This is a genomic window from Streptomyces sp. MspMP-M5, from assembly GCF_000373585.1.
Lineage (GTDB): Bacteria > Actinomycetota > Actinomycetes > Streptomycetales > Streptomycetaceae > Streptomyces.
In genome coordinates this window covers 115,343-215,761 of the sequence record NZ_KB891866.1, presented here as the reverse complement: position 1 = coordinate 215,761, position 100,419 = coordinate 115,343, and the positions used below count along the sequence as shown (strand labels likewise).

Annotated in this window: 83 protein-coding genes and 1 pseudogene (1 of these 84 running past the window's edge); 51 read left to right on the top strand and 33 right to left on the bottom strand. The window is 71.7% G+C overall.

Annotation, left to right across the window (positions count from 1 at the left end):
• Positions 1 to 715, bottom strand: a 715-nt coding sequence (locus B073_RS0107170) for a TetR/AcrR family transcriptional regulator (RefSeq protein WP_018537407.1), incomplete at its 3' end; no start/stop codon positions are given.
• A 176-nt stretch (positions 716 to 891) separates the two neighbouring features.
• On the opposite strand from B073_RS0107170, the gene B073_RS0107165 reads away from it, so the two are divergent.
• Together B073_RS0107165 and B073_RS0107160 are read left to right on the top strand one after the other, a co-directional pair.
• Positions 892 to 1,803 (top strand): alpha/beta fold hydrolase, encoded by a 912-nt coding sequence (locus tag B073_RS0107165; RefSeq protein WP_026247152.1) that lies wholly within the window; start codon positions 892 to 894, stop codon positions 1,801 to 1,803.
• A gap of 226 nt (positions 1,804 to 2,029) precedes the next feature.
• Positions 2,030 to 2,764: a hypothetical protein gene (locus B073_RS0107160; RefSeq protein WP_018537405.1), complete on the top strand. Its 735-nt coding sequence runs from the start codon at positions 2,030 to 2,032 to the stop codon at positions 2,762 to 2,764.
• Between the two features lie 35 nt (positions 2,765 to 2,799).
• Here the strand turns inward: B073_RS0107160 and B073_RS0107155 are convergent, their stop codons facing one another.
• On the bottom strand, positions 2,800 to 3,531 hold the full coding sequence (locus B073_RS0107155) for a dienelactone hydrolase family protein (RefSeq protein WP_018537404.1): 732 nt from the start codon (positions 3,529 to 3,531) through the stop codon (positions 2,800 to 2,802).
• A 144-nt stretch (positions 3,532 to 3,675) separates the two neighbouring features.
• Positions 3,676 to 5,538, bottom strand: a complete 1,863-nt coding sequence (locus B073_RS0107150) for a glycoside hydrolase family 15 protein (protein WP_018537403.1) — start codon at positions 5,536 to 5,538, stop codon at positions 3,676 to 3,678.
• Between the two features lie 372 nt (positions 5,539 to 5,910).
• On the opposite strand from B073_RS0107150, the gene kdpB reads away from it, so the two are divergent.
• On the top strand, positions 5,911 to 8,154 hold the full coding sequence (gene kdpB, locus B073_RS0107145) for a potassium-transporting ATPase subunit KdpB (protein ID WP_237550481.1): 2,244 nt from the start codon (positions 5,911 to 5,913) through the stop codon (positions 8,152 to 8,154).
• 19 nt (positions 8,155 to 8,173) lie between these two features.
• On the opposite strand, the gene B073_RS0107140 is transcribed toward kdpB, so the two are convergent.
• Positions 8,174 to 10,135, bottom strand: a complete 1,962-nt coding sequence (locus B073_RS0107140) for a hypothetical protein (protein WP_018537401.1) — start codon at positions 10,133 to 10,135, stop codon at positions 8,174 to 8,176.
• Positions 10,136 to 10,447: 312 nt separating this feature from the next.
• Here B073_RS0107140 and B073_RS0107135 point away from each other — a divergent pair, with 312 nt between their 5' ends.
• From B073_RS0107135 to B073_RS0107120, 4 genes are all read left to right on the top strand, one after another.
• Positions 10,448 to 11,239: a serine protease gene (locus B073_RS0107135; RefSeq protein ID WP_018537400.1), complete on the top strand. Its 792-nt coding sequence runs from the start codon at positions 10,448 to 10,450 to the stop codon at positions 11,237 to 11,239.
• Positions 11,240 to 11,266: 27 nt separating this feature from the next.
• Complete coding sequence (locus tag B073_RS0107130) at positions 11,267 to 12,010, top strand: class I SAM-dependent methyltransferase (protein WP_018537399.1); 744 nt, start codon at positions 11,267 to 11,269, stop codon at positions 12,008 to 12,010.
• Between the two features lie 226 nt (positions 12,011 to 12,236).
• On the top strand, positions 12,237 to 12,728 hold the full coding sequence (locus B073_RS0107125; protein ID WP_234025012.1) for a hypothetical protein: 492 nt from the start codon (positions 12,237 to 12,239) through the stop codon (positions 12,726 to 12,728).
• Positions 12,729 to 12,884: 156 nt separating this feature from the next.
• Positions 12,885 to 13,394: a mycothiol transferase gene (locus tag B073_RS0107120; protein WP_018537397.1), complete on the top strand. Its 510-nt coding sequence runs from the start codon at positions 12,885 to 12,887 to the stop codon at positions 13,392 to 13,394.
• Positions 13,395 to 13,407: 13 nt separating this feature from the next.
• On the opposite strand, the gene B073_RS0107115 is transcribed toward B073_RS0107120, so the two are convergent.
• Both B073_RS0107115 and B073_RS0107110 read right to left on the bottom strand, forming a co-directional pair.
• Positions 13,408 to 13,911, bottom strand: coding sequence for a metallophosphoesterase family protein (locus tag B073_RS0107115; protein ID WP_026247148.1), 504 nt, complete (start codon positions 13,909 to 13,911; stop codon positions 13,408 to 13,410).
• A 9-nt stretch (positions 13,912 to 13,920) separates the two neighbouring features.
• The gene (locus B073_RS0107110; RefSeq protein ID WP_018537395.1) at positions 13,921 to 14,745 is read right to left on the bottom strand and encodes an SDR family oxidoreductase; all 825 of its coding nucleotides are present in this window, start codon (positions 14,743 to 14,745) and stop codon (positions 13,921 to 13,923) included.
• Between the two features lie 217 nt (positions 14,746 to 14,962).
• Here B073_RS0107110 and B073_RS0107105 point away from each other — a divergent pair, with 217 nt between their 5' ends.
• Positions 14,963 to 15,466, top strand: coding sequence for a hypothetical protein (locus B073_RS0107105; protein ID WP_018537394.1), 504 nt, complete (start codon positions 14,963 to 14,965; stop codon positions 15,464 to 15,466).
• A gap of 67 nt (positions 15,467 to 15,533) precedes the next feature.
• Here B073_RS0107105 and B073_RS0107100 read toward each other — a convergent pair whose 3' ends face one another.
• Entirely contained in the window at positions 15,534 to 16,271 is a 738-nt protein-coding gene (locus B073_RS0107100; protein ID WP_018537393.1) for a L,D-transpeptidase family protein, read from the bottom strand.
• Positions 16,272 to 16,426: 155 nt separating this feature from the next.
• Positions 16,427 to 17,092, bottom strand: coding sequence for a hypothetical protein (locus B073_RS0107095; RefSeq protein WP_018537392.1), 666 nt, complete (start codon positions 17,090 to 17,092; stop codon positions 16,427 to 16,429).
• Positions 17,093 to 17,121: 29 nt separating this feature from the next.
• On the opposite strand from B073_RS0107095, the gene B073_RS0107090 reads away from it, so the two are divergent.
• Together B073_RS0107090 and B073_RS0107085 are read left to right on the top strand one after the other, a co-directional pair.
• The gene (locus B073_RS0107090) at positions 17,122 to 17,433 is read left to right on the top strand and encodes a hypothetical protein (RefSeq protein WP_018537391.1); all 312 of its coding nucleotides are present in this window, start codon (positions 17,122 to 17,124) and stop codon (positions 17,431 to 17,433) included.
• Positions 17,430 to 17,669 (top strand): hypothetical protein, encoded by a 240-nt coding sequence (locus B073_RS0107085; RefSeq protein ID WP_018537390.1) that lies wholly within the window; start codon positions 17,430 to 17,432, stop codon positions 17,667 to 17,669. Before B073_RS0107090 ends, B073_RS0107085 begins: the two co-directional genes overlap by 4 nt.
• 23 nt (positions 17,670 to 17,692) lie before the next feature.
• Here B073_RS0107085 and B073_RS0107080 read toward each other — a convergent pair whose 3' ends face one another.
• Positions 17,693 to 17,947, bottom strand: a complete 255-nt coding sequence (locus B073_RS0107080) for a hypothetical protein (protein ID WP_018537389.1) — start codon at positions 17,945 to 17,947, stop codon at positions 17,693 to 17,695.
• 177 nt (positions 17,948 to 18,124) lie between these two features.
• On the opposite strand from B073_RS0107080, the gene B073_RS0107075 reads away from it, so the two are divergent.
• The 3 genes from B073_RS0107075 (at position 18,125) to B073_RS0107065 (ending at position 20,654) form a co-directional block, all read left to right on the top strand.
• Positions 18,125 to 18,475, top strand: a complete 351-nt coding sequence (locus tag B073_RS0107075) for a hypothetical protein (protein WP_018537388.1) — start codon at positions 18,125 to 18,127, stop codon at positions 18,473 to 18,475.
• 192 nt (positions 18,476 to 18,667) lie between these two features.
• Positions 18,668 to 19,600, top strand: coding sequence for a hypothetical protein (locus B073_RS46260; RefSeq protein ID WP_018537387.1), 933 nt, complete (start codon positions 18,668 to 18,670; stop codon positions 19,598 to 19,600).
• Positions 19,601 to 19,631: 31 nt separating this feature from the next.
• Positions 19,632 to 20,654: a Ku protein gene (locus tag B073_RS0107065; RefSeq protein WP_018537386.1), complete on the top strand. Its 1,023-nt coding sequence runs from the start codon at positions 19,632 to 19,634 to the stop codon at positions 20,652 to 20,654.
• A gap of 67 nt (positions 20,655 to 20,721) precedes the next feature.
• On the opposite strand, the gene B073_RS0107060 is transcribed toward B073_RS0107065, so the two are convergent.
• From B073_RS0107060 to B073_RS0107030, 6 genes are all read right to left on the bottom strand, one after another.
• Positions 20,722 to 21,288, bottom strand: coding sequence for a hemerythrin domain-containing protein (locus B073_RS0107060; RefSeq protein ID WP_018537385.1), 567 nt, complete (start codon positions 21,286 to 21,288; stop codon positions 20,722 to 20,724).
• A 184-nt stretch (positions 21,289 to 21,472) separates the two neighbouring features.
• Positions 21,473 to 22,873 (bottom strand): MFS transporter, encoded by a 1,401-nt coding sequence (locus B073_RS0107055; protein ID WP_234025011.1) that lies wholly within the window; start codon positions 22,871 to 22,873, stop codon positions 21,473 to 21,475.
• 217 nt (positions 22,874 to 23,090) lie between these two features.
• On the bottom strand, positions 23,091 to 24,308 hold the full coding sequence (locus B073_RS0107050) for an acyl-CoA dehydrogenase family protein (protein ID WP_018537383.1): 1,218 nt from the start codon (positions 24,306 to 24,308) through the stop codon (positions 23,091 to 23,093).
• Between the two features lie 412 nt (positions 24,309 to 24,720).
• Complete coding sequence (gene lpdA / locus B073_RS0107040) at positions 24,721 to 26,121, bottom strand: dihydrolipoyl dehydrogenase (RefSeq protein ID WP_018537381.1); 1,401 nt, start codon at positions 26,119 to 26,121, stop codon at positions 24,721 to 24,723.
• Positions 26,122 to 26,350: 229 nt separating this feature from the next.
• On the bottom strand, positions 26,351 to 28,918 hold the full coding sequence (locus tag B073_RS0107035; RefSeq protein WP_018537380.1) for an MFS transporter: 2,568 nt from the start codon (positions 28,916 to 28,918) through the stop codon (positions 26,351 to 26,353).
• The gene (locus tag B073_RS0107030) at positions 28,915 to 29,469 is read right to left on the bottom strand and encodes a MarR family winged helix-turn-helix transcriptional regulator (protein WP_018537379.1); all 555 of its coding nucleotides are present in this window, start codon (positions 29,467 to 29,469) and stop codon (positions 28,915 to 28,917) included. The genes B073_RS0107035 and B073_RS0107030 overlap by 4 nt, the downstream gene beginning before the upstream one ends.
• Before the next feature lie 260 nt (positions 29,470 to 29,729).
• Between B073_RS0107030 and B073_RS49240 the strand changes: the two genes are divergently transcribed.
• The gene (locus B073_RS49240; protein WP_373287922.1) at positions 29,730 to 29,807 is read left to right on the top strand and encodes a 50S ribosomal protein bL37; all 78 of its coding nucleotides are present in this window, start codon (positions 29,730 to 29,732) and stop codon (positions 29,805 to 29,807) included.
• Positions 29,808 to 29,918: 111 nt separating this feature from the next.
• On the opposite strand, the gene hemC is transcribed toward B073_RS49240, so the two are convergent.
• Complete coding sequence (hemC, locus tag B073_RS0107025) at positions 29,919 to 30,854, bottom strand: hydroxymethylbilane synthase (protein ID WP_018537378.1); 936 nt, start codon at positions 30,852 to 30,854, stop codon at positions 29,919 to 29,921.
• A 147-nt stretch (positions 30,855 to 31,001) separates the two neighbouring features.
• On the opposite strand from hemC, the gene B073_RS0107020 reads away from it, so the two are divergent.
• Complete coding sequence (locus B073_RS0107020; protein WP_018537377.1) at positions 31,002 to 31,700, top strand: hypothetical protein; 699 nt, start codon at positions 31,002 to 31,004, stop codon at positions 31,698 to 31,700.
• A 12-nt stretch (positions 31,701 to 31,712) separates the two neighbouring features.
• Here B073_RS0107020 and proP read toward each other — a convergent pair whose 3' ends face one another.
• From proP to B073_RS0107000, 4 genes are all read right to left on the bottom strand, one after another.
• Positions 31,713 to 33,305, bottom strand: coding sequence for a glycine betaine/L-proline transporter ProP (gene proP, locus B073_RS0107015; RefSeq protein ID WP_018537376.1), 1,593 nt, complete (start codon positions 33,303 to 33,305; stop codon positions 31,713 to 31,715).
• A 201-nt stretch (positions 33,306 to 33,506) separates the two neighbouring features.
• Positions 33,507 to 34,232: a class F sortase gene (locus B073_RS0107010; protein ID WP_026247141.1), complete on the bottom strand. Its 726-nt coding sequence runs from the start codon at positions 34,230 to 34,232 to the stop codon at positions 33,507 to 33,509.
• 180 nt (positions 34,233 to 34,412) lie between these two features.
• Complete coding sequence (locus B073_RS0107005) at positions 34,413 to 35,042, bottom strand: hypothetical protein (RefSeq protein WP_234025010.1); 630 nt, start codon at positions 35,040 to 35,042, stop codon at positions 34,413 to 34,415.
• Positions 35,043 to 35,881: 839 nt separating this feature from the next.
• Positions 35,882 to 36,607 (bottom strand): Mut7-C RNAse domain-containing protein, encoded by a 726-nt coding sequence (locus B073_RS0107000; protein ID WP_026247140.1) that lies wholly within the window; start codon positions 36,605 to 36,607, stop codon positions 35,882 to 35,884.
• 939 nt (positions 36,608 to 37,546) lie between these two features.
• Here B073_RS0107000 and B073_RS0106995 point away from each other — a divergent pair.
• From B073_RS0106995 to B073_RS0106985, 3 genes are all read left to right on the top strand, one after another.
• Positions 37,547 to 38,788, top strand: a complete 1,242-nt coding sequence (locus B073_RS0106995) for a cytochrome P450 family protein (RefSeq protein ID WP_106731783.1) — start codon at positions 37,547 to 37,549, stop codon at positions 38,786 to 38,788.
• A 223-nt stretch (positions 38,789 to 39,011) separates the two neighbouring features.
• Positions 39,012 to 39,707 carry an aspartate/glutamate racemase family protein gene (locus tag B073_RS0106990; protein ID WP_018537371.1) on the top strand — a complete coding sequence of 232 codons (696 nt, stop codon included), beginning with the start codon at positions 39,012 to 39,014 and terminating at the stop codon, positions 39,705 to 39,707.
• 206 nt (positions 39,708 to 39,913) lie between these two features.
• Positions 39,914 to 40,099, top strand: a complete 186-nt coding sequence (locus B073_RS0106985) for a hypothetical protein (RefSeq protein ID WP_018537370.1) — start codon at positions 39,914 to 39,916, stop codon at positions 40,097 to 40,099.
• 38 nt (positions 40,100 to 40,137) lie between these two features.
• Here B073_RS0106985 and B073_RS0106980 read toward each other — a convergent pair whose 3' ends face one another.
• Positions 40,138 to 40,368 (bottom strand): DUF6296 family protein, encoded by a 231-nt coding sequence (locus tag B073_RS0106980; RefSeq protein WP_018537369.1) that lies wholly within the window; start codon positions 40,366 to 40,368, stop codon positions 40,138 to 40,140.
• Between the two features lie 572 nt (positions 40,369 to 40,940).
• On the opposite strand from B073_RS0106980, the gene B073_RS39330 reads away from it, so the two are divergent.
• The 6 genes from B073_RS39330 to B073_RS0106950 all read left to right on the top strand — a co-directional run bounded on the left by B073_RS39330 (position 40,941) and on the right by B073_RS0106950 (position 45,470).
• Positions 40,941 to 42,059, top strand: a complete 1,119-nt coding sequence (locus B073_RS39330; protein ID WP_234025009.1) for a serine hydrolase domain-containing protein — start codon at positions 40,941 to 40,943, stop codon at positions 42,057 to 42,059.
• Positions 42,049 to 42,522: a nuclear transport factor 2 family protein gene (locus B073_RS0106970; protein WP_018537367.1), complete on the top strand. Its 474-nt coding sequence runs from the start codon at positions 42,049 to 42,051 to the stop codon at positions 42,520 to 42,522. The genes B073_RS39330 and B073_RS0106970 overlap by 11 nt, the downstream gene beginning before the upstream one ends.
• Positions 42,523 to 43,137: 615 nt before the next feature.
• Entirely contained in the window at positions 43,138 to 43,332 is a 195-nt protein-coding gene (locus tag B073_RS45560; RefSeq protein ID WP_106731782.1) for a hypothetical protein, read from the top strand.
• Between the two features lie 289 nt (positions 43,333 to 43,621).
• Positions 43,622 to 44,185 (top strand): methylated-DNA--[protein]-cysteine S-methyltransferase, encoded by a 564-nt coding sequence (locus B073_RS0106960; protein ID WP_018537365.1) that lies wholly within the window; start codon positions 43,622 to 43,624, stop codon positions 44,183 to 44,185.
• A 210-nt stretch (positions 44,186 to 44,395) separates the two neighbouring features.
• A complete protein-coding gene (locus tag B073_RS39325) occupies positions 44,396 to 45,193 on the top strand; it encodes an alpha-ketoglutarate-dependent dioxygenase AlkB family protein (protein WP_234025008.1) in 798 nt (265 codons plus the stop codon).
• A 40-nt stretch (positions 45,194 to 45,233) separates the two neighbouring features.
• Positions 45,234 to 45,470, top strand: a complete 237-nt coding sequence (locus tag B073_RS0106950; protein WP_018537363.1) for a DUF2277 domain-containing protein — start codon at positions 45,234 to 45,236, stop codon at positions 45,468 to 45,470.
• Positions 45,471 to 46,188: 718 nt separating this feature from the next.
• On the opposite strand, the gene B073_RS0106945 is transcribed toward B073_RS0106950, so the two are convergent.
• The gene (locus tag B073_RS0106945) at positions 46,189 to 46,806 is read right to left on the bottom strand and encodes a flavin reductase family protein (RefSeq protein ID WP_026247137.1); all 618 of its coding nucleotides are present in this window, start codon (positions 46,804 to 46,806) and stop codon (positions 46,189 to 46,191) included.
• A 1,071-nt stretch (positions 46,807 to 47,877) separates the two neighbouring features.
• Between B073_RS0106945 and B073_RS0106940 the strand changes: the two genes are divergently transcribed.
• The 21 genes from B073_RS0106940 to B073_RS0106840 all read left to right on the top strand — a co-directional run bounded on the left by B073_RS0106940 (position 47,878) and on the right by B073_RS0106840 (position 75,558).
• On the top strand, positions 47,878 to 49,356 hold the full coding sequence (locus tag B073_RS0106940; protein WP_018537361.1) for a sugar transferase: 1,479 nt from the start codon (positions 47,878 to 47,880) through the stop codon (positions 49,354 to 49,356).
• Positions 49,357 to 49,447: 91 nt separating this feature from the next.
• Positions 49,448 to 50,764 (top strand): nucleotide sugar dehydrogenase, encoded by a 1,317-nt coding sequence (locus B073_RS0106935; RefSeq protein ID WP_026247136.1) that lies wholly within the window; start codon positions 49,448 to 49,450, stop codon positions 50,762 to 50,764.
• A gap of 85 nt (positions 50,765 to 50,849) precedes the next feature.
• The gene (locus B073_RS0106930; RefSeq protein ID WP_237550494.1) at positions 50,850 to 52,064 is read left to right on the top strand and encodes a glycosyltransferase family 4 protein; all 1,215 of its coding nucleotides are present in this window, start codon (positions 50,850 to 50,852) and stop codon (positions 52,062 to 52,064) included.
• The gene (locus B073_RS0106925) at positions 52,061 to 53,455 is read left to right on the top strand and encodes a Wzz/FepE/Etk N-terminal domain-containing protein (protein ID WP_018537358.1); all 1,395 of its coding nucleotides are present in this window, start codon (positions 52,061 to 52,063) and stop codon (positions 53,453 to 53,455) included. Before B073_RS0106930 ends, B073_RS0106925 begins: the two co-directional genes overlap by 4 nt.
• Positions 53,452 to 55,032: a Wzz/FepE/Etk N-terminal domain-containing protein gene (locus B073_RS0106920; protein ID WP_018537357.1), complete on the top strand. Its 1,581-nt coding sequence runs from the start codon at positions 53,452 to 53,454 to the stop codon at positions 55,030 to 55,032. The genes B073_RS0106925 and B073_RS0106920 overlap by 4 nt, the downstream gene beginning before the upstream one ends.
• Positions 55,033 to 55,035: 3 nt before the next feature.
• Positions 55,036 to 56,949 carry an asparagine synthase (glutamine-hydrolyzing) gene (gene asnB / locus B073_RS0106915; RefSeq protein WP_018537356.1) on the top strand — a complete coding sequence of 638 codons (1,914 nt, stop codon included), beginning with the start codon at positions 55,036 to 55,038 and terminating at the stop codon, positions 56,947 to 56,949.
• Between the two features lie 28 nt (positions 56,950 to 56,977).
• Positions 56,978 to 59,152: a bi-domain-containing oxidoreductase gene (locus B073_RS0106910; protein ID WP_018537355.1), complete on the top strand. Its 2,175-nt coding sequence runs from the start codon at positions 56,978 to 56,980 to the stop codon at positions 59,150 to 59,152.
• On the top strand, positions 59,149 to 61,137 hold the full coding sequence (locus B073_RS0106905; RefSeq protein WP_018537354.1) for an alginate lyase family protein: 1,989 nt from the start codon (positions 59,149 to 59,151) through the stop codon (positions 61,135 to 61,137). The genes B073_RS0106910 and B073_RS0106905 overlap by 4 nt, the downstream gene beginning before the upstream one ends.
• 8 nt (positions 61,138 to 61,145) lie before the next feature.
• The gene (locus B073_RS0106900) at positions 61,146 to 62,684 is read left to right on the top strand and encodes a right-handed parallel beta-helix repeat-containing protein (RefSeq protein WP_018537353.1); all 1,539 of its coding nucleotides are present in this window, start codon (positions 61,146 to 61,148) and stop codon (positions 62,682 to 62,684) included.
• Between the two features lie 55 nt (positions 62,685 to 62,739).
• Positions 62,740 to 63,990, top strand: coding sequence for a membrane protein (locus B073_RS0106895; RefSeq protein WP_018537352.1), 1,251 nt, complete (start codon positions 62,740 to 62,742; stop codon positions 63,988 to 63,990).
• Between the two features lie 2 nt (positions 63,991 to 63,992).
• Entirely contained in the window at positions 63,993 to 65,216 is a 1,224-nt protein-coding gene (locus tag B073_RS0106890) for a glycosyltransferase (protein WP_018537351.1), read from the top strand.
• Complete coding sequence (locus tag B073_RS0106885) at positions 65,213 to 66,448, top strand: class I SAM-dependent methyltransferase (RefSeq protein WP_018537350.1); 1,236 nt, start codon at positions 65,213 to 65,215, stop codon at positions 66,446 to 66,448. Before B073_RS0106890 ends, B073_RS0106885 begins: the two co-directional genes overlap by 4 nt.
• 13 nt (positions 66,449 to 66,461) lie before the next feature.
• On the top strand, positions 66,462 to 67,256 hold the full coding sequence (locus B073_RS0106880) for a sugar phosphate nucleotidyltransferase (protein WP_018537349.1): 795 nt from the start codon (positions 66,462 to 66,464) through the stop codon (positions 67,254 to 67,256).
• Positions 67,253 to 67,900 (top strand): PIG-L deacetylase family protein, encoded by a 648-nt coding sequence (locus B073_RS0106875; RefSeq protein ID WP_018537348.1) that lies wholly within the window; start codon positions 67,253 to 67,255, stop codon positions 67,898 to 67,900. Before B073_RS0106880 ends, B073_RS0106875 begins: the two co-directional genes overlap by 4 nt.
• Positions 67,901 to 67,906: 6 nt before the next feature.
• A complete protein-coding gene (locus tag B073_RS0106870) occupies positions 67,907 to 68,932 on the top strand; it encodes an NAD-dependent epimerase/dehydratase family protein (RefSeq protein ID WP_018537347.1) in 1,026 nt (341 codons plus the stop codon).
• Positions 68,920 to 70,203, top strand: coding sequence for a DUF4910 domain-containing protein (locus B073_RS0106865; protein WP_018537346.1), 1,284 nt, complete (start codon positions 68,920 to 68,922; stop codon positions 70,201 to 70,203). Before B073_RS0106870 ends, B073_RS0106865 begins: the two co-directional genes overlap by 13 nt.
• Before the next feature lie 5 nt (positions 70,204 to 70,208).
• A complete protein-coding gene (locus B073_RS0106860; protein WP_018537345.1) occupies positions 70,209 to 71,522 on the top strand; it encodes a membrane protein in 1,314 nt (437 codons plus the stop codon).
• Positions 71,519 to 72,475, top strand: coding sequence for a glycosyltransferase family 2 protein (locus B073_RS0106855; RefSeq protein WP_018537344.1), 957 nt, complete (start codon positions 71,519 to 71,521; stop codon positions 72,473 to 72,475). Before B073_RS0106860 ends, B073_RS0106855 begins: the two co-directional genes overlap by 4 nt.
• Positions 72,472 to 73,659 (top strand): polysaccharide pyruvyl transferase family protein, encoded by a 1,188-nt coding sequence (locus tag B073_RS0106850; protein WP_018537343.1) that lies wholly within the window; start codon positions 72,472 to 72,474, stop codon positions 73,657 to 73,659. The genes B073_RS0106855 and B073_RS0106850 overlap by 4 nt, the downstream gene beginning before the upstream one ends.
• On the top strand, positions 73,656 to 74,207 hold the full coding sequence (rfbC, locus tag B073_RS0106845; RefSeq protein ID WP_018537342.1) for a dTDP-4-dehydrorhamnose 3,5-epimerase: 552 nt from the start codon (positions 73,656 to 73,658) through the stop codon (positions 74,205 to 74,207). Before B073_RS0106850 ends, rfbC begins: the two co-directional genes overlap by 4 nt.
• Before the next feature lie 7 nt (positions 74,208 to 74,214).
• Positions 74,215 to 75,558: a glutamate-1-semialdehyde 2,1-aminomutase gene (locus B073_RS0106840; protein WP_018537341.1), complete on the top strand. Its 1,344-nt coding sequence runs from the start codon at positions 74,215 to 74,217 to the stop codon at positions 75,556 to 75,558.
• A 7-nt stretch (positions 75,559 to 75,565) separates the two neighbouring features.
• On the opposite strand, the gene B073_RS39320 is transcribed toward B073_RS0106840, so the two are convergent.
• On the bottom strand, positions 75,566 to 76,270 hold the full coding sequence (locus B073_RS39320; protein ID WP_037811119.1) for a phosphatase PAP2 family protein: 705 nt from the start codon (positions 76,268 to 76,270) through the stop codon (positions 75,566 to 75,568).
• A gap of 287 nt (positions 76,271 to 76,557) precedes the next feature.
• Between B073_RS39320 and B073_RS0106830 the strand changes: the two genes are divergently transcribed.
• Together B073_RS0106830 and B073_RS0106825 are read left to right on the top strand one after the other, a co-directional pair.
• Positions 76,558 to 78,102: an FMN-binding glutamate synthase family protein gene (locus B073_RS0106830; protein WP_018537339.1), complete on the top strand. Its 1,545-nt coding sequence runs from the start codon at positions 76,558 to 76,560 to the stop codon at positions 78,100 to 78,102.
• 387 nt (positions 78,103 to 78,489) lie between these two features.
• Entirely contained in the window at positions 78,490 to 81,546 is a 3,057-nt protein-coding gene (locus B073_RS0106825; RefSeq protein WP_018537338.1) for an AfsR/SARP family transcriptional regulator, read from the top strand.
• Positions 81,547 to 81,648: 102 nt separating this feature from the next.
• Here B073_RS0106825 and B073_RS39315 read toward each other — a convergent pair whose 3' ends face one another.
• From B073_RS39315 to B073_RS0106795, 7 genes are all read right to left on the bottom strand, one after another.
• Positions 81,649 to 87,576 carry a non-ribosomal peptide synthetase gene (locus B073_RS39315; protein ID WP_018537337.1) on the bottom strand — a complete coding sequence of 1,976 codons (5,928 nt, stop codon included), beginning with the start codon at positions 87,574 to 87,576 and terminating at the stop codon, positions 81,649 to 81,651.
• 30 nt (positions 87,577 to 87,606) lie between these two features.
• Positions 87,607 to 87,807 (bottom strand): MbtH family protein, encoded by a 201-nt coding sequence (locus B073_RS0106815; RefSeq protein WP_018537336.1) that lies wholly within the window; start codon positions 87,805 to 87,807, stop codon positions 87,607 to 87,609.
• Between the two features lie 96 nt (positions 87,808 to 87,903).
• Entirely contained in the window at positions 87,904 to 88,704 is an 801-nt protein-coding gene (locus B073_RS0106810; RefSeq protein WP_018537335.1) for a thioesterase II family protein, read from the bottom strand.
• Positions 88,705 to 88,814: 110 nt separating this feature from the next.
• Positions 88,815 to 90,656 carry a non-ribosomal peptide synthetase gene (locus B073_RS0106805; protein ID WP_018537334.1) on the bottom strand — a complete coding sequence of 614 codons (1,842 nt, stop codon included), beginning with the start codon at positions 90,654 to 90,656 and terminating at the stop codon, positions 88,815 to 88,817.
• Positions 90,653 to 91,666: a TauD/TfdA family dioxygenase gene (locus B073_RS0106800; protein ID WP_018537333.1), complete on the bottom strand. Its 1,014-nt coding sequence runs from the start codon at positions 91,664 to 91,666 to the stop codon at positions 90,653 to 90,655. Before B073_RS0106800 ends, B073_RS0106805 begins: the two co-directional genes overlap by 4 nt.
• Positions 91,667 to 91,734: 68 nt before the next feature.
• Positions 91,735 to 91,887: a hypothetical protein gene (locus tag B073_RS46255; protein ID WP_158690097.1), complete on the bottom strand. Its 153-nt coding sequence runs from the start codon at positions 91,885 to 91,887 to the stop codon at positions 91,735 to 91,737.
• 113 nt (positions 91,888 to 92,000) lie between these two features.
• On the bottom strand, positions 92,001 to 93,338 hold the full coding sequence (locus B073_RS0106795) for an MFS transporter (protein WP_234025007.1): 1,338 nt from the start codon (positions 93,336 to 93,338) through the stop codon (positions 92,001 to 92,003).
• 132 nt (positions 93,339 to 93,470) lie between these two features.
• Here B073_RS0106795 and B073_RS39310 point away from each other — a divergent pair, with 132 nt between their 5' ends.
• Positions 93,471 to 94,505: a helix-turn-helix transcriptional regulator gene (locus B073_RS39310; protein WP_018537331.1), complete on the top strand. Its 1,035-nt coding sequence runs from the start codon at positions 93,471 to 93,473 to the stop codon at positions 94,503 to 94,505.
• A gap of 31 nt (positions 94,506 to 94,536) precedes the next feature.
• On the opposite strand, the gene B073_RS0106785 is transcribed toward B073_RS39310, so the two are convergent.
• From B073_RS0106785 to B073_RS0106775, 3 genes are all read right to left on the bottom strand, one after another.
• Positions 94,537 to 96,057 (bottom strand): condensation domain-containing protein, encoded by a 1,521-nt coding sequence (locus B073_RS0106785; protein WP_267881370.1) that lies wholly within the window; start codon positions 96,055 to 96,057, stop codon positions 94,537 to 94,539.
• Positions 96,058 to 96,219: 162 nt separating this feature from the next.
• Positions 96,220 to 96,393: a CsbD family protein gene (locus B073_RS43640; protein ID WP_018537329.1), complete on the bottom strand. Its 174-nt coding sequence runs from the start codon at positions 96,391 to 96,393 to the stop codon at positions 96,220 to 96,222.
• A 261-nt stretch (positions 96,394 to 96,654) separates the two neighbouring features.
• Complete coding sequence (locus tag B073_RS0106775; protein ID WP_026247134.1) at positions 96,655 to 97,326, bottom strand: HAD family hydrolase; 672 nt, start codon at positions 97,324 to 97,326, stop codon at positions 96,655 to 96,657.
• Positions 97,327 to 97,568: 242 nt separating this feature from the next.
• Between B073_RS0106775 and B073_RS0106770 the strand changes: the two genes are divergently transcribed.
• The 3 genes and pseudogenes from B073_RS0106770 to B073_RS39305 form a co-directional block, all read left to right on the top strand.
• Positions 97,569 to 98,135, top strand: coding sequence for a hemerythrin domain-containing protein (locus tag B073_RS0106770; protein ID WP_018537327.1), 567 nt, complete (start codon positions 97,569 to 97,571; stop codon positions 98,133 to 98,135).
• Entirely contained in the window at positions 98,132 to 98,848 is a 717-nt protein-coding gene (locus B073_RS0106765) for a UdgX family uracil-DNA binding protein (protein ID WP_018537326.1), read from the top strand. The genes B073_RS0106770 and B073_RS0106765 overlap by 4 nt, the downstream gene beginning before the upstream one ends.
• 307 nt (positions 98,849 to 99,155) lie before the next feature.
• Positions 99,156 to 100,419: pseudogene (locus B073_RS39305) on the top strand (FAD-binding and (Fe-S)-binding domain-containing protein); it runs 1,864 nt beyond the window's last position.

Below are 100,419 nucleotides of genomic sequence, written 5' to 3'. Positions count from 1 at the left end.
GGAGGCCGGCCAGTACCCGACGGACCACCCGCTCGAAGCTGTCGCCCGAGCCCGCGGCGCCGCCGCCGTCGAGCGGGCCTCCGCCCGCCAACGCCCGCGCCAGCAGCGGATGCCCGCCCCGCCGGGCCACCGCGCCCAGGTACGCGGCCTGCGCCGCCTGACGTCCCGTCGACGCCCGGCGGGCCCGCAGTTCGACACCGGACAACATGGTGACCAGCGCGTTCAGTACGGCCACCGCCTCCAGTTTGGCCGGTCCGGTCAGTCCGGCCACGGGTTCCAGCGCCCGCAGGGCGAACTCCAGGTAGTCCAGCCCCCGCGGCCCCACCCGTAGGGCCTCCGGCGGGACCTCCAGCATCCATGGGTGCCGCAGCTGGACCTCGTGCGTCCGGGCCGCCAGCGCGACCAGATCCGCCACCGGGTCCCCCGTCAGCTCCACGTCGAGGTCGATCTCCCCGGTCGCGGCGTCCACCATCAGATCCACGAGATCGTCGCGGCCGGACACATAGCGATAGAGCGACGCGGGGCCCGTGGCCAGCTCGCGCGCCACCTGCCGGACGGACAGCGCGGCCAGCCCGCCCGCATCGGCCAGCCCGATCGCGGCCGCGGTGAGCTGCTCCCGGCTCCGCTCCGGCGCGGGCCCCCGCGCCCCCCGCTCGGGCCGCTCCCACACCGACACGGCTTCCGCCGCATCCTCCCGCGCCGCCTCATCGACCAACGAACCTCACCCGCCCCTTCCGCAACCCAACTCCTTGCTGATAACTATAGCTCCATAACCGCGAACGTCGTTCGCAGTAATTCAACGGCCAGGTGCTGTGCCCCGCAGGAGAGCGAAGGACCGCGATCACAGCCACCGACACCGACATCGACATCGACACTGGAAGGAACCCGGTGATGCAGAACGGAACCCCGCCCCCTACGTGGAGCCCTACGCGCTGGGCATCCAACAGGGAAGTCCGGGTCGCCTACGACGAGTTGGCGACCGGGCACGCCGGCCGGGAGCCACTCCTCCTGGTGACCGGCCTGGGCGTCTCCCGGCAGTGGTGGCCCACGGGCCTGGCCGCGGCGCTCGCCGCCGCCGGCTTCGCGGTCGCCCGCTACGACCAGCGCGACGCGGGCGAGTCGACCCACCTGCCGCCCACCTCCGGCACCGGCCCCATCGCCGCACTCGTCCGCAAACGGGGCGACGCCTACACCGCCGAGGACATGGCCGACGACGCCATGGCCGTGCTGGACGCGCTGGGCTGGGAGTCCGCGCACCTCTTCGGCCAGTCGCTCGGCGGCGCGGTCGCCCAGCGCATCGCGCTGCGCCACCCCCGGCGCGTCCGCACCCTCACCTCCGTGTCGGCCGTCCCCGGAGACACCGCCGGGCTGGCCACGTTGCGCCACATCCGGCTGGGCACCCTCGCCCGGCTCGCCCGTATGAGGCACCCCCGCACCCCCGAAGGGAACATCGAGGCCGGTGTGGCGCTGGCCCGTCTCCTCCACTCCCCCGCCCATCCCTTCGACGAGCGGGCCGTCCGCTCCATGCTGGCCGCAACCCCTGACACCGGCATCCGGGACACCCACAGCCAGAGCCGCCAGATCGGTGCGCAGTGGCACGGCCCCGGCATCGACCGCATCACCGCACCGACCCTGGTCCTGCACGGCCTGGACGATCCCCTCGTCAAGCCGTCCGGCGGCCGCGCGGTGGCCGCCCGTATACCGGGCGCACGCTTCGTGCCCCTGCCCGGGGTGGGCCACGACCTGCCGGAACCGGTGTGGCAGGAGGTGGCGGACCAGGTGCGCCAACTCGCCGGCCACTGACGGGAACCGGCCGCCCGCGGCCTCCCACGATTCGACCGCCCCATGCGCCGAACGCGGCAACGCCGTTTGCTCCGTTGTCTTCCGTTCACCTCCGGTCGCTTCCGTTTTCCGGTCGCGCCCGCCCGTCTGCACCTTGGCGCCACCGTTCGGCGGGCATTCATCAGAGATACGTGCTCTACTGCCGCAGCACCGCCCGCCCCTGCCCCGCGCGAAGGAGACTGCGCACATGCCACGCTCCACGAAGCACGAGGACGTGTCCCCCGCCCTCTCGTCCGCCGTACCGCCGCACGCCGCCGACCGCTCCCTGGTCGGGCGCCGTCGGGTGTTGGCGGGGCTGGCCATTGCGGCCCCGGCGGTGCTCGCGGCCTGCGGCGGCAAACGGGCCGCCGCGTCCGTCAGCCCGCAAGCCGCCGGGAAGGCGACGCCCCGGGACTCCACCGTCATCATGATCATCCGGCACGGCGAAAAGCCGGACAAGCACCACCCCGGCATCGACGAGCACGGCCACAAGGACCACAAGTCGCTCACCCAGCGCGGCTGGGACCGGGCCCATGCGTTGCCCAAGCTCTTCGACCCGCCCGCGGGCCGGCCCCTGCCGGCCGGCATCGAGCGCCCGCGGACGATCTACGCCGCCACCGATCAGGGCCCGAACGCCGGCGCGCACCGGATGCGGCAGACCGTCACCCCGCTCGCCCAGCACATGGGCCTGAAGATCGGCCTCCAGTACGCCGAGTCCGAGGAGAAGGACCTCGCGAAGGCCGCACTGGCCGCCACCGGGCCGGTACTGATCTGCTGGGAGCACAGCCGGATCCCCGACATCGTCTCCGCGCTCGGCGCCTCCGGCACCGGTGTCCCCGACGAGTGGCCCGACCGCTTCGACCTGGTGTGGGTCTTCACCCACGCCCATGGCACCTGGGCCTTCCGGCAGGTCGATCAGCACCTGCTGCCCGGCGACGCGTAAGCGGGCACCAAGTACCAGGGGCCGACATCAGCAGATCACTCCGTGACGGGCAGGCACTCCGCGAGCAGGTCGAGGACGTCGCGCCAGGCTCGCTCCGCGTGCTTGTGGTGGTAGCCGACGCCGGGAAGCAGGGGCTGATCGAGGTCGGCCATCGGGTGGTGGAAGGCGTGCTGGGCTCCGCCGTAGACCGTGAGGCGCCAGTCGACGCCCGCGGCCTGCATCTCGGCGGTGAACGCCTCCCGTTGGGCGGGCGCCATGATCGGGTCCTCCGATCCGACTCCGGCCCACACGGGGCAGCGGATGTGCGCCGCGTCGCCCGGGCGGCCCGTGATCAGTCCGTTGACCGTCCCGATCGCGCGCAAGTCGACGCCGTCGCGCCCGAGTTCCACCGCGATGGCGCCCCCGGTACCGTAGCCGATGGCGGCGATCCGGTCGGGGTCGGTGCGCGGTTCGGCGCGCAGCACGTCGAGTGCCGCGTGGCCGATGTCCCGCATCCGGTCGGGGTCGGCGAGCAGGGGGTTGATGTACGCCAGCATCTCCTGGGGGTCGGCGAACCAGCGACCGCCGTTGATGTCGAAGGCCAGCGCCACGTAGCCCAGTTCGGCCAGGGCGTCGGCCCGGCGGCGCTGGAAGTCGTTCAGGCCCGTCCCCTCGGGCCCGATCAGGACCGCGGGCCGGCGGTCGGCACCCGCAGGGAGGGCAAGGTGCCCGATCATCGTCAGGCCGTCGGCCGGGTACTGGACCGTGCGCGTGGTAACTGTCGTCATGTGACTGGACTTTAATGATCGTTCGAGCCTGGGCGGGTCGGTGTTCACCGCCGGCGGAACAGCGGGGGTCTGCCTGGGCGTGCAGTTGGCGGAGGGTGCTCGGTGTCTGTCGCGGGCAGGCGCGGCAACCCTCAGCCCTCGCGCTCAGCCCAAGGCGCGGTCCAGGTTGAAGGCGGCGCTGATGAGGGCCAGGTGGGTGAACGCCTGGGGGAAGTTGCCGATCTGTTCGCCGGTGCGGCCGATCTCCTCGGCGTAGAGGCCGACGTGGTTGGCGTAGGTGAGCATCTTCTCGAAGGCGAGCCGGGCCTCGTCCAGCCGGCCGGCGCGGGAGAGTGCCTCCACGTACCAGAAGGAGCAGATGGAGAAGGTGCCCTCCTCGCCGCGGAGGCCGTCGGGGCTGTGCCGGGGGTCGTAGCGGTAGACGAGGGAGTCGGAGACCAGTTCTTCGCCGAGGACGTCCAGGGTGGAGAGCCACTTGGGGTCGGTCGGTGAGATGAACTTGGCCAGCGGCATCATCAGGACCGCGGCGTCCAGGACGTCGGCGCCCTCGTGCTGGACGAACGCCCGGCGCTCGGTGGACCAACCGCGCTGCATGATCCGCCGGTAGATCGCGTCGCGCGCCCGCCCCCAGCCGATCAGGTCCGCGGGCAGGCCGCGGTGGCGGGCGATCCGCATGGCGCGTTCGATGGCGACCCAGCACATCAGCTGTGAGTAGAGGAAGTGCTGGATCTTGCCGCGGGTCTCCCAGATGCCCTCGTCCGGCTGGTCCCAGTTGGCGCACACCCAGTCCACCACGTTGCAGACGGTGTCCCAGTGGTCGCTGGAGAGCGGCTGTCCCCATTTGTCGTAGAGGTAGAGGGAGTCGATGAGCGCACCGTAGACGTCGAGCTGGAGCTGGTTGACGGCGTTGTTGCCGATGCGGACCGGCGCGGAGCCCAAGTGCCCTTCGAGGTGCGGGAGTTCCACTTCCGGGAGGTCACTGCGGCCGTCGATGCCGTACATGATCTGGAGCGGGCCGTGGGCGCAGTCCTTCAGGCAGATCTTCGAGGAGAGGAAGTGCACGAAGGACTCCGCTTCGTCGGTGAAGCCGAGGCGGAGCAGGGCGTAGATGCAGAAGGCGGCGTCCCGCACCCAGGCGTAGCGGTAGTCCCAGTTGCGCTCGCCGCCGATCTGCTCGGGCAGGCTGGTGGTGGGGGCGGCGACGATGGCGCCGGTGGGCGCGTAGGTGAGGAGTTTGAGGGTGAGGGCGGAGCGGTGCACCATTTCCCGCCAGCGGCCCCGGTAGCGGGAGTGGGAGAGCCAGCCGCGCCAGTAGCGGACGGTGGCGCCGAAGAGTTGCTCGGCCTCGTGGACGGCGCAGAATCGCGGTGCCACGCCGTCGCCGATCCGGTCGAGGGCGAAGACGGCGGCGTCGCCCTCGGCGAGGGTGAAGGAGGCACGGGCATCCAGGCCGTCGGTCTCGACGGGCACGCTGGAGGTGAGGGCGAGGGAGAGGTCCGGGGAGTCGAAGACGGTCAGGCCGCGGTGGGGGACGCCGACGGTGTGTGCTTGCCGGCCGTAGTCGAAGCGGGGTGCCACCCGGACGGAGAACGGGAGGGAGCCGCGGACGCAGAGCACGCGCCGGATCAGCCGGTGCCGGTCCGCCTCCCGGGAGTCGTCGACGATCGGCATGAAGTCCTGGACCTCGCCGACGCCGTTGTCCGCGAAGAAGCGGGTGATGAGGATGTTGGTGTCCGGGAAGTAGAACTGCTTCGTGCGGGCCGGCACGTCGGGGGCGAGTTCGAAGGCGCCGCCGCGATCGGCGTCCAGGATGGCGGCGAAGATGCTGGGCGCGTCGAAGCGGCCGCAGCAGTACCAGTCGATGGTGCCGTTGGTGCCGACGAGGGCGGCGGTTCGCATATCGCCGATCAGGCCGTGTTCGGCGATGGGGACGTAGCGGGGTGCGTCGGCTCGGCTGGGGCGGAGGCTCGGGGTGGGGGTCGCCAGGAGCCCCGTGCGCGTCGTCATCGGACCTCCCCTGCGCTGGGGGGACGAGCAGGAGCAGTGGATTCAGGCTAACTCCGCGCGACGCCCCGCCGCCCGTCCGCCCGACCGCCCGTCCACCCGCCCATCCGCCCGGCTGTGGGGACCGGTCGTCGGTGTGCCATTGGTGGCAAGCCGTGGCCTCAGCCGTAAGAGAGCCGCAAATTCCGTACCGGGCCGGGCTGCGGCGGTGCGGTGAGGCTCTAGATTCGATCCCGGTCGGGAGACCACCGTGGACGGCAGACGCGCAGGTCGGAGGCCGTCCGGTGCCCCCTGCCTCGGGCCCGGGACCGGGGTTTTTGAGGCAGGCGTCTCCCCGGTGTCCGCCCCGTGCCCTTCCGTCCAGAAAGCATGCGCATGCCTCCTGCTCCGTCCCGTGTTCCCACTCTCTCGCCGGAGGCTCCGGCGCACGGCACGGGCGGCGTTCCCGCCCGGGGCGGGTCCGGGGCCGGAGGCCACCGGGGGCGGCGACGGCGGGCGCCGGCCGGGCTGTTCGATCCGCGGGTGCTGCTGACGGCCCTGCCGGAGGCGTTGCGCAAGCTGCATCCGCGGGTGCTGGCGACCAATCCGGTGCTCTTCGTCGTGGCCTGCGGGTCGCTGCTGACCACGCTGTCCGCGGTGCTGCATCCGTCGGTGTTCAGCTGGGTGATCAGTGGGTGGCTGTGGCTGACAGTGCTGTTCGCGCAGCTCGCGGAGGCTGTCGCGGAGGGCCGTGGCAGGGCGCAGGCGGCGTCGCTGCGCCGGACCAGGACGGATCTCACGGCCCGGCGGCTGCGGGACAACTGGCGGGTCGGCGTCCATCTCGACACCGCGGTGACCGAGATCGTGCCGGCATCCGATCTCCGGCCGTTCGACTTCGTGGTGGTGGCGGCCGGTGAGACCGTCCCGGCGGACGGCGAGGTGGTCGAGGGGGTGGCCAGTGTCGACGAGTCGGCGGTCACCGGGGAGTCGGCGCCGGTGCTCCGGGAGGCCGGCGGTGACCGTTCCGGTGTGACGGGCGGGACGACGGTGCTGTCGGACCGCATCGTGGTGCGGGTGACCTCGCGGGCCGGGCATTCGTTCCTGGACCGGATGATCGCGCTGGTCGAGGGGGCGGCGCGGCAGCGGACGCCGAACGAGATCGCGCTGCACATCCTGTTGGCGGCGCTGACCGTCGTCTTCGTCCTGGTGGTCGTCACGCTGCAGCCGATGGCGACGTATGCGGGGGCGGCCCAGGAGACGGCGGTGCTGGTGGCGCTGCTGGTGACGCTGATCCCGACGACGATCGGGGCGCTGCTGTCGGCGATCGGTATCGCCGGGATGGACCGCCTGGTGCAGCGCAATGTGGTGGCCATGTCGGGTCGTGCGGTGGAGGCCGCGGGGGACATCAACACGCTGCTGCTGGACAAGACCGGGACGATCACGCTCGGTCACCGGGAGGCGGTGGCGTTCGTGCCGCTACCTGGGCGTGACGAGCTGGAGCTGGCGGACGCGGCCGCGCTGTCGTCGTTGGCGGACGAGACGCCGGAGGGGCGTTCGGTGGTGGCGCTGGCCCGGGCGAAGTACGGGTTGCGGCCGCCGGCCGAGGGTGAGCTGGCGTTCATCCGGTATGTGGCGTTCAGTGCGCGGACGCGGATGAGCGGGGTGGATCTGCGGTGGACGGACGGGACCGAGCCCGCGGACGCGCCGGGGGGCGGTGCGGTCCGGCCGTCGGAGTATCCGGGCGAGGTGGTGCTCCGCAAGGGGGCGGCCGCGCAGGTCATCGAGTGGGTGGCGCAGTGCGGCGGTGAAGTGCCGCAGGAGGCACGGCTGTTCAGCGATGCGATCAGTGCGTCCGGGGGGACGCCGCTGCTGGTGGCGGTGGACGACCGGCAGGGCCCTCGGGTGTTGGGGGTGGTGCACCTGAAGGACGTGGTGAAGGAGGGGATCCGGGAGCGGTTCGCCGAACTGCGCCGGATGGGCATCCGGACGGTGATGGTCACCGGTGACAATCCGCTGACGGCTGCGGCGATCGCACGGGAGGCGGGGGTGGACGACTGCCTGGCGGAGGCCACTCCGGAGGACAAGCTGGCGTTGATCGCCCGGGAGCAGGCGGGCGGCCGGCTGGTGGCGATGACCGGTGACGGGACGAACGACGCGCCGGCGCTGGCGCAGGCCGATGTCGGAGTGGCGATGAACACCGGTACCTCCGCCGCGAAGGAGGCCGGGAACATGGTGGACCTGGACTCCAATCCGACCAAGTTGATCGAGATCGTGGAGGTCGGCAAGCAACTCCTCATCACCCGGGGCGCGTTGACCACCTTCTCGATCACCAATGACGTGGCCAAGTACTTCGCGATCATTCCGGCGATGTTCGCGGGGGTGTATCCGGGGCTGGCGGGCCTGAACGTGATGGGGCTGCACAGTCCGACGTCGGCGATCACCTCGGCGATCATCTTCAATGCGCTGGTGATCGTGGCGCTGATCCCGTTGGCGCTGCGCGGGGTCCGCTATCGGCCGGCCTCGGCACACGACCTGTTGCGCCGCAACCTGGCGTTCTTCGGGCTGGGTGGTCTGGTGGCACCGTTCGTCGGTATCAAGCTGATCGATCTGGTGATCTCGGGGATTCCCGGGCTGGGGTGAGGATGGCAAGTCCGGGAGTTCAGCCGACGTGGACACGGGGGCGTCGGCTGCGGTCCGGTTCCGCCTCGCGCAGGACTTCCCGGGTGACGGGGGCGACCTCGCCCTGGCCGAAGAGGAAGAAGCGGAGGAACTGGGCGAAGGGATTTCCCTCGGTCCATTCGAAGTAGATGTGCGGACGCTGCCCGGTGGTGTCGCGGACGTGGAGGAGCAGCGCGGCCAGGGCGTTGGAGACGGTGGAACTCTCCAGGCAGAGCACGCGGTAGCGGTCGTGCATGACGTATCCGTGGACGTGCAGGGCGCTTTCGAATTCCGAGGGGTCGCGGATGGTGACCTCGACGAACACCAGGTCGTCCTCGGGCGGGATGTCGTTGTCGGCGCGGATCTGCTGGGCCTTGTCGCGGTATTCGGCGAGGTCGCGCTGGTCGGGTTCGTTGGCGATGAAGCGGATGCGGCGTTGCGCGACGTCGCGGACGAAGCGGGCGGCGGTGTCGTCGAGGACGACGTCGGTGACGCGGAGTTCGAAGGCGCGGGCGAGCCGTGAGGTGAAGGAGAGCAGGATGATGCCGGCGATGAAGCAGGCGCCGATCTTCACTCCGTCGGGCCGTTCGATGATGTTGGTGATGGTGGTGTAGAGGAACACCACGGCGATCACCGCGAATCCGATGGCCCAGCCACGTTGCCCGGCGCGGCGGGCGGCGATGGTCACGGCGATGGCGGCGGAGCTGATCAGGACGAGGACGCCGGTGGCGTAGGCGCCGCCCTGGGCATCGACGTCGGCGTCGAAGATCCAGGTGACCAGGAAGGCGATGCCGGTGAAGACGAGGACCATCGGGCGGACGGCGCGGGCCCAGGTCGGCGCCATGCCGTAGCGCGGGAGGTACTGCGGCATCAGGTTGAGCAGCCCGGCCATGGCGGAGGCGCCGGCGAACCAGAGGATGGCGATGGTGGAGATGTCGTAGACCGTGCCGAAGGCGGAGCCGAGGTAGATGTGGGCGAGGTAGGCCAGGGCGCGGCCGTTGGCGGCACCGCCGGGTTTGAAGGCGGGGGCGGGGATGAGGAGGGTGGTGACGAAGCTGGTGATGATGAGGAAGACGCTCATGATGACGGCGGCGGTGGTGAGCAGCTTCTTGGCGCCGCGGATCCGGCCGGTGGGGCGTTCTTCGGTGTCGTCGGGGTCGCCTTCGATGTGCGGCATGACCGCGACGCCGGTTTCGAATCCGGAGAGGCCGAGGGCGAGTTTGGGGAAGACCACGAGGGCCACCGCGATCATGGCCGGAATGCTGCCGTGCTGGACGGTCAGTGCCCGGGTCCAGTCGGTGACGACGTGTTCGGCGGTGACCACGTGCCAGACGCCGACGACCGCGACGACGGCGTTGAGCACGAGGTAGAGGCCCACGAGCACCACCGCCACCCCGACCGCTTCCAGGAAGCCCTTGAGGAAGACCGCGCCGAGCAGCGCGACCAGGACCAGCGTGACGACCACCTGGCGGCCCTGGAGCAGACTGTGGACGTGCGGGTTCTCGACGAGGTGGGTGGCGGCGTCGGCGGCCGACAGGGTGATGGTGATGAGGAAGTCGGTGGCCGCGAAGCCGAGCAGGGTGAGGACGAACAGCTTGCCCTTCCAGAAGGACAGCAGCCGTTCCAGCATGGCGATGGAGCCCTGGCCGTGCGGGCTCTCGGTGGCGACGCGGCGGTACACGGGGAGGGCGCCGGCGAGGGTGACGGCGACGAGGACGAGGGTGGCGACGGGTGAGAGCAGGCCGGCGGCCAGGGCGGCGATGCCGGGCTGGTAGCCGAGGGTGGAGAAGTAGTCGACGCCGGTCAGGCACATCACGCGCCACCAGCGCTGACCCTGATGGGCGGAGGGGGCAGCAGGGCGCTGTTGCTTGCCCATGTCGGCCAGTCCTTGCAGCATCCAGGTGCGCAGGCGGTGCCGCGCCGTGGCCCGGGAGGCGGCACCGGCAGGGACGGAGGCGGCCATGGTGTGCTCCTGTCGTATACCGAAAGGATCCGGCCATCGTGCGGCGGCGGGCTCAGCGTACGCACTTCCGGGTCCCTCGCCGTGGTGTTCGAGGGCTCGGCGGAGGCGTGTCTCGGGTCCGCCGGCGGGAGCGGTGGCGCCCGGCCTCGGGTCGGCGGTTCCGCCACGGCCAGGGGCGCGTGCTCAAACACCGCCGGGCCGAATACCACCAATTCGATGGAATGAGCCGGCTCTTCGCTCCGGTGCGCCGCGTCGCACTTCAGGATCGCTCGACAAGGAGGGGTCCTGGCCCAAGCGGATGCGGGAGGCGGAATGGCACGGTCATGGCTGCGGCGAGGGGCGGCGACGGTCGCGGTGTGCGGTGCGGTGCTGGCCGCGGTCCCGCCGGCGACGGCGGTGACGGGTCGGGCGGCAGCGGAGACCCGGATCGTGGGCGGCCGGGACGCGGATGTGCGGGAGGTGCCGTGGCAGGTGTCGTTGCGCAGCGGCGGGGAGCATGTCTGCGGGGGTGCGATCATCCGTGCCGATGCGGTGGTGACCGCGGCGCACTGCACCGCGGAGGCGCCGCCGGCCTCGCTGAGCGTCCGGGCGGGCAGCAGCGTCCGCGGGTCGGGCGGGCAGGTCGTGCGGGTGGCGCGGGTGCTGCGGCACCCGAAGTTCAACCCGGCCACCATCGACTACGACGTGGCGGTGCTGGAGCTGAAGTCCCCGTTGGCCTTCAAGGACGGGGTGCGGGCGGTCCCGTTGGTGGCCGCGGGGCGGGAGCCGACGGCGGGTACGCCGGCGACGGTCACCGGCTGGGGCGCGACGCGGGACGGCGGTGCGCTGCCGCAGCGGCTGCGGCAGGTCGATGTGCCCAAGCTCAGCGACGCCTACTGCAAGGGCGCGTACGGACCGTCCTCGATCACCCCGCGCATGACGTGCTACGGCTACGAACAGGGCCGCAAGGACGCCTGCCAGGGCGACAGCGGCGGTCCGCTGGTGGTGGACGGGTATCTGGCGGGCATCGCGTCGTGGGGGACGGGGTGTGCGGCGCCGGGCTATCCGGGGGTCTACACCAAGGTCAGCGATCCGGCGATCCACGCGTACATCGCGCGGTCGTAGGGCGGGCCCGGACCCTATGCTGGCGCGATGTTCGCGCCCGAGGGTCCTACGTTCCGTGAACTCGCCGTCCAGGCACTGTCGTCCGTCGAGCGGGGCTACGACCTGCTCGCCCCGAAGTTCGACCGCACCCCGTTCCGGACGCCGGCGGCCGTGCTGGAGCCGGTGGCCCGGCAGTTGCGGGGCCTCGGCCCGTTCGGCAGCGGCCTCGATCTGTGCTGCGGTACGGGCGCGGGGACGGAGGTGCTGCGGCAGGTGTGCCGGGAGCGGGTGACGGGGGTCGACATCAGCGCCGGGATGCTCGGGGTGGCGCGGGCCCGCGCGCAGGGGGCGGAGCGCGGCGGCGCCGGGCCGCGGCCGGAGTGGGTACGGGCGGATGCGCGGGCGCTGCCGTTCGGGCCGGTCTTCGATGTAGTGGTGAGCTTCGGGGCGTTCGGGCATTTTCTGCCGCGGGAGTGGCCGGGGCTGTTCAGGCAGGTGCGGTCGGTGTTGCGGCCCGGTGGACGGTTTGTGTTCCCGGTGGTGGCGCCCGCGCGGCCGGGGTCGCCGCTGTACTGGGCGCTGCTGGGTTTCGATGCGGCGATGCGGGTCCGCAATGCGCTGTGGTGGCCGCCGTTCGTGATGTACTACCGCGGCTTCCGGTTGCCCGAGGTGTCTGCGGAGCTGGTGCGGGCCGGCTTCGCGGTGGAGTCGTGGGCGCTGCCCGAGCCGGGGCGGCGGGCGGACGGCAGCCCCCGGGTCCGGTTGGTGGTGGCGACGCGGGTGGGCGCGTAGGCCGGTCGGGCGACAGCGGGCCGTGGATGCCTGGTGGCAGTGGGCGGCTGGGGCCGGCGGACACGCCGTCCCCCACGCCCGAAGATGACCACCGCATGGCGAGTGGTTGGCCAACTGCCAGCCGGAGTAAGGTAGTTGGCATGCCGCAACACGATCGAGCACCGTTGCCGCAGTGTGCCTTCCAGCAGCCACGCCACCCGCTCACGATTGCGTCGTTGAGTCCTTCGTGAGTTCATATCCGGACCCTTCGACCGACGGCGCGACCATCTGTGACCTGTGCCATTACCGACGTCCCGCCTCCGATGCACCGGCCCTGACCGTGCGGCCCCCGATCAGCCCGCAGCGACAGGTGCGGCTGTGCCGGCCCTGTAGGGAGGACCGCCCCGGCCGCCGGCGCCGCGAGCTGATCGAGGAGGACTTCAGCTGGCAGGCGATGTCCCGGCAGGCCCATGACCTCGCGGACGCCTACACCGTCGGCCGGTGGCTGCCCTACGAGGACGAGCACCGCTGGGCACTGGGACTGGCCCGGACGTACTGGACCCGGAACGCCCTGGAGGCCGCGCTGCGCGACCCCAACCCCTACCTCCGGGCCGGCCGGCTGGTCCGCGTGGTGGAGCCGCTCCCCCGGATCCTCGCCGTGGTCGGCCCCGGCGATCGCTCGCTGCGGCCGGTGCAGGCCCTGCTCGACACCCTCGCCGTACGGTCCGCACGGTCCTGACGCCTGCCGCACCAGGCCGTCGCCGGTGGCGGTGCCGGTCCTCGGCCATGCGGCGGAGCGGCCGTCCGCCGCGGTGCGCCGGGCGGCGGGCCGCTTGCCGGCTTGGAACGATGGGCCGCGCCAAGTCACCGGCCGTCCCCCCGTTACGGAGTCGCCATGTCCGCCAGTACCGCTCTGCTCGTCGATGCCTTCGGCCGGATCCGCGAGGTCGTCGAGGAGGTGGTGGACGGCCTCGGTCCCGAGGAGTTGGCCACCCGCCCCGACGGGCGCGCCAACTCCATCGCCTGGCTGGTCTGGCACCTCACCCGGGTCCAGGACGACCATGTGGCCGGGGCGGCCGGCAGCGGGCAGATCTGGACCGCGGACGAGTGGTACGAGGCGTTCGGGCTGCCGTTCGCCGAGGAGGACACCGGCTACGGGCACTCCCGCAAGGACGTGGCGAAGGTGCGGGGCGTGAGTGCCGAGCTGCTGACGGGTTATCACGCGGCGGTGCACGAGAGCACGGTGCGCTATGTCTCCGGGCTGGCCGTGAAGGACCTCGACCGCGTCGTCGACCGGAACTGGTCGCCGCCGGTCACCCTGGGCGTCCGCCTGGTCAGCGTGGTCTCGGACGATCTCCAGCACGCAGGCCAGGCGGCGTACGTGCGGGGCCTGTTGGGCAAGTGAGCGCCGGGGCGCTTCAGCGTCGGCGGGGCAGGTGGTGCAGGACGACGTCGGTGAGCCGGCCGTCGGTGATCTCCGCGGTGAGGTAGGTGCAGGCGGGCTGGCGGCGGCGGTCCGTCGGGGAGCCGGGGTTCAGCAGGCGCAGGCCGGTCCCGGTCGTGGTGTCCCAGGGGATGTGACTGTGGCCGAAGACCAGCACGTCGAGGTCGGGGAAGCGGTCGGCGCAGCGGCGTTCCCGGCCCTGTGCGGGGCCGGTCTCGTGGACCACGCCGAGCCGTAGTCCGTCCAGCTCCGCTCGGGCCACCTCCGGCAGCCGGGCGCGGAGTTCCGGGCCGTCGTTGTTGCCATACACCGCGATCAGCCGGCGGGCGCGGGCCTGCAGGAGGTCGAGGGTGGCGGGGTCGGTCCAGTCACCGGCGTGCACGACGACGTCGGCGTGCGGTACGGCGTCGAGGAGTTGCGGCGGCAGGGCCCTGGCGCGCTGCGGGACGTGGGTGTCGGAGGTGAGCAGGAGGCGCAGCGGCACGGGTCAGCGCTCCTGGGCGGTGGGGCGGACCATGATCTCGTTGACGGCGACCCGGGCGGGCTGGGTGACCATGAAGGTGATGGCGCGGGCGATGTCCTCGGCGTGCAGCCAGGAGTCCCGGGGCAGTCCGTGGGCCGACGCGGCCTGGCTGCCGAGGGTCATCTCCGTGGTGGTCATGCCTGGTTCGACCAGTCCGACGCGGACGCCGCGGCCGGTCACCTCCTGGCGCAGCGCCTCGCTGAAGGAGCACACCGCGTGCTTGGTGGCGGAGTAGACGCTGTTGTCCTTGCGCGGCACCCGGCCGGCGACCGAGCTGACGGTCACCAGGTCGGCGACGCCGCGCGGTCCGGAGTCCGCGGCGCGCAGCAGGTGCGGGAGCGCGGTGTGCGACAGGCGCAGGACGCCCTTGAGGTTGAGGTCGACCATCCGGTCCCAGTCCTCGGGATCGCTGTCCTCGACCGCGCCGCGGGCGCCGTACCCGGCGTTGTTGACCAGCACGTCCAGGCGGCCGAAGTGCGCGACGGCCCGCTCGACGGCCTGCTGTGCCTGTGCCCCGTCGCCGAGGTCGGCCGGGAGGGCGACGGCCGGAGGGCCGCTCTGTTCGCCGATGGTGTGGGTCAGTTCGTCCAGGCGGTCGGCGCGGCGGGCGACCAGGGCGAGGGAGCAGCCCTGTCCGGCCAGGGCCAGTGCGGTGGCGGCGCCGATGCCGCTGGAGGCGCCGGTCACCAGCGCGACGCTGCCGGCCAGCGGGCGCTCGTCGGTCGCGGTGGGTTCCGTGTGCGGGGTGCGGTCGGCGGTCGCGGGGGTGTGGTTGCTGCCCGTGGCCATGATTGTGTGGTGCTCCTCGTGGTCGGTGGTCCCCTCGGGGTCGTCTCGGGAGGGCTACCCCGTTCGTCAACTGATGCACCATCAGTCACCGGTGTCACTCGTCGGCGGGGGCTCGTGCGAGGGGCGGGGCCAAGGAGCCCTCGGTGGCGCGGTGCGGGCGCCCGAACAGCGGGTATCACCCAGGGGAATCCGCTTCTCACGCTCCCAGGAGCCGCTCATGAAGCACACCCATCCCCTGCCCGGCGACATCGGGCTCACCCAGATCTCCGGTGTCACCGGCCGGTTGATCCGCTTCGGCGAGTGGATCAACGGAGACGGCTTCGCCGACTACGAACACGCCTTCCTGGTCCTGCCCGGTGAACGGCTGCTGGAGGCCGAGCCGGGCGGTGCCCGCATCCGGCCGCTCAGCGAGTACGACGGTTCCGACGCGCTCTATGTCTGCCCGGAGGGACTCACCGAGCAGCAGCGCGAACGGATATGCGGGGCCGCCGACCGCTATGTGGGCGTGCCCTACAGCTTCCTCGACTACGCGGCGATCGCCACCCACCGCTTCCATCTGCCCGTTCCGGGGCTGCGTCGCTACGTGGCCAGCACCCGGCACATGATCTGCTCCCAGCTCGTCGACCAGTGCTACCAGGACGGGGGCGTCCATCTCTTCGCGGACGGCCGCTGGCCCGGCTATGTGACGCCGATGGCGCTCTACACCCTGCTGGCCCGCTGAGGCGGCGCCGGACGACCCGAGGAGGCGCGGGCGTGCCGGTGGTGTTCGCGGCACGCCCGCGAGGTGCTCAGGTCCCGGGCTTGCGACCGTAGACGTACACGTCATCGCCGTAGTGCAGCAGCGACCAGTACTTCTTCGCGTCGTTGGGACGCATGTTGACGCAGCCGTGCGAGCCGGGGGCGGACCAGACGCTGCCGCTGATGGCGTGGAACGCCTCGCCGCCGTCGAAGAACTGGCTGTAGGGCATGGGCGTGTGGTAGATGGTCGACACGTGGTGCAGGTGCCGCCAGTAGATCCGCTTGAGGCCGGTGCGGGTCGCGCCGCCCTTGCGGCCGGTGCGGACGGGGACCGGCCCGTACACCAGACGCCCGCCGTCCTGGATCCAGCTGAGCTGGCGGGTCAGGTCGACGCAGGCGATCCGCCCTTTGTTCGTGGGGCACTTGTGGGCGCTGTTGGGGTTGTGCCCGGCGGTGCGCTGCCTGGCCACCTGCTGCATCACGCTCCAGGTGACCGGGCCGGCGTAGCCGTAGGTGGGCGTGATGCCGTGGCCGGCCTGGAAGGCGCGGATGGCCCGGCAGTCGGAGGGCGACTGGCGGCCGTCGACCCGGAGGCCGAGGAAACGTTCGGCCTGCCGCTGGTAGGGGCCGCGGAGCCCGTCGCAGCCCGACGAGGCGGCCTGGGCGGGGGAACCGAGGGCGACCGTCAGCGGCAGGGAGAGGGACGTGAGGGCGAGTGCCGCGCCCGCGCGCCGACCGAGGGCGCCCGGCGCGGGTCTGCGGAGTCGGAAGGGTATGGGTCGCTTCATGTCCGTTAGGACTACTGATCCCGGAGAGCGGTTGCGGACAGGGGTGGGCGGGCGAGGCTTATGCGCCACGTTCGCGGCGGCGGGGTCGGTCGCTCCGTGTCACCACGGTGGCGGGCCGGTCTCCATGAGGTCGGTCATGGCGGCTTCGAAGGTCTTCAGGAGGCGGGCGGTGCGTCGGGCGCGAGGACGGAAGTGCGGTGCTCCGGACGGCCGGTGAGGCGGCCGGGGCCGCGCAGCAGCGACCGGGCGATGCCGAACTTCGCCCGCTGCGGGGTGGTGGGCGCCTCGGTGGCCCGCAGCTCTCCTCGGGCGGTCCAGGCGGTGGGCTCGGCGGCCGGCGCCGCCTCGACGGGGCCACGCAGAGCTTCCGCGACCCGGGTCACGGCCTGGTCGGTGGCGGCGTCCGTGTCGGCCTGGTACCGGCGGGCGTTGAGGTCGCAGACGGTGACCGGGAGCGGGTCGGCGGCCACCGACGGGTCGGCGGAGAAGCGTCCGAGATCGTCCAGGACCGTGCGCAGGGACCAGCCGTGCATGATCGGGTGGTGCCAGGCGAACAGCAGCAGGCTCGGCCCGCCGTCGGGCGGCCGGAACAGGGTGGTGCGCAGCGGTGGGCCGGAGTGGTGCCGCCCCAGGACGAGGCGCGGCTCGTTGTCCGCCAACTCCACTGCGGCGCCCAGGACTTCGTGCCGCTGTCCGGTCTTCCGCACGGCCGTGGCCAGGCGTTCGACGCCTGACCCGACGTCGGCCGGAGCGGCCCGGCCCGCCGCCCGGGTCCCTTGCCCGCCGTCGCCGGGGCGGATTGTTACGGTGGAGGCACGCATCCGCGCCAGCAGGTCGTGTGGAGGACCCGATGAGCAGCTCCGGTCGGTCATGGACCGTCGACAGCATCGCCCACGCGCTGCCGCACTCCGAACTGCGGGCGACGTTCATGCGGGAGTTCACCTTCAGCGATGTCCGTGAAGTGCCGGCCGTCCTTGAGCGTTGGGTAAGTTTCATCGAGTCCTTCGAAGCCGACCGCGAACGGGTCGAGCACCTGCGCACCGCCTTCCACGGGTCCGGACACCTGCCGTCCACCTACCGTGCCGGACTGATCGACCTGAGCGCCGAGGAGTTGCGCTCGGCCGCCGGTGACGACGGCTCCCGCGGGCGAGGCGCCGCGTGACCTACCGGCTCCACCTCGACCCGGCCCTCCACGCCACCTACAAGTCCCTCCCCGACGAGGCGCGCCAGGACTTGTCGGTGCTGCTGCTGGACGCGCTGATCGACCCGCCGTCGCACTCCGAGCCGTACGGGACCGACGACGGCGTCATGCGGACCATCGCCCGCAGCCACGTCGCCGGCGTCATCCTCATCGGCGACACCGAGATCACCCTCGTACAACTCACCTACGCGGGCTGAGCCGGCGGTCCGTACGCCGGGCCTCACCGGTCGGCCGTCCAGTCGTCCGGGCCGCCGCCCCGCCACCGGACCACGTCCGGGTCGTGGAGATCGACCTGGTCGGGATCGAGGCCGGCGCGGCGGGCGAACTCCAGGACGTCGATCCTGCCGTAGGCCAGACCCACCGAGTCGTGGCCGATCCAGACCCGGCGTCCGCCGTCCGCCCGCGGCGCGTCCACCACGATCTTGGGAGCGGGGTCGATCTCGGGAGCATGGTCCCTGCCGGGCGTGTTGTCCATGCCTCCACGGTGCAGGCTGACCGCGCCCGGCGCTCCCGGCACCGGCCGTCCGGACGAGTCCGTGCGGCGGCCTCACCGCTTCCCGTCAGTGGTTGCCGCCGGCGCTTCTCGTCACCTCGACGCCAGCTCCGTGCGGTGCCAGAGTGGAAGGGTGGATGTCACAGAAAGGTGGCCACCATGCTCCTCCTGGGACTACTGCTCCTTGCCGCCACCGGGGCGTTCATGGGTGTGCTGATCGCCGACAACCTGTCCGGCGGGCCGGACTACGGCGTGGGGGTGTTCGGCAACCACATCGCCACCATGAACAGCCTGGCGATCTTCCTCTCCGGAATCGCGCTCACCCTGATCCTGGGCCTCGCCCTCGCCATGATCATGACAGGCATGACTCGGGCGCGGCACCGGAGACCGGCCGTCCGCAGCGCCCGGATGCCCGCCAGGCAGCCCGGGACGGCGGACGAGGCGCCCGAGGCGACGGGGAGCACCGCGACCAAGCACCCCAAGCGCCATCACTTCCGGTTCGGCCACTGAGTGCGCACGCGAGGTGAACGACGCACGACGCGCCGCTGAGGCCATCGCCGCTCGCGCGGTGCACCGCTACCGGCGTCCTCCCGCCGGAAACAGCGTTGTTCCGGACGCGGGCCGGGAACGCATGCGAGGGGACTTCTCCCGCGGACCATGAAAAAATGCCCGTAGGGCGCACCCGCGCCCCTGGAGGGCCAGGTGGATCTGGACACCGTCGCCGACGAGCTCTACGCGTTGCCACCGGACGAGTTCACCGCGGTGCGCGACGAGCGGGCCCTGGCTGCACGGGCAGCCGGCGACCGGGAGCTGTCGGACCGCATCCGGCAGCTGCGCCGACCCACCCTCGCCGCCTGGGCCGGCAACCTCCTGGCCCGCGACCCGGGCCGGGACCGGACACGACTGCTCCGGCTCGGCGAGGAGCTGCGCCAGGCCCATCAGGAGCTGGACGGCCGACGACTGCGTGAGCTGTCCGGGCAGCAACACGAGGTGGTGGCCGCGCTGACCGGCCAGGCACGCAGGCTGACCGCGCGGGCGGGCCACCCCCTCGGCCCGAACGCCGAGCGGGAGCTGGAGGGCACCCTGCGGGCCGTCCTGGCCGACCGACAGGCAGCCCAGGACTGGGCCGGCGGACGCCTGGCACAGCCGCTCACCGCCATCGGTTTCGGCATCCTCCCGGACGTTCCCCAGGCAGCACGGGCACCGGCCCCCGCCCCACACGCCGGTACGGGGAAAGTCGTCGACCTCGACGCCGCCCGCACTCGTCGTCGGGCGCGGGAGACGCACCTCGCGCCCGAGACGGACGGCGAGCGCGAGCGGGACCGGGAACAGGCACGACAGCAGGCCGCGGACGCCGAGCGGGACGCGCGTGCGGCCGCGGCCGAGACGGCCGCGGCCAGGACCGCGGAACGCCAGGCACTCGACCGGCACCAGGCCGCACAGCAGCAAGTCACCACGCTCAGCGGACAGTTAGCGGAGGCCGAGGACGAGCTGCGGCGGGCACGCCGGGCAGCCGAGACGGCCGGTGAACGCGTGCGACAGGCCGAACACGCAGAACGCGAGATCCGGCGCCGCGCCGCGGAAGCGGCCGCGCCGGCTCCGCGGCAGACCGGCCCCGAACACCGCGATCGCTGAACCGCCACCAGGAGAAGGGCAGGGAGCGGACATGGCGCGGGCCATCTGGAGCGGAGTGGTGAGCTTCGGGCTGGTGTCGGTGCCGGTGCAGCTGTTCACCGCCACCGAGGACCACACCGTCCACTTCCACCAACTCCAACGCGGCACCTCTGACCGGATCCGCAACCGGCGGATCAACGAGCGGACCGGGAAGGAGGTCGACCACGACGACATCGTCAAGGGCTACGAGGTCGACGGCACTTACGTGATCGTCGAGCCGGAGGAGCTCGACGAGATCGCGCCGGGCAAGTCACAGGTGATCGACATCCGCGGCTTCGTCGACGTCGAGCAGATCGAGCCGGTCTACTTCGCCCGCACCTACTACCTGGCGCCCAAGGCAAAGGAGTACACCAAGGTCTACGAGCTGCTCCGCGCCGCCCTGGGCCAGGCGGACAAGGCCGGTATCGCCACCCTCGTCATGCGCGGCAAGCAGTACCTGGTGGCGCTGCGCGCCCAGGAGGACGTCCTGGCCATGCACACCCTGCACTGGGCCGACGAGGTCCGCGACCCGCACCAGGAGCTGCCGTACCTGCCCGAGCGGCGCCAGGCACGGGGACGGGACCTGGACACCGCACGCCAGTTGATCGACGCCCTGTCGATCGCCTGGCGCCCGAAGGACTACCACGACACCTACGAGGAGAAGGTGGGCGAACTCGTCGCGGCGAAGGCCAAGGGCCAGGAGGTCGTCGGCGCCGAGGAGCCGCCGGAGGCCACCGACGTCGTGGACCTGATGGAAACCCTGCGGAACAGCGTCGAGGAAGCCCGCAAGGGGCGCGGCACCCGCGGCGCCGAAGGAACCCGGCGCCGAAGTCAGGATCTGCACGACCTCAGCAAGGCCGACCTGTACCGGCTGGCCGGTGACCGGGACGTGCCCGGCCGGTCCAGGATGAACCGCGACCAGCTCATCAAGGCACTCGGCACGAAGACCACCGGCAAGAAGACCACAGGCAAGAGGACGACCGGCAAGAGGACGGGCAAGGAGACCGGGACGCGCGCCGGCAAGCGCGCGGCCTGATGCACATCCCCACGGCGAGGACTGTCACAGCCATGGACGCGGCTCAGGCGAGGTCCGTGGACGCCGCTCAGGCGATGTGGTGTCTGCGGCCGGTGAGCAGGTCGCGCACCCGGTCGACCAGTCCGGTTCCGGGGGCGAGGATCTTGTTCGCCGGCGGGGTGTGCGGAGCGGACGGGTGGGGCCGGGTCGGCGCCGTCTTCTTGGCCTTCCGGACCTTGTCGCCCAGCTCCTGGAGCATCTGCGCGGAGCAGGCGTCGGCCAGCAGCGGGAAGAGCCGACTCTCCTCGTCCCGGACGTGTGCCTGGACGGTGGTCTGCAGCTTGGCGATCTGCTGGTCGAAGCGGGAGTCGGTGGGCTCCAGCGATTCGAGGGACTTCAGCAGCTTCTCGACCTCGGTGTGGTCGCGGAGTTCCCGGTCGGCGAGGGTACGTCCGCCCTCCACGTGCTCGCGCACCGTGGGATAGAGGTACTGCTCCTCGGCAACGGAGTGCCGAACGAGTTCCACCGTGAGTCGGTCCGCCAGTTCCCGGCGCCGCCGGGTGCCGGTGGGCTGCGACGCGAGCTGGTCGAAGAGCTCGTCCACCTCGCGGTGGTCCGCCGTCAGCTCGTTGATGACGTTTCCGCCGTGTCCCATGGCAAGGGCTCCTTCACGTGGGGTGACGTCGAGCTACGGGGTGCCTGGAACCGTCGCGCGCAGGCCGGTTCCCCTCTCCCACCAGTATCCCGCGCGCCCCCGCGCCTTGCCTGACGAGACCTCCCGCGGCCGGCGGCACCCGCTCGGCGTTCCGGGTGCCTGGCGGTCCTCGCCCGGCGCCTCGTCACGTCCGCGGTGTGAGACGGATCAGGGCCGCCGACACCAGGGCCAGGACCCCGCAGGCGCCCCACAGCAACAGGTAGGCGGCGAGCGACGGTTGGTGCGTGGAGCGCGTCAGCAGACCGCTGAAGAGCGCGGCCGCGGCGGCTCCGGCGATGCTGCCACCGGCGGTCTTGAGGTTGTAGTAGACGGCGGTCGCGGACGCCGCCCGATCGCGCGGGCTGCCCTCGGTGATGACGGTGGGCAGCCCACTGACCGCCAGGCCGATGCCCACGCCGGCCAGCAGATGACCGGCGTACCACGTGGCCATGACGGCGTAGCCCACGATCTCCACCCCGAATCCGGCGGCCATGAGCAGGAAGCCGGCGGTGAGCATGGCGCGGTAGCCCAGGCGCCGGCCCACGGCAGCCGAGGCACCGGCGGTCAGGAAGCTGATCAGGGCCGGTACGGCGATCCACAGTCCGATCTGCCACTGCGGCAGCCCGAAGCCGTATCCGGCCTCCTCCGGGACCGCGTCGAGGAACGCGACGGTGACCCCCTGCCCGCCCAGGACCACGACACCTGCGGCGAATCCGCAGGCGAAGGCCGGTGCGATGGCGCGGCCCGCCATCGCCCGCACATCGACCAGGGGTTCACTGCTGCGCAGCGACGAACGCACCCACAGGCCCAGGGCCACCGGCGCGAGCAGCAGGCCGGCGAGGACCGGCGGCGAGTGCCAGCCATGCGCCGCGCCCTGGGCCGCGGAACCGAGCAGCAGCGTCAGCCCGAGGCCGAGCAGCACGGCGCCCGTCCAGTCCATCCGCCCGCTCGCCAACCGCACGGTCTCCGAGATGCGCGGAGTGAGGGCGAGCACCAGGCCCACCGCGGCCAGCACCGCCAGACACCACAGCACCGTGCGCCCACCACCGGCGACGGACGCCAGCGGCCCGGCCGTGGCCGTACCGGCCGTCGCCCCGAGGATGAGCGCCGCGACCAGGAGACTGACGCCCCGTCGGCTGGCCGCGGTGTCCAGCCGGTCCCGCACCAGTCCGACGGAGAGCGGAAGCGTCGCACTGAGCGGACCGAGCAGGACCCGGCCGGCGAGGAAGACCCCGAGCGTCGGCGCCAAGGCACACAGCAGGCATCCGACGGTGACCGTCCCGAGCGCCACCCGCAGTATGCGGCGGTGGCCGTGCAGATCGCCCAGGCGCCCGAAGACCGGCACAGACACCGCGGCGGACAGGAACTGCGTCGCCGTGATCCACATGGCCGGGCCGGTGCCGGTGTGCAACGTGTCGCGGATGACGGGCAGCAGGGACACCACACTGCCCTGGATGAACCCGTCGAGCAGGACGAAGACGAGCAGGGGGCCGATAAGGGCGGAGGGGAGGGACACCGACATGCTGCGGGCAACAACCGTGCTCATGGCGCTCCAGAAGCAGTTCACAACCAGCGGTCGCTGCGGACCGGTCCGCGGCTTCCAAGGCATTGCCTGTGCCGAGGCGGCGAAACCTGACGGCCCCCCGACACCGCGCTCCCGGGCGACACAATTGCGCTGTGTGAGGGACCGTCAGCAGTCCGCGTCCCGGGCCCCGCCCCTGCCTCGGACCATCGGGCCCAGGCGACCGGCGCCGCACCCGCCCTCAGATCAGTGGCGTGACCTGGTCCTCGATGCCGAGCAGTGCCCGGCCGTACATCTCGGTCGCGAGGGCGGGATTGACCATGGCATGGCGCGAGCCGGTCTCCAGATCCCGCCAGATGCGCTGCAACGGACTGGCATCGGCGAAGCTTCGGGCCCCGTGGACGTTCAGCAGGAGGTCCAGCGCCTCCCGTGAACAGCGGGCGACGGTGCCGATGTCCATGCGCACCCGGATCCGGTCGAACGGGGGCATGCACCGGCCGCCGGCCGCCCAGTCGTCGACCTCGTCCGCGGCGCGCCGCAGGTGCAGCGTGGCGGTGTCGATCAGCTGGGCGGCCTCGGCGAGTTGCGTCTGGGTGGCCGGAGCCTCCCGCGCCTGCGCGTAGAACGTGTGCGAGATGCCGCGCCCCTCCGCGAGCGAGGCCAGCACCAGCTCCAGCCCGCCGCGGGCCAGGCCCAGCAACGGGCCCGCCAGCGACAGGGCGAGCGTCGGGACGAACGCCGCGCGGTAGAGGACCTCGTCGGCGAACTCGGTCGGGTACTCGCCCCGCATCGCTCCGGGTACCGACAGCACGCGGTGCGCGGGGACGAGGACACCGTCGGCGACCAGGGTGTTGCTGCCGGTGCCGCACATCCCGGCAACGTGCCAGGTGTCCTCGATCGTCAACTGGTCCATCGGTACCAGCGCCAGTCCCTGGTCCAGGCGCGCGCCCGCCTCGTCGGTCACCGAGACGCCGAGCAACGCCCACTGGGCATGCAGACAGCCGGACGCGAAGCCCCACCTGCCGGTGACCACCTGGCCCCCGTCGGCTGCCCGGCTCGTCCCGTGCGGAGGGAGTACGGCACAGGCACGTGCGCGCGGGTTCTCCTCGTAGACCTCGCGTTGTGCGCGTTCCGGGTAGAGGCCGACGAGCCAGCCGGAGACGTTGATCAGGCTGGTCGTCCAGGCGGTGGAGCCACAACCGCGGCCGAGTTCCGAACCCACCTCGACGAGGGTACGGACGGATGCCTGGCGGCCGCCGAACCGCTCGGGAACCGTGACACCGAACAGACCGGCCTCGTCGAGTGCCGCGATATTCTCCTCGGCGACCCGACGATCCCGCTCGGTACGGGCGGCGTTGCTCCGCAGCAACTCGACCAGCCCGGCCGCAAGTTGGGGCACATCGGCCCGCCCGTCCCGCCCGCCGGACTCGATAGCCCCGTTTCCCGCAACCCTCACCATGCGCTGACCTCCTTCGCGTTCGACCACCGGCCGGCCGAGGAATGACGTCGTCCGCGACCGATGTCCGGGAACCCTACGCTTCGTCGCCGCGCCATCGGCGGGCGGCAAGGCCCATCAGCCCGACAAGCCAGGCACGTCGGGCAAGCCCAGCGAGAGCGCCGAACCCGCCGGCGGCGGCTCGGCCGGCGGCCCCGCGCAGCACAGCGTCACGCCGCAGGGCGGCGTCAAGGAGACCTCGACCAAGGGCCACCTGGCCGAGACCGGTTCGCCGTCCGCGCTGCCGACGATCGCCCTGGTGGGCGGCGTGGCGATGGCCGTGGGCGCAGGCGCGATCATCAGCGTCCGCCGGCGCAGGGCCACGGCCGGCGCCGACGGCGGCCCGGGTGCCGCGGCCTGACGACCTGTGCCGCCGTCACAGATTGATCATGTGGCCCGCGAGACCGTGCACCGCTTCCTGGATCGACTCGCCGAGGGTGGGATGGCCATGGACGTTGCGGGCCACCTCGTGCACGGTCAGATCCCATTTCTGAGCAAGCGTCAATTCTGAAAGCAGTTCGGTCACTTCGGGTCCGATGAGGTGGGCGCCGATGATCTCCCCGTGCCTGGCATCGCTGATGAGCTTGGCGAAGCCCGCGGTGTCCCCGATGCCGTGCGCCTTGGCGTTGGCGGTGAACGGGAACTTGGCCACCCGGACGTCGAAGCCCCGGTCGCGGGCCTGTGCCTCGGTCCAGCCGAAGCTGGCGATCTGCGGCTGACAGAACGTCACCCGCGGGATCATCACATAGTCCAGCTCCATGGTCTCCGCGCCGGCGATGCTCTCCGCCGCCACGATGCCCATCGCCTCGGCGGCGTGCGCCAGCATCAGCTTGGCGGTGACATCGCCGATGGCGAACAGGTGCGGGACGCTGGTCCGGCACCGGCCGTCGATGTCGATGGCGCCGCGTTCGGTCAGCCGGATGCCGGTGTTCTCCAGTCCGAAGCCGGTGATCCGCGGTTGGAAGCCGACGGCCTGGAGGACCTGGTCGGCCTCCAGTGTCTGGCGCTGGCCGCCCGTGGTGACGGTGACCTGCACCCGCTCCCCGGAGTCGTCGATCCCCTCGACGCGGGTGGAAGGCAGGACGTTGATGCCCAACTTGCGGTAGCGGCGGGCGAGTTCGGCGGAGACCTCCGCGTCCTCCAGCGGTACCACGCGGTCGAGGAACTCCACGAGGGTGACCTCGACGCCGTAGTTGTGGAGGACGTAAGCGAACTCGACACCGATGGCGCCGGCCCCGGCGATGACGATGCTGCGCGGCAGTTCGTCGGAGAGGATCTGCTCCTCGTACGTCACCACGCGGCGGCTGAGGGAGGTGCCGGGCAGCAGCCGGGTGACCGAGCCGGTGGCGATGACGGCATGGGCGAAGGAGAGGGTCTCGGTCCGGCCGTCGCCCAGGGTGACATGGAGGGTGTGCGGATCGATGAAGGCGCCGACGCCCTCGAACTGCTCGATCTTGTTCTTCTTCATCAGGTAGTGCACGCCCTTGGCGCGGCCCTCGGCCACCTTGCGACTGCGCAGGAACGCCTCGCGGTAGTCGAAGGTGACCTGCCCGTCGACCCGCATGCCGAAGGTCTTCGCCTCGCGGTTCACGAGGTGGGCGATCTCGGCGTTGCGGAGCAGTGCCTTCGACGGTACGCACCCGATGTTCAGGCAGACACCGCCCCAGTACTTGGCCTCGACGATCGCGGTACGCAGGCCGAGCTGGGCGGCGCGGATGGCGGCGACGTACCCGCCGGGGCCGGCGCCCAGCACCACCACGTCGAAGTCGGTGTTCATGCCGCGCACCCGCCGCGTCGGTCGGCAGCGGCGCCAGGCAGGCACCGTCCCGTGTTCGGCTCGCTCATGCTCGGCAGCCTAGGCGGGGGCGGGCGGGGCCGCAGCGCTTCGCGGTCCAGGCGGGGGGTCGGCGGACGCGGACCGCGCCCGGGAGCGGTCGGGAGGCCGTACGGCCAAGGCCCGGCGACCGAAGTCGCCGGGCCCTGGCCGGTGCCGTTGCGACGGAGGATCAGCGCACCGTGTCGTGACTGAGCTCGATGTCGCACTCGGCCTGTCCGGAGGCGGTCAGCCGCAGCGGGGCGGCGGCCGGCGGGTAGCCGCTGGCGATCAGCGTGTACTCACCGCTGTCCAGGTCGGTGAAGACGTACTCGCCGTCCTGGCCGCTGGTGGCGGTGCCCACGACGTTGCCCGCGGGGTCGAGCAGGGTGACCCGGGCGTCGTTGACCGCGCCGCCCTGCACGGTGCGGACGGTGCCGCGCACCCGGGCGCCCAGCGTCAGCCGGATCTCGTACCAGTTGCGGGTGCCGGCGGCCACCTCCACCTGAAGCGCGGACGGGCGGTGGCGCTCGGCGCTGACCGCCAGGGTGTAGCTGCCCGGGGTCAGTTCGTCGAACGCGAAGCCGCCGTCCTGGCCGACGACGCCGGAGGCCACGACCTCGCCGCGGACGTCGGTGGCGACGACCAGCGCACCGGGCACCGGGTCGTCGTTCTTCTCCTCGCGGACCTCGCCGGACAGCCCGGCCGCACCGCTGAGGGTCAGGTCGAGGACGACCGGTTCGGCGCCCACCACGACGGTCAGTGCCTGCGGCTTGCGGGCGCCGGCCGAGCCGATCAGGACGTAGGTGCCGGGGCCGGTGGTCGGCAGCGCATAGCCGCCGTCGGCGTCGGTGGTGGTGCGGCCGAGCTGCCGCCCGCCGACGCTGATCAGGGTGACCGCGGCCTGCGGGACCGGGTGGCCGCCGCTGTCGCGCACGGTGCCGCGGATCAGCGGACCGGACGCGCCGACGCCGGGGTCCGGGACGTGCTCGGTGGCCGCGGCGGCGGGGGCGACCGCCTCCGGGGCCGGCGCGGCGGCGCGTGCGGCCTCCGCGGCGGGCGGCGCCTCGCCGTTGGCCTCGGCCTCCGCCTGGGCCCGTGCCTGGAGGCCGGAGATCTGCCGCAGCGGCACCTCCTTGATGAACCACATCAGCACGAAGGCCAGCGCGACGACGACCGCGCCCATCAGGAAGACGGTGTGCATGGAGTCCGCGAAGCCGCGCTTGAACGGCTCGGCCAGCCGCGGGTCCAGGTGCTGGATGAACGAGGAGTCGCTCAGCACACCCGAAGAGCCGCCGTTGCCGGGGTGCTTGAGCATGTCGAGCACCGGCTTGTTGGCCGGGTCGTGCAGCACCGCGGGGTCCTTGAGCGCTTCCTGGAAGCGCGTGGTGGACACGGCGGCCTTGAACGCGTCGCCGATCTTGTCACCGACCGTGCTGAACAGCACCGAGAGGAAGATCGCGGTACCGGCGGTGGCACCCATCTGCCGGAAGAACGTGGACGAGGCGGTGGCCACACCCATGTCCTGCGGCGGGACCGCGTTCTGCACGGCCAGCACCAGGGTCTGCATACAGCCACCCAGGCCGAGGCCGAAGACCAGCATGTAGACCATGGTTTCCCACAGCGCGGTGTCCCACTGGACGCGGTAGTGGAAGAGCAGCATGGCGGCGACCATCAGGGCGGTGCCGATGATCGGGAAGACCTTGTAGCGACCGGTCTTGGCGGTGATCTGGCCGGACACGATCGAGGCGATCATCATGCCCGCCATCAAAGGCAGCATCTCCAGGCCCGACTTGGTGGGGCTGGCGCCCTTCACGATCTGGAGGTACTGCGGGATCATCAGCATCCCGCCGAACATGCCCATACCGATCAGCACGGACAGCAGGCTGGTCTTGCTGAAGGTGCCGTTGCGGAACAGCCGCATCGGGATCAGCGCGTCGTCCCCGATCCACCGCTCGACCAGGACCCAGGCGATGATGCCCACGACGCCGACGGCGTAGCAGGTGATCGAGCCGGCCGAGGTCCAGCCCCACTCCCGGCCCTGCTCGGCGACGAGCAGCAGCGGGACGACGCCGAGGGAGATGGTGAGCGCGCCCCACCAGTCGATGCGCCGGTTCCGGCGGGCGTGCGGGATGTTGAGGACCTTGGCGACGACGAACAGCGCGATGATGCCGATCGGCACGTTGACCAGGAAGACCCAGCGCCAGCCGGTGATGCCGAGCAGGGTGGCCTGGCCGGCCAGCGCGCCGCCGATGAGCGGGCCGGCGACGCTGGAGGTGGCGAACGTACCGAGCATGTAGCCCTGGTACCGGGCGCGCTCCCGGGGCGGGACGATGTCACCGATGATCGCCAGTGCCAGCGACATCAGACCGCCGGCACCCAGGCCCTGGACGGCGCGGAACGCGGCCAGTTCGGTCATCGAGGTGGAGAAGGTGCAGAGCACCGAGCCCGTCACGAAGATGCTGATCGCGGCGAGGTAGTAGGGCTTGCGGCCGTGCAGGTCGGACAGCTTGCCGTACAGCGGGGTGGCGATCGTGGAGGTGATCAGGTAGGCCGTGGTCGCCCACGCCTGCTGGCTGAGTCCGTGCAGATCGTCCGCGATGGTGCGGATGGAGGTGCTGACGATCGTCTGGTCGAGCGCGGCGAGAAACATCCCCAGCATCAGACCGCTGAGGATGGTGAGTATCTGGCGGTGGGTGAGCGCCCCCGGCCCTGGTGCCGCCTTGGCTTGTGCCCCCGGCGGAGAGGTGGCTGTGCTCATCTGCGTATCTCTCCCTGCTCCCCTGTGGTGCCCTGGTCTCCCCCGGGGCCCGGCCGTGCGTGTTGACGTTCTGCCAGGGCCGCGTTGAGCCGGCCCATCAGCCGGATCAGATCGGTCCGGTCCTGTGGCGACCAGGGCTGGAGGACCCCGGCCAGCTCGGCGTCGCGCTGACGCCGGTAGTCCTCGAAGCGGGCCCGCCCCGCCTCGGTGGCGGTCAGCAGCGAGCCGCGCCGGTCCTCGGGGTCGGGGCGCCGGGCGACCAGACCGCGTTCGACCAGCGAGCGGACCTGCCGGCTGACGGTGGACAGGTCCAGGAAGGCGTCGGCGGCCAGATCGGTCGCCCGCTGGTCCCCTCCGCACACCAGTCTGGCCAGCAGCACCCGGTCGGCGGCGCCGGCGTCATGCTTGACTCGCTGCTTCCAGGCCGCGATCAGCCGGGTGAAACGGACCATCTCCGTGCCCAGCCCCGCGGCCGCCTCGTCCAGGCTCGACGTGGCGGTGATCTCCGTGATCCCCGCCCCGTCGCAGGCACGGACCGCGCCGTTGCTCATCGTCGTGATCCTTCGCACTGGATGCGTGCATGGGTGATTGCCGTGATCCAGTCGATTCCACTGGATACGTTGCTTGTATCCAGCAAGCATAGCGCTGCCCGCCGGCGCCGCCGACCGCGGGTCGGTTCCCTGCGACGCGACAAGGCGCCGGACCGCCAAGCACCCACGCCCGACTCCCCCACCACCCGGCGCAAAATCGCAACGAAATGGTAGAAATGCCGAAATACACCCCCGACCCCTCGACCGGAAGGAAGACATCCATGTCGTCGAAGCGTCGCCGCAAGAAGAAGTCACGCCGCAAGCACGCGGCCAACCACGGCAAGCGCCCACAGTCCTGAACGGGCCCTAACGGGCGCGGGGCGCTCCGGAGCGGTGGTCCCGGTCGGCGTTGGCGACCGGGACGAGGGGCGCTCCGGGCTCCCCGGTCACGTGCGGGATGTCCGTCGGCGTCAGTGTGCGATGCCGTCGATGAGCTCGCGGGCGCCCTGGCGGAGCAGCGCCACGGCGACGGACGTGCCCAGTGTCTCGGGGGTCAACGGGCCGGCCCACTCATGTGCGTTGAGGACGGTCTTGCCGTCGGGCGTGAAAACGCTGGCCCGCAGGGAGAGTTCACCGCGCCGGTCGGTGCTGGCGAAACCGGCGATCGGGCTGTTGCAGTGGCCCTGGAGGACGTGCAGCAGCATCCGCTCGGCCGTGGTCTCCCGGTACGTCGCGGGGTCACCGAGGCCACTCACCGCGTCGATGGTGTCACTGTCGTCCTCGCGGCACTGGAGCGCCAGGACACCCGCGCCGATGGGCGGGCACATGACGTCCACCGGCAGGATCTCGGTGATCGCGTCGGTGCGGCCGATCCGCTCCAGCCCGGAGACGGCCAGCAGCAGGGCGTCGGCCTCGCCGGCGGCCAGCTTCTCCATACGACGGTTGGCGTTGCCGCGCATCGGCACGAACTCCAGGTGCGGGTGCGAGGCGGCGAGCTGGGCGATCCGGCGCACCGAGGAGGTGCCGATCCGGGTGCCGGCAGGCAGCTCGTCGAGGGGCAGGCCGCCCGGGTGGATCAGCGCGTCACGGACGTCGTCGCGCTTGAGGAAGGCGGCGAACGTGGTGCCGGCGGGCAGCGGACGGTCGCCCGGGATGTCCTTGACGCAGTGCACCGCGAGGTCCGCCTGACCCGCCAACAGGGCGGCATCGACCTCCTTGGTGAACGCACCCTTGCCCTCCACCTGGGAGAGCGCCCCCATCCACCGGTCCCCGGTCGTCTTGACGGGGACGACCTCCGTGGTGATGCCGGGGTGCAGCGCGGCCAGCTCGGCGCGGACGCGCTCCACCTGGGCCAGGGCCATCGGCGAGTCGCGGGAGACGATGCGGATCAGTTCTGGGGCGGACATGGCGCCGATGATAGACCGTCACATACGCACAGTTACCGACAGTACGTCGGAGTTTGCGTGCGTCCCGTCACTCCCTCTCCGGTATGCGGACGAGGGCCTGCGCCCGGCCGGCCCTCCCCGCGCCGGCCGTCGCGATACCGTTCCGGCATGTCCCGATCAAGCAACAGCCCGGCCGGAGCGGATCACCCGTCGCCTCCCGCACCCGCCGCCCCGGACCCCGTCACCGCCGACGATCTCGCCCGTGCCGTACGGCTCGCCGTGCAGTTGCTGCGTACCGCGCCGGCCGCGGCGTGGGAGGACGGCGGACGGGCCGGTTCGCTGGAGTGGGACTGCTGGGAGACGGTCGAGCACCTCAGTGACGATCTCTTCGCCTACGCCGCCCAACTCGGGCCCGGCACACCGCCGTTGGACCGCGAGGTGCCGTTCGTGTGGCAGGCCCGCCGCCCCGGCGGCCCGGCCAACGCGGTGCACGCCGACCGGGCCGCCGGACCCGCCGGGCTGCTCCAGACACTGGAGGCGTGCGGTGCGCTGCTGGTGGCCATGGTGCGCACCACCCCGCCCGAGGTACGCGCCCACCATGTCTTCGGGGTGTCCGACCCGGAGGGTTTCGCGGCGATGGGGATCGTCGAGACCCTGGTGCACACCCACGATCTGGCCGCCGGGCTGGGGCTCGACTGGGAGCCGCCGGCCGAGGTGTGTGCGCGGGTGCTGGACCGGCTGTTCCCGGACGTCCCGGCCGGCGCGGCGGCCCCCTGGCCGGCGCTGCTCTGGGCGACCGGCCGCAGCGCGCTGCCCGGGCGCCCGCGCCGCACGGAATGGCGCTGGGACGGCACCGTGCGGGCGTAGGGGCCCGGAGCGTCAGTGCCGGGCCCAGGGATGCCGCAGCCGGATCCAGATGTCCCGGGCCCGGCGCCCGGCCTCGGTGCGGCTGTGCGCCACCAGCTTGTGGGCCTGCTCCTTGGTTTCCACCATCGGGCCGGAGCCGCGCAACGGCTTGCCCGCGGTCTCGTGCAGGAACAGCGTCGAGAAGAACCCGACCACGCCGGCGGCCATCAGGTAGTACGCGGGGACCATGTGGCTCCCGGTCAGCTGCACAAGGCCGGAGGCGAACAGTGGCGTGGTGCCGCCGAACAGCGACACCGAGATGTTGAAGGCGATGGAGAGCGCGCCGTAGCGCATCCGGGTCGGGAAGAGTGCCGGCAGGGTGGCGGCGGAGGTGCCGGCGAAGATCACCAGCAGCAGGCCCAGGATCAGGCAGCCGATGGCGGGCAGCAGGATGCCGCCGGCCCGGATGAGGAGCACCGCGGGGACGGCGAGCGCGATCAGGGCGAGGCTACCGGCCATGAAGAGGGGGCGGCGGCCCCAGCGGTCGGAGCTGCGGCCGACGGTGGTGATGGTGAGCACCACGACGATCATGGTGCCGAGGACCAGCAGTTGGGCGGTGAGCGGGTCCTGGCCGAGCGTCTCGGTCATGAAGGTCGGCAGGTAGGAGGTCACCATGTAGTTGGTGACGTTGTAGAGCAGCACCAGACCCATGCAGATCAGCACTGCCTCCCAGTGCCGGGTGAAGATCTCCTTGAGCCTGCCGTGGCCGGACTGGCGGGCGACCTCGACCGGGTCCTCGCCGCCCGCTGCCCGCGCCTCCTCCGCCTCCTTGTGGGCCTGCTCGGCCTCGCGCTGGAAGGCCGGGGTCTCCTCCAGCCGCATCCGCATGTAGAGGCCGATCAGCCCGAGGGGGCCGGCGACCAGGAACGGCAGCCGCCAGCCCCAGGAGACCAGCCCGTCCTCGCCGAGCACCCCGGTGAGCACGGTGACCAGTCCCGACCCCAGCGAATATCCGACGAAGGTGCCGAAGTCGAGCCAACTGCCGAGGAATCCACGGCGTTTGTCGGGGGCGTATTCGGCGATATAAGTGGTGGCTCCGGCATATTCACCGCCGGTGGAGAATCCCTGTACCAGCCGGCAGATCAGCAGCAGAATCGGCGCGACGAAACCGACCGCGTGATATCCGGGCAGGAATCCGACGGCGAAGGTGCTCACCGCCATCATGATCATGGTGGCGGCCAGCACCCGCTGGCGTCCGATGCGGTCCCCCAGCGGACCGAACACCATCCCGCCGAGGGGCCGCACGACGAAGGCCGCGGCGAAGGTGGCGAACGACGAGACCACCTGCGCGCCGGGCGAGCTGGCAGGAAAGAAGACCTTTCCCAAGGTGCCCGCCAGATAGGCGTAGACGCCGAAGTCGAACCACTCCATGGTGTTGCCGAGCGCGGCCGCGGATACCGCCCGGCGCACCGCCGGCCGATCGGTGATCGTCACATCCGCGTGGCTCAGTGACTGCTTTCGGCGGCGCAGCACAATGCGCAGCAGGCGGTCGGTGGCGGCGCTTCCGCCGGCGGAGGGTTTCCGGACCGGGCGGCGGCTCTGTCGATCGCGGCGGGCGGCGCTCATTTCATCCCGTCGGGGCGCGGAATTCGATGCCTCATATTCGTCATTATTTCTCCGTGCGTTCCGCGGCGAGAGCAGACCCGCCGGAACCGCGTGTCGGGACGGCCGGAGCCCGGGCCGGCGTTTCGGACCGCCCCGGACTCCGCCCTCCCCGCCCCACGCGTCCTGGCCACACTGTCCGCGTCCTGCGGTGGGCCGTGCGTGCTACGCCCGCCTCGACGAGACGAGGTGGGCGAAGGCCACCACGTTGGCCATGTAGTCCTTGACCTTGTGGTCGTACGAGCCCCCGCAGGTGATCAGGCGGAGCTGTGGGTCCGGGGTGTCTGCGTAGACCCGGTCGTTGGGGAAGTTCGCCTTGCTGAACGTCTCCACGGAGTCGACCTTGAAGGTCGCGACGATGCCGTCCTCGCGGGTGATCTCGACCAAGGCCCCTGGCCTGAGGGTCTCCAACTGGAGGAACACCGCGGGGCCGGTCTTGGTGTCCACATGTCCGGCGACGATGGCGGCGCCCCGCTCACCCGGCGTGGCACCGTCCTGGTACCAGCCGACGAGGTTCTTGTCACCGGCCGGGGGCGCGTTGAGCTGCCCGTTGGGGCCGAGGGTCAGCGGGGTGAAGGGCGCGTCCACGGCGATCTCCGGGATGGACAGCCGCTTCGGTACGGACCGGGACAGGGCCATATCCGGGGCGGACGAGGCCGGACGCTCCGGGGTCGGGGTCGCGGTCGGGGTGGGGTTCGGGTTCGGGGTGGCCGCGTACGGGGACTGCGGTTTGGCGTCCGCCGAGGTGTCCACGGAGTTGTAGACGAGGAGGGCACCCAGCAGAAACGCGCTCACGGCCCAGATCAGGCCCCGTCCCACGGGGCGAGGTACGGCGGCTTTCTTGGGCGGTTCGGGACTCGGATTCGGCTGGGGCGGCTGCTGGGCGGTCATGGGGGGCCTTTCGTGAGCGGGCGGGGCGAGTCGCGGCGGGCGGCGCGGCGTCATCGGACGGCACGCGGGTCGTCAAGGGATGCGCGGCGCCATGGCGGCGGACATGGAATCGCCGCGGCCACCGTCCGGCGAGGACGGTGGCCGCGACTGCACATCGACCTCCGGAGGGGGGCAGCCTTATCAGGCCGCAGTGCCCGACGTGTTGCGGCGACGCAGCATGTAGGCACCAGCGCCCAGACCACCGAGCATCAGGACGGAACCGGCGGCCAGTCCGCTGCCGGACATCGCCATCCCACCGCCACCGGTGTGGACGCCACCGTGCGGACGGCGGCCCCAGTGGTCGTGGCCCCAGCCACCGTTGTCGCGGTCGCCGTAACCGCCGTTGTCGCGGTCCCGGTCGCCCCAGCCACCGTGGTCCCGGCCGTGGTCCCGGTCCCGACCGTGGTCGCGGTCCCGGCCCCGGCCGTGATCGTTGTCGCCGTAGTCGTTGTCCCAGTCGCCGGCCACGACACCGGCCAGCGCGCCACCACCGGTGTGCACGCCACCGCTCGGGCGGCGGTGGTGGCCGCCCCAGTAGCCGTGGTCCCGGCCGTTGTCGCGGTCGCCGTATCCACCGTGATCCCGGTCGCCGTAGCCACCGTGGTCGCGGTCCCGGTCGCCGTAGCGACCGTGGTCCCGGTCGCGGTCGCGGTCCCGGCCACGACCGTGATCGTTGTCGCCACGGCCGTGGTCGTCGCCGCTGACTGAGGTACCGCTGCCCGTCGCGAAGTCCTGGACCAGGCCCATGGCATTCGCGGCTGGTGCGGTCATGGAGAGCACCGCCGTAATGGCGGCGGAAGCGAACAGAGTGCGGGCAGTGCGCATGGAGTCATGTTCCTTTCGGCGCGACTGCGAAGGCTGACACTTCGTCGGCGCATCGGATCGCAGTAGCGACGTGATCACCGTCAGTCGGAATCGGGCTCGGCACCACCGGAGAGCGCCGCATTCGAGCGACAACATCGGCTCTTCGGGTGGCGGAGGACGACGTATTCACCCGTTGGACGGCGCGTGTCTGCGGCGTGTCGTCATCAAGGTGGGCTAGAGGGGCGCTAAAGGGGCCCGGGGAGCACGGTCGGGGGCTGGGGCGATGGCGGGCCCGGCGGCGGCGAGCGGGAGGAACGGCGGGGTGCGGCGGGGTAACGAGGGCGGGCGAGGGGAGGCTGCGGTGACGTCACCAGCATCGTCGTGCAGGACGGCGGGACGGACCAGGGACGAGCGAGGGACGGGCCGGGGACGTGCCTGGCACCCCGCCACTCCAATGCCAGGCAGGGGCTTCCTGGGCGCAGGCAGGTGCTGCCTGGCGCTCACACCGCCTGTTTCTGGCTGACCGTTGACTGACATGACGTCAATCCGGGAGATCGGCGGGGCGTAGATCGCCGGGTCGTAGAGCCCGGCAGACCCGACCATCAGAGGGCCGATCGTGCCCGCGATCCTGATCGGCATCGGTGGGGCGCGCTCGCCGGAACATCTGACAGCGGCCCCAGCCTCATGTCGGAGGATCGGCTCGGGATTCTCCAACACGTCTTTATGGCCGCGGCGTTCGAGGGGATCGGGGATCGGGGAGTCCGTGCGGACGGTCGGCGGGGTCGGGCGAGGCGCGGCGGCGCGGTTCAGCCGGTGCCCGGCCGCAGCGCCTCCTCGACGATCGCCTCCAGACGGGCGTGATGAGCGCCGCGCCAGTAGACCCGTCCGCACGCGGTGCACTGCGCGAAGACGTCGCAGGTGCGCTGGGTGCCGTGCTGGAGCTGTTCCTGGACGGCGTCCTTGTCAGCGGCGGCCAGCCGGCCGTTGCACGCGGTGCAGCGGGTCCAGGGGTCGAGAGCGGGGGCGAATCGGCCGAGTACGTCGCGGAGTTGGTCGTCCGGCCGGTCGCTGTAGACGTACGCGCCGGCCCAGATCTCCCGGCGGTGCAGCAGTCCCCGGTCGCGGGAGAGCAGCACCCGGCGCTCCTGCGCGGAGAGCGCGGCCAGGGCGGCGTCTCCGGGGTCCTCGTTGGTGTACGCCGCGTCGACGCCGAGCAGCCGCAGCCGGCGGGCCAGGGTGCCGAGGTGGACGTCGAGCAGGAACCGTAGTGGTGCGCCGGGGACGCGCTGGGGGCGTTCGACGGCCTGGACCTCGATGTGTTCGCCCCGGCCCGGAATGTGCGAGACGGCTGCCCGGGCCCCGTCCACGACCAGTCGCCCGACCTCGGTGAGCGGGACGCCCAGCGACTCGATGACGTGGCCGAGCGTCGAGGAGCCGTCGGTCACCACCGGCACACGGCCGGCCGCGCGCTCGGCTCCGACGAAAACATGCAGCTCAGGGGCGAAGGTCAGGGTGATCTCGGGTCCGTTCACGTCGCACAGCATGGCACCGGGCGGGCCGGCTCAGCCAGCGCATTCCACGGCGGCAGCGACGGTCGACGGCGACGGCCGTTGGCATATCCGGACCACTCGGCGCCACATCCGGGCCGCTCGCCACCACATACGGACCGCAGCGTTCCGGCCAGCGGATTATGCGCTGGCACAGGACCGGACCGGCCACCGCCCCTAGCCTCACCTGCACGTCAGGAACGTCAGCGACGCAACGAGGGGCGGCACCGGTGAACTGGCTCATCCACGACTGCCGCGTCGAGCTGCTGCCGTCCCGGTTGGCGGACGAGGGCAATCTGGCGATCGGCGGCGGGACGGGGCCCGGGCCCGGCTCGGCGCGAGCACCGAGGGCTGCCTCGCCGCGATCGCGCAGTGCCGGCCGACCGTCACCCCGGCGATGATCGACGAGTTCCGCGCCGACTTCACGGCCCATGCGCGCTGCTGAGGACGGCGGCGGCGCGGAGGCCAGGGCGGGCGACACCGGAGGTTCACGGCCTCGGCTCCGCGCCGGGGCGTCCACACGGGGGCGTCCACACGGGGGGCTTCGCGCCGCGGCCGGCGCCTGCCTGCCCGCCCGTCACCGGCCGCGTCCCTCCCAGTCCCCAGGCAGGCACCAGACGGCCCGTCTTCCCCCGCCCCGATGACTCCGCCCCACTGCGGACGGAGGACGTCGTCCGCCGCGGTTCCTCCCCTGGTACGACGATGCGCCCACCCGAACTGCGTAGCGTGAGCAGGGCAGCCGGACCGCACGGTACGGAGCTGCGCCAGTGTGGTAACGCCGAAAAGTGTTGCGAGTCGAGAGAGGCGGGACGGCAGATGCCGGAGTATCCGCAGACCGATCAGACCCGGCAGGGCGAGCAGCCCCCTCGGGCGTCCGAGGCCCCACAAGCCCCACAGGGCCAACGGGGCGCCCAGGGCTCCCAGATGTCCGCGCCGCGGAACTCCCCCCTCACCGATCCGCCGGACTCCGACGCGCTTCCGGTGGTCGATCTGCCCGCCTACGGCGAGGACTTCATCGCCGACCCGTATCCGTACTACGCCGAACTGCGGGCCCGCGGCCCCGTCCACCCGGTGCGCACCCCGTACGACCAGGACGCCTGGCTCGTCGTCGGCCATGAGGCGGTCCGTTCGGCGCTCGCCGATCCGCGGCTGGGCAAGGACTGGGCCAAAGCCAACCTGCAACGTCTGGCCGGTGAAACGCCCCTGTTCACCAACATGCTGGACGCGGACCCACCGCACCACACCCGGTTGCGGAAGCTGGTCGCGAAGGAATTCACCAGCCGCCGCGTCGAGGCGCTGCGCCCCCGCGTGCAGCAGCTCACCGACGAACTCCTCGACACGATGCTGACCGCACCGGACGGCCGGGCCGACCTCATCGAGGCACTGGCGTTCCCGCTGCCGATGACCGTCATATGCGAACTCCTCGGCGTGCCCTCGATAGACCGCGACGCCTTCCGCCTCTGGTCCCACGAGCTGGTCTCCCCGACCAGCCCCGAGGCGGTCGCCAAGGCCACCCAGGACATGGCGGACTACCTCACCGCGCTCATCGAGACCCAGCGCCGCGAACCGGGCGACGGGCTGCTCAGCGCCCTGATCCGGACCAGCGACGAGGACGGCGACCGGCTCTCCCACGAGGAACTCATCGGCACGGCCTTCCTGTTGCTGGTCGCCGGCCACGAGACCACGGTCAACCTCATCGCCAACGGTGTCCGGGCCCTGCTGGAGCACCCCGACCAACTGGCCGCCCTGCGCGCCGACGACGGCCTGCTGGACAACGCCGTGGAGGAGATGCTCCGCTACGACGGCCCGGTGGAGACCGCCACCTGGCGCTTCGCATCCGAGCCGGTGGAAGTCGGCGGCACCGTGATCCCCGCGGGCTCCCCGGTACTGATCTCGCTGGCCTCGGCGTCCCGTGACACCGAACGGTTCGCCGCCGCCGACGACTTCGACATCACCCGCGACCCGCGCGGCCATGTCGCCTTCGGCCACGGCATCCACTTCTGCCTCGGCGCGCCGCTGGCCCGTCTGGAGGGCCGGATCGCCATCCGCGCCCTACTGGACCGCTGCCCGAACCTCGCCCTGGACACCACGGCCGACGCCCCACACTGGCGCAGCGGCCTCCTCATGCGCGGCATGGACCGGCTTCCGGTCCGCTGGGACGGTTAGCCGCCGCCAACCGGGCTACGGGCGGCGCGAATTGCTTAGCCGCGCCCAGTCACCCAATCAGCCAGTCGTGCAGCCGTGCAGTCATCCAGCCGTGGGGCCGGTCCGTACCGTCTGTTGGACGTGGGCCTCGCTGCCGCCCGGCCGCCCGGCTGTGCGGCCCGGCGGCCTTCCCGTTCACCGGCCGGTGCGGGGTCGTCCGACCGCCCTGTGGCACAGTGTCCCGATGAAGACCATCGGGTTGATCGGCGGCATGAGCTGGGAGTCCACGGCGGAGTACTACCGCCTGTTGAACGAACTGACGCGGGAGCGACTGGGCGGGCTGCACTCGGCCCAGTGCGTCCTCTACTCCGTTGACTTCGCGGAGATCGAGCGCCTCCAGGTCGAGGGACGCTGGGACGAGGCCGGCGAGGTCCTGTCCGAGGCCGCCAAGGCACTGGAGGCAGCGGGCGCGGACCTGCTGCTGATCTGCACCAACACCATGCACAAGGTCGCCGACCAGGTGTCGTCCGCAGTCGGCGTCCCGCTGCTCCACCTCGCCGACACCACGGCGGAGGCCGTACGCGACAAGGGACTTCGCCGCATCGGCCTGCTGGGCACCGCGTTCACCATGGAGCAGGACTTCTACCGCGGGCGCCTGGCGCACCACGGCCTGGACGTCCTGGTTCCGGATGCCGCCGGACGCGAGACCGTGCACCGCGTGATCTACGAGGAGCTCTGCCTGGGCATCGTCAAGGAGGAATCCCGCGACGCCTACATCGCCGTCATCGACGAGCTGATCGCCGCCGGAGCCGAGGGCATCGTGCTCGGCTGCACCGAGATCGAACTCCTCATCCGCCCGCAGGACAGCGCCGTGCCCGTCTTCCCGACGACCCGACTGCACGCCGAGGCTGCCGTCACCCGCGCGCTGAGCACGACGTGAGCACGGCCCTGCCGTCATGTCGCTTCGTCGCCTCGTGGGGCACGGATCGCCAACTGCCCCCACCTGCATCCGCGTTCGACTTCCCACTCCGGGCGAGCACCTCACCTGACCCCATCCGCCCACGCCGGCCCCCACCAGACCCCACCTGGCATTACGGCAGGTACGCTGACCTCGTGTCTCAACATGAGTTACATGAGTTACACGAGTTGAAACGCCTGGCCCGGATCCGGATGCAGGTCACCGGGGAGACTTTCGAGCGCGCATTGGCGGTGCTCCGGGGAGACCTCACCGCAGACGACCCCGGCCCGGAGGCCACCTCCGCCGAGGACGGGGATCGCGACTCCTCGCCGGAGCCCCCGGTGCGCCGCCGCCCACACCTGCGCGGCCTCTGACCGCCCCGGAGCGGCGGAGGCGGTGGCCGATCAACGCCTCACGGGCTCAGGCGCCTCGCCAGGAGCGGGGTATGGGGGGCCTGGTGCCCGCCACTGGCCACCATGCGAACCTCGCCCTGATCACTGATCTCCGCGCGCACGATCCCCGACTCGTCTTCGTAGATCGGATACCCGCCCGCTCCCGCCTGGTCGGTACGCCGGACGATCACCACGTCGTCCTCCACGGCGGGGGCCTGAAATACCAGCTCATAGCGTTCCGGGTAATCCATCGGGGCCTCCCGTCACTGCTCTGCGGGTCCTGCCGCCCAGGGCGCCGCACCGTCGCCGCTGCGCACGTCGCAGCGCCCCGGCACTTCCATCCTCGCCCACGCCCGGGCGCCCCGCCTCACCACAAACTCGTTGAACGGTGAATATGTCCTGCACGCGGCAACGAGATTCCGGATCAAGGTAGACCCGTGGGTTGATGTCTCGCGCCCAGACCCACGCAAGAATCAGATCAAGGAAACACCGAGAAACGACGAGTACCGGGACCGGTACACCTTCCGGGCCCCGAATTACCGGAGAAGCCATGCAAGTTGACCGCCGCCCGCCGCGCTACCGCCGCGGACTGACCCTCGTTGCCACTGCCGCCGCGTTATCGCTCCTCACCGTACCCACCGCAGCCTCCGCGACTGCCGCCGCGCCGTCCGCCGCACCGCGGCCCGCCCACGCCGGCCCAACAGCCACAACCTCGCTCTCTGCCTCTGTTTCTTCCCCTGCCTCTCTCTCGGTCTCGACACCCTCCGCACACCACCCAGCGCTCGACCGCCGTGCCCTGGAAGGTTCACTCCAGGCATTCCGCATGGCAGGGATGTACGGCGCGTACTCCGCCGTGCGCGACGGTTCCGAAGAGTGGCAAGGCGCAGCCGGGGTCGCCGATATCGACACCGGCCGCCCCACCACCCCGCAGATGGAACATCGCATCGGCAGTATCACCAAGACCTTCACCGCCACCGCCGTGCTCCAGGAAGTCGGCAAGGGCCATATCGACCTCGACGCACCGATCGGCCACTACCTTCCCGATCTCGTAACGGGCGAGCGCGGCCGGGCCATCACCGTCCGGATGCTGCTCAACCACACCAGCGGCATCGGCGACTACGGCAGAGCAATCTTCGCGACCGCGGACAGTATCGAGGGCAATCGCTTCCACGAGTTCGCCCCGGAGGAGCTGGCCCGACTGGGTGTCGCTGCTCCCGCGCTGGGCAAGCCGGGTGAGGCGCATCACTACTCCAACACCAACTTCATCCTCGCCGGTCTCCTGCTGCGGAAGGTCACCGGCCAGTCCCCCGAGACCTACATCACCGAACACGTCATCCGAAAGGCCGGCCTGCGCCACACCTACTTCCCGCACTCGCCCTACATCTCCGGACCACACGCCAAGATGTACGAGGCCGCATACGGAGGCTTCAATCCGCCCCGCGACTTCAGCGTCTACAACCTGTCCTGGGGAGGCACGGCCGGCGCCCTCGTCTCGACGATGCCCGACCTCAACCGTTTCTACCGCGCCCTGCTCGGCGGCAAGTTGCTCCCCCCGGCACAGCTGCGCCAGATGAAGACGACGGTTCCGGTCCCAGGCACCCACGCACGCTACGGCCTCGGCCTGCTCCAGACGACCTCGGCCTGCGGGGAGTTCTGGGGGCACAACGGCCTGGTCCTCGGCGCCATGACCTGGTCCCTCTCCAGCCCGGACGGCCGGCGCCAACTCTCACTCGGTTTCAACCTCACCCGCTACCAGAAGCTCGACGCCAACAACCAGCCCATACCGAACGGGATCGACACGGCCATGGAGGCCCATCTGGCACAGGCCATATGCGGCACCAAGGCCAGCACAGGCAACGACACAGGGCGACCTCTTGCCCAGCCCCAATCCCAGCCCCAGCCCCAAAGCTGGCTACTTCCCAGGACTGCAGATGCCCACTGAAGCAATCGACCCCACGGACCAGCTGCTCGCCGAGCGCGCCTGCGAACGGCTGATCCTCGACTTCGTCCACCGTCTCGACCTCGGAGACCCAAGCTCCGTGGCCGAACTGTTCGCAGAGGACGGCATCTGGCAGTGGCCCCATGACGACCGCCGCATCGTGGGCCGCGAGGCACTGCGCGAGTATTTCGGCTCCCGCCCGGCGGACCGCCTCTCACGGCGCCTGATGACGAACATCCGGGTTTCCGTCACCTCCCCCACGACAGCAACCGCCACCTCCTATCTCACCACCTACCGCGTCGACGGCTTCGTCGACGGCCTGGTCCCGCCACAACTCCCCGCCAACGTGGGCCACTACGAAGACACCTTCCGCAAGATCGACGGCATATGGCTGCTCGCCACCCGAACCACCCACCTGGCCTTCGGAGCCGCCACACAACGCCTCACACCCCCGAGCGACAACTGAGAAACGAGGCAAAGAGGGGACGAGTCAAGAGAGGTATAGACAGGGAGGGCCCCGCTCCCGTGCGTTGTTTCGGGAGCGGGGCGGGTCCGAGTAGCGCCAGCAGCTCGGATGGATACGGGGACTACCGTACGGGCGACCACTGACAACGGCCTCCTGTACCAGTACGCCCCGACCACGTACGACGGTAGTTCGCCACCCCTATCCGGGCGCCCCAGCCAAGGCCGGCGGCGATCACCGCATGCCCGCGCCCTCGAACACACCCCACCTCACGCCGAAGCCCGCCGAAAAACACCACCCGATCCGGGGAACGTACAGCGACAGACCGCCTGCCCTGCCGCCGGCTCAGCTCAAGAACGCAGTGACGCCGGCGTAGCGCCGCGCGGCCGGATCGCATGACGCCCTGTTGACGGTTCGAGGGCGGGCGTACAGGGTGGGCGAACGCGGAGCGTGTGGGAATGGACACATGCTGACAGCGAGGGGAGGGCGAGGTGCTGACAGTCTTTGCTGGTCAGCGAGTTGAGTCGGAGTCAGGACGGGCGACGGAGTCCACTCGGGGGCGCTATGGCTGAGGAACGCGGGGGCGCGTTGTCAGTGGCTGCCCCTAGCATGTCTCACATGTCCCCGACTCCTTCTGCCCATACGGGTGCGCCCGTTCCTGCTTCCGAGGCCAACGATTCGATCCGGCGTTTTGTGCGCGCCCGGCGCGGTCTGGCCTGGACTGCGCAGGACATGGCGGAGTATGCGGCACTGCTGGAGGTCTGGATGCTGGCGGTGCGCGCCGAGGTGGCGGAGGTCGTCGAGGCCGCCTAGGAAGAGCACCCACCCACCGACGAGGGCGCGTGTGCGACGGCCCTGGCGCCCTGCCGCGCACCCAGCGGTCCGCCAGGGCCACCTCCTTCCCAGCCGGGGCCTCTGCGCTTCCGTACGTCCCGCGGCCGCCTCCGTCGCTCGCGGCGGGTGGGCCGGAGACGATCAGGACGTGCGGCACGTCCCCCTCCCCCGACCGCCGGAACCTCGACGTCGGATTTCCGCCAGTAGCTGCGTCCCAAAACCGGCAGACTCGAAGAAAGCCTAGGTAACAGCCGACCGAGGACGCACCATGAACACCCCCGACAGGCCCGCCGCCACCTCTACCCCTGCCTCCCCCGGCACGACGTTCTACACCACCCACGACAGTCCCCTGGGCGAGCTGCTGCTGGTAGGTGTGGACTCCCCCACCGCGCCCGGTGGCATCGCTCTGATCTCGCTGTCCCTTCCCGGACAGCGCGGCGCCGCCACCATAGGGGCACAGTGGCACCGCGATGCCCATCCGTTCGCCGAGGCCGTCCGTCAGTTGCGGGGCTACTTCGCCGGCGAGCTGACCCGTTTCGCGCTGGAGTTCCGCACCACCGGCACAGAGTTCCAGGAGCGCGTCTGGCGAGCCCTCGACAAGATCCCTTACGGCACCACGACCACGTACGGGCGACTCGCCGAGGAGGTTGGCGTTGCGCGTGGCGAAGTGCGTGCGGTGGGAGCCGCGGTCGGCGCCAATCCGCTGCTGCTCGTGCGGCCCTGCCACCGGGTGATCGGCGCGGACGGCGCCATGCGGGGTTACGCGGCCGGTGTGGAACGCAAAGTCGCGCTGCTGACGCATGAGGGCGCCCTCCAGCCCACCCTCATCTGACCGTCGTGCCCGGGGTAGGCGGCACACGCGGGGACGATCAGCTGCCACTCGGCACCCAGCAATACCCGCCACCGGGCACCCGGCCACCCCGCTCCAGCCCAGGCAAGCCCACCGCACCCCACCCCGTGGCACCCTGAACTAAGGGGGACCACACCGGCACCACCCCGTCAATCCACCCCCTCCCCGCACATCAAGGCAGGTCAGAAGGTCATGAGTACCCCGCTCCCCGGCTTTGAGGACGTTGGGCGGCTCCAGGATCATGATGAAGCAGCCGGGCGCCGGGGAGCAGCCCGCCGGCCCGGAGCAGCTGCCGGCCCCGAAGGCCGGATCCGTCGGGAGCTGGCGCCCGGGGCGGTCCACGTCCCCGGTTGGCTGTCCCTGGATGAGCAGCGGGAACTGGTCACCGCCTGCCGCGAGTGGGCGCGCGGCCCGGTACCGATCCGGCACACCAAACTGCCGCGTGGTGGCGTGATGTCCGTCCAGACCGTGTGCATCGGCTGGCACTGGCAGCCGTACGCATACACCCGTACCGCCGACGATGTGAACGGTGCACGGGTCGCCGAATTCCCGGACTGGATGGTCGCGTTGGGCCGTCGTGCGCTGGCGGACGCGTATCAGGACACCGCAGCGGCCGTCGACTACACCCCGGACACCGCACTGATCAATTTCTATGACGGCGAGGCGAAACTGGGCATGCACCAGGACAAGGAGGAGCACTCCAGCGCGCCGGTCGTCTCCCTCAGCATCGGTGACACCTGCGTCTTCCGCTTCGGCAACACGGAGACCCGCACCAAGCCGTACACGGACATCGAGCTGGTGTCGGGGGATCTCTTCGTCTTCGGTGGTCCTTCGCGGTTCGTGTACCACGGCGTGCCGAAGGTCTGTCCCGGCACCGGCGATCCCGCCACCGGCATCTCCGCCGGCCGCCTCAACATCACCATGCGCGTCACCGGACTCAGCGAACCCGGTGGACGTGGTGGACTCGGTGGCCCCAACGGGCTCAGTTGATCAGCCCCCGCAGGCTCCCGGGAGGAGGCAGACTGGACGCATGTGCCGCAGCATCCGGACGCTCCGTCCGCCCGTCACGCCCGAGGTCCGCGATGAGGACATCCGCGCCGCAGCCTTGCAGTACGTCCGCAAGGTCTCCGGATTCCGCGCCCCGGCCGCCCACAATCGCGAGGTGTTCGACCAGGCCGTGGAGACCATCGCGGCGGCCACCCAGGACCTCCTCAACGGCCTCCAGGTCCGCGGCTCCGCGCCGGGCCCCGCCGCCCCTCGTCAGTAAGCCGTACAACCCTCGCACCGCCTGCCGACGCCTCACCACTCGACCATCGCCCGCACCGGAAGTGACCGCTCGGGAACTGTCCGTCGAGGGAAGAGGTACGGATCGACGCGCACCGCGTCCGGACCTCCGACGACGTCGGAATCCAGTCGACATCCAGTCGACCCGGTAGCCGTCCGGTACCAACGGCCGATAGCCATGGAGCGTCCCGCACTCGGGACGGCACTCGTCGGCCGAATCTCTACTGCCGACGAGACTGCCCGATTCTTGACCAGTGCCGCCGACCGTTCCCGGGCAAACCGCACAACGCGATCAAGGCGATCAAGGCGATCAAGGCGATCAAGGCGAGGGTTCAGCGCATGGAATTCCGCTGGCTCTCGCCTTGCTCCCCCGTCGTCCGTGCTGCACAGAAATGCGGACCAAGATCCGCTCCGGTATCGCGCAACTGCGCATTCGGGCGGGCACCCGATGTGTATCTCAGGCAGAAGGTCATTAGCCGCGCACCGAAGCAGCCACACCGCGGAGCACGGCCCTCCGGCTCAGGGCCGTGCCCGGATGTCTCCTCCTGCAGGCTGCGGGATTCCAGGGAGTCTCCGGAGCCGCAAGAGTCATAGAAGGAGCGGGGATCTCCGCTTGCTGCAATCAAGCCGGTGGATTCAGCGGGAAAACGCCTTCCCGCCGTCCGCAGCGCTCCGAACGGCTCCCGCAAATGAAGTGACGACTAACGGTCGGCCGCGGGGCCCCGCCAGTCGTCGTGACGGATGCGAGCCAGTTCGCGAACGCCGCTGACCGTTCCCCATTCGTTCTTCCCCAGCCGCGACAGCGGGCGCAGCTTGCTGATTTCCGGGTGGCCGTCGACCATGACCTCCTCCGAGACCACGGCATGCACGACGCGGCCGAAGACCACGGTCCCGTCACCGATTCGCAGAGTGCTGTGGAGTTCGCATTCCAGAGCCACCGGCGAGGCGGCAACCCGCAGCGGCTTCACCCGGAGGCTCGGCTCCGATTCGATCGCCGCCGCCTCGAACTCGCTCACGCCATGCGGAAAGTCGGTGGCCGTGTCGTTGATCTGCTCGAAGAGTTCTTCCGGCGTGAAATTGACGACGAATTCGCCGGTGGCCTCGATGTTCCGCAGGGTGTCCTTGCGACCGACGGAGCTGAACTGCACCACGGGCGGCGTCACGCTGGCGATGCTGAAGAAGGAGTGCGGTGCCAGGTTGGCCGTCCCGTCCTCGGAGACAGTGGACACCCAGGCGATCGGCCGCGGCACGACCGTGGCGGTGAGCAGCTTGTAGAAGTCGTTACGGGGCATGTCGGCAGGGTCAAAGTCAACTCGCATGGTGATCAGTATCCACCTGCGGGGCCGGGGATTCCACGGAAGATCCACAGGACGACCCAACAGCGAGGTTCGGTCGAAAGTGCCTGGTACTGGAGCCGCTGAGCGGAAGAAGCCCACATCATCGAGGCGACGCCCCTCGTCGACGATCGGCGGGACGGTCGCGTTCGCCCGCCAGTAACGGGGGTGGCCGGGGATCGAGTCGCCTGCGGTGGTGGTCCCGCCGGCCGGGGTCTGGGGTAGGCAGGTCGTCCTGCCGGAGGTTCGGGCCGGCCCTGCTCCGAGCCCCTCCGCAGACTTGGCACGAGAGCCCGCGTCGCACCCACCTGACTCTCCATCAAGTCCGTGATGTTCCAAGGGGCTTGCTGTGGCACGCGGCCGGCATCTGCGCCGCCTGTGGCCGGAGTCTCGCCTGAGGCAGAAGTTCACAAAGTGCCGCTGCGCACGGCCCAGTTGGCGGGGGCCGGATGGCTCGGGATTGCCGGTGCCGGCGGCCCGGGGAAACTCGCGTCAACGCAGGTCACTTGGCGCGTCTTCGACGTCAACGCACCCGCTGGCGATCACCGTTTAGTCAATTAAGCTTCAAAGGTTGAGCACAAGTTCCACACATCCCCTCTTCTGGCGGGCTTCGATGCTCTAGATTGACGGTGCTTCACATGTGGACACGAGGCGACAAATGATGATCTATGGGTCCGACGCTACGGATGGCCAGCGGTCGCGTCCCCGGCGTCGGACGTGGCGGTGATCAATTCTCAGAGCCCGAGAGGGACTTGGGTGTGGGGAGCATCCGGGGTTTTCGACGGGTTGCCGCGCACGTCGAGGCGCTGGCAGGACATGCGACATGCGGGTCCGCTGCCGCGCGGGTGGAGCGTTCACGTAACGCTGCAGTAGCCGAGTAGCCGAATCGCCGGGATGGCATTCGCGGGGGGCGGGGGTCTCCCAGGGGAGGAACAGTGCGGCGCGGGGGGCGGGGGCCTTCCCGTGGGCGGAACAGTGTGGGGGGCGCGGGCCTCCCGAGGGGGAGGAACCGTGTGGAGCGAGCACGTCGAACCCACTGGCGACCTGGGGGGGTCTGTGCAGCAGGGGGAGTTGGTCGGCCCGATTCTCTCGGAGGGCGGGCGTCCGGAGATCGGGGAATTCGGTCGGCCCTCGGTCGACTGGGAGCAGCGGTACCGCCGTGCCGTGATCACCAGCGATAGCGTGGCCACCGCCTTCGTGGTGGCGGCGATCGGCGAGTTCTTCGGGGCTCGGGACGCGGCCAACTGGCATGAGAAATGGGGGATTCTCGCATTCTGCACCGAGCTGCTGGTGCTGGGTGCGCTCGCGGTGAGCCGGTCGTGGGCTCCGGCCGTGCTCGGCCAGGGCGCCGAGGAGTTCCGGCGGCTGGGACGCTCGCTGTTCGCGGCGACCGTCGTACTGGCACTCGGCGGGATCGCCCTCGCCTCGCGCAACATCAAGCTCTGGATCTTCGTCGCGATCCCGGCGATCGCGCTCCTCACCATGACCGCGCGGTATCTGCTGCGCCTCTGGCTGCACAAACAGCGGAAGGAGGGACGGTGCCTGCGGCCGGTGCTCGCTGCCGGGAGTCCGGCGACCGTGCGCGACCTGATATCCCGGACCCGCAAGTTCCCGCACCTCGGCTGGCGGGTGGAGGCGGTGTGCACGCCGGACGGTCTCGGGCTCGACGGTGACCAACTGGACGGAGTGCCGGTCGTCGGCCGGCTGACGGACGTCGCGGGCCACGTCCGCCGCGACGGCTACCGCGTCGTCGCGGTCACCCCGGACCCGCACTGGTCACCGGACCGGCTGCAGCGGCTGGCCTGGAACCTCGAAGGCAGCGATGCCGAGATGGTCGTGGCCCCGGTGCTGATGGAGGTCGCCGGCCCGCGGCTGCACGTCGACGCGGTGCTCGGGATACCGCTGCTGCGGGTCAGTATGCCGATCTTCACCGGGGGTCGCCGGGCGGTCAAAGAGGTCGTCGACCGGATGGGCGCGGCGGTCCTGCTGCTGCTGTTCGCGCCGCTGATGGTGTGCGTCGGGCTGCTGGTGCTGGTGGACAGCCGGGGCGGGGCGTTCTACCGCCAGCGCAGGGTCGGCAAGGACGGCCGGGAGTTCACCATCCTCAAGTTCCGCACCATGGTCGCCGGGGCCCACGGGGCGCGTGCCGCGCTGGCCGACCGCAACGAGGGTGCGGGGCTGCTGTTCAAGGTCCGCCGGGATCCGCGGGTGACCCGGGTGGGAGCGGTGCTGCGCCGGTACTCGATCGACGAGCTGCCGCAGCTGTTCAACGTGCTCACCGGATCGATGTCGCTCGTCGGTCCGCGGCCGCCGCTGCCAGAGGAGTCCGCCGCGTACGGCCCGGACATCCGGCGGCGGCTGCTGGTCAAGCCCGGACTCACCGGCCTGTGGCAGATAAGCGGACGCAGCGATCTGCCGTGGGAGGAGGCGGTCCGGCTGGACCTGCGGTACGTGGAGGACTGGTCGCTCGCCCTGGACACAGTGATCTTGTGGAAGACGCTGCGTGCGGTGCTCCAGGGGCAGGGGGCCTACTGATGGGCGGGGGTCGGCGTCCGGCCGGCGCACAGAAGCCGGGCCGGACATGGAAGGCAGGCCGGAAGGGCGTGCCTGGGGGGAGGAACGGGTCATGAGAGTAAGCGTCCTGGGGCTCGGTTACGTGGGCTGCGTGTCGGCGGCGTGCCTGGCCAGTCTGGGTCACGAGGTCATCGGGGTGGATGTGAACCAGGTGAAGGTCGACCTGGTCAACGACGGCAAGGCCCCGGTGGTGGAGGAGCGGATCGGCGAGCTGACGGCCGAGGTCGTGCGGACCGGGTCGTTGCGCGCCACCGGCGACGTCCGCGAGGCGATCATGGGCAGCGAGGTGTCGCTGGTGTGCGTGGGCACACCGTCGGAGCCCAACGGCGGCCTGTGCACGACGTACTTGGAGCGGGTCACCGAGCAGATCGGGGCCGCGGTGGCCGAGCGGGGCGGGCGGCAGACCGTCGTGTTCCGCAGCACCATGCTCCCGGGCACCTGCCTGAACCTGCTGGTACCGATCCTGGAGAAGTTCGCCGGCGGCACGGCCGGGGTGGACTTCGGGGTCGCGGTCAACCCGGAGTTCCTGCGCGAGGGCACGAGCGTGCGGGACTTCTTCGACCCGCCCAAGACCGTCATCGGCGAGCTGGACCCGGCGAGCGGCGACGTGGTGGCGGCGCTGTACGACGGCCTGCCCGGCGAGGTGTTCCGGGTGCCGGTCCCGGTGGCCGAGGCGATCAAGTACGCGGACAACGCGTTCCACGGCCTCAAGATCGGCTTCGCGAACGAGCTGGGCGCGGTGTGCCAGGCACTCGGGGTGGACTCGCACCAGGTGATGGACGTGTTCCTGGCCGACCGCAAGCTGAACGTCAGCCCCGCCTATCTGCGGCCCGGCTTCGCCTTCGGTGGCTCCTGCCTGCCCAAGGACCTGCGCAGCCTGGTCCACGCGGCACGGCGGGCCGATGTCTCGGTGCCCATCCTCGCCCATGTGCTGCCCTCCAACTCCGACCATCTGCAGCGCGCGGTGGAGCTGGTCGAGCGCACCGGCAAGCGCCGGGCGGGCCTGTTCGGGCTGTCCTTCAAACCCGGCACCGACGACCTCCGCGAGAGCCCGCTCGTCGAGCTGGCGGAGCGGCTCTTCGGCAAGGGGTACGACCTCAAGATCTACGACGCCAACGTGAGCCTCTCCCGGCTGCTCGGCGCGAACCGCGAGTACATCGAGACCCGGCTGCCGCACCTCGCGCAGCTGCTCGCGGACTCCGTCGACGAGGTGCTCGAACACGCCGAAGTGTGCCTGGTCGGGACCAAGGACCCGGCCGTGTTGTCGGCGCTTCCCCACGGCGACGGCCCCGTGATTGTCGATCTCGTCCGCCTTCCCGACGCCGAGGCGCGCCGGGCCGAACCGGGGTACGTGGGCCTTGCTTGGTAACACACCGTTTGGTGACACATCGTTTGGCAGCACATCGTCCGGTGACACAGCCGGCGGCGACCGGGCAGGCCGTCGCGCGCTGATCCTGGTGGAGAACCTGTCGGTGCCGTTCGACCGGCGGGTGTGGCAGGAGTGCACGACGCTGCGCGACTCGGGCTGGAAGGTGCACGTCATCTGTCCGCAGGGGAGCAAGCGGGACACGGAGCCGGAGGCGGAGATCGACGGGGTGCGGATCCACCGCTACCCGTTGCGCGCGGCCACCGGAGGGCCGGCCGGCTATCTGCGGGAGTACGGAGCGGCGTTGTGGCACACGTTCCGGCTGGCCCGCAAGGTCGGCCGGGTCGACGTGGTCCACGCCTGCAACCCGCCCGACCTGTTGTTCCTGCCGGCACTGTGGCTGAAGCGGCGCGGGGCGCGGTTCGTCTTCGACCAGCACGACCTGATACCCGAGCTGTACCTCTCCCGGTTCGGCCGCGGCGAGGATCTGCTCTACCGCGCCGTGTGCGCGCTGGAACGGCTGACGTACCGGGCCGCGGACATCGTGCTCGCCACGAACGAGAGCTACCGGAATGTCGCGGTGCGCCGTGGCGGTCGGCGGCCGGAGGACGTCTTCGTGGTGCGCAGCGCGCCCGACGTCGACCGGTTCTCCCCGGTGCCCGCCGAGCCGGAGTTGAAGCGCGGCAAGCCTCATCTGCTGTGTTACCTCGGTGTCATGGGGCCGCAGGACGGCGTCGACTACGCCTTGCGGGCCCTCGCGAAGCTGCGCGACCAGCTCGGGCGAACCGACTGGCATGCGGTCTTCGTCGGCGGCGGCGACACCTTCGACGCGATGGTGGAGCTGTCCCGGCGGCTGGGGCTCGCGGAGCAGGTGCAGTTCACCGGGCGCATTCCGGACGCCGACCTGGTGCGCTATCTGTCCACCGCGGACGTGTGCCTCTCCCCCGACCCGCACAATCCGCTCAACGACGTGTCGACCATGAACAAGGTCCTGGAGTACATGGTGATGGGCCGGCCGATCGTCTCGTTCGACCTCCGGGAGGCGAGAGTCTCCGCCGGTGACGCCGCCGTCTACGCGCCCGCCAACGACGAGGCCGAGTTCGCCGGGCTCATCGCGCTGTTGCTGGACGATCCGGAGCAGCGGGCCCGGATGGGCAAGATCGGCCAGGAGCGGATCGGCGGGCAGCTCTCCTGGCGGAACTCGCAGGCGTCGTTGCTCGCCGCCTACGCCGCCGCCTGCCGCGACCATGCTCCGGTGTCGGCGGGTGGCCCGGTCCGGACGGGGAAGAGGCCGGGCCGTTGAGCGAGGACATACGCCTGGTCACGATCGGGCGGATCTTCCGTCGGCGCTGGCGGCTGCTCGTCATCGTCGCCGTGCTGGGCGCGCTCGTCGGCTACGGTGCCTCCCTGCTGTTCCCGCCGAGTTACACGACGACGACCTCGGTGCTGCTGGCGGGGCAGTGGGAGGAGCGCGAGCTGCTGACCCAGGCGGAGATCGCGGCCAGTTCGGCGGTGGTCGACCGGGCGGCCGCCACGCTCGGCTGGCCCGGCGTCAGCGGCAGCGAGCTGCAGGACCGGGTGAGCGCCAAGGCCACGGACGGGAACATCATCCAGATCTCGGGGACGGCCGACACCCCGGAGCGCGCACAGCGGCTCTCCGACCAAGTGGCCCAGAAGTTCGTCACCTTCGCCGCGCAGATCGCCGGCGACAGCAGCGCCCCCGACACGGCGGCGGGGCCCGAGGCACTGCGGCAGAAGGTGATGCAGGCCGACCGCCGGATCACCGACCTGGCCAATGCGGCCGATCCGGGGAAGACCGTGGAGGGCGTGCAGGCCCGCACCGAGCTGGAGAAGCTGCGCACCGCGCTGCAGGAGGCCATGAAGAAGCTGGACCAGGCCGACCCGGCGGCCAACAAGGCCGGCATGGTCGTCATGGGACCGGCGGTCCGGCCCACCGGCGAGGCACCGCCGACGAGGATGCAGTTCATCGCCGCCGGGGCGCTGCTGTTCTTCCTGCTCGCGGTCATCGGCCACCTCGCCGCCGCACGGGTGAACCGCCGGCTGCGCACCGAACCGGAGATCGCCGCGGCGCTGGGCTCGGCGCTGCTGGGTACCGTCGACGTGCCGGGTGAACATCCCGTGCACCGGCCCGGAGGCCGTGGCCCGCGGGCCTGGATCCGGCGGCTGCTGGGCGTTGACACCCGGTGGGACGTACCGACTCCGCGGATGTCCGGCGACGAGGCCAGCCGGCGGATCCGCTACCGGCGGGTGTGCGCTCGCCTCCGGGACCAACTCCCCTCCCCCCGGCGGCTCTTGGTCGTCGTACCGGACGGCGACGAGATCGCCCACCGGGCCGCCGGGCAGCTCGTCGCCGAGGCCGAGAGTGATCCTTCCACGAGCTCTTCGAGCAGGGGATGCCCCACGCTGCGGGTGGTGGGGGTTTCGGTGGACCGGCCGATGGTGCCGGACCGCGACACCGAGTCCGGTGCCCTGGTCGTGCTCAGCGCGGGCAGCTGGACCGCTGGGGAACTCACCGGCATCGCCGAGGCATGTGCGGACGGCAGGCACGAGGTCGTCGGCATCGTCGTCGCCGGGCCGGTCCGGGCCCGTCCGACGCCAACCGCCGGCCGGCCTCCGCAGCACGCCACGCCGGCGCTCGCGGTGGGCGGCGACGCGCGGGGAGGTGCGGGGTGACGACGAGCACGCAGGGGGAGTCGGCGGCCGCCGCTCCGCTGCTGGACCTCCAGGCGCTGGCTGTCGCGGTGCGCAGGCGCCGCCGGCTCTGGTGCTCCCTGGCGCTGCTGGGGCTGCTGATCGGGGCGGCGACGGCGGTCCTGCTGCTGCCTCGGCCGGCCGCAATGACCAAGGTGCTGGTCGCGCATCAGGAGGACCAGCCGAACGACACCGGAACGCTGATCCGCACCGACGTGGAGCTGCTGGGGACCACACGGATCGCCGCCCAGGCCCTGCACTCCCTCAAGTCATCGGAAAAACCTGAGGACTTCATGCCGGACTACCGGGGTACCGGCCTGACCAACAACCTGCTCCGGATCGATGTGACGGGTGACAGCGACGCGCAGGCGGTGGCCCGGGCCAAGGCGCTGGCCGATGCGTTCATCGCGGACCATGTGAGGCGGATGCGGGAGGCCGCGCAGGCCGAGTCCAAGACCCTGCTCGGCCAGCGTGACCGCATGCAGGGTGAACTCGCCCAGGTCAACAAGGAGATCGGTGGCCGCTCGCCGAAGGGCGACCCGAAGGAGTCGGCGAGCACCGAGTCGCTCTTCGCCCGCCGGGCCGAACTCACCTCGCGGATCTCCGATTTCGGCCAGCGCGCCGAGGAGGCGCGGATCGGCACGCCCAAGGTCGTCTCCGGCACACAGATCGTCGACGCCCCGCGCGCGGTGCGGCACTCCCTGCCGAAGACCGTTGCCACCGACGCCGCGATCGGACTCGCCCTCGGGCTCGTCCTCGGGCTCGCGGTGGCCGCGGTCGGCGCGGTGGTGGCGGACCGCCCCGTGCTGCGCCGGGACATCGCGGCGAACCTGGGCGCCTCGGTCCTCGCGGAGCTGCCCCGCCGGTCGGGCCGGCGGTGGCAGCGCCGACGGACCCGGGCGGCACGCGAACGGCTCACCGCGACCCTCGCCCGCACCGTGCGCGGCTCCGAGGAACCGGTGTCGCTGCTGGAACTGGGCTGTGCGCACAGCACGAGCCTGCTCGCCCGGGACCTCGCCGGGGCACTGGCGGCGGAGGGGCCGGTGGTCGTCGTCGATGGTCTGCCCGGCCCGCAGCTCGCCGGCCGCCGCCCGAAGCCGGGAGGCCCGACCGTGGTCAGCGGCGAGTGCGCCGCGGCCGGGGCGCCTGACGAACTCCGGCTCGGTGTCGGCTCGGTGGCGCCCGGCACGGCGTGGACCGACCTCCAGTACCTCGGCACCCGGACCGTGCTCGTCGTGCGGGCCGGGCACGGCAGCACCGCATGGCTGCACACCGTGGCGCGGCAGCTCGCGGACCAGCGCATTCCGGTGATCGGTGTGGTGCTGATCGACCCCGATCCGCGGGACCGGACCGACGGCACGCTGTGGGACGGGCTGCACATCGCGCTGCGCGGCCGGGGCGAGCGGTCCGCCCGGCAGAACGGTGGGGGTACTCCCCCAGCTACCGCTGGGGGCACCCCCACCCACGCCGTCAAGGCAGTGGGGGAGGGCCGGCGGCGGACGGAGCGGCAGCCGCTGTGGGCCGCCCGCGTCCCGGACAACGAGCAGGAGGCACGGTAGGACATGTGTGGCATCGCAGGCACGTACCGATGGCCGGACGGGAAGGTCGTGACCGACCGGCTCACCGACACCCTCGCCCATCGCGGTCCGGACGGGTCCGGACGGTACAGCCATCCCCTCGGTGACGGTGAAGTGCACCTCGGGCACCGCCGGTTGGCCATCATCGACCTGTCCGAGACCGGCGCCCAGCCGATGGTCTCGGGCGGTCTCGCCCTGACGTACAACGGCGAGCTGTACAACGCGCCCGAACTGCGCGCCGAGCTGGCGGCCGCCGGGGTGCGCTTCCGCGGTACCTCCGACACCGAGGTGGTGCTGGAGAGCTGGCGGCGCTGGGGCACCGACTGCCTGGCCCGGCTGCGCGGCATGTTCGCGTTCGGGATCTTCGACGAGCGCACCGGTGAACTCGTCCTCGCCCGCGACCAGTTGGGCATCAAACCGCTGTTCCTGCTCCGGCGCGGTACGGGCCTGGCGTTCGCCTCCGAGCTCAAGGCGCTCGCCACCGTGACCGGCGGGGCACTGGAGGTGGACCATGCGGCGCTGGTGGCCTCGCTGCTGTACTACTGGGTGCCGGACTCGCGGTGCGCGTACCGCGAGGCGGAGAAGCTGCCGCCGGGGAGCTGGCTGAGGTGCCGAGCCGACGGCCGGGTGGAGCGCGGCCGGTACTGGAACCTCCGGGACGTCGCACACGAGGCCCGGAACAGTGAACAGCCGGATCTCGCCGCCGTCGTCGAGGAATCGACCAAGCGGCACCTGCTCTCCGACGTCCCCGTGGCGACCTTCCTCTCCGGCGGGCTCGACTCCAGCTGGCTGACCGCGCTCGCGGCCCGCCACCAGCCCGGGATCTCCGCTTACACGATCGGATTCCGCGCCGAGGACGCCAGGTTCGAGGCGATGCCGGACGACCTGCGCTACGCCCGGCAGGTGGCCGAGCGGTTCGGCGTCGACCTGCACGAGATCGAGATCGCGCCGAACGTGCTCGACCTGCTGCCGCAGATGACGTACCACCTGGACGAGCCGATCGGCGACCCCGCCGCGATCAACACGTTCCTGATCTGCTCGGCCGCCCGGGAGGCCGGGGTCAAGGTGATGCTCTCGGGGATGGGCGCCGACGAGCTGTTCGCCGGGTACCGCAAGCACCTGGCCAACCTGCTCGCGCTGCGCTACCAGCGCGTCCCGCGCCCGCTGCGGCGCGGCTTGTCCAGGGCCGTGGACCGGCTGCCGGTCGCCTCGTCCCGCCGGGGGTACCGGTCGGTGCGCTTCGCGAAGCGGTTCCTCTCCTTCGCCGATCTGCCGGAGGAGACCGCGTTCCGGCGCAGCTACACCATGTACGACCGGGACGAGCTGCTCGCCCTGGTCGATCCGGACCTGGCCGGGACCGTCGAGGACGTGCTGACCGAACACGCGGACATCTACCAGGACAACGACCTCGACGACTTCGTCAACCGCATGTGCCTGGGCGACGCCCGGATGTTCCTGCCGGGCCTGAACCTCGCTTACACGGACCGGTCGAGCATGGCCGCGTCGACCGAGGTGCGGGTGCCGTACGTGGACGTCGAGGTGGTCAGGGCGGCGTTCGCGGTGCCCGGTGATCGCAAGATCGTCGGACGGCAGGGCAAGGCCGTCCTCAAGGAGGCGGCCACCTCGGTCCTGCCCCGGGAGATCGTCTACCGGCCCAAGGGCCTGTTCAGCGCCCCGCTGCGGGCCTGGATGAGCCGGGATCTGGCACCGCTGGTGCGCGAGGTGGTCAACGACGGCCTGCTCGTCCGCTCCGGGTTCCTGCGCCGCGACGCGCTGGCGCGGATGGTCGCCGAGGACGCCGCCGGGCAGCGGGACTACTCCAAGCATCTGTGGCATGTGCTGACCCTCGAGTACTGGTACCGCGACGCGACCTCTGGGTCCGGCCAGCGCACTCGGTAAACCGCCTAAAGGAATCAGAGGAGTTCGGGTGAAGCAGGTTGTACAGAACTACAAGAGCGGCGAGCTGGCGGTGCTCGACGTGCCGGTGCCGGGGTGCAAGCCGGGCGGTGTGCTGGTCCGCAGCGCCTACTCGCTGATCTCCACCGGGACCGAGCTGATGAAGGTGTCCGAGGCCGGCATGTCGATGGTGGGCAAGGCCCGCTCCCGGCCGGACCAGGTGGCCAAGGTCATGCAGAGCGTGGCCACCAACGGGGTGCCCGCCACCTACCGCAAGGTGATGGGCAAGCTGGACTCCTACACACCGCTGGGCTACTCGCTGTGCGGGGTGGTCGAGCAGGTCGGCGCCGGGATCGACGACGTGAAGGTCGGCGACCTCGTGGCCTGCGCCGGCAACGAGCACGCACTGCACGCCGAGTTGAACTGGGTGCCGAAGAACCTCTACGCCCCGGTGCCGGACGGCATCGCGCCCCGGCACGCGGCCTTCGGCACCGTCGGGTCGATCGCGCTGCAGGGCGTCCGCCGCGGCGAGCCGCAGCTCGGCGACGTGGCGCTGGTCATCGGCCTCGGGCTGATCGGGCAGCTGGTGGTGCAGCTGCTGGCCGCCTCGGGCGTCCGCGTCGTCGGGGTCGACCCCGACCCGGTGCGCTGCGAACTGGCCGAGCGGCTGGGCGCCGCGGTCTGCGGCGATCCCGCGTCCGCGGCCGTGGAGGCCGCCGTCGCCGAACTCACCGGCGGTCACGGCGTGGACCAGGTGTATCTGGCCGCCGGCGGCGGCAGCAACCAGCCCGTCGAACTGGCCGCCCGGCTGAGCCGGGACCGCGGCCGGGTCGTCGACATCGGCAAGTGCCGCCTGGACCTGCCGTGGAACGCGTACTACGAGAAGGAGCTGGACGTCCGGTTCTCCCGTTCGTACGGCCCCGGGCGCTACGACCCGGAGTACGAGATCGAGGGCCGGGACTACCCGATCGGCTATGTGCGCTGGACCGAGCGCCGCAACCTGGCGTGCTTCCTCGATCTCCTCGCCCGCGGCCGCGTCGACGTGGAGCCCCTGGTCTCCCACACCGCCGGCTTCGATGACGCCGTCGAGACGTACCGGCGCCTGAAGGACGGCGACCTGAAGGCCGTGGCCGTGCTGTTCCGGTACCCCGAACAGGCGGTGGAAGCCGAGGCCCCCTCGATCGCCGTGCCCGCGGTGAAGGTGCAGCGGAGTCCGGGCCGAGCGGCCACCAGGACGCCGGTGAAGCTCGCGTTCGTCGGCGCGGGGAACTACGCGACGTCGATGCTGCTGCCGCATCTGGCACAGCGCGACGGCGTCGAGTTGTCGGCGGTCGTCACCACGACGGCGCTGTCCGCGGCCAACGCGCAGCGGAAGTTCGGCTTCGCCGAGGCGACCACCGATCTCGACGCCGTGCTCGGCGACACGTCCATCGACGCGGTGTTCGTGGTCACCCGGCACAGCTCGCACGCCGAACTGACCCGGAGAGCACTGCTGGCCGGCAAGGCGGTGTTCGTCGAGAAGCCCCTGGCCCTCACCGAGGACGAGCTGACCGGCGTGCTCGCGGCGGTGGAGGAGTCCGGCAACGACCGGCTGCAGGTGGGCTTCAACCGCCGGTTCGCGCCGCTGCTCAACGAGGCCAGGAAGCGGTTCGGCGCCCGGACCGGCCCGGCGAGCCTGCGCTACCTGGTCAACGCGGGCCGGCTGCAGCACGGCAGCTGGTACCTCCGACAAGGCACCGAGGGCTCTCGGTTCGCCGGCGAGGGCGGGCACTTCATCGACACCGCGAGCTGGCTGCTCGCGGCCGACCCGGTCTCGGTGTACGCGGTCGCCACGTCCGGCAACGAGGACCTGCAGGTCGTGCTGCGCTACCCGGACGGGTCCACCGCCACCCTCAGCTACGTCACCACCGGCCCGGGCAGCTTCCCGAAGGAGACGCTGGACCTGGTCGCGGACGGCAAGGTGCTGCGGCTCGACGACTTCGTCCGTGCCTCGGTGTATGGCCGCAAGCGGTGGGTCAGTTCGCGCCTGCCCAAGGCCCGGGACAAGGGCCAGTCCGCCGAGCTGGCCGCGTTCATCAAGGCCGTGCGGACCGGTGGGCCGATGCCGGTGCCGCTGGAGTCGCTGGTCGCCACCACGGCGGCCACCGTCGCCGTGCAGGCCGGCCTGGCCGGCGGTGCGCCGGTGATGCTGGAGCGGGCGCGATGACCATGAGCGCGGGCTGGTACCTGCGGCGGCTGTCCCGGATGGGACCGCGAGAGGTCGGCGGCCGGGTGGGCGACGCGGTGCGCAGGCGGCGGTGGCGGTCGGCGCGGCCGCACTGCCCGGGCGTGACCGGCGCCCGGTTCACCGCGGTACTGCCCGCCGGGACGATCACCGCGGTGCCTTCGGACGCCGCGAAACGGCTCATCGCCCAGGCGGACCGGCTGCTGGACGGGCACGCCGAGTACTTCGGAGTGGTCCGCGACGACCTGGCCGATCCAGACTGGTGGCACGACCCGAAGACCGGACGCCGGGCTCCGGGGGGCTACGCCTTCGACGTGCCGTACCGCAACGAGGACGCGGTCGGGGACATCAAGCAGATCTGGGAGCCGTCCCGGCATCAGTACCTCACCGTGCTCGCCGCCGCCTACGCGGTCACCGGGAACGAGCGGTACGCCGAGCGCGTGGCCGCGCACCTGCGGTCGTGGTGGGCGGCCAACCCACCGCTGCGCGGCGTGCACTGGATCAGCGGCATCGAGCTGGGCATCCGGCTGCTGTCCTGGGTGTGGATCCGCCGGCTGCTCGACGGCTGGCCGGGCGTGGCCGGGCTGTTCGAGGACAACCCGGTGGCGCTGAACCAGATCTGGCACCACCAGCGCTGGCTGGCCGCCTTCCCCAGCCGGGGGTCCTCGGCGAACAACCACGTCATCGCCGAGGCCGCCGGGCAGTTCGCCGCGGCCTGTGCGTTCGGGTGGTTCCCCTCCTCGGCGCGCTGGCGAGCCGGCGCGCTGCGGTCACTGGAGCGGCACCTGCGCGGCAACACCTTCCCCTCCGGCCTCAACCGCGAACTGGCCACCGAGTACCACGGACTCGTGCTGGAACTCGGCCTGGCCGCGGTGGCCGAGGCGGATGCCGCAGGCGTGCCGGTCCCCGCGACGATCCGGCTGGTGCTGCTGCGGATGACCGACGCGCTCGCGGCCGTCGTGGACAGCCGGCTGCGGCCGCCGCGCCAGGGGGACGCGGACGACGGACACGGTCTGGTCGTGGACGGCGCGGGCACCGACCGCTGGGCCTCGCTGCTGGCCACCGGGGACGCCGTGTTCGGCCGGCGCGCCTGGTGGCCGGCGGTGACCGGCACCGATGTGCGCACCCCGCTGCTGGCCGCGCTCATCCGGCCGTACGCGAAAGACGGAACCGCACCGGCCGTGACCCGCCCGGCGAGCCGACCGGCGCATTTCGCCGACGCGGGGCTCACCATCCTGCGCGGCCCCGGGGAGATCTGGTGCCGCTGCGACGGCGGTCCGCACGGCTTCCTGTCCATCGCCGCGCATGCCCACGCGGACGCGCTGTCCGTGGAGGTGCGGCACGACGGGGTGGACGTGCTCGCCGACCCGGGGACGTTCTGCTACCACGGGCAGCCCGAGTGGCGGCAGTACTTCCGGTCCACCCTCGGCCACAACACCCTGCGGCTGGACGGCGGTGACCAGTCCGTCTCCGGCGGCCCGTTCCTGTGGACGCGGCAGGCCCGCAGCCGCGTCCTGGTCGCGGACACCTCCGATGACGGTGTGGCCCGCTGGTGCGCCGAACACGACGGTTACCAGCCCTCCGTGCACCGCCGCCGGGTGGAACTGACCGCCGCGAGCCGGGAGTTGCGGGTGGTGGACGAGGTGCGCGGCCCGCGCCGGGTCGTGCAGCTGGCGTTCCACCTCGGTCCGGCGATCACCGCGGACCTGACGGGCAACCGGGCGGTGCTCACCTGGACCCGGGACGGCGAGTACCGTTCCGCGGTGCTCGACCTGCCCGGGCGGCTGTCCTGGCAGGCGCATCGCGGCGCGACCGACCCTTCCCCAAGCTCTTCGAGCAGGGGATACCCCATGCTGGGCTGGTACTCCCCCGGCTTCGGGCGCAAGGAACCCTCGACAACGCTGGTCGGCACCGGCTTCTCCGACGGCACAGAGGGCTTCGTCACCGTGCTCGGATTCCGCGGCTAGGGGGGCGCGTGGGATTCAAGAGACGGCACTGGGCGTCGGCGGCGGCATCGCTGGCGCTGGCCCTGCTGACGACGACCGGCTGTGACACCGCGTCCGAGGCCCGGGCGAAGCCGACCGCCGCGCCGGCCACGGCCGGGGCACCGTCCACGCCGGTGGCCCGGGTGTGCGCCAAGCCCGCGGCCGGGCCGGCGAAGGCGCCGGCGGGCGCGGTGACGGTCGACCCCGCGGTGGTCGGCGACCTGGCGGCGAAGACCAAGAGCAACCCGCCGAACACCACGTTCTGGCTTCGACCGGGCCGGCACCGGCTCGATCCGGACCGCTATGCCCAGGTCGTCCCCAAGGAGGGCAACCGCTACCTCGGTGCGCCGGGCGCGGTGCTCGACGGCGGGAAGACCAACCAGTACGCGTTCGGCGGCACCGCCGGCAACGTCACCATCGGCTACCTGACCGTGCAGGGTTTCGTCGCGCCGCAGAACGAGGGCGTGGTCAACCACGACTCGGCCGACGGGTGGGTGATCGAGCACACGACGATCCGGAACAACTCCGGCGCCGGGCTGATGGGCGGTTCCCACCAGCAGGTCCGCGTCAACTGCCTGCGCGACAACGGTCAGTACGGCATGAACGCGTACCAGGCCCACGGTGCCCTCAGCGGTCTGGTGGTCGAGGGCAACGAGATCGTCGGCAACAACACCGGCGACTGGGAGCGGCAGAAGCCGGGCTGTGGCTGCAGCGGAGGCGTCAAGTTCTGGGCCGTCGACGGCGCCGACGTACGCGGCAACTGGGTGCACGACAACCGCGGAGCCGGGTTGTGGGCGGACACCAACAACAACGACTTCCGCATCGAGGACAACGTGCTGGAGGCCAACGACGGTGCCGCGCTGATCTACGAGGCCAGCTACAACGCGGTCGTCCGGAGGAACACAATCCGGCGGAACAACTGGGTCGAGGGCCGCAGGTACGCCGACCGCGACGACAGCTTCCCGCTCGCGACCGTCTACCTGTCCGAGTCCGGCGGCGAACCACGGATCCCGGCCCGCACGGACAAGATCGAGGTCTACCGGAACGTGCTGGAGAACAACTGGAACGGGATCACCCTGTGGGAGAACGCCGACCGGTTCTGCAACAGCCCGGCCAACACCTCGTCCGGTGACTGCACGTTGCTGGTGCGGCGGCCCGACCGCTGCGCGCGGCCGGCGATCGCCACCGCACCGCTCTACGCCGACTGCCGGTGGAAGACCCAGCGGGTGGACATCCACGACAACCGCTTCGTGCTGGACAAGTCCGTCGTCGACTGCACGGTGAAGTGCGACCGCATGGCAGTACTGGCCAACTACGGCACCTATCCCGACTGGTCGCCGTACCAGGGCGAGCGGGTGGCCGAGGCGATCACCCGCGAGCAGCGCAACCGCTGGCACGACAACGTCTACCTCGGACCGTGGAAGTTCGTCGCCCACGACCCGAGCCGGGTGCTCGACTTCGGGCAGTGGCAGGGCACGCCGTACCAGCAGGACGCGGGCAGCACCTTCGACCCACGGGCCGGTGGTTGAGGTGGGCGGGGACCTGAGGTGCGAGAGGCTGCCGGGCGGACCGGACACGGCGGGCATGCGGCCCCGCGCCGAACCGCGCCCGGCCGGCACACCGAGGACCGTCGGGATCGTCTGGGGGTTGCTGGTCCTCAACACGCTCGGCTCCGCCGGGGCGAAGACCATCATCCCGCTGCCCCGCTCCCTCATCCAGCTGGTCACGATGGGCTCGCTGGTCGCCGCGTTCGCGCTGGCGCTCGCGCTCAATCTCCGGCTGCGCATCCGAGCCAGCGCCTATCTGTTCCTGCTCACCCTGCTGCTGGTGTCGAGCGTGCTCTCCAGTGCGCACCTGGAGTCCGGGTTCGGCGCGCTGTTCCGGTGTGCCCGGCTGGCGCTCTTCGTCGGCACGCTGTGGCTGCTCAGCCGCTGGTGGGACGGCGGCCTGACGTTCGTGCGGCACCACATCCGGATGTACTTCGCGGTGCTCGGCTCGGTGGCCGCCGGTCTGGTCGTCTCACCGGGCGCGGCGCTGCCCGATCTCTACGGCGGGCGGCTGGTCGGCGCGTTGTGGCCGCTCACCCCGCCGCAGATCGGGCAGTACGCCGCGGTGATCACCGGGCTCGCCGTGCTGCTCGTGCTGGGCCGCCGGACCGACAAGGCCAGCGCCGCGGTGGTCATCGTGCCGTCACTCGTCCTGCTCGCGCTGACGCATACCCGGACGGCCACGCTCGGCCTGCTCATCGGGCTGGCGTTGGCGATCGGCTCGCTCCTCCTGACCAGCGCCGCCGCCCGCCGGTTCTTCACCTGGGCGGTGCTGTGCGCCACGGTGGCCGCGGTGGGGTTCAGCTCCGCGCTGCAGACGTGGTTCCTGCGCGGACAGGACCAGGAGAACCTCACCAGCCTCACCGGTCGGGCCAAGGTCTGGGACGCCCTGCTGGCAGCGCCCCGGACGACGTTGGAGCAGCTGTTCGGCGTGGGCCTGGGCGACAAGTCGTTCGGCGGGCTGCCGATAGACAACAGCTGGCTGGCCGTCTACAACGAGCAGGGTCTGACCGGCGTCGCCTTGGTGGCGGCGATCATCATCGTGCTGGGCGGCGTCGCACTGCTGCGGCCGCCGTCGCTGCCGAGGGCCTGCGCGATCTTCCTGATCAGCTACTGCGCGATCGCGTCGTACACCGAGGCGGGACTGGGCGACGCCTCGCCGTATCTGCTCCATCTGGCCGTGGCCGCCTCGCTGTTGGCGGCACCCGCCGCGGCCACGCCCCTCGCGACGCCCGAAGTTCCCCGACGACGTATCCCGCGCTGGGCCCGGGATCGGGAGGTGGCCTGAGCATGCACGTCCTCGTAGTACACAACCGCTACTCCTCGGCGCAGCCGAGCGGGGAGAACAACGTCGTCGACCAGGAGGTGGAACTGCTGCGCGCGGCCGGCCACCGGGTCGAGGTGTTCGAGCGGCGCAGCGACGAGATCGCCGCCCGGTCCCTGCCGGGCAAGGCCGCGGTACCGCTGCTGGTGCCGTGGAACCCGGCGGTCCGCAGGGAGCTCGCCGCCCGGCTGCGCACCGAGCGGCCGGACGTGGTGCACGTGCACAACGTCTTCCCGCTCCTGTCGCCCGCGGTGCTGGCCGCCTGCGCCGACGCCGGGGTGCCCGTCGTCGCCACGCTGCACAACTACACCCAGGTCTGCCCGCCCGGCACGTTGCAGCGGGACGGCCGGCCGTGCACCGAGTGCGTCGGGGCGGCGCCGCTGCCCGCCGTCCGGCACGGCTGCTACCGCAACTCCCGGCTGGCGACGGTGCCGCTCGCCATCGGCCTGTCGGTCAACCGGCGGCGGTGGTGGTCGGGCGTTACGCGGTTCTTCTGCATCTCCGCGGCGCAGCGCGACGTCCTGGTGCGGGCCGGCATGCCGGCCGAGCGGCTGGCGGTGAAGCACAACTTCGTTCCGGATCCGGGCGCTTGCCGTGCCGGAGACGGCGAGCAGGTGCTCTACCTCGGCCGCCTCGCGGAGGCCAAGGGCGTGCGGCTGCTCATGGCCGCGTGGGAGGAGATCGCTGCGGACGGCGGTGTGGGCGTGCCGCTCGTGATCGCCGGCGCGGGGCCGCTGGAGCGGGAGGTGGCCGCCTGGGCGGCGGGCCGGGACGACGTGCGGTACGTCGGCCTGTACGACCCGGCCCAGTGCCGGCAGGCCGTCGCGCGGTCGGTCGCCGTGGTGGCTCCGTCGACCTGGCTGGAGGCGTTCGGCCTGGTCGTCGTGGAGGCGATGGCGGCGGGGGTCCCGGCCGTCGCCGCCGGCCACGGCGCCTTCGTCGAACTCGTCGAGGACGGGGTGACCGGGCTGCTGCACCGGCCGGGCGAGCCCGCCTCGCTCGCGGACCGCATACGCCGGATCACGGCCGAGCCGGCCCGCAACCGGGAGATGGGCCAGGCGGCCCGGCGCCGTTACGAGCAGGGGTTCAGCCCGGCCGTCGGGCTGGAGCGCCTGGTGGAGGGGTACCGCACCGCGATCGCGGGTCGGTCGGAATCAATGGGGACGGAATCAATGGGGGGCAGTAAATGACACGATGCCGACTCTGCGGCTCGGCGGCGCTGGCGAGCGTCGTCGATCTGGGGGCGACCCCGCCGTGTGAGAGCTTTCTCGCCGCGGACCGACTGGACCAGCCGGAGCCGGCGTACCCGCTGCACCTGCGGGTCTGCACCGACTGCTGGCTGGCACAGATCCCGCCGCTGATCACGCCGGAGGAGACGTTCACGCAGTACGCGTACTTCTCCTCCTACTCGTCCTCCTGGGTGGAGCATGCGCGCACGTTCGTCGCCGACGCCGCGGAGCGCGTGGGTCTCGGCCCCGACGCCTTCGTGGTCGAGGTCGCGAGCAACGACGGCTATCTGCTGAAGCACGTGGTGGACCGGGGGATCCGCTGCCTGGGCATCGAGCCGTCGGTGAACGTCGGCGCGGCGGCGCGGGAGGCGGGGGTGCCCACGCTCACCGAGTTCCTGTCGCCGGAGACCGGGGCGGCCGTCCGCGCCGAGCACGGCCCGGCGCATCTGGTCGTGGCGAACAACGTGTACGCGCACATCCCGGACGTGGTCGGCTTCACCCAGGGACTGCGCGCCCTGGTCGCCGACGACGGCTGGGTCTCCATCGAGGTGCAGCACCTGCTGACCCTGATCGAGGAGAACCAGTACGACACGATCTACCACGAGCACTTCCAGTACTACACGGTCGCGGCAGCGATCCGTGCCCTCGCCAGCGGCGGACTCGCGCTCGTGGACGTCGAGTTGCTGCCCACGCACGGCGGTTCCATCCGGCTGTGGGCCCGGCCGGCCGAGGTCGCCGGCGAGCCGGCCCGGCAGGTGGCCGACGTGCTGGCGCGGGAGAAGGCCGCGGGCCTTCAGGAGCTGTCCGGGTACACCGAGTTCTCCGCCCGGGTGGCCAAGGTACGCCGGGACCTGCTCAAGTTCCTCATCGAGGCGGCCGAGAGCGGCAAGACGGTGGTCGGCTACGGCGCCCCCGGCAAGGGCAACACCCTGCTCAACCACTGCGGCATCCGGCCTGACCTGCTCGCGTACACCGTCGACCGCAACCCCTACAAGCACGGCAGGTTCACCCCGGGCACCCGTATCCCGATCCTGCCGCCCGAGCAGATAGCCGCCGACAGACCGGACTACGTCCTCGTCCTCCCGTGGAACCTGCGGGCCGAGCTGGTCGAGCAGCTGTCCTTCGTCAACGACTGGGGCGGCCGACTGGTCTTCCCCATCCCGGAACTGAGCATCGTCGAGGTCGCGTCGTGAAAGAGGTTGCAGCATGAAGGTCGTTCTGTTCTGCGGCGGCTACGGGATGCGGATGCGCAGCGGCGCCTCCGACGACGTGCCCAAACCGATGGCGATGGTCGGCCCCAGGCCGCTGATCTGGCATGTCATGCGCTACTACGCGCACTTCGGGCACACGGAGTTCATCCTGTGCCTGGGGTACGGGGCGCACCACATCAAGAACTTCTTCCTCAACTACGAGGAGACGACGTCCAACGACTTCGTACTGCGGGGCGGGCGGACCGAACTCCTCTCCACCGACATCTCGGACTGGACGATCACGTTCGCGCAGACCGGAGTCGAATCGCCGATCGGGGAACGGCTGCGCCGGGTGCGCCACCACCTGGACGGCGACGAGATGTTCCTCGCCAACTACGCCGACGTGCTCACCGACGCCCCGCTGCCCGAGATGATCGACCGGTTCGCGCAGCGCGACGCGGGCGCGTCGATGATGGTCGTGCCGCCGCAGTCCTCCTTCCACTGCGTGGACCTGGGCGAGGACGGCCTCGTGGGCGGCATCACCGCGGTGAGCGAACTGCCGCTGTGGGAGAACGGCGGCTACTTCGTGCTCCGCCAGGAGGTCTTCGACCACATCCCGGAGAACGGCGACCTGGTCGCCGACGGATGCGCCCAACTCGCCAAGCAGGGGCGGCTGGTGGCGCACCAGCACCGCGGCTTCTGGAAGCCGACCGACACCGTGAAGGAACGGGCCGCGCTCGACGCCGCCTACGTCCGGGGCGACCGCCCGTGGGCCGTGTGGGAACGGGACAACGCCGGGGTGAGCGCATGATCCGGCTCGGGGCCGGGCACCCGGACCGGATCGTCGCGGTGGGCGCGCACTGCGACGACATCGCCATCGGAGCGGGCGGCACGCTGCTGTCGCTGTGCCTCGCGCGGCCGGGGCTGCGCGTCGACGCCCTGGTGCTCTCGGGCGGCGGCACCGAACGGGAGCAGGAGGAGCGGGCCGCGCTCGCCGCCTTCTGTCCCGGCGCCGAACTGCACCTGACCGTAATGAAGTTGCCGGACGGCCGGCTGCCCGTGCACTGGGACGAGGCCAAGGCCGCCGTCGAGGAACTGCGGGAGCGGACCGACCCGGATCTGATCCTGGCCCCGCGCACCGACGACGCGCACCAGGACCACCGGGGCCTCGCGCGGCTGATACCCACCGCGTTCCGCGACCACCTCGTGCTCGGCTACGAGATCGTCAAATGGGACGGGGACCTCGGCCGGATGGCCGGGTACCAGCCGCTTGCGCCGGAGGTCGCCGAACAGAAGGTGCGGCTGCTGCAGGAGCACTACCCCTCGCAGCGCCACCGGCCCTGGTACGACCGGGAAGCCTTCCTCGGCCTCGCCCGGATACGCGGCATCGAATGCCACGAGCGCTACGCCGAAGCGTTCGCCGTCACCAAACTCACGCTCAACCTGGGGGGTTGAACCACCTTGCGCGTACTACTCACCGGACACCAGGGCTACCTGGGCACCGTGATGGCCCCGGCACTCACGGCCGCCGGACACGAAGTCGTCGGCCTGGACGCCGGCCTGTTCGCCGACTGCGTCCTCGGCCCCACACCCGCCGACCCGCCAGGTCACCGGGTGGACCTGCGCGACGTCACGGCCGAGCACGTGGCCGGGGTGGACGCCGTGATCCACCTGGCCGCGCTCTCCAACGACCCGCTGGGCTCCCTCGCACCCGAGCTCACCTACGACATCAACCACCATGCGTCCGTGCGGCTGGCCCGGCTGGCCCGCGAGGCGGGCGTCAGGCGGTTCCTGTACGCGTCGACGTGCTCGGTCTACGGCGCCGCGGGCGGTGACGGACTGGTCGCCGAGGACGCCCCGCTCCGCCCGGTGACGCCGTACGCGGAATCCAAGGTGCGCGTCGAGGACGACCTGCACGCGCTGGCCGACGGTGACTTCACCCCGGTGTACATGCGCAACGCCACCGCCTTCGGCTACTCGCCCCGGCTGCGCGCCGACATCGTGCTGAACAACCTGGTGGGCCACGCCCTGCTGTCCGGCGAGGTGCTGGTGCTCTCCGACGGCACTCCGTGGCGCCCGCTGGTGCACGCCGCCGACATCGCCCGGGCCTTCGCGGCCGCGCTGGACGCACCACGCGAGGCGGTCCACGACCGGGCGTTCAACATCGGCAGCGAGACCAACAACGTCACCGTCGCCGAGATCGCCGAGCAGGTGGCCGAGGCGGTGTCCGGCGCGAAGGTGCGGATCACCGGCGAGAGCGGTGCCGATCCGCGCTCGTACCGGGTGGACTTCGCCGCCTTCCGCACCGCGATCCCCGGCTTCGACTGCGAGTGGACCGTGCAGCGGGGCGCACGCGAACTTGCCGACGCCTACCGGAAGTTCGGGCTCACCAAGGACGACTTCGACCGGCGCTTCACCCGGCTGGCCGTGTTGCGCGCGGCGTCCGAGGCCGGTGCCGTCGACGACACCCTGCGGTGGCGCCCGTGACCGCGCTGGGCGAGGAGATGTACGCCCTGGTGGAGCGGCTGTACCCGCTCTGCCGGAGCATCACCGGCGACGGTGTGCGCGCCACCCTGGAGATCGTCGGCGAGTACATCCCGCTACAGGTGCACGAGGTGCCGACCGGGACGCAGGTGCTCGACTGGACGGTGCCGCAGGAGTGGAACATCCGGGACGCGTACATCGCCGACACGACTGGCCGCCGGGTCGTCGACTTCGCCGCGTCCAGCCTGCACGTGCTCGGCTACAGCGTGCCGGTGTCGGCGACCATGCCGCTGGCCGAGCTGCGCGCACACCTGCACACCCTGCCGGACCACCCGGCCTGGGTGCCGTACCGCACCAGCTACTACAAGCCGGACTGGGGGTTCTGCCTGTCCCAGGAGACCCTGGACGCGCTGCCGGACGGCGAGTACGAGGTGCGCATCGACTCCACGCTCGCCGACGGCCACCTCACCTACGCCGAGCACGTGGTGCCCGGGCAGGTCGCCGACGAGGTGATCGTCTCCTGTCATGTCTGCCACCCGTCGCTGGCCAACGACAACCTGGCCGGTATCGCGGTGGCGACGTTCCTGGCCCGGGCGCTGGCCGGGCAATCGCCGTACTACACCTACCGGTTCATCTACGCGCCCGGCACCATCGGAGCGATCACCTGGCTGGCCCGTAACGCGGAACGGACAGACCAGGTCAAGCACGGGTTGGTGCTGGCCTGCGCCGGCGACCGAGGCCAACTGACGTACAAACAGAGCAGGCGCGGCGACGCCGAGATCGACCGGGTGCTGCGGCATGTGCTGGCCACGTCCGAACGCCCGCACCGCGTTGCCGAGTTCACCCCGTACGGCTATGACGAGCGGCAGTACTGTTCACCCGGGTTCGATCTCGGTGTGGGCTCGCTCAGCCGGACGCCGTACGCCGGCTACCCCGAGTACCACACCTCGGCGGACAACCTGAGTTTTGTCTCCCCGGCGGCAATGGCGGACACGCTCGCCGTCTGCCGCGAGGCGTTCGCCGTGCTGGACCGCAACCGGCGGTACGTCAACCTCAGCCCGTACGGCGAACCGCAGCTGGGCCGGCGTGGGTTGTACGAAGCGCTCGGCGGCCGCAGCGACACCAAGCAGGCCCAGATGGCCATGCTCTGGGTGCTCAGCCTCTCCGACGGCGAGCACTGTCTGCTGGACGTCGCCGAGCGGTCCGGGCTGCCGTTCGACACCGTCGCCGCCGCGGCCGGCGCCCTGCACGGCGCCGGGCTGATCAAGGCATGACGCGGATGACCACCGAGGAGGAGCTGACGACGGCATCGGCGGCCCGGGCCAGGCACACCCGGTCGTCCGCCAGGCGGGCCATCGCCGGCCGGCTGTCCTGGGGACTGGCCGACCAGGCGGCTTCCAGCATGTCCAACTTCGTGGTGGGGATCTATGTGGCCCGCTCGCTGGGGGTGGCCGCGTTCGGTGTGTTCAGCCTGGCCTGGGTGACCTACGGCGTGGTGCTCAACGTCTCCCGCGGGCTGGCCACCGACCCGCTCGTGGTGCGCTTCAGCGGTGTGCCGGCCGCGTCCTGGCGCGCGGCGGTGGTCCGGTCGTCGGGTACCGCGCTCGGTCTCGGTGCCGCCCTCGGCGCGGCGTGCCTGGTGGCCGGACTGGGTCTCGGCGGCCGCGTGGGGACCGCGTTCGCCTGCCTCGGCGTCGTACTGCCGGGGCTGCTGCTGCAAGACGCCTGGCGGTTCGCGTTCTTCGCCGCCGGCACCGGGCAGAAGGCGTTCGTCAACGACCTCGTGTGGGGCGTCGCGCTCGTCCCGGCGTTGGTGGTGGCGGCCCACGTGGGCAGCGTGGGCGCTTTCGTCCTGGCCTGGGGCGCGTCCGCCGCGGTGGCCGCGGGGTACGGCTGCCTGCAGTCCGGTATCCGGCCCCGGATGACCAGAGCGCGCGGGTGGCTTCGCGAGCAGCGCGACCTCGGCTACCGGTACCTGGTCGAGAACGTCGCCCTCAGCGGCGCGAGCCAGCTGCGGGCGTACGGGCTCGGCGCGATCGTCGGGGTCGGCGCGGTGGGTGCGGTCCGGGGCGCCGAGCTCCTGCTCGGCCCGTTCCTCGCGCTGCTGATGGGGCTGTCGCTGGTCACCGTCGCCGAGGCGGCACGGGTGCTGCGGCAGGCACCGCACCGGCTGGGCACGTTCTGCCTTCTGCTGGGCGGCGGGCAGGCCGTCGCCGCGCTGCTCTGGGGCGTGGCGCTGCTGCTGATGCCGGACCGGCTCGGCGCGCTGGTGCTCGGCGGCGTCTGGCCCTCCGCCTCGGCGCTCATCGTGCCGGTCACCCTCGGCGTCGCGGGCGCCGGTCTCGGCACCGGCGCGGCGGCCGGGCTGCGCGCGCTCGCCGCGGCCCGGCGCAGCCTGCGCTGCCAGCTGTTCGCCTCCGCCTGCTACGTCGTCGGCGGACTCGGCGGGGCGGTCGTGGCCGGCACGGTCGGCTCGGCCTGGGGCGTCGCCACCGCGACCGTCTGCGGCTCGGCCGTGTGGTGGCTGCAACTGCGGCCCGCCCTGCGCGAGCGCCACCAGAACCACCCCATCCCCGAAGTGAGGACCTCATGACCACCCAACCCAGGCTGAGCATCGGCCTGCCCGTCTACAACGGCGAGGAGTACCTCGCCGAGTCGCTCGACGCCCTGCTCGGCCAGACCTATGAGGACTTCGAGCTGGTCATCTCCGACAACGCCTCGACCGACGGGACCCAGGACATCTGCCGCAAGTACGCCGCTCACGACGCACGCATCCGCTACCTCCGGCTGCCCCGGAACATCGGCGCCGCGCCGAACCACAACTACGTGTTCACCCAATGCCGCGGCGAGCTGTTCAAGTGGGCCTCGCACGACGACCTCTATGCCCGGGACCTGCTGCGGCGCTGCGTCGAGGCGCTGGACGAGCGGCCGGACATCGTCCTCGCGCACTCCGGCCAGGCGGTCATCGACGGCGACGGCCAGGTGAAGGTCCCGTACGCGTACGGGCTCGCCACCGACTCGCCGCGCGCGCCGGAGCGCTTCCGCAGCTTCCTGTTCGAGCCCGGTGGCGACGACTTCTACGGGGTACTGCGGGCCGACGTGCTGCGCCGGGTCAAGCCGCACGACAGCTACCACCACGCGGACCGCACGTTCGTCGCCGAGATCGTCCTGCACGGGCCCTTCCACCAGGTGCCGGAGCTGCTGTACTTCCGCCGCGACCACCCCACCCGCGCCGAGCGGGCGAACCCCTCCAAGCGCTCCCGGTGCGTCAACCTGGACCCGCGCCGGGCAGGCCCGCTGCACCCCACGCCCCGGCTGCTCACCGAGTACGTCTGGGGCTTCGTCGCGGCGATCCGGCGGGCGCCGCTGTCCGCGGCCGACCGGCGCGCGTGCTTCCGTCACCTGTCCGCGTGGATGACGAGCCGGGTCCGGCCGGGCGCCGGCGAACGGGTCGAGGATCGCGCCCCGGTCGACCCGGCCCGGTTCAGCGTCTCCGTCGACGCGCTCGTCGCGGGGCGTGCAGGCCGTGACGGGGGGCCGGCATGAACAAGGCGGTGCGGGTGGGGGTGTTCGGCCTGCTCGGCTCCGGCAACCTCGGCAACGACGGGTCGCTGGAGGCCGTGCTCGGGTACCTCCGCGCCGAGCACCCGCAGGCGGTCGTGGACGCGCTGTGCGGCGGACCCGAGGTCGTCACGGCCCGGTACGGGGTCCCCGCGACGCGGCTGCACTGGTACCGGGGCGAGTACCGAACCGCGTCCCGCGCGGGCGCCGTCGCGGCCAAGGGCCTGGGCAAACTCGTCGACGCCGTCCGCACCGCTGCCTGGGTGCGCCGCCACGACGTGGTGATCGTCCCGGGCATGGGCGTCCTGGAGGCCACGCTGCCGCTGCGGCCGTGGGGCTTCCCGTACGCGCTGTTCCTGCTCTGCGCGAGTGGCCGGCTGTTCGGCACCCGGGTCGCACTGGTCGGCGTCGGCGCCGCGCCGATCGGCGACCGGGCGACCCGGGCCCTGGTGCGCTGGTCGGCGCGGCTGGCCACGTACCGCTCGTACCGGGACACCCCATCCCGCGACGCACTACGGGAGATGGGCGTGAACACCACGCGCGACAAGGTCTGCCCGGACCTCGCCTTCGCCCTGCCGACGCCCCCCGCGAGCACCCCCTCAGGAACGGTCTGCGTCGGCGTCATGGACTTCCACGGCGGCAACGACGACCGCGGCCGGGCCGAGGAGATCCACCGGCGCTACCTCGCCGGGACAACCGCCTTCATCCGCACGCTCGTCGAGGACGGCAGACCGGTGCGGCTGCTCACCGGCGACGCGTGCGATGCGCGGGTGGTCGCCGCGATCCTCGACGCGGTGGACTCGCCGCTGGTCACCGCCGCCGAGGCGGCCTCGCTCGCCGACCTCATGAAGGAGACGGCGGCTGCCGACACCGTAGTGGCGACCCGCTACCACAACCTGGTCTGCGCGCTGAAGGTCGGCACCCCCACGCTCGCACTCAGCTATGCGGCCAAGAGCGACGCACTCATGGACCGGATGGGGCTGGGCGCGTACTGCCATCCGGCCCGCAAGGTCGACGCCGACCGGCTCCTGGAGCAGTTCCGGGAGTTGGAGAAACATGCGGCGGAGCTACGACGGACACTCACCGAGCGGAACGTACGCGTCGAACGCCAACTCGCCGATCAGTTCAGCCAGTTGACCGCGAGCTTGTTTCCGAGGGAGGCTTCATGAAGGCAACCGAAGTCCCGGCCGTCGCCGGGGCGTATCTGTTCGAACCGACGCCGTACGCCGACGAACGCGGCTTCTTCTGCCGAACCTTCGACGCCGACGTGGTCCGCTCGGTCGGCCTCGACCCGAACGCCTTCGTCCAGGACAGCCTGTCCCGCTCGGTGCGGGGTGTGCTGCGCGGCCTGCACCTGCGCTCCGGCGCCGGCGAGGCGAAGCTGGTGCGGTGCTCGTACGGGAGGATCTTCGACGTCGTCGTGGACCTGCGACCCGACTCGCCGACCTTCCGTAGCGTGGCCACCTTCGAGCTGTCCGGCGAGACGCAGACCACGCTCTACATCCCCGCGGGGTGCGCGCACGGCTTCCAGGCGCTGACCGAGACCGCCGACACCTCGTACCGGATCGACCGGCCGCACGATCCGGCCGAGGACGTGACGATCGCCTTCGACGACCCGGAGCTTGCCGTCCCCTGGCCGCTGCCGGTCGCGTCGATGTCCCAGCGGGACCAGGAGGCACCGAGCCTCGCCAAGGTCCTTCAGCAGATGGAGAGTTGAGGTCGGCGTGGACACCGAAGACACGGTTGACACCGAAGAGTTCCCACTGCCCCGGTCGCGGGCGGCGAACGAGCGGCTGCACGCCCTGGTCCCCGGGGGCGCGCACACCTACGCCAAGGGCGACGACCAGTATCCGGAGAACCTGGCCGCGGTCATCAGCCACGGCCAGGGCGCCCACGTGTGGGACGTCGACGGCAACCGCTATCTCGAGTACGGCTCCGGCCTGCGGTCGGTCAGCCTCGGCCACGCCCACCCACGCGTGATCGAGGCGGTGCGGCGGGAACTCGACCGTGGCAGCAACTTCGTCCGGCCGTCCATCGTGGAGGTCGAGGCCGCGGAACGCTTCCTGGCCACGGTGCCCACCGCCGAGATGGTGAAGTTCGCGAAGAACGGCTCCGACGCCACCACCGCCGCGGTGCGCCTGGCCCGCGCCGCCACCGGGCGCCCGCGGGTGGCCCTCTGCGCCGACCACCCGTTCTTCTCCGTCGACGACTGGTTCATCGGCACCACGCCGATGTCCGCGGGCATTCCTGCGACGACCAACGAGCTGACCGTGACGTTCCCGTACGGGGACCTGGCCGCCGCACAGGAGCTGCTCACCCGTCACCAGGACGAGATCGCCTGCCTGATCCTCGAACCCGCCACCCACACCGAGCCCCCGCCCGGGTACCTCACCGGCCTGCGCGAACTGGCCGACCGGCACGGCTGCGTGCTGATCTTCGACGAGATGATCACCGGCTTCCGCTGGTCCGAGGCGGGCGCCCAGGGCCTGTACGGCGTCGTCCCCGACCTCTCCACGTTCGGCAAGGCGCTGGGCAACGGGTTCGCCGTCTCCGCGCTCGCCGGGCGCCGTGAGTTGATGGAGCGGGGCGGGCTGCGTCACGCGCACGACCGGGTGTTCCTGCTGTCCACCACGCACGGCGCGGAGACGCACTCGCTGGCCGCCGCGATGGCCGTGCAGACCACCTACGTCGAGGAGGGCATCACCGCCCGACTGCACGCCCTCGGCGAACGACTGGCCGCCGGAGTCCGCGACGCCGCGGCCGGCATGGGCGTCGGCGACCACCTCACCGTCCGCGGCCGGGCCAGCAACCTCGTCTTCGCCACCCTCGACGAGAACCTGCGGCCGTCGCAGGAGTACCGCACCCTCTTCCTGCGGCGGCTCCTCGCGGGCGGGGTACTGGCTCCGTCGTTCGTGGTGAGCAGCGCGCTCACCGACGCGGACATCGACCACACCATCGACGTGGTGGCGCAGGCGTGCGCGGTGTACCGGAAGGCACTGGACGCCGCGGATCCCTCTCCCTGGCTCGGCGGGCGGCCGGTGAAGCCCGTGTTCCGCCGCCTGGCATGACGGTACGTCAGCGGCTGCCCGGCTCCGGCCGGGCAGCATCGGTCGTCCTGCCGGGCGTCCGGCCGGTCATCCTGTTCGCCGTCCGGTCGACCAGCCACGCGGTCGCAGGCACCAGGGCCAGCGCGGTGCACCAGCCGCCAAGGGCGTCGGTCGGGTAGTGCGCGCCCAGGACGACCTGCGCCCAGCCCATGGCGGCGCCGGCAACCAGCGCCGCGGCGAGCACGAGTGACGTGCCGGCCGTCCTGCCGAGGCCGAGTCGGCCGGTCGCGAGCAGCGCCGCCACGAGGGCGAGCGCGGTGAGGAAGGCGGTGTGCCCGCTCGGATAGGACAGGTTGTCGGCGCCGTGGATGGTGCGTCCCACCAGGTGCTTGAGCAGCGTCGCCGTCCCCACGGCCAGGCCGGCCCCGGCAACGACGAACAACGCCGCGCGAGGACGCCGAAGCAGCAGGCAGCCCGTCACGATGGCCACGATCAGCGTCGCCGCTCCTACGGGCTCCCCCAAGAAGTCCGCGGCCAGAGCGACGTACCGCCACGGCGGCCGCACACTGTCCGCCGTCGGCCGGATGATCCACCTGTCCACCGTGCCGGGCTCGCTGTGGCCGGCGTACAGAACCCCGAGCAACACGACCACCGACGCGGCGAGGCCCGCGATCAGCCCGAGAGTCGCACGCAGCGACGAGGGCAGCACCGCGGGCGCCGGCCGATCGGTCACCCGCCCACCGCGTCCGGCAAGGCGATCCAACGCGAGCCCCCCCGTCGTATCCGACCCACCCTCCGGCAACCATAACCGCCCCGCGGCCACTGCCGTCGACAAGAGGGCCCACCCGACGACCCTGTCCCCGCGCCTGTTTCGAGCGAGCCCTACTATCAATGCGCGTTCTTCGACGGACGCTGACGCCCGCTTGGTCATGTCCGCCGCCCAACGCCCGATACGGCACGACACGGCACAACGACTCCACCGCACGGCGAAGGAGTCGAGCATCGAGGAGAGGAACGTTCATGCGCGCCCGGAGCATCGCCACGGCCACCGCAACAGCACTGGCACTGGTGGCCGCTCGTGACCTTGTCCAGAAGAAGCACGCACTGCTCCGGAACTTCCCGGTGATCGGGCACGCCCGGTACCTGTTGGAGACGATCGGGCCCGAGCTGCGGCAGTACATCGTGACGTCCAACGACGAGGAGCGCCCGTTCAGTCGTGACCAGCGCACCTGGATCTACGCGTCGGCGAAGGGCGAGAACAACTACTTCGGGTTCGGAACCGACAACGACGTCGAGCACGTGCAGGGCCACGCGTACCTGAAGCAGCGCACGTTCGCCGGCACGCTGCCCGACGCGCACGACCCGCAGGCCCCACTGCCCTCGGCCAAGGTGCTGGGCGGGCCGCGCGGGCGCGCCAAGGCGTTCCGGCCGGCGAGCGTGGTGAACATCTCGGCGATGAGCTTCGGATCGCTCTCCGGCGCGGCGATCACGGCGCTCAACAAGGGGGCGGCGCTGGCGGGCACGATGCAGAACACGGGCGAGGGCGGCCTCTCGCCGTACCACCGCAACGGCGGCGACCTCGTCCTTCAAATCGGCACGGCGTACTTCGGCTGCCGCAACGAGGACGGCAGCTTCAACCTCGACAAGCTCAAGGAGGTGGTCGCCGGCGCCCCGGTCAAGGCGATCGAGATCAAGCTCTCCCAGGGCGCCAAGCCGGGGCTGGGCGGGATGCTGCCGGGCGCGAAGGTGACCCCGGAAATCGCCGAGATCCGCGGCATACCGCTCGGCAAGGACTGCGCCTCCCCGTCGCGGCACACCGCGTTCAGCGACGTCGACTCGATGCTCGACTTCGTCGAACTGCTCGCCACCGAGACCGGTCTGCCGGTCGGGATCAAGAGCGCGGTGGGCGAGATGGACTTCTGGCAGGAGCTGGCCACGCTGATGGCGCGTGGTGACCGTGGTGTCGACTTCGTGACCGTCGACGGCGGTGAGGGCGGCACCGGGGCGGCTCCGCTGATCTTCAGCGACTCGATGTCGCTGCCCTTCCGGATGGGCTTCTCCCGGGTCTACGGCACCTTCGCCGAGCTGGGGCTGACCGACGACCTGACCTTCATCGGCTCCGGCAAGCTCGGCCTGCCCGAGAACGCCGCGGTCGCCTTTGCGCTGGGTGTCGACATGATCAACGTGGCGCGTGAGGCGATGCTGTCGATCGGCTGCATCCAGTCGCAGAAGTGCCACACCGACAAGTGCCCCACCGGCGTCGCCACCCAGAACGCGCGGCTGGCCCGCGGTCTCGACCCGACCTCGAAGGCCACCCGGGCCGCCGTCTACCTGCGCACCCTGCGCCAGGAGCTGACGAAGGTCTCGGCGGCCGTCGGCGTCGCGCACCCGGCGCTCATCACCGCCGACGACATCGAGATCATGAACGGCGACTACGAGGCCCGCACCCTGGCCGGCGTCTACGGCTACAAGGACGGCTGGGGCGAGCTCGCCCCGCACCTCGCCGAGGAGATCACCGCACTGCTCACCACCAAGCCGGCCTCCGTGCCGAGCCCGACCGTCTGACGCGCCGGCACCGGCAAGCACTGCGCGCACTGCTCTCCTGTTCTCCTGCTCGGAGCAGGCGCGCAGCCCAGGAGTTGGCGACGTTAGGGAGGCGGCTCGGGCCCGGGCGGGGCCCGCCGGAGGGCGGTCGACGGCGCTGCGTTGCAGGTCCTGGCTGTGGGACGCGTTCCTCGGCGTGCCTTCGTCGCCGCCCCGCGACGGGCGCCATGCGGTCCGTCACGGGCACTCGCCAGGTGCGGACGCGGCAGTGATGACACCGGCGTCAGTCGAAAGTTAGTGGAACGTCAGCGGGCGGGGGCACGTTGTTCGGCGTCTTTCACTGACCGATGCACGGCGGTGTGCGGTGGCGATTCCGTTCTCCGCCCTACAGGAGACATGCAGAGAGCTATGGCAGAGACTTCCGCGCTGTCGGGGTCGGACCGCATCCGGCTGCTCGGGCCCGTCCGGTACGTCTCGGCGCGCGGGAACGTCACCCGTCCCGGCGCGCCCGGCCCGCAGAGCGTGTTGGCGGCCCTGGCTCTGCGCCCCGGCACGCTGGTGACTATCGACGAACTGATCGACGGGCTGTACTTCGACGATCCGCCCGCCTCCGCCCGGCGGGTGATCGTCAACTACATCCACCGGTTGCGGACGCACCTGGACCGCGAGGCCCGCGCTGCGCAGCCGGGCGACGGGGGCGACGGCCCGGGGCGGGCCGTGATCGAGACCATGGCCGACGGGTATGTGCTCCGCATCCCGGAGGACCGGGTGGACGCGCTGAGATTTGGGCAGCTCGTCGCGCTGGCCCGGCGGCACGCCCACGGCAGGGATCCCGCCGCGGGGGCCGCCTGCCTGGAGGAGGCGCTGGCGATGTGGCAGGGGCCCGCGCTGGCCGGGCTGCCGGGACCGTTCGCGCTCAACTGGCGCCGCACGCTGGGCGAGCAGCTGGCGTCCGCCCTGGAGTACCGGCTGGAGCTGTTGCTGGTGTGCGGCCGTCATGCGGAGGCGGTGCCGGACATCGTGCGGGCCCTGAAGACGTATCCGTACCGGGAGCGCCTGCACGGCGCGTTGATGCTCGCGCTGTACCGGTCGGGGCGGGCGGCCGAAGCACTGTCGGCCTACGACCGTGCCCGTCGGGTGCTCGCCGAGGACCTGGGGATCGACACGAGCCCCACGCTGCGCACCCTGCACGCGGCGATCCTGGCCGGGGACGAGGCCCTGCTGCTGCCGTCCGACCAGGGAGATGAGGACGACGTGGAAGACGAGGCGGGCCAGGGCGACGAGGGCGCGGCGTCGGCTGCGGAAGCGGCTCGGGCGGGCGCTCCCGCGCCCGTGGGGCCCGGTCAATTACCGCCCGCGCCCTGTGACTTCACCGGGCGTCAGGAGCAGATGTCGGCGCTGGTCTCGGCGCTGACCTCGGGGCAGGCGCACGCCGTGGCCGTCGTGACGGGCATGGGCGGGGCCGGGAAGACTGCGCTGGCCCTGCGGGCGGCGCACGCGGTCGCCGGGACGTACCCGGACGGCCAGTTGTACGCGAACCTGCGGGCGCCCGACGGCGCACCCGCCGATCCGGGCGAGGTCCTCGCGGGGTTCCTGACCGGGCTGGGGGTCCCCGCCGAGCGGATACCGGGGTCCCTGCCGGAGCGTGCGGCGCTGTTCCGCACCGTGCTCTCGCCGCGGGCCGTCCTCGTCGTGCTCGACAACGCCGCGACCGCGGCACAGATCGAACCACTGTTACCGGGCGCGGCCCGCTGCGCCGTGCTGATCACCGGCCGCACCCTGCCCGCGTTGCCCGCCACGGTCACCCTGCCGCTGCGGGGGCTGGGCGCCGACGAGGCCGTCGAACTGATCGGCAAGGTCGCCGGGGTCCACCGGATCCAGGCGGAGCCGGACGCGGTCGCGGCGCTGGTGGCGGCCTGCGGCCATCTTCCGCTCGCGCTGCGGGCGGCAGGCGCGCGGCTGGCGGCACGTCCCGGGTGGAGCGTCGCCGCGCTGCTGGAACGGGTCTCGGACCAGGCGCGGCTCCTCGCGGAGCTGCGGGTGGGCGAGGTGACGGTCGAGGCGGTGTTCGAGATGTCGTTCGCGCAGCTCTCCGCCCGGCAGGCCGCGGCGTTCCTGGCCCTGTCGGTCCCGCACTGCACCGAGTTCGACGTGCGGGCCGCGGCGGCGGCCCTGCGGATGCCGGAGCAGGAGGCGGAGGACGTCCTGGAGGCGCTGGTCGACGCCGCGTTACTGGAGACCGGGGCGCCGGGCCGGTACCACTTCCATGATCTGGTCGGGGCGTACGCCCGGCAGAAGGCCCGTTCTGAGCTGCCCGCGTCCGAGCACCGGGCCGTGGTGCGCGGCGCGATCGACTACCTGTGCACCGGCGTCGTCGCGGCGGTCCGGGCCACCCAGCCGCTGAGCGGCCCGCTGACCGCGGAGATCCACCCGCGGCGGACCGCGGACCTGGACATGTCCGGCGGGCCGGAGGCGGTGCGGTGGATCCGGCGGGTACTGCCCGTGCTGGGCGCCGTGGTCGAACAGGTCGCGGCCGACGGCGATCCCGAAGCGGTGGCGCTGGCCGTGGACGCGCTGACCCTGGTGCCCTGCTTCGAGGAGGTGCTGCCGCTGGGGTCGCTGGGGCGGGCCGCGTCCGTGCTGCTCCCCGCGGCGCTGGCGCACTGCGGTCCGGCGGTGGTCGGCACCGCCTACTACGCGGCGGGCACGATCCTCAGGAAGCACGCGGGGGCCGGTTCCCTCCAGCGGGCCCGGGAGCACCTGCGGAGGGTGGTGGAGATCTTCGGGGACGCGCCCCGCCCCGGTGAGGGACAGCGGCCGTTCCTCGCCGTGCTCTTCACCCACACCATGCTGGCCCAACTGGAGGTCGAATTCGGCGGCTTCGAGGCGGCCCGCTGGTATGCGCAGCGCTCGGTGGAACTGGCCGCGACCACCGGCGACCAGGCGCTGGTCGCCCGGCGCCGCACCCTCCTGTTGCAGATCGAGGTCCTGGACCCCGACCGGCGGACGGACCTGGCCGCCATCGGGGCGCAGTGCCGGGAGCTGGCCGGGGTCCTCACCCGCGGCCAGGACGTGAAGTGGCTGATCAGCGTGATGATGACGGAGGCGGACAGCCTGCTGTACGACGGGCGGCACACCGCGGCGGTCGGGCTCTACCAGCGGGTGCTGGCACGGGCCCGGTCCACGGACCACGTCCGCAATGTGACGGAGTGCCAGTTCCGGCTGGCGGAGGCCATGTTGCTGGCCGGCGACGCCGATGCCGCGGTGGCGTACGCGTGGGAGGCGTTGGCCGGGGCCCAGGAGTCCTGTGAACAGCGACTGCTGGCGCGCAGTCACCAGGTGCTCGGCGAGGCGCTGCGCGCCGTGGGGCGGGGCTCCGAGGCGGACGACCATCTGGCGCGGGCTACGGAGTTGGAACGGGAGTTGCGACCGGACGGGCCCCGGGCCGTCACCGCGGCGGCGTGAGCCGGTCCCGCCCGGTTCGCCATCCGGGCGGGACGCGGCCTCCGGGCGGGACGCGGTGTCCGGATGGACCGGGCCCGGCGGCGCCTCACGCGGGTGCGGGACTCACCGCCGTGCGCGCTCCAGCCAGTCGGCCAATATCGGTCCGATCTGGGCGAGTCGATCCGGACGGGTCAGCTCGCCGTGTGCGCCCCGTACGGGGGTGACGGCGACGCGCCCCGTGACATGGGGCCGCCAGTCGTCCGGCCGGGGCGCGTCCGCGGACTTGCCCTCGGTGGCCTCGAAGAGCAGGACATCGCCGCGGAAGGTCCGGGGCACGAAACCGCCCTGAAGGCCACCGTGGTGTGCGAAGACCCGCAGCATGGCCGCGGTTCCGCGCTCGCCGAGCAGCGCAAGCGGCCCGGCGGGGTCGTCGGCGTCCGGCTGCCCGCCCAGGGAGGCGAAGAGCGCCTGCCGTAGCTCGGCCTCGTCGGCCGCCTCTTCTCCGCGCGGGAGCCCGTCGCCCGGCGGGAAGCTGTCCATCAGCACCAGGGAGGCGACTTCCTGGCCGGATTCCTGGAGTTGGACCGCCATCTCATGGGCCACCAGGCCGCCGAAGGACCAGCCGAGCAGGGCGTAGGGCCCGTGCGGCCGGACCGCGCGGACCTGCTCCAGGTATGCCCGCACCATCTCCGCCATGCTGTCCGGGGTGGCGTCCGGTTCGGTGAGCCCGTGGGCCTGGAGGCCGTAGACGGGCTGGTCGGGCGGAAGGTGACGGAGCAGCCCGGAGTACACCCAGCTGATGCCGGCCGCCGGGTGGACGCAGAACAGGGGCACGGCTGCGGCGGCCGCGCGGGACGACGAGGCGCGGGCCCTGCGCAGCGGGAGGAGGACGGCGAGGGAGTCCTCCCGCCGGTCGTCGGTGAGGCGTGCGCCGAGTTCGGCGACAGTGGGCGCGTCGAACAGGGTCCTGATGTCCAGCTCGGTGCCGAGGACCGACCGGATGCGCCCGATCAACCGGGTGGCGAGCATCGAGTGGCCGCCCAGCGCGAAGAAGTCGTCGTCGATGCCCACCTCGGGCACGCCCAGTACCTGCGCGAACAGGGCGCACAGGAACTCCTCGCGCACCGTGCGCGGGCCGCGCCGCTGTTCCGCCGCGCCACCGTCCGGAGCCGGCAGCGCTCGCCGGTCCAGTTTCCCTCGTGCGGTCAGCGGCAGGGCGTCCAGGAGGACGAAGGCGGACGGCACCATGTGGCGCGGCAGGGTGGCCGCCGCGAAGCGTCGCAGCGCGCCGGTGTCCGGCAGCTCCGGCGCCGGGACCACGTAGGCCACCAGCCGGCGGTCGCCGGGGTGGTCCTCCCGGACGGTCACGGCGACTTGGCGCACCGCTTCATGACCGGCCAGCGCCGTCTCCACCTCGCCCGGCTCGATCCGGAACCCCCGGATCTTGACCTGCTCGTCGGCGCGGCCCACGTATTCCAGGGCGCCGTCGGCGGTCCACCGGGCGAGGTCGCCGGTCCGGTACATCCGCTCGCCGGGCCCGCCGAACGGGCAGGCCACGAACCGCTGCGCGGTCAGCGCCGGCCGGCCGACGTACCCGCGGGCCACCCCGGCTCCCGCCAGGTACAGTTCGCCGGTCACACCGGGCGGCACCGGACGCAGCCCCGCGTCCAGGACGTACACGCGGTTGTTCCCCATCGGGCGCCCGATCGCCGGCCGTTCGTGGTCGGCGGCCCGGGCGTGGGTGACGTACACCGTGGCCTCCGTGGGACCGTAACCGTTGACGGTCACGGTCCCGGTCACCGCCCGCAGCTCGCTCCACAGGGCCTGGTCGCACCCCTCACCGCCGAGTTCGATGATGCGCGGCCGGGCCGGGCGGTCGTCCGACAGCAGCCCCGCCGCCATCAGTTGGCGGCAGAACGTCGGCGAGACCTCCAGGTAGTCGATGGCTTCGTCGGCGGCGTAGTCGGCCAGTGCCTGGGGATCGCGGCGGGTCTCGTCGTCGACCAGGTGCAGTTCGTGGCCGCCCATCAGCCACAGCACCGGGCACCAGGACGAGTCGAAGGTCAGGGGTCCGGTCAGCGCGGCCCGCAGGCGCCGTCCGTCCGTGGCCGGCGCGGCGTGCACCTCGCCGAGGTGGCCGTGGAAGAGGTTGATCAGGCCGCGGTGCTCCACCGCGACGCCCTTCGGCCGGCCCGTCGAACCGGAGGTGTAGATCACGTAGGCGAGGTGCTCCGGGCGCAGCCGTACGGGCCGGTCGGCGCGGGAGGGGTCGGCCGGCGGGTAGCAGGCACGGGAGGAGCGGACGGTGGGGTCGTCGAGCGGCAGGACCGGCAGCGTCGTCGCGCAGTGCGGGCGCAGCCGGGCCTCGCCGGCCACGTCGGTCAGCAGCAGCACGGGGGCCGCGTCCGCCAGCATGAGGGCGAGCCGCTCCACCGGATACTCCGGGTCCAGCGGGACGTAGCAGGCGCCGGCCTTCAGCACGGCCAGCAGGGCGACGAGGTGTTCGGCGGTGCGCGGCAGCAGGGTGGCCACGTGCTGGTCGGCCGACACTCCCTGGCCCAGCAGCAGCCAGGCCACTTGGTTGGCACGGGAGTTGAGTTCCCGGAAGGTCAGCGGGCCGTGCGCGTCGACCAGGGCGGTGGCGTCGGGTGAGCGTCGGGCGTGCTCCTCGAAGACCTCGTGCAGCAGCCGGTCGTCCGGCAGCGCGCGGTCGGTGTCGTTCCACTGCGTCAGGAGGCGCGCGGTCTCCTGGGGGCAGAGCAGGTCCACGGCGTCGAGCCGGGTGTCCGGCGCCTCGGTGACCGTGCCGAGGACCCGCAGCAGGCGCTGGGCCAGGGAGTCGGCGGTGTGGTGGTCGAACAGGTCGGCCGAGTAGTGCAGCAGCCCGCGGATACCGCCGGGACCGTCGTCCGTCGCCGTCCGCTCGACGAACGTGAAGTCGAGGTCGAACTTGGCGGGGACGGTGTCGAAGGTCTGGGGGGTGAGGGTGGTGTCGGCGAGAGGGAAGGTGGCCTCGGCGTTGTTCTGGAGGACCAGCATGGTCTGGAACAGGGGGTGCCGGCCACCCGTGCGGTCGGGATTGAGCTGCTCCACGATCCGCTCGAACGGCAGGTCCTGGTGGGCCAGCGCGGCGAGGTCGGTCTCCCGCACCCGTTGCAGCAGCTCCGCGAACGTCGGGTTCCCGGAGGTGTCGGTGCGCAGCACCAACGTGTTGACGAAGAAGCCCACGAGGTCGTCGAGGGCCTGATCGGTACGTCCCGCGGTGGGTGTGCCGAAGGGGAGGTCCGTGCCGGCGCCCAACCTGGTCAGCAGGGTGGCCACCGCTGCCTGGAGCACCATGAAGACCGTCGCCCCGTGGTCACGGGCCAGCGCCGCCAAACGGCCATGCAACTCCGACGGCAACTCGAACTGAACCAGGCCGCCCGCGTACGTCGACTGCGCCGGGCGCGGCCGGTCGGTGGGGAGCGCGAGTTCCTGCGGCAGGTCGGCGAGCGTACGGGCCCAGAACTCCGCCTGCTCCTCCCCCACTTCTGCCAGCAACTCACGCTGCCAGAGGGTGTAGTCCGCATACTGCACCGGCAACGGGGCCCAGTGTGGCGCCTCGCCAGACAGCCGTGCCTCGTACGCGACCGACAGATCTCGCAGCAATGGCGCCTCGGACCAACCATCACTGGCGATGTGATGCAACGTCAGCAACAGCACGTGCTCGTCGGCGGAGGACGAGAGGAGGGACACCCGGAGTGGCAGGTCCGACGAGAGTGCGAACGGCCGGAACGCCTCCTCGTGAAGGCGTCGAGTGACCTCATCCGCGGGGCACTGGACGACGGTGAGGTCCACCACCGCCTGCTCGGGCGCCAGAACCTGCTGGTACGGCTCCCCTTCCACCGCCGGGTAGACCGTGCGCAGCGCCTCATGACGCGCCACCACATCGCCGACCGCCGACCGCAACGCCCCCACATCCACCGGGCCCGCGACACGGAAAGCGAACGGAGCGTTGTACGTCGGACTCTGCTCGAAACGGTCCAGGAACCACAACCGCTGCTGGGCGAACGACAACGGCAGCACTTCGGGGCGGGGATGCGGTAGCAGTGCCGGACGTGCGACCGCCTCGTCACCGGTCAGGTGCTCCAGCAGCCCGGCCACCGTCGGCGCACCGAACAGCGTCCGCACACCCAACTCCACGCCCAACACCGACCGAATCCGGCTGGCCAACCGCGTCGCCGTCAGCGAATGACCGCCCAGGGCAAAGAAGTTGTCGTCCGGTGCAACGCTCTGCACCCCCAGCACCTGCGCAAACAGGCCGGACAGCAACTCCTCCTGCACCGACCGCGGTCCCCGCACCAGACCGTCCCCGGAGCCGGCCGCCGTCTCCGCGTCGCGACGATGCTGTTCGGCACGACGCTCTTCACTGCGTCGCAGCAAGGTCAGCTGCTGCTCCTCGGAGTCGAAGAGCTCCACCCCCTCCACGCCGGTATCCGGATCCCCGGTCACCGCGTCCACCAGGCGGACGAACAACCGGTGCAACAGCTCGGCGGTGCCGGAGTCGAAGAGATCGGTGGCGAACAGCAAGGCGGCCGATATTCCTGCCGGGTTGCCTGCGGCGTCGTGCTGCTCGGTGAAGCTCCAGCTGAGGTCGAACTTGGAGGGGTGTGCGTCCAGGGCGTGGGGGGTGAGGGTGGTGTCGGCCAGGCGGAAAGTCGCCTCGGCGTTGTTCTGGAGGACCAGCATGGTCTGGAACAAGGGGTGCCGGCCACCCGTGCGGTCGGGATTGAGCTGCTCCACGATCCGCTCGAACGGCAGGTCCTCGTGCGCGAAAGCCGCCAGATCCGCCTCCCGCACCCGCTGCAACAACTCCGCGAACGTCGGATTCCCGGAGGTGTCCGTACGCAACACCAACGTGTTGACGAAGAAGCCGACGACGTCGTCGAGCGCCTGGTCCGACCGTCCCGCGGTGGGCGTACCGAGCGGGATGTCCGTACCGGCGCCCAACCTCGTCAGCAGGGTGACCACCGCCGCCTGAAGCGCCATGAAGACCGTGGTGCCGTGCTCGCGAGCCAGCACGGCCAAACGGTGGTGCAACTCGACCGACAGCTCGAACCGGGCCAGTCCGCCCGCGTACGTCGGCTGCGCCGGGCGCGGCCGGTCGGTGGGAAGCGCCAGTTCCTGCGGCAGATCGGCAAGCGTACGAGACCAGAACTCCGCCTGCCGCTCGCCCACCTCTGACAGCAACTCACGCTGCCAGAGCGTGTAATCCGCATACTGCACCGGCAACGCGGCCCACCGCGGCGCCTCACCAGACAACAACCGCGCCTCGTACGCCACCGACAGATCCCGCAACAACGGCGCCTCCGACCAGCCATCACTCGCAATGTGATGCAACGTCAGCAACAACACATGCTCAGCAGCCGAGGACGAGAAGAGCGATACCCGGAACGGCAGATCCGACGCCAACGCGAACGGTCGGAACGCCTCCTCATGGAAACGGCGAGTGGTCTCCTCTGCAGGGCACTGGACGACGGTGAACTCCACCACCGCCTGCGCAGGCGCCAGAACCTGCTGGAACGGCTCCCCCTCCACCGCCGGAAAGACCGTCCGCAGCGCCTCATGGCGCGCCACCACATCACCGACCGCCAACCGCAACGCCCCCACATCCACCGGGCCCTCGATACGGAAGGCGAAGGGCGCGTTGTAGGTCGGACTCTGCTCGAAACGGTCCAGGAACCACAACCGCTGCTGCGCGAACGACAACGGCAACACCTCGGGGCGCGAGCGGGGCAGTAGCGGCGGTCGCGCCACCGTCCCGTCCGTGGCCTGGGCCGACAGCCGTTCCGTCAGACGCGCCACGGTGGGTGCGCCGAACAGTTCCCGGATTCCCAGTTGCACGCCGAGCACTGCGCGGATCCGGCTGAGCAGCTGTGCGGCCTTGAGCGAATGGCCGCCCAGGGCGAAGAAGTTGTCGTCCGGCGTGACGCTCGGGACACCGAGCGTCTGCGCGAACAGGCCGCACAGCAGTTCCTCCTGCACCGACCGCGGACTCTGCGACTGGCTCATGACGCTCCCTTGAAGATCCGGAAAATGGGTTCAGTGGCCGAGGGCCGGCTTCGGTGTCAGGTCGGTCCAGTGCGTGTCGACGTAGTCCAGGCATGCCTGGTAGCCGGTTGCGCCGTGTGCCACGGTCCAGCCCGCGGGAGGTGCCAGTCGGGCCGGCCACAGGGAGTGCTGGTGGAGGTCGTTGACGAGGACGAGGTAGGTCCCGTCGGCGTCTTCGAAGGGGTTCGTCACCGCGTGGGTGTCCTTTCTGGCGGAACAGAACAGGGCGGAGGAAGGTCCGGATGGGGGTGGGTGTGGGGCGTGGCCCGTCGTGCGCGGCGGGGCCCTTCAGGCGCCGGCGGCGGACGGCACGATGGCCGCCGTCGTGGTCAGCGCGGGGATGTGGAGCGGCAGTCGGCGCCAGATCTCGGGGGTGTAGAAGTGTCCGCCGGGCAGGACGTCGTGGCGGTAGGGGCCGAGCGCGACGCGGCGCCACTGGTCTCCGGCGTCCGGTTCGATGACGGCGTCGTCGGTGGCGGAGAGCATCTGCACCGGGATGCTCACCCGGGTCCCCGGCGTGTAGTGGAAGGTGTCACGGACCTGGATGTCGGCCCGCATGAGCTCCACGGCCATCTCCTGGAGGTCGGGGTCCTCCAGGACGTGCGGCGGCATCAGGCCGTTGGTGCGCATCCAGTCCAGCAGCGAGTCGTCCGTGTCCTGGCGGGCGGGGAACATGTCGCGGGGGGTCAGGCCGCGGTCGGGCGCGTTGCAGGAGGAGACGACGAGCTTCTCGGGCCGGGGTCCGGCCTCGCGTTCGATGCGGGCGGCCACGTCGAACGCCATCCAGCCGCCCATGCTGTGGCCGAAGAGGAGGTACGGCCCCTCGACGGCGGAGAGGACGGCCGCGGTGGTGTCGGCCGCCAGTTCGTCCCAGTCCGTGGCGCAGGGTTCCAGGAACCGGCCCTCGCGGCCGGGGTAGCAGATGGCCGAGAGGGCCGTGTCCTCGGGGAGGCAGTCGCCCCAGGCGTGGTACGACCCGGTGCCGCCGCCGCAGAAGCCCAGGCAGATGAGTGTGTGCGCGGTCTGCTCGGTCGGCTCCTTGATCCGGATGACGGTGGTGTCCTGTCTTCCCTGGGTGTGTCCGGGCATGGTGGCTCGTTCCTCTTCCTGTGGTGCGGACGGGGGCGGGCGGTGCCGGCCCGTGGCGGGGCAGTGGCCGGCCCGGCCCGTGCCCCGCCGGGATGGGGTGGCTGGGTGGCTCAGGCTGCGGCGCGCAGCGTCTCGACGTGCCGGGCGAGGTCCCGCAGCCGCGGGTGGCGGTACACCTCGCGGGTCGACATGGCGATCCCGAACTGCTTCTTGAGCCGGGCCACGACGCGCAGCGCGATCAGCGAGTGGCCGCCCATGGCGAAGAAGTCGTCGTCGGCGCGGACGTGTGCGCGGCCGAGCACCTCGGACCACACGGCCGCGATCAGCGTCTCGACCTCGCCCTCGGGGGCGTCGCCCCGGTCCCCGGCCGTCTCCGGGGTCGCGGTGGCGTGCTCCTCGGGGGCGGGCAGGGCGGCGAGGTCCACTTTGCCGTTGACGGTCAGCGGCAGGGCGTCGAGCCGGGTGTACGCGGTCGGGAGCATGAACTGCGGGAGCACGGTGGCGAGTTGTTCGCGGAGGGCCTCGGCGGTCGGGGGTTCGTCGGCCGTGTCCGCCGGTGTCACGAAGTAGGCGGCGAGCTGTTCGCCGGAGGCCGGGCTGTGGTGCAGGGCGACCGCGGCCGCGGCGACGCCCGGGTGGCGGGTGAGCGCGGCCTCGATCTCGCCCAGTTCGACGCGGTAGCCGCGGATCTTGATCTGGCGGTCGATGCGGCCCAGGTACTCCAGGGCCCCGTCCGGGCGGCGGCGCACCTTGTCGCCAGTGCGGTACATCCGGGAGCCGTCGGCGGCGAAGGGGTCGGCGACGAAGCGGGTCGCGGTCAGCGCGGGCCGGTTCAGGTAGCCGAGGGCCACCTGGGGGCCGGCGAGGTGGAGCTCCCCCTCCGTGCCGTCGGCCACCGGGCGCAGGCCGGCGTCCAGCACGTGCGCCCGGACGCCGGGCAGTGCGGGGCCGATGTGCGGGGCGTCGCCGTCGATCCAGGCGGCGGTGGTGTCCACGGTGCACTCGGTGGGGCCGTACAGGTTCAGTGCGTCGAGCCGCCCGGCGGCGCGTTCGGCCGCCAGCTCCCGCCAGGTGTTCTCCGGAACCGGCTCGCCGCCCATGAACAGCCGCAGCGACCGTCCTTCCGCGGCGCGTGCCAGCAGTTCGTCGCGGAGCAGGTGCCAGTGCGAGGGGGTCAGGTCGAGGTCCTGTACGCCGTGCGCGTCCAGGGCCGCGGTCAGCCGGGCAGGTTCGGTGCGCTCGTCCTCGTCCAGCACGACGAGGGTGTCGCCGCGGCACACCCGCGCCCACTGCTGGACCGATGCGTCGAAGGAGACACTGGCGTTCCAGGCCACGACGCGGGGCTCCGGGGCGTACATGCCCGCCGCCTCCAGCGCCGCCACGAGGGCGGCCACCCCGCCGCGGGTGGTCTGGACGCCCTTGGGGGTGCCCGTGGAGCCGGAGGTGTAGATGACGTAGGCGGGGGCGTGCGCGGCGACCGGGACGGGCGGTGTGGGACGCCGGTCCGGCGCCGCGGCCGTCGGGTCGACGGTGATGCCGTGCACGCCGGGCGGCCACTCGCCCGTGGCAGCCGCGGTCACCACCACCCGGACATCCGCGTCACGCACCATCGTGTGCCGCCGCTCGCTCGGGTACGCGGGGTCGATCGGCACATACGCGGCGCCGGCCCGCCAGACGGCCAGCAGGGCGACGACTAGGGCCGTGCCGCGGGGCAGGCTGACCGCCACCCGGTCGCCGGGCCGCACGCCCGCTCCGGTCAGCTCGGCCGCCACCTGGGCTGTCAGTGCATCGAGTTGGCCGAAGGTGAGTGCCTGGGTGCGGTCGCGGACGGCGATCCGGTCCGGGCCGCTCGCCACGGCCTGCTGGAGGCGAGTCATGAGGTCGACGGGCCGGCCCGGGGCGGGGGCGAGGGCCGCGTCGAGGCCCTGCGGGCCTTCCGGTACGCCGGTCACGCGGGCTGCTCCTCTCGGGCGGCGGGGGCCACGGTGGGGCGGCACTCGTCGAGGAGGACCGGTTCGCCCATGGCGACGACGATGCGCCGGTCGCCGCGGAAGGGGTCGCGGCCGTGGGTGGACAGGACGTTGTCGACGAGCAGGACGTCGCCGGGCTCCCAGTCGCGGCGCAGCGTCGCACCCTCGTAGGCGGCGTTGATCGCGTCGACATCCGCGCGGGTCAGGGGCTCGCCGTCGCCGAGGGCGGTCTCGAACGGCAGCCCGCCGGGGCCGAATTCGTCCTGCAGCGCCTCCCGGATCTCCTCGTCCAGCGACCAGGAGTTCCAGAACGCCAGGTGGTTGAACCAGACGCCCTCGCCGGTCTCGGGGTGCCGGATGATGCCGGGCCGCAGTTGCCGGGTGCGCAGGGCGCCGGAGTCGTCCCACTCGCAGGAGACGAGGTGGTCCTCGCAGTACTTCTCGACGTCCGCGCGGTGCTCGGTGGCGAAGGCGGTGCGCCAGTCCAGGGAGATGTGCTCCGAGTAGTTGCGGATCAGCAGCCAGCCCGCGGTGCGCATCCGCTCGACCAGGTGGGCGGGGAGGCGGCGGAGCACCTCGCGGCAGTCGGCGACGGGTGTGGCGCCGCCCTCCTCGGGGGCCGTCAGGCAGCCGAACAGCAGCAGACCGGGGAAGGTCAGGGTGTAGCTGTTCTCGTTATGCATGCGGATCGGCTGGTTGGGCGGCAGGTCAGTGGAGGAGTAGACGTCGTTGCCATAGCTGCTGCGCGGGGTGGCCTTCTCGCGGTAGGGCGTGCGCTGCGGGACGAGGACGTCCCGCACCTCGGCGAAATCGTCGACGTCGTGGACGGGCAGGCCGCGGAGGTACAGCGCGCCGTGCCGGAGCAGCGCCGCACGCAGCTCGGCGCGGACCGAGGAGAGCCAGGCGCACGCCTGGGTGGCGTCCGCGAAGTGCGGGACCTGTGTGGTGGCCGGCTTTCCGGTCTCGATGGTCCAGAAAAGGGAATCGCTCATCGTGATGCGCGTCCTGTCGTGTGGGTTCTCACGGATTTCCTCCTACGTCGATTACGTGCTCCGGTGTGTCATCCCCAGCCGGTGTCGCGCTCGTCGATCGGTTCGCCGTGTCCGGCCGAAGGGAATTGACGTAAAGGCATGGGGTTTTCTCCTGCTTCCTCGAAGGGGCCGGTCGGCGCACGGGATTCGGTCACCGGATTCGACGGGCCGACGGAGTTCACGCTGTCACCGGAATTGGGCGTTCACCAGGGTGACCGAGGGCTGGTATTCACGTCTGTCGCATAGACGAGAGGGCGCACATCCGGACATAGGGGGCGGCGGGGCGGTGTACGCCTCAGTGGCCCGCGTCCGCCCGCGTCGGCAGGTCACGGCGGTTCCGGAGGGGCGAGCAGAGCAGGATCAGCGCGCTCAGCGGGATGCCCGCGATCATCAGCCACAGCGTCGGGCGCACGCCCAACCAGGTGCCCAATGCCCCGGCGAGCAGCGAACCCAGCGGCAGCGTCCCGTAGTTGAGGAACGACGAGCACGCGGAGACCCGGCCGAGCACCTCGGCCCGGCAGTAGCCCTGCTGGAATCCCGCCTTGATGACGTTGCCGGCCACCACCCCGACCGAGACCGCGGCGTAGCCGATGACGAAGAGGACCAGCCCGGCGCCCCGGGAGGTGAGGGCCATCAGCGGGGCGAGCGCGGGCACCGCGAGTTCGAACAGCAGCAGCGCCCGGGCGGTCCCGAAGCGGGTCACGCCACGGCGCACGACGAGCGCGCCGACCACCCCGCCCGCGCCGCCGATCGCCACCAGCACCCCCACCCCGCTGTCGGTCAGCCCGACGTCGCGGACCAGGAACACCACCAGCAGCGACTGGTACCCGGCCAGGAAGAGGTTGGAGACGGCGCCGAAGAGGGTGAGGCTGCGCAGATAGGGATCGCGCGCCACCAGCCGTACGCCCTCGCCGACCTCCCGGAACAGCGCGCCCCGGGCCCGTGCGACGCGGGGCGCCGGCGGCTCCCGGTGCCGGATCCGGGCCACGCACGCGAAGGAGAGCAGGAAGGTCGCGGCGTTCGTCAGCATGCCGTCGACGGCGCCGGCGACCTGGGCGATCAGCCCGCCGGCGCCGGTTCCGGCGATCTGCGCGGCGGAGGCGCTGCCGTGCAGTTTGGCGTTGCCCTCGGCCTGGTCCCCGGGGCCGAGGATGCTGGGCAGGTAGGCGGTGTACGCGGTCTGGAAGAAGACCGCGGCGGTGCCGGCGAGCAGCGCGACCAGCAGCAGCCGGCCCATGTCGAGGGCGCCGGCCCAGTGCGCCAGCGGCACGCTCACGAACAGCACACAGGAGACCGCGTCACTGACGAGCAGCACCGTTCTGCGCGGCAGCCGGTCCACCCACACCCCCGCCGGCAGGCCGATGGCCAGCCAGGGCACCCAGGTCGCGGCGTTGAGCAGGCTCACCTCGAAGGTGGTGGCGTGCAGCACGGAGACGGCGATCAGCGGCAGCACCACACTGGTGACCGCCGCTCCGAATTTCCCCGCGCTCTCGCCGTACCACAATTTCCTGAAGTCCCTGTTACGGCGCAGCAGTCCACCGCCGGGGGGCCGCTCCGCTATGCGCCGCCCGGCGTCTTTCCGGCTCCGGTGCGCCACTTCCTCTTCCGGGTCGTCGCGCTCCCTCACCGGCATCCGGACATTCCCGTCTGCTCGCCGTTGACCGGTTGTTGATCGGGCATGTCTAGGCTGCCCTCCGCCCAGGGGAAGACTCTGATACAGCAGGGGTGGGACATGAATACCTCACGCTCGGTCGGTGAAATCAAGATGAGTCAGAGAGCCTTAGAAGTCTTTGAATTCGCGGCGGACCGCACCGCGTTCGACATCGAGGACCTCGCCGCCCTCGGTCTCGACGCCGACGAGGCGGAGCGGGCCGTCAAGGAACTCGCGGGCCTGCGGCTGCTGTCCCACGCCGAGGGCGCCCCCGGGCGCCTGGCCATCGTGCCGCCGCGGATCGCCGCCAACCGGCTGCTGCGTCCGATGGAGCGCGAGGTCCGCAGTCAGCAGGACGAGATCGAGCGGTTCCGGTGGATGTTCGAGACGCTGGTGCCCGCCTACGAGTCGGGCCAGGCACGCAACACCGACGTGGCACACGTGGAGATGATCGACGACCTGCGCCTGGTGCAGGAACTCATCGAGGAGTTGAGCCTGAACTGCCGTGCGGAGGTCCTCACCGCGCAGCCGGGCGGCGCGCGTTCCCCCGAGGCGTTGCGGACGGCGTGGGAACGGGACCGCGGGATGCTCGCGCGCGGCGTCGCGATGCGCACGCTGTACCAGCATCCGGCCCGCTACCACCAGCCGACCATCGACCATGTGCAGCGCATGACGAGCCTGGGAGCGGAAGTGCGCACCCAGTCGGAGAGCCTGTGCCGCATGTTGGTGTTCGACCGGCACGCGGCGCTGCTCGGTGTGCCGGACGGCCCGCAGGCGGCCCTGCTGATCCGCGAACCGCGGTTGATCCACAGCATGCGGGTCTTCTTCGACTGGGCCTGGCGCGGCGCCTCGCCGTTCCCGCTCAGCTTCGACGCGATGTCGGCCGTGCGGATCTCCGGCGAGATCCAGGAGACGATCGTCGCGATGCTCGCCGAAGGACTGGAGGACAAGTCCATCGCCCGGCGACTGGGCATGTCGGTCCGCAGCTGCCAACGTCATGTCGCGGAGGTGATGAAGGCGCTCGGCGCCAAGAGCCGCTTCCAGGCCGGCTTCCTCATCGGCCAGTCCCGCGGCCGCCCCGGGGAAGAACTGCCGGCCGGCGCCGAGCCCCTGGCGCTCGGTGCCCCGCTCCCCTCCGGGGCGGAGTGACGGGGGCCCGCCGTCGGGCCCGGTCGGCGCCTCATCCCGGCTGCCGGGCCGGTGCGGGCAGCGGTGCCCCGGGATCGGCCGCGGCCAGTTCCCGCACGAGGCGGCCGAGGCCCTCGGCGTGCCGGTCGGTCTCCTGCGCCGAGTACGTGGCGGGATTGGCCTCCACGCTCACGGTCGTTCCCTCGCGCGGCGACCGTACGTCGAAGAACAGGCTGAGGTCCGGGACGGGGCCGGTGTTCAGGGTGCGCACCGAGCCCCGGGCCGCGCCCAGGCGCAGGTCGCGGTCGAAGTTCACGACGTTCACCAGCGGCCCCACCCCAGGCGGCTCCGCCGGCCCCGCGGCGGCGGCCAGCGCCCGCCGGAACTCCTCGTAACGGAACCGGTGGTGGCGCATCGCCTGCCGGATCCGGCCGTCCGCGTGCGCGACGGCGTCCCGCACACAGGCACGCCGCTCCACGGCCATCCGCAGCGGCAGGATGTTCGCCAGCGGCGCGACGACCCCGCGCAGCGCGCGGGTGGCGCGTCCGCCCACCGAGCAGCCGAAGGTCACCTCGTCGGCCCCGGTGGCCTGCCGCAGGTACAGGGCGGTGGCCGCGATCAGGAAGTGCGCGGAGGGCACCGCCAGTCGCTCGCTCTGTTCCTGGACCGCGGTCACCGCGGACGTCGGCAGGTGGTGACGGCCCTGGAGGGCCGCGGAGGCCGGCGGCGCCTCCGCGCACAGCCGCCCGGTGGCCGGCCAGGCCGCCGCCTCCGCCGCCCAGAACTCCCGGTCGGCACGGTACGTCCGCCCGGCCGCGTAGGCCCGGTCGTGCTCGACGGCGACGGTGACGGGCTCGAAGGGGTGCGGCTCCGGGGGCGTCCCGTCGTGCAGGGCGTTGTAGAGGTCCGCCGTCCTGCGGGCGAGCGCGGCCAGGCCGTGGCCGTCCGCGACGATGTGGTGGACGCGGCGGTACCACAGGTGGCGGTCGGCCGACACCTTGAGCAGGGCGGCGCCGAGCAGCGGGCCGGTGGTCAGGTCGACCGGCCGGGCGAGGTCGTCCCGCATCCACGCCACCGCCCGGGCCTCCGGATCGGCGGCCTCGCTCAGGTCCAGCACCTCGAAGTCCCACTGGGCGGGCCCCAGTTCCTGCATCGGCGTCCCATCGGCCGCCGTGACGAACCGTGCGCCCAGCGATCCGGCCTCGTCCACGGCGGTGCGCGCCGCCTGTTGCAGCAGGGCCGCGTCGAGCACGCCGGTGATCTCGTAGTAGTCGCCGACGTTGTAGGCCGTGCCCACCGGCTCCAGGATCTGGGAGATCCAGATCTCCAATTGGCCTGCTGTCAAAGGGACTCGCACGTTTCCGCTCCAGACGCCTCGGGACCGTCGTCCACCGACCCTGCCATGCGTCACGGTCCGCGCACAGAGCGCAGCGGGGGTGGTGTTCCCGCCTGTCGTGGACCCGAGGGGGGAGAGCGGTGTCGGTCGGCCGGCCGCTGCCGGCCCGGGGGAGCGCCGGTCTGGACCTGAGGCCCGACGGGCGCGCGTCGAAGGCCGTCTGCGTACTCCGGGCATGGATGACGTCGTGGTCACCGCCGACGCCGACGGCGGCAGCATCCCGCTCGCCGGCGATCTCGGTGACCGTGGGTCAAACCCATCCGGCATCCGAACAGGGCCGGGTGCTGGGTGGTGTGCGGTGCTGACGGTCAGCGGGTCCGGGGCGGACGAGGGCGGCCGTCAATGCTTGAAGGTGTCCTTGCCCTTCTCCAGTGCCTGGCGTGCCCGGGCCCTGGCCTTTTCGGCCTTGCCCTTGAGTTCCAGGCCCTTGTCGCCGGTGGCCTTCCCGGTGGTTTCCTTGGTCTGTCCCGCGACCGCCCTGCTGACGCTCTTGGCCTTCTTGCCGATGCCCATGGCTGCGCTCCTTGCGGGCTCGGTCGATCCCTTGCCGTTCGGCCGTCTCCCTGGAATCCTCCGGGAGAGGTACAGGTGAATTGTCTCATTTGCCTGGCGTCATGCCCAGCGCGTGGAACGGCACCGTCGATCACTGTGTGCCACGAGCCGAGGACGGCCCGGAGTCGGTGCCCGTGTGCGGCGCGCTGTGGATCTCGGACCACTACCACCCCTGGAACGGCGCGCAAGGCCAGAGCCCGTTCGCTGAGGCAGCCAACGGCGTTACCTCAACGGCGATGTGTCGAGGTGTGCCCGCAGCTCTCCCGCGTCGGCGTAGACCTCCTGCGCTCCGGCGTCCAGCAGCTCGGAACGGCAGAAACCACCGCTCAGCACCCCGATGCAGGGCACGTGGGCCCGGCCGCCGGCCCGCATGTCCCAGACCGTGTCCCCGACGAACACCGCGTCCTGCGGAGCGGCGCCGCTCTGCTCCAGGGCCTGCTGCACGAGGTCGGGGGACGGCTTGCTCGACCGGACGTCGTCGGCGCTGGTCACGGTGGTGATGGCGTCCTCGGCGTCCAACGCCTTGCGCATCGCGTCCAGTTCCGGGCCGGTCGCCGAACTGGCGAGCACGACCCGCCAACCGCGTGCCGCGCAGGCCCGCAGCAGGTCGGCGGCGCCGTTCAAGGGGGCCAGTCGCGTCCAGTACTGGGCGTACAGCGCGGTGTGTGCCGTGCTGATCGCCTCGTCCTGGTCGGGCTCGTTGCGGTCGGGGCCCAGCAGGTGGTCGATCAGGTGGTCGGCGCCCATGCCGACGGACCGGTGGATCGCGGCCATCTGCACCCGGTGGCCTGCCTGGCGGAACGCCTCCCACCAGGTCACCGCGTGCAGATAGGTGCTGTCGACCAGGGTTCCGTCCACGTCGAACACAGCGGCCCGAGGCCCACCTGCCGTCATGCCTCCTCCACCCCACCAGTTGCCCTCATGTGGCCGGCCCCTCACGTCACTGTCCCCCTGGCCTCGGCCGGCGGCAAGCGGTGCCCGACGTCCGGCGGTGCTGCCTGCCTGGGCCCGAAGGGGCGTTCGTCCGGTCGTGGCTATCTGCCTGCCGAGGCGTTAGGGCCGCCGGCGTTCGGGAACGCGTGGGGCGGGCGCGCCGGGTCGGCCGGGCGCCCACCGGCACACGGAGGCGGAGGCGGATGGGACACGACGGAGATGTCATCGCCGAGCTGACTTCCGACCACAGGGAGGTCGAAGCGCTCTTCTCGCGGTTCGAGGACACGCCACCCGGCAGCGACGACCGCAAACGCCTCGCGGACGAGATCACGATCGAGTTGGTGCGGCACGCGGTGGCGGAGGAGGAGCACCTGTATCCGGCGGTGCGCGAGCACCTGGAGGGCGGTGACGCCCTGGCCGACCGGGAGATCGCCGACCATGAGCGCGTCGAACGGCTCCTGAAGGAGCTGGAGGGCCGCGACCCCCAGGACCTGGACTTCAGTCGTCTCATGGTGAAGCTGCGGACCGAGGTGACCGCGCATGTGCGGGACGAGGAGCACAGGCTGTTCCCGCAGCTCCGGGAGGGTGTCCACTCCTTCATCCTGGAAAGTCTGGGGAGGAAGGTCCGGGAGGCGAAGAAGAGCGCGCCCACCCGGCCCCACCCCTCGGCACCGAGCACCCCGCCGGCCAACAAGCTGCTCGCCCCGGGACTGGGCCTGGTGGACCGGGTCCGGGACTTCCTCACCGGACGCGGCCAGGGAAACCCATGAGCGGCACGGAGGACACCTCGGCGGAGCCCGAGGAGGGGCTGCGGTACGACGCCACCCCGTATCTGCCCCGGCGCGGAGGGCTGCCGGCCCATCGCCGTGCCGCGGCGGACTGCCAGGGCTGTCCGCTGTTCCGGAACGCCTCGCAGACCGTCTTCGGCGCGGGCAGCACCTCGGCACGCATCATGCTCGTCGGTGAGCAGCCGGGCGACCAGGAGGACCGGCAGGGGAAGCCCTTCGTCGGGCCGGCCGGCGGCCTGCTGCACAAGGCGTTGCGGGAGGCGGGCCTGGACGAGGACCAGGCGTACTTCACCAACGCCGTCAAGCACTTCAAGTTCTCCGCGGCGACGCGGGGCAAGCGCCGCATCCACAAGCCTCCCAGTCTGCGGGAGATGACCGCCTGCCGCCCCTGGCTGGCCGCCGAACTGCGGCTGGTCGCCCCCGAGGTGGTGGTGGCCCTCGGGTCGACCGCGGGCAGGGCGCTGCTGGGGCCGTCGTTCCGGGTGACGAAGGACCGGGGCGTCCTGATCCCGCTCACTCAGGAGAGCGCCTCCGGAGGCAAGGCCGCGCCAGGCACGGGTGCCGACGGACAGGCATATGTGGTCGCCACGCTCCACCCGGCGGCGATTCTGCGTGCCGAGGACCGCGAGGCGCCGTATGCGGGGCTGGTGTCGGATCTGCGGGTGGCGGTCGGGGCGCTGGAACGGGATTCCTGACAGGCGCGGGATGCCTGCCGACACGTTGTTCGGTGGCCGGATGCCGCCGGGGAGGCCATGGTGGAAAGTGGCGGCCGACGGCTGCCCGCCGTGGTGACGGGCCGACGACGCGCACCGAGGAAGAGGTGTCATCGGTTTCCGCTCGGGTACCCGGGTGGCACAGGCACTCCCGGCACGGCCCGGGCTGCGGGGCCGCCGAGCCCCGGGCCGCCGACGCGACGGACGGGTGACGTGTAACGGCGCACGACGCCGCACGGGTCCTGGACCCGGCTCCGGGTTTCCTCACCGCATACGGGAAGGACACCACATGGCACGGAACGGCGCCCCCTACTCCTCCCCCGCGGGGTTCGACGGCGCCCGGACGGCCGCGCTGTCCCGGGCGCTGCGTGAACGGGTGGACGCCGAGGTGCGCTTCGACGCGGGAAGTCGCGGGGCGTACAGCACCGACGGGTCGAACTACCGTCAGGTGCCGATCGGTGTGGTGGTGCCCCGCAGTGTCGAGGCCGGTGCGGCGGCCGTCGGTGTCTGCGCGGAGTTCGGTGCGCCGGTGCTCTCCCGTGGTGGTGGGACGAGCCTGGCGGGGCAGTGCACCAACACCGCTGTCGTCTTCGACTGGACGAAGTACTGCGACCGCCTGGTGTCGCTCGATGCGGAGCGGCGGCGCTGTGTGGTCGAGCCCGGTATCGTCCTGGACGATCTCAACCGTCAACTCGCCGGCACGCGGCTGAATTTCGGGCCGAAGCCGGCCACCCACAGTCACTGTGCGCTGGGCGGGATGATCGGCAACAACGCGTGCGGCGCCTCCGCGCAGGCGTACGGGAAGACCGTGGACAACGTGCGGCGGCTGGACGTCCTCACCTACGACGGGACCCGGATGTGGGTCGGGCCGACGTCGGACGACGACTATGCCCGGGTCGTCGAGGGCGGTGGCCGTCGCGCGGAGATCTACCAGGGGCTGCGACGGCTCGTCGACCGGCACCTGGCCGAGGTGCGGCGCGGCTATCCCCGTATCCCCCGCCGGGTGTCCGGCTACAACCTGGATTCCCTGCTGCCGGAGAACCACTTCGATCTCGCCAAGGCCCTGGTGGGCAGCGAGGGAACGCTGGTGACCATTCTCCACGCCGAGCTGGACCTGGTGCCGGTGCCGCCGTGCGATGCCATCGTCGCGCTCGGTTACGAGGACATCTGTGCGGCCGCGGACGACGTGCCCCGCCTGCTGGAGCACTGCCGCCCGACCCAGTTGGAGGCGCTGGACGGCCGGATGGCGCAACTGATGCGGGAGGAGCACGCCTACCTCGATTCGCTGGAGCGCCTGCCGGACGGCGACAGCTGGCTGCTGGTGCAGTTCAGCGGGGAAAGCCTCGAGGAGGTCGACGCGCAGGGGCAGGAGCTGCTGCGGGCGTTGGGACGGCGGGAGGACGACGCGTCGGTGGCGTTCTCGGACGATCCGGAGCGCGAACAGGAGATGCTCAGGGCGCGGGAGGCGGGGCTGGGCGTCACCGCCCGGCCGCCGGACGACCGGGAGACCTGGGAGGGCTGGGAGGACTCCGCGGTGCCGCCGGACCGACTGG

What these genes read in the sequence shown, in the direction of transcription:
- B073_RS0106960 (WP_018537365.1), top strand. Translation starts at nt 43,622, where the DNA reads ATGAACACCCCCGACAGGCCCGCCGCCACCTCTACCCCTGCCTCCCCC.
- B073_RS39315 (WP_018537337.1), bottom strand. Translation starts at nt 87,576, where the DNA reads ATGAGCCAGTCGCAGAGTCCGCGGTCGGTGCAGGAGGAACTGCTGTGC.
- B073_RS0106980 (WP_018537369.1), bottom strand. Translation starts at nt 40,368, where the DNA reads ATGGATTACCCGGAACGCTATGAGCTGGTATTTCAGGCCCCCGCCGTG.
- B073_RS0107120 (WP_018537397.1), top strand. Translation starts at nt 12,885, where the DNA reads ATGTCCGCCAGTACCGCTCTGCTCGTCGATGCCTTCGGCCGGATCCGC.
- B073_RS0106850 (WP_018537343.1), top strand. Translation starts at nt 72,472, where the DNA reads ATGAACAAGGCGGTGCGGGTGGGGGTGTTCGGCCTGCTCGGCTCCGGC.
- B073_RS0107135 (WP_018537400.1), top strand. Translation starts at nt 10,448, where the DNA reads ATGGCACGGTCATGGCTGCGGCGAGGGGCGGCGACGGTCGCGGTGTGC.
- B073_RS0106770 (WP_018537327.1), top strand. Translation starts at nt 97,569, where the DNA reads ATGGGACACGACGGAGATGTCATCGCCGAGCTGACTTCCGACCACAGG.
- hemC (WP_018537378.1), bottom strand. Translation starts at nt 30,854, where the DNA reads ATGTCCGCCCCAGAACTGATCCGCATCGTCTCCCGCGACTCGCCGATG.
- B073_RS49240 (WP_373287922.1), top strand. Translation starts at nt 29,730, where the DNA reads ATGTCGTCGAAGCGTCGCCGCAAGAAGAAGTCACGCCGCAAGCACGCG.
- B073_RS0106995 (WP_106731783.1), top strand. Translation starts at nt 37,547, where the DNA reads ATGTCCGCGCCGCGGAACTCCCCCCTCACCGATCCGCCGGACTCCGAC.
- B073_RS0106890 (WP_018537351.1), top strand. Translation starts at nt 63,993, where the DNA reads ATGCACGTCCTCGTAGTACACAACCGCTACTCCTCGGCGCAGCCGAGC.
- B073_RS0106885 (WP_018537350.1), top strand. Translation starts at nt 65,213, where the DNA reads ATGACACGATGCCGACTCTGCGGCTCGGCGGCGCTGGCGAGCGTCGTC.
- B073_RS0107160 (WP_018537405.1), top strand. Translation starts at nt 2,030, where the DNA reads ATGCCACGCTCCACGAAGCACGAGGACGTGTCCCCCGCCCTCTCGTCC.
- B073_RS0106875 (WP_018537348.1), top strand. Translation starts at nt 67,253, where the DNA reads ATGATCCGGCTCGGGGCCGGGCACCCGGACCGGATCGTCGCGGTGGGC.
- B073_RS0106945 (WP_026247137.1), bottom strand. Translation starts at nt 46,806, where the DNA reads ATGCGAGTTGACTTTGACCCTGCCGACATGCCCCGTAACGACTTCTAC.
- B073_RS0106880 (WP_018537349.1), top strand. Translation starts at nt 66,462, where the DNA reads ATGAAGGTCGTTCTGTTCTGCGGCGGCTACGGGATGCGGATGCGCAGC.
- B073_RS0107130 (WP_018537399.1), top strand. Translation starts at nt 11,267, where the DNA reads ATGTTCGCGCCCGAGGGTCCTACGTTCCGTGAACTCGCCGTCCAGGCA.
- B073_RS0107110 (WP_018537395.1), bottom strand. Translation starts at nt 14,745, where the DNA reads ATGGCCACGGGCAGCAACCACACCCCCGCGACCGCCGACCGCACCCCG.
- B073_RS0107010 (WP_026247141.1), bottom strand. Translation starts at nt 34,232, where the DNA reads ATGACCGCCCAGCAGCCGCCCCAGCCGAATCCGAGTCCCGAACCGCCC.
- B073_RS0106800 (WP_018537333.1), bottom strand. Translation starts at nt 91,666, where the DNA reads ATGAGCGATTCCCTTTTCTGGACCATCGAGACCGGAAAGCCGGCCACC.
- rfbC (WP_018537342.1), top strand. Translation starts at nt 73,656, where the DNA reads ATGAAGGCAACCGAAGTCCCGGCCGTCGCCGGGGCGTATCTGTTCGAA.
- B073_RS0106775 (WP_026247134.1), bottom strand. Translation starts at nt 97,326, where the DNA reads ATGACGGCAGGTGGGCCTCGGGCCGCTGTGTTCGACGTGGACGGAACC.
- B073_RS0106830 (WP_018537339.1), top strand. Translation starts at nt 76,558, where the DNA reads ATGCGCGCCCGGAGCATCGCCACGGCCACCGCAACAGCACTGGCACTG.
- B073_RS0106860 (WP_018537345.1), top strand. Translation starts at nt 70,209, where the DNA reads ATGACCACCGAGGAGGAGCTGACGACGGCATCGGCGGCCCGGGCCAGG.
- B073_RS0106825 (WP_018537338.1), top strand. Translation starts at nt 78,490, where the DNA reads ATGGCAGAGACTTCCGCGCTGTCGGGGTCGGACCGCATCCGGCTGCTC.
- B073_RS0106990 (WP_018537371.1), top strand. Translation starts at nt 39,012, where the DNA reads ATGAAGACCATCGGGTTGATCGGCGGCATGAGCTGGGAGTCCACGGCG.
- B073_RS0107050 (WP_018537383.1), bottom strand. Translation starts at nt 24,308, where the DNA reads ATGGTGAGGGTTGCGGGAAACGGGGCTATCGAGTCCGGCGGGCGGGAC.
- B073_RS0107100 (WP_018537393.1), bottom strand. Translation starts at nt 16,271, where the DNA reads ATGAAGCGACCCATACCCTTCCGACTCCGCAGACCCGCGCCGGGCGCC.
- B073_RS0106905 (WP_018537354.1), top strand. Translation starts at nt 59,149, where the DNA reads ATGACCATGAGCGCGGGCTGGTACCTGCGGCGGCTGTCCCGGATGGGA.
- B073_RS43640 (WP_018537329.1), bottom strand. Translation starts at nt 96,393, where the DNA reads ATGGGCATCGGCAAGAAGGCCAAGAGCGTCAGCAGGGCGGTCGCGGGA.
- asnB (WP_018537356.1), top strand. Translation starts at nt 55,036, where the DNA reads ATGTGTGGCATCGCAGGCACGTACCGATGGCCGGACGGGAAGGTCGTG.
- B073_RS0106895 (WP_018537352.1), top strand. Translation starts at nt 62,740, where the DNA reads ATGCGGCCCCGCGCCGAACCGCGCCCGGCCGGCACACCGAGGACCGTC.
- B073_RS0107020 (WP_018537377.1), top strand. Translation starts at nt 31,002, where the DNA reads ATGTCCCGATCAAGCAACAGCCCGGCCGGAGCGGATCACCCGTCGCCT.
- B073_RS0107060 (WP_018537385.1), bottom strand. Translation starts at nt 21,288, where the DNA reads ATGGGACACGGCGGAAACGTCATCAACGAGCTGACGGCGGACCACCGC.
- B073_RS0107095 (WP_018537392.1), bottom strand. Translation starts at nt 17,092, where the DNA reads ATGCGTGCCTCCACCGTAACAATCCGCCCCGGCGACGGCGGGCAAGGG.
- B073_RS0106970 (WP_018537367.1), top strand. Translation starts at nt 42,049, where the DNA reads ATGCCCACTGAAGCAATCGACCCCACGGACCAGCTGCTCGCCGAGCGC.
- B073_RS0107005 (WP_234025010.1), bottom strand. Translation starts at nt 35,042, where the DNA reads ATGACCGCACCAGCCGCGAATGCCATGGGCCTGGTCCAGGACTTCGCG.
- B073_RS0106950 (WP_018537363.1), top strand. Translation starts at nt 45,234, where the DNA reads ATGTGCCGCAGCATCCGGACGCTCCGTCCGCCCGTCACGCCCGAGGTC.
- B073_RS45560 (WP_106731782.1), top strand. Translation starts at nt 43,138, where the DNA reads ATGTCCCCGACTCCTTCTGCCCATACGGGTGCGCCCGTTCCTGCTTCC.
- B073_RS0107140 (WP_018537401.1), bottom strand. Translation starts at nt 10,135, where the DNA reads ATGGCCGCCTCCGTCCCTGCCGGTGCCGCCTCCCGGGCCACGGCGCGG.
- B073_RS0107155 (WP_018537404.1), bottom strand. Translation starts at nt 3,531, where the DNA reads ATGACGACAGTTACCACGCGCACGGTCCAGTACCCGGCCGACGGCCTG.
- B073_RS39310 (WP_018537331.1), top strand. Translation starts at nt 93,471, where the DNA reads ATGAGTCAGAGAGCCTTAGAAGTCTTTGAATTCGCGGCGGACCGCACC.
- B073_RS0106765 (WP_018537326.1), top strand. Translation starts at nt 98,132, where the DNA reads ATGAGCGGCACGGAGGACACCTCGGCGGAGCCCGAGGAGGGGCTGCGG.
- B073_RS0106810 (WP_018537335.1), bottom strand. Translation starts at nt 88,704, where the DNA reads ATGCCCGGACACACCCAGGGAAGACAGGACACCACCGTCATCCGGATC.
- B073_RS0107150 (WP_018537403.1), bottom strand. Translation starts at nt 5,538, where the DNA reads ATGACGACGCGCACGGGGCTCCTGGCGACCCCCACCCCGAGCCTCCGC.
- B073_RS0107090 (WP_018537391.1), top strand. Translation starts at nt 17,122, where the DNA reads ATGAGCAGCTCCGGTCGGTCATGGACCGTCGACAGCATCGCCCACGCG.
- B073_RS0107165 (WP_026247152.1), top strand. Translation starts at nt 892, where the DNA reads ATGCAGAACGGAACCCCGCCCCCTACGTGGAGCCCTACGCGCTGGGCA.
- proP (WP_018537376.1), bottom strand. Translation starts at nt 33,305, where the DNA reads ATGAGCGCCGCCCGCCGCGATCGACAGAGCCGCCGCCCGGTCCGGAAA.
- B073_RS0107075 (WP_018537388.1), top strand. Translation starts at nt 18,125, where the DNA reads ATGCTCCTCCTGGGACTACTGCTCCTTGCCGCCACCGGGGCGTTCATG.
- B073_RS0107035 (WP_018537380.1), bottom strand. Translation starts at nt 28,918, where the DNA reads ATGAGCACAGCCACCTCTCCGCCGGGGGCACAAGCCAAGGCGGCACCA.
- B073_RS0106795 (WP_234025007.1), bottom strand. Translation starts at nt 93,338, where the DNA reads ATGCCGGTGAGGGAGCGCGACGACCCGGAAGAGGAAGTGGCGCACCGG.
- B073_RS0107030 (WP_018537379.1), bottom strand. Translation starts at nt 29,469, where the DNA reads ATGAGCAACGGCGCGGTCCGTGCCTGCGACGGGGCGGGGATCACGGAG.
- B073_RS0106935 (WP_026247136.1), top strand. Translation starts at nt 49,448, where the DNA reads ATGAGAGTAAGCGTCCTGGGGCTCGGTTACGTGGGCTGCGTGTCGGCG.
- B073_RS0107055 (WP_234025011.1), bottom strand. Translation starts at nt 22,873, where the DNA reads ATGAGCACGGTTGTTGCCCGCAGCATGTCGGTGTCCCTCCCCTCCGCC.
- B073_RS0107080 (WP_018537389.1), bottom strand. Translation starts at nt 17,947, where the DNA reads ATGGACAACACGCCCGGCAGGGACCATGCTCCCGAGATCGACCCCGCT.
- B073_RS0106785 (WP_267881370.1), bottom strand. Translation starts at nt 96,057, where the DNA reads ATGCCCGGAGTACGCAGACGGCCTTCGACGCGCGCCCGTCGGGCCTCA.
- B073_RS0107065 (WP_018537386.1), top strand. Translation starts at nt 19,632, where the DNA reads ATGGCGCGGGCCATCTGGAGCGGAGTGGTGAGCTTCGGGCTGGTGTCG.
- lpdA (WP_018537381.1), bottom strand. Translation starts at nt 26,121, where the DNA reads ATGAACACCGACTTCGACGTGGTGGTGCTGGGCGCCGGCCCCGGCGGG.
- B073_RS0107105 (WP_018537394.1), top strand. Translation starts at nt 14,963, where the DNA reads ATGAAGCACACCCATCCCCTGCCCGGCGACATCGGGCTCACCCAGATC.
- B073_RS39330 (WP_234025009.1), top strand. Translation starts at nt 40,941, where the DNA reads ATGGCAGGGATGTACGGCGCGTACTCCGCCGTGCGCGACGGTTCCGAA.
- kdpB (WP_237550481.1), top strand. Translation starts at nt 5,911, where the DNA reads ATGCCTCCTGCTCCGTCCCGTGTTCCCACTCTCTCGCCGGAGGCTCCG.
- B073_RS39325 (WP_234025008.1), top strand. Translation starts at nt 44,396, where the DNA reads ATGAGTACCCCGCTCCCCGGCTTTGAGGACGTTGGGCGGCTCCAGGAT.
- B073_RS0106855 (WP_018537344.1), top strand. Translation starts at nt 71,519, where the DNA reads ATGACCACCCAACCCAGGCTGAGCATCGGCCTGCCCGTCTACAACGGC.